Raw genomic sequence first — 115,343 nt, 5'->3', positions numbered from 1 at the left:
AGGGAGCTTGTAAATTCCCGTTTCCAGCGGCTTGCCGCGGTAGTCTACGGTCTTGGGCTTGCCTACATTAAGCGAGATGACTTCCATCCTCATTGCCTCCAATCAGCATGCAGCTCATAAATACCTCATCCACATAACGTCCGCTGAGATAGAATTCCTCACGCAAACGGCCCTCTTCCTGAAACCCGCATTTGCGGTAGAACGAAAGTGCAGGCTCATTGCAGGACAGCACCCGCAGCCGCAGCTTGCGGATGGCGTGCTGAGCCGCATGGCTTTTGACCGCTTCCATCAGCCGTCCTCCAATGCCCTGGCGCTGAAAGCGCGGGTGAACAGCAATATTGATCTCGCACACATGACGGTTGCTCTCCATTCCGCTCGGAGAGCCGAAGCCGACATATCCGCACAGCTCCTCATCCTGTAGCGCAACCAATTGAGATCCGGGCGGGGTATGCAGCAGATAATCCTCCCGTGAACGCCAGCTTAGAGGACCGGGGGTTGTATCTTCCGTCCAGATCATATTATCGAGAATAATCAGCTCACGGACATCTCTAATCTCCGAGGGCCGGATGATAAAGGTATCTCTGTTAAGTTGTTGCATCGCTTTTACACCCCTTGCCTTGCGCTAATAACTACATACAGTCAATACCGGCATTGTCTGCTCCGGCCTTGATTTATGCCGCATTGCGGTTCAATGCACGGGCTGAGCGGTTGATGTAGGCGTGGAACCCGAAGAAGCCCACCGACAAAACAGCCATTCCGCAAGCCAGCCAGCCCGTTGGCGCAAGCCCTCCGCTGTCAAACTGAATTCCCATCAGATAAGGCCCGATGACTCTGCCTACCGCCCCAATTCCCCCGCTCAGTCCAAGAAAGAATGGTGCGCTGCGTTCCGCATGATCTGAAATAAATGACGGCATCGCCGGAGAAATCAGCATCTCACCCAGCGTAGCCAGCACCATCGCCAGCAGCAGGCCCGGATAGGAGGGCATCAGCAGTATAACCGCGTAGCCGCTCAAATAGAATACGGCGCTTGACGTCATTTGCGACGTTGAGGTTGCCGCGAACCAGCGCTTGATCAGACTGACCAGCGGCTGCGCGGCAAAGATCAGAATTCCGTTCAGCGTCCACAGGAACCCGTAAGTCTGCTTGGGCCAGCCCTCCGAAATAATAAACGGCGATACCCCTGTATTCCAGATCGAATTGCCGATCAGCAGGAACATCGAGCCAATGGCCATGAACAAATAGATCCTAGTCTGGCCCATCAGTCTCCAGCCGGATACCTCATGCTGTTGTTGTCTTCTATGCGTCTGCTGATGAGGCGGCACTGTACCTACCCTGCGCAAATACACAAAGAAAAATACGGCAAACACCGCCGAGGTGACACCATTCAGGACGAAGCTCAGCATATAGTTGCCAAGGAAGCCGCTAAGTGACGTTCCCAGCGCAACCCCTATGTTATTGGAAACATAAATGACATTAAAAAGATCTGCACGCTGCTCGGCAAAACGGAAGCCAATAAACGCCTGGATGGCTGGCAGCGACAACGAGTTGAACAGTCCGAACAATCCCATGACGGCGATGAAGATGTACCAGTCGCCGCTTGCCGCCGGAAGAGCGAACAAGGTTAAGGCCGTCAGGGCCAAAGCTCCTACAATCAACCGGTTAACGCCGACTTTATGGTAGAGCGATCCCCCAAGCAGTTGGCCTGCAATTCCTCCGAGACTCTGAACAAGCAGTACGAAGCCGGCATCCTTCATGCTGCGGCCAAGCTCATCGAATACGTACATCGTAACAAGCGGCCACATCAAAGCACTGCCGGTTGCGTTAATCAGGCTGGCAATCAGGAATACTTTAACTTCCTTCGGATAAGCTTGCAGAAACTTCATATCTTGTCTTTCATCCCCTGTTAACTATGTGTCATTAATTTAACCAGTATCATCCGAAAATAGGGTCAAGGCAAGTATACGAATTACCGCTTTATCGCGTTATCATATCATAATCATGTGGCTCCACGCTTCGCTTCACTTCAACCGTACCCGAGAAAAAGGTCGCCCCATTCCCCATATCGCTGAGCCGGTCCGGTGTAAGCACATTTACTCTCTGTCTGCGTCCCTTGCCTTCCCACCACAGCCCCTGGCTGATCACTGTACCCGGCAGCATCTTGTCCGTCACCACTGCCCATAGCTCAATTGAGCCTCTGGCGTTATATACGGTCAGTTCATCGCCATCCCCGATCCCCCGTGCCGCCGCATCCTCAGGGTGGATCTGCAGCGTTGGCCGCTTCTCCATCCGCTGGTGCTTCTCGATATTGGCGAAATTAGAGTTCAAGAAATTATGATTCGGCGGAGAAATGAACATCAGCGGATAATCCGCTCCCGGCTGCGGCCGCCGTACACCGTCATACCCTTCCTTCAGCGGCATATATGTAGGCAGCGCAGGTAATCCGGCGAGCTGCATAGCCTTGGAATACAGCTCTATCTTACCTGACGGTGTCGGAAGGTTCTTCAGATAATCCGCCTGCGGAGTCATGTCCAGCTTCACGAACCGCTCGTTAAGCAGCCGTTCCAGCGTAACGCCATTCAGATATGGGTTGCGCGGGTAATCCAGTGCCTTGCGGATCATCTCATATTCAGACTCGCTGAAGGCTTCCGCGTCGAAGCCCATCGCCCGGCCCAGCAGCGCGAAGACCTCCACGTTGCTTTTGCATTCTCCCGGCGCTTCAAGCACAGGCTCCTGAAGCTGGATGTAGTGGTGCCAGTACGATGAATACAGATCAACATTCTCGAAGGAAGTGGTCGCCGGCAGCACGATATCGGCATACAGTGCCGTGTCGGTCATGAAGAGATCATGTACAACCGTAAAAAGATCCTCGCGCGCGAATCCTGCGCGCACCCGGTCGGCATTGGGAGCTACAACAACGGGATTGCTGCAGTAGACGAACATCCCCATTACCGGCTGCTCCTTCATCTCCAGCGCCTCACCGATCCGGTTCATATTAATCATCCGTGTCCCCCGGTTCGGGCGAAGATCCGGGCGGGTCAGCGCCCGGTCATTCATGGAGTTATAGCCGCTATTTGATTTGACCGCTCCGCCTCCGGTCTTCAGCCATGCTCCGGTAAGCGCCGGAAGGCACGTGATGCTGCGGACATTCATGCCGCCGTTATCATGGTGCTGCAGACCGTTGCCAATGTGAATATGTGAAACCTTGGCTTCGCCGTACATTTTGGCGAGCTTCTCTATGTCGTCCGCTGCGATGCCTGTGATCTCTGCAACCCGCTGGGGCGGATAGGCAAGCACATGCTCCCGCAGCTCCTGATGGCCTATCGTATACTGCTCAAGAAATGCATCATCCGTCATTCCATCCCGGAACAGAATATGCATCAGTCCCAGTGCCAGCGCCGAATCCGTGCCCGGATACAGCGGCAGGAACCAGTCTGCCCACTGGGCCGTACGGTTGCGGTGCACATCAATGACAACCACCTTCGCACCCCGTTTGCGGGCTTGCTCAGCGTACACCACCTGGTGCATGTTGGTGCTGATAATATTGCCGCCCCAGACAATGATCAGATCGGCATTCACCGTATCCTCAGGACTTGTCCCGCCGCCAAAGCCCATCGTATATTTCCAGCCTGCCGTTCCCGCCGAATTACAGATAGCCCGTTCCAGGCGGCTTGCCCCGAGCGCGTTGAAGAACCGCCGGTCCATCCCTTCCACGCTAAGCACGCCCATATTGCCGTAGAAGCTGTACGGAAGGATGCTCTCGGGTCCATATTCTACTGACAGCTTCTTGAAGCGGCCGGCAATTTCGCTGATTGCCTCCTCCCAACTGATCGGCTCAAAAGAACCGCTGCCTTTCGGGCCTACACGGCGCAGCGGGTGAAGCAGGCGTTCCGGGTGATGCACCCGCTCTGCCATATTCCGCACCTTGTTGCAGATAGCCGCCTTGGTGACTGGATGCTCGGGATTCCCCTCTACCTTAATAATTTTGCCATCGTGCTTATGCACCAGGAGTCCGCATGTATCGGGGCAATCCAGTGGACATACCGCCGGAAAAATCCCATCTCCGCTGAAGCTCATTGACTGCAGACCTCCCTTGTCGATTGAATAGTTATATTTTATAGCTGCAATGGATTCGAGTAAAGAAAGGAAGCAGAACCTTGATTCGTTGCCATTATTCCCGGGTAATAGGGCTTATGAAACACTCCCTATAAACTCGCCTGAATTCGCCGTGAGCCCGATTTCGTTCCCCCGAGTCGGAAAGCACGGCGAATTTTGCGTCCGCAGACAATCCTTCACCAAGTGGAAACATATAACCTTATATATAAAAACACTCCCCGGAAAATTCCGAAGAGTGTCTCTATCATTATCCCAGCCCAAGCGGGCCGGGAATATTTATGCGTGTTTCTTCACACCGGCAGCGGAGATGCCTTCCACAGATGGAGCAGCCGCTGGCGCTTTGCGCAGATAAGCCATCCAGTAAGCGAATGCGACGAAGATTGCACCGCCCGTGAGATTGCCCAGCCAGACCGGAGCAAAGTTGCCGAAATATTGGCTCCAGGTGAAGTGTCCTTCAAATATAGCAGCAGGAATAAGGAACATGTTGGCTACAACGTGCTGGAAGCCGATGGCCACAAATGCCATGGTCGGGAACCAGATCCCGAGAATTTTTCCGCTGAAATTATCCGCTCCGTAAGAGAGCCATACCGCCAAAGCAACCAGCCAGTTACAACCTATACCGGAGATAAAAGCCTGCAGAAAGCTGGCATCAATCTTGTGGCCAGCCATATCAACGAGTTTTTCCAGGTATACGCCGTCCGAAGTGAGGCCTACGACGTGGCCGAAGAAATAAGCGACGAACAAGGCACCTGCCAAGTTACTGATTGTAATCAGCACCAGGTTCTTAACGACTTCCCAGAAAGAAATTTTCTTCGCCATAAAGGCAAGCGGCACCGCCATCATATTTCCTGTCAGCAGTTCCCCGCCAGCCAGCAGCACCAGAACCAGTCCTACCGGGAAAACAGCAGCTCCGATAAAGTTGGCGATAGAACCCCATTCCTTCGGCGCGCCTGCAATAACGCGAATATCCAGCAAAAATCCGAGCGCAATGAACGCTCCCCCCAGAAAGCCTAGAATAAGTACGGTGCTGAGCGGATTGTGTGCCTTCTTGATTCCGTTCTCCACCGTGACTTCGGCAATCCCCTGCGGTTTGTTATAAGCCATGATTCCTATCCCCTTCTAATTACTTAAAATTTGTTCCTTTATGCCATTGTAGCGCGTCAACTATCACATTTACGTGATAATTGTCACTACTACGAAAACCAAGTGAAAATTTTCACTGACATGTCATATTTAACACGGACATAAATTGTGATCAGATAAACTGAAAATATTAAATGTTTGTTACATTTACAAAATCCCATGTAACATATTTCCTCATTCACCTCCTGACACGCTAAATAATCGGCCCAATTGCACCGATATCTGAGTAAAGGAGGTGACAAGCTGTTCCCATAATAACTGAAAAAGGTGCACACATCATGATGAATAACCCACGACGAATCATCCTGGTTCTGCTATGCCTGATCTTATTCGGAGCTACTGCAGTCCCTTCGGCCGTAAAGGCCGAGCGCAATCCATTTGTGGATATAGAACACAGCTATGCTCGTCAAGAAATTATTAACCTGTTCTCCAGAGGGATCATCCAAGGATATGGTAATTCAAAGTTTAAGCCTTTGCAGCCGATTACCCTCGCAGAGATGGGTTCCTTGATGTCCAGGGCATTATCTGTTTCCAATCCTAACACGGAATATCCGCTAACAACAGACCAAATACCGGATTGGGCCTCCCCCTCCATACGTTTGCTCTTGTCCGCAGGCATCCTGCAGGACCAGACGATAGACAGGAGGAGTACAATTACCCGCGAGAGCTTGGCAATATGGTATATACAGGCCCTTGGTCTGAATGACCTGATCCAGCAACAAGGGCATATGCCTACGTTTAAGGATGCTTCTTCTATTTCGGAAAAAGCCCGGGCAAGCGTCTGGGTGGCCCAACAGCTTCAACTGTTCCAAGGAGATGGACAGCACCGGTTCAACCCGAAGCAATGGGTCGACCGCCAGAGCGCAGCTAAAGTAACTGCTCAAGCTTACCTTTTGATTAAGGAGCCCTCGCGGATACAAGACCTGCTCGAGCAAGGAAAAGGATTACCGGAAGGTAAGTCAATGGAGCAATTGCCGGAGGAATCCGAAGTTCCCAAAGGTGTACCATTAGGAAATGCGGACATTACATATCCTCAAAATCCGGTTATTACTGATTTTCCAACAGCAACTCCTGTTCCATCGGCTTCACCTGCACCAACACCGGTTCCACCTGCTTCACCTGCACCAACACCAGCTCCACCCGTTTCACCTGCACCAACACCAGATCCACCTGCTTCACCTGCACCAACACCAGCTCCACCCGTTTCACCTGCACCAACACCAGATCCACCTGCTTCACCTGTACCAACAGCAGTTCCTGCTCCATCCGCTTCACCTACACCAATAGCAACTCCTGTTCCATCGGCTTCACCTACACCAATAGCAACTCCTGTTCCATCGGCTTCACCTACACCAACAGCAGCTCCTGCTCCATCCGCTTCACCTGTACCAACAGCAACACTAGCTCCATCGGCTTCACCTACACCAACAGCAACACTAGCTCCATCGGCTTCACCTACACCAACAGCAACACTAGCTCCATCCGCTTCACCTACACCAACAGCAACACTAGCTCCATCCGCTTCACCTGTACCAACAGCAACACTAGCTCCATCCGCTTCACCTGTACCAACAGCAACTCCTGTTCCATCCGCTTCACCTGTACCAACAGCAACACTAGCTCCATCGGCTTCACCTACACCAACAGCAACACTAGCTCCATCCGCTTCACCTACACCAACAGCAACACTAGCTCCATCCGCTTCACCTACACCAACAGCAACACCAGATCCAACTGCTTCACCTGTTCCAACAGCAACACTAGCTCCATCCGCTTCACCTACACCAACAGCAACACCAGATCCAACTGCTTCACCTGTTCCAACAGCAACTCCGCCAGTGTACAAAGCAGTTGATTCTATTCATACCACTACCGATTCAATTGATGCTTCATTCAATGTATCTGTGGATCATTGGAAGCTGGCTTACGTGACCTTGGATGTCTATGGTGAAGAAATTACACCGGAGTTTTTGCCGCCGGACCTTAAAGTCTCGATTACTGATGATTACGCTGTACTGGCACCGGATGGGACGGTAGCTAACTTTTATAACATCCCGGCTCCGGGCACTGTTATTCATGGCAGCGTTCTGCTCAGTTCCGAGCTTGCAGACTTCAGTGTCCCTGGCACCTTCGAGCTATTGGTTAAGCAGCCTCAATACAGCTCAGCAGCATCTTACTTCACCGTATCATTGCTGCTTGAAGATACCGGAGCGAATGCTACAACAATAGCTGAAATGGAGACTATGCGGAATTCCCTCGCAACCATTGACCCTAATTTGCGGGTGACCTGGGCTATGGACAGCCGGTTCGTATTCGATGAAGCACAACGCCCTCAACTGCAAAAGGTGCTTGAGTATGTTGATCTTTATGGAGATGAGGTAGGGATCGTATCGGGTTATCCCAATGACAATTACAGTCTGTCCCAATGGATTGCTGAGATGAATTCGTGGCTGTACATGTACAGGTATAATGCGCTCAATTACCTCCACCAGGGGGGAACCAACGGAGACAGCTCCGTATGGCTGAGCATACCTGACAAGTATCGTCCCAAATCATTGTCTACCTATGCCATCAATCCCGAGCAGGCGGCCTGGTTAAAAGACAATTTCCAGATCGACGCCTTCATGGGGTGGGCGGCAACACAGGTTAACGTAGGCCAATTGTCTGCTGAGGGATCACCGCTGATGCCTTATTGGGCGCATACCGCTAACCCGATGCTGCCCGCACAGGATGCGGCTACAAACAGCGGCAATGTATTTATGAATTCACTCAGCATTGATCCCATCGGCTCCCGTTACACTTCAGGTGCATCCAGATGGACTCTGCATCCGGCGGACCCGTATGTAAGCGAGATGAAGGCAGAACCCCAGTTGCACCTGGCCTCCCAATATCTCAATAATCCTTATCGCAACCAAAATACGGTCAATTACCTCTCACTGGTGATTGGCACCAATTGGGTGCTCAGATCGCCCGGCCTGAACGCGACCTGGCAGGATTTCATCAGCAGGTTCCCGAAAGATGCTAATGTAAAAGTATTGGGCATCCATGATCTGGCGGAAATCTACAAAACAAGAAGTGCCAGCAGTAATGAGCACTCCGAATTCACCCTGATGTTCCGGGGCTCAGGCTATACCACGGCCAGTGGAGAGAATTCCCCAGCGGATCTGCGCTATCTGTGGACCGAAACTGCAACAGAGCGTATTATCCTTGCCAAGAAAGACGGTGACCCAACCTGGAGCATCATTGATTTCACCGATTATTCCAAAACCCCTGTCGCTAATCTTCCATATACGCACAATGGGGCAGCGGACGATATTAGCTACATTACAGGGAGAAACTACAAATTGACTCCCACAGCTCCATTAACCTCAACAGAAATCGAACGTATCCGTGCACGGCTGGATGTTCTGAATTTTCATGAGGAGGTCAGCTACCAATAGCCGGTATAAACCAGGATCGGATAGGAGGCTATCCATTAGTTGGATAGCCGACCTTCCACACCACCGTACGTACCGTTCGGTATACGGCGGTTCAACCGCTTGAGTGCAATTGACGTAAACGCTCGTACTGGGCAGGGAAGTCATAATACCCTGCCTGTGCGAGCCTTTCATTTGTTACAGAGCGACTCAGTACTGCGCTTCCTGCTATTCGCCAGTAGCCCAGACGTGTATTTCCCCATTGGTACGCTTGCCACTCCGGTATCCCCAGCTTTCGCAGGTTCTGCACCTTCGTTCTTGGCTTCTTCCACTGTTTCCAGATGTACATCCGTATCCGCCTTCGCAGCCATTCATTCCAGCTTTGCACGTTTCGCTTCATGTCCGCTACGTAGAAATAGCCGATCCAACCGCGAATGTAGGCCTTCACGTTCTCCATGACCTGCCGCGCATTCCTGCCCTGGTTTCGGCTCGTTAGCTCTTTCAGCTTCTTCTTTGCCTTGGCGAGCGATTGACGGTGTACGCGAATGTATACGCCGTTTCCATTCTTTCCGAGCGCAAAGCCGAGAAATTTGAAATGCTTTTGTGCCACAGCGCTGACCACCTTGCTCTTCTGCGCATTCATCTGGAGCTTTAGCCGGTTTTCCAGAACTCTCCGGCTGGATTCCAAAAGCCGCATCGCCGCCCGTTTGCTCTTCGCAAGCAGCACGATGTCATCCGCATAGCGGATGACCTTCACGCCTCGTCTTTCCATCTCCTGGTCGAATTCGTTCAGATAGATGTTCGCGAGTAGGGGCGACAGCGGCCCGCCCTGAGGCGAGCCTTCTTTCGTTTCGCGGCGTACTCCGTTTTCCATGACTCCGCTTTTCAGGTACTTTTTAATCAGCTCCGTTACGCGTTTATCTTGGATTTGTTTACGCAGGAGATTCATCAGCAGCTCATGGTTCAACGTGTCGAAATATTTCGAGAGGTCGATTTCTACGGCTTGGCCATATCCCTGCTCCACATCAGCTTTTACTTTGCGGATGGCTTGCTGCGCGCTCCTCCCTGGGCGGTAGCCGTAGCTTCCCTCTGAGAAGAGCGGTTCAAATAGCGGTTGCAGTTGCTGGGCAATCGCTTGCTGGATGATTCGGTCTACCACCGTGGGAATACCGAGTTTTCGGACTCCACTTCCATCTGGTTTGGGGATTTCCTTGCGTCGCACCGGGCTTGGTTTGTACCTTCCATCCCGGATGCTTTGCAAAAACTCGTCTCTGTTTTCACGCAGCCAAGGCAGCGCTTCCTCCACGGTCATCCCGTCGATTCCCGGTGCTCCGTGGTTGCGTTTGACCTGCTTGTAGGCGCGGTTCAGGTTGTCCCTGTCCAGTATCGCTTCCATCAGGTCGTTTGCACCGTCCCTTTCTCTACGTTCCCGAATGTCGGCACTCCGCGCTCCCGCATACTCTTCGCGCTCCACGCTATCCCTTTGCGGGCAGCCCTCTCGGTATTCTGCTTTCATTGCGCCGATTCTCCTTTCCGTATGTACTCAAGACTTACGATTGTTCAGCCCTTCCCGAAAAAAAAAAAATTCCCGGTGTAGAGTCGAAGGAGGTCGGCTTGCGCCTTCCTCCGTCCGCTCGATCAAACGGATCGTGCAGTTTTCCCGCAATCCGCTTTCCTTCATGTCACCCTTTGGGTGCAGTTCGTAGGTTCAAATCCGGGATTAATGACAAGAGATTTACCAATCTGTACTTGGAGTAGAGAATGGATTCCGGCAGTCTTTTCCACCCCGCGTTGCGCCAGCGTTTGAACCGATGACTCCATATCCGCCTTATGATCCAGCGTTGGAGTCGGTTGAAAAGCTTTCTCACGTGGGCTTTCCGGAAATAATTGCCCCACCCTCGTATGACGGGGTTTATGGAGTCGATGAGTTCAAAAACGGTTATCGGGATGCGTCTATGCGTTCGGGCTCGAATGGTGTCCATGAACGATTGGATGGACTTGTCTTTGGGGTAGGCGTAGATATTCATCTTCGATTGCTTCTTTACCTTTTCCCGTTGCAGCGACAAGCCTTTTCCCCGTTTGAGCTTGTAGCCCAGAAACTCGAATCCCCACTTGATGTGGGTGATCTTTGTTTTATCCGGGTGAAGGGTCAGCCCGAGCGATTCCAGAATGATTCTTGCGTCCCGGAGCGCCCGCGCAGCTTCCGCTTGCGTCTTGCAGAGCACCACCCAATCGTCAGCGAAGCGCGTCAGTCGGTACCCTCTGTCCGTCATTTCATGGTCGAACCGATTCAGGTAAATGTTACTAAACAGCGGACTCACTACACTACCTTGCGGCGTGCCGCTCGGTGTCGCGTATTTCTTCCCACCTTCCATGTACCCGGCTTCGAGCATTTGTCTGACCAATTTGAGAATTCTACCATCGCTTACTTGCTCCGCAATCCTGTCGACCAGCGGTTCGTGATGAACCGTCCCAAAGAAATCCCGCAGGTCTGCGTCCACAATCCATTCGCACCCGTCCATCATCTCGCGGTAAATCTTCCGCATCGCTTGGTGCGTTGACCTACCCGGACGGTATCCGAAACTGCATTCACTGAACAAGGGTTCAAAGATAGGTTCCAGCCTGTTTTTCAGCGCTTGCTGGCAGACTCTGTCCCTTATCGCCGGGATGCCGAGCGGACGCTTCTCGTTTGGCTTCCCCTTCTTGGAAATGTGAATTCGTTTGACCGGCATCGGTCGGTACATCCCTTGCTTCAGTTCTTCGTGCAGTTGTTCTAGCTCCGCCTCGGCTACGGCTTGGAAGGCCGGGATGGTGACCTTGTCAGTTCCACCACTGCCTCCGTTTGCCCTCACTGTTTCCCATGCCATTTCCAGATTTGTTCGGTGATACACCTTGTCGATTAATGAATGAACCTTTCGTCCTGTGCCTTCTGCTTTCATACGCTTCGTATCCTCCGCCTGCAAGTTTTGGGTCTTTCACTTAGGGAATATTCCTCCCTTGCCGCTTACTCGCGAAACTCATGCCAGTTCCGGTCTCCATAAAGCGAGCCGCCTTCCCCTTCTAATTCACCTTTTGAGTGAACAGAAGCCAGTCACACCAAGGTGACTGATCCGGACGTTTCTGTTGTTCGTCCGTTCTTAAGTAGTACGCGGCTCTCCGACTTCTCGCCGTGCGTCCGGTGTACATTTCGGGGTTTCCTTATAGTACCCGTTACCGAAACTGCCGCGCATTCTCTGAAGCGGCGGGCGCGGCGCGACCGCTTCGACTTTGTTTAACCACTCGTCCTGCAAGTGCATTCGTTTCAGACACGACGAGATCTCCGTGGGTCACATCGTCATCTTCAGTACCATGCCGCCCGCACACACCTTGGTGCGATGGGTGGACTAGAACGCCTTCGTCTCCATAGTGCAGACTCGACCTTGCCCCATCTTTGGCCGACCGGTTCGCGAGTTCGGGTAGCCCCGTTTCACTACGGCCTGGTACTTCTCCTCAAGCCCTTCAGACTCTGCCTCGCGGCAGACGCCCTGCCCTCCGGTAAAAAAAAAATTACCGGCCCCCGAGGCGTTACCCCCGAGTTTGGATATGAGCCCCCTAGTCCGGTGCTCAGCGGGACTTTAACCCACCTGATGATCGTGCTGCCACGCACGCACTATGGCCTCTGCTGACTTCTCACAGCAAGCTTTACTCCGTCTTTCGAAGGGTCTACTTGACGTCTGTGAGATCTCCCCGGGTAAGAGCGATAACCTTCCCCTCATCTATCTGCCACATCTACATCATGGGATTCGGGCAGTATTGGACTTCGCTTTGTTAGGCAAGCTCGTCCGTCCCACCATGCCTTGTATGTGATTTCTGTTCGTCAGACCGAGGGTTTGCCTCCGGCTTCCTTCAGATTCCGCCTCGCGGCGGACACCCTTGCCTTCAGCTAACAGTTCCTACTGCCAAGCCTGTAGTGGACTCTCACCACCGAGTTATCGCCCATGCCGGGCGCACCTAGACAAACAACGCCCTGTCCAAGTGGACAGGGCGTTGTTTGGTCTGCAAAAGCTTATACAGTCACTGGTTCCTTAACAGCCACATTCTTAGGCAATGCCTGCAGTCCCGCGGTGTTCAAGAAATTCCACGGTTTGTTGTAATGAGGCTGGAAGAAGAAATCAATGAACGCTAGCTGGTCTACGGTCATTCGATTTTGAATGCATACTGACACGGTGTTGATCGACTGCGTCAGATCCATTTTGGACATGATCTGTGCGCCGAGAATACGGCGGGTGGCACGGTCGAACACCACTTTTAGCTGCACCTGCTCATGGGTAGGCATGAACTCCGGACGGTAGTTATCGGTAATCATCACGCTTTCGGTATCCATGCCTTCAGCCTTGGCCGCATCCTCCGTCAGTCCCGTTCCGGCAATATTATCTTCGTAAATCTTAATTCCCGAGGTTCCCTGCGTACCCATGTAAGGGATCGTCTGCGATACCAGATTGCGGGCAACCAGCGTACCCATACGCACTGCATTTGTTGCCAGCGGAATGTAGGCATGCTTACCGGTAGGATTATAATGAATGGCACAACTGTCACCGGCAGCAAAGACATCCGGGCGGCTCGTCTGCATATAGTCATTGACGATAATCGCTCCGTTAGGCAGCATATCCACTTGCCCTTTCAGCAGCTCGGTATTTGGACGGAACCCGATGCACAGGATCACCAAATCCGTCTCATGCTCGCCCTTGCTTGTAATCACCTTGGTCACTTTACCATTCTCACCAACAAAAGAGCTGACCTTCTCCCCCAGTGCCAGAGTAATACCGTGATCCTCCAGCGATTGCTGTATCGGGGTGGTGAATTCTTCATCCAGATACTTGCTCAGAATACGATCTTCGCCATCAATCAGCGTAACCTGCTTGCCGTTCATTTGAAAAGCCTCCACCAGTTCAACCCCGATATATCCGGCGCCGACAACGGTGATTCTGTTAACATGCTGCGCTCTTTCGATGATGGTGTTGGAGTGGTTATAATTCTTCGAAAGAAGAATACCATCAAGCTCCATGCCTTCCAGCTTCGGAACAATCGGCCAGGAACCGGTAGTCATGATCAGCTTGTCATAGGAGTCATCGAATTCCTGGCCTGTCGCCAGGTTTCGGGCCCGCAGGGTTTTGCGGTCTGTATCAACCTGGATCACCTCATGACGCATGTTCGTTTTGACACCAAGCTCGGCCAGCTTTTCCGGCGAGGAATAGAACAAGCCTTGCGGGTCCTTGACTACTCCGCCTACATAAAGAGCGATACCGCATGACAGGAAAGAAATATTATCATTGCGTTCGTACACTGTAATCTCGGCATCAGGGTAGAGCTGAGCGGTGTTAACAATTGCGGCGGTTCCGGCATGGGTACATCCAATGACTGCTACTTTCATGGTTTCTTCCTCCTCCAAATTGAGCATTTCATTTATTTTTCTTTATCTGTGATTTTTTTCACTTCATGTGATGATTATATTGTGATTAATATCACAACACAAGCTTTTTTTGTGATTTTTCTCACAATGTTCACAAATGATTAAAATTTAAGATTACCCTGATGATCTATTGCTGCTGTTTAGTTTTCCCCGGAGGGAGCACATTATGTCTGTCTGCGGCAGGAAGGGACAGGGAATGCAACATAGGAAGTAGCGAAGATCCGTTGTAAAGCGAAGCTAATTGAAGGTATTATGGGAGAAAAAAACGCGACAACGCTGGATCAGTACCGCAGCATTGTCGCGTCTATATTTTGTGAACAGCTATTCCAGGCCGAAAATCACGCCATCCTCGTCAACATGCAGTCCTTCTGCAGCCGGCTTGGCCGGAAGACCAGGCATAGTGACCATATTGCCGGTGATCACCACAGCGAAGCCCGCTCCAAGGGACAGGGTTATATCTCTCACACCCACCGTGAAGCCTTCCGGCGCTCCAAGCAGCCGTGGCTGATCAGAAAAGGAGTATGGTGTTTTGGCCATGCAAACCTGCAGCTTCTGGAGGCCAAGCTTCTCAATGGAATTGAGGCTGCGCTTTGCCGCAGGGGAGAAAACCACATCAGCGCCACGGTAGATTTCGGTGACGATTTTTTGGATTTTAGCCTGAATATCCAGGTTATCTTCATACAAGGGGGCATACTCTGAGCGTTCTGTCTGCTCCAGCAGCTTCTTCAGCTCCTCAGCCACTTCAAGCCCTCCGGCACTGCCTTCCGCCCAGACCTTGGAGATAGCCGCAGGCACACCCAAGCGCCGGCACGCATCCAGCACGTCGTTAATCTCGCCTGGTGTATCCCCTTCGAAATGATTGACCGCAACCAGCACAGGCACGCCGAATTTGCCCAAATTCTCAATATGGCGCTCCATGTTCGAGATGCCGGAAAGCAGTGCTGTCCGGTTTTCGGTATGCAGCTCATCCTTGCGGACACCACCGTTGTATTTCAGCGATTTCACCGTTACTACCAGCACTGCCGCTGCGGGGGTAAGTCCGGCCTGGCGGCACTTGATGTCCATGAACTTCTCAGCGCCCAGATCCGCGCCGAAGCCCGCCTCAGTTATCACCACATCGCCAAGCTTCAGTGCATAACGGGTTCCAATCACGCTGCTGCAGCCATGAGCAATGTTGGCAAAAGGACCGCCATGCACAATCACCGGTGTTCCTTCGAGCGTCTGCACCAGATTCGGCTTCACCGCTTCCTTCAGCAGCGCAGTCATTGCTTCCACCGCCCCGATGTCCTTAGCCGTTACCGGCGCACCCAACTGGTCATACCCGATCAGCATGCGGCTGAGGCGTCTTTTGAGATCGGCCAGATTGTCGCACAGGCACAGCACCGCCATAATTTCCGAAGCTGTCGTAATCTGAAACCCGCTCTCCCGCACCGTTCCGTTGCCATCACCAAGCCCGGTCACAATATTCCGCAGGCTGCGGTCATTCATATCCATTACCCGTTTCCAGACAATGCGCTGCGGATCTAGCCCCAATGCGTTGCCCTGGAAAATGTGATTGTCGATCATAGCCGACAGCAGATTGTGCGCGGAAGTCACCGCATGGATATCCCCTGTAAAATGAAGATTGATCTCGTCCGCCGGAACGATCTGCGCCTTGCCCCCGCCGGTTGCTCCACCCTTCATGCCCAGACATGGCCCGAGCGAAGGCTCGCGGAGTGCAGCAACTGTCTTAACGCCTGCCGCATTCATCGCCTGGGACAGCCCGATTGTCGTCAGTGTCTTGCCTTCGCCTGCCGGGGTGGGATTGACCGCGGTAACCAGCACCAGCTTACCATCCGGCTTATGCTTAAGCTCATCCCAAAGGGATGGCGACAGCTTGCTTTTGTATTTGCCGTACAGCTCCAGATGCTCCTCACTAATACCTGCTGCCGATGCCACCTCTGTAATTAACCTCATACCGTTTTAAAACCCTCCTGCCGTTATTATCCTGCTTCATTCTGCACTTTATGCAATTCACCAAGTTATACATTCCTCTTCAAAGGATACAGTGTCTTGAAAAAGCGTCAAGGATTAATTTCATACAGCAGGAATTAAAAACAAATCCCCCCGAAGCGCCGCTTAAGCAAATGCCGCGTTTCGGGAGGATTTTTCGATTGGACCAGGACAAGCGCTTGCCGCAGATTTTTACAGCAGGGCTTCGATCTGTTCCTTCATGCTTTCGGGTGATTCCTTCGGCTCTACGCGGGCTACTACATTACCGGTGCGGTCTACAAGAAACTTCGTGAAGTTCCACTGAATGTCGCTGCTCTCGCCCGTACCCGGCTGCTGGGTCTTCAAATATTGAAAAAGGGGACTTGACTCCGGCCCATTCACATCTACTTTGGCAAAGATAGGAAACTTAACGCCATAGTTAATCTGGCAAAATTCCTCCGCTTCCTCACTAGTCCCCGGCTCTTGCCCGGCAAACTGGTTGCAGGGAAAGCCGAGCACCACAAGCCCCTGATCTCCATACTGCTCATAGAGCTTCTGCAAATCCCCATATTGCGGTGTTAGTCCGCATTTGCTGGCCGTGTTGGCGATCAGCAGCACCTTGCCCTCGTAATCCTTGAATGGCTGTTCTTTACCCGAAGGGGCAACTCCTGAAAAGCTGTAGATGGACATCCTGAATCCTTCCTTTCGTCAGCGGATTGATTACGGCTGTGTGAAGTGTATTCCTTCCTTCATCTTACCTCATCCCCGGCAGAATAGAAAATTCAGGTATCGTGCTTCCAAAAGCTAACCGCCAGCTCCCCTTCGGGTCAACCCGCAGGCTTCCGCAATTAGCCGGAGGGATTTCAGCTTATCCTCAAAGCTATGCATAACAGTAGCAAACATAATCTCGTCGCATGAATACTTTTCTGTGAGCGCTATAAACTGCTGGCGAACCTCCTCTGGAGAGCCGGTCACCATCCGGCGGCGGTTGTCCGAGATAAGGAATCGGTCATACGGCGTGTACTTATAGTTCAGCGCGGTTTCTACCGAAGGCGTGCCGGTCGAGACATGGCCTTTCTCCAGCAGAACCAGCGAAAGCTCCATACTGGAAGCCAGCCGGCCGGCTTCTTCTGAAGTCTCGGCGCAGGCGGCGAACACGGCAACCAGCGAACGCGGGGCCGCCGCAGGAGAAGGGCGGAAGCTGCCCCGGTAGTCCTGTACCGCTTCCTTGCCTCCGTCACCGTTAATGAACTGGGCAAAAGCAAAGCCGGTACCCAGCCTGGCGGAGAGGGCAGCACTGTCCCTGCTTGAGCCGAGCAGCCAAATTTCCGGCGCTGAGCTTATGGAAGGAGTGGCTTCAAGTCCGGCAAAACGGTGGGAAGAATCCGCTGCGCCGTGCAGATAGGTGATAAGGTCTCTGATTTGCAGTTCATAGAACTCCGCACCGCCTGTCCGATTCTCCTGAAGCGCCCTAGCGGCAAGTGCCCCGCCTCCCGGTGCTCTGCCCAACCCGAGATCAATACGCCCGGGGTACAGGGCTTCAAGGAGACGGAAGTTCTCCGCCACCTTGTAGGCACTGTAATGTGGAAGAAGTACAGCTCCCGAGCCAATGCGGATGGTGGACGTTACTGCCGCCAGATGTGCCATCAGCACCTCCGGGCTAGAGCCGGCCAGTCCGCGTGCACCGTGATGCTCCGATACCCAGAAACGGTGGTAGCCCAGCCTTTCCGCTTCCCTGGCCAGGCTTGCCGTCTGGGCTAAAGCCTCAGCGGGCGTACTGCCCTCGGAGACCGGCGATTGATCCAGAATACTCAATTTCATATGATCAGCCACTCCAATGATGAGATTTTGATTGCTGCATCCATATCGTTCCTCCATTATATCACCGTACAGCAGGTATTCTGCATCTGCACCGGCTTGGGTGCGGGGTGAAATGGCTTGGGGTAGCTTGGAACGGCTTAGGAGTCACTTAAGATCAGCTTGGGGGCGGCTTGGGGCGGCTTAGGAGTCACTTAAGATCAGCTTGGGTACGGCGGGGCGTAGCCCAGAGTGAGCTTAGCAATGCCCCGCACCCCCAGTTTCGCTTAGACGGCTCCGATGGACGGCCATTCCAGCTCGAAGCCGTTATTGCGGAGACGCGTTTGGAAGCTCTTCAGTTGCTCCGGCGAATTGCGCACCTCCCGGGGCTTTATCTTGTTATCCAAGCAGAAGGCAGCCAGCATTCCGGCAGCTTCCCCAATGTTCCATTCCACGGGATGAAGCCGGTAGCAACCGTTGGTAATATGTGTTGTGCCTATGTTTTTGGCGGCTGGGATCAAGTTATTGACCCGAACCGGTATAAGCGCACCGAGCGGAATCTGAAAAGGCAGTGAAGGAATATCTATGAAGGTCCGCAGCGCCGTGCTGGGATGCAGGTCAATCCGGTAGCTGCCGATGCCAATCGTATCTGTGTATTTCTCGGCTTGGCCGTCCGGGCGATCGACAGGGCTGAGATGCTGCTCCAGAATGGTGAATTCCGCGCGAATCCGGCGGCTTTCACGAATATACGGAGCCTGCGCAAGACCGTCCGGCGCCCCCGTAACATCGGGCCGCGGACGTAATCCAGGATAGCCGGTGCCCCCGTCCTTGCGGGGAGCCTCCGTCTGCATCCAGTACAGCAGGGAGAGGCTGAGCTGCTTCGCACTCTCCAGATGACGCCGTCTTTCTTCTGGAGAGACATCAATGATCGACCCCAGCCAGTAGTCATTTTGCGGCCAGTTGACGACACTGATATCCTCCTTATAGGTTCCCGGCTGAAAATTGCTCCGATCCGCCAGTCTGCGGTAAGTAAACAGGGGGTTCGCCCCTTCGGCCGGCAGAAGCACATAAGTGACAGGTGCAAGCGTTGACGGTGAAGTAACCGTCCAGCTAAGCTGCTTGGCAGGCCAGAAGTCTGCCTGATAGTTCTTCCAGAACTCATATTCCTTCGGTTTGTTAATCGTGAAGTTTTCGCCTTCTGTATAATCCACTGCCAGACAATGCGTAAACGCCTGCATATCCTGTGGATTAGCTGGCCCAGCGAGTGCGTGTCTTTCTCCGGTCTCAGAGGCTGACTCCGCACCCGTTACATATTCCACGCCTGCCAGCGGGAGCACATCTCCTTCTTCCGTCGCATCCAGAAAATAGCCGCCGGTCAGAACCAGATGCTCCCCGTTCCCCCCGCATACAGTCACAGAAATGACGTCGTCTCCATCCGTCTCCGCATGTACAGGCTTATATCCATTCCAAATCTGCAGCCGTCCGCTGTGCACATAGGGAGCCAGCATATCCCTAAGTACAGCCAGCGCGGTGCGCGGCTCATGGGAGAGCCTGCTGACCCAGGCGTTGCCGGGGTTAAAGGCAGCACGGGCACGAGCCTGCTCGGTGAGCGGAAACATCCTGCGGTAGTAGTCCCGCACTGAATTCCGGTAAGTCCGGTAGCTTGCCGTACATCCGAACTGCTCAATCCAGCGGTTCTCATCCGGCGGAACCACCTGACTGGTCAACTGTCCGCCAATCCAATCATAAGCTTCAGTCATTACAACCGATTTGCCTGATCTCGCTGCCCCCAGTGCAGCCGCACAGCCGCCCGTTCCACCGCCGATAATAACTACATCCGCTTGAATATGCTTTATCATCCCAGTTCTCCTCCATACTGAACAAAATTATAGCTCTACACTTATAAGTAATTTTAATTGATGGATTTACAACCTGGTTGTGCCGCTGAGCTGGCTATGAGGCGGATCAGTCCTGTCCTTCGGACGAATCGGGCCAATAACAAAAAAAGACTGCAACCGCTTGTTAACGGATTGCAGTGCTTTTTATTTGTTCAAGGAAACCCTATAGATCGGTCAGACTCCAATTATGTTGGAGCCCATTGTAACGGACTGAGCCGCTCTTACTTCTACAGGAAGTCCTTGTTCCGCAAGTGAACGGACTCCAGAGCCGTTATGGGCGGATATGCACCCCGGATATACCTGCCCAAGAGGCGATAAGGACTTTACGGTCCGCTAGCTCGGGTAAATGTATCTCTTAAGGGATAGTAACGGCTTTACGGTCCGTTAAGGCTCAAGAGGATGGATATCAACGAATCCCTCTCCTGAACTACAAAGACCCTGGCCTAAGCCACAGAGTTACAACTGAGTTATACTTCAGGATATCCAACCCTTCCCGCAGTTACAGCCAGGCCCACCTGTGAAAAGCTAAAGCTCAGCCTATATCGTTGATATTTTACTTAGACACCGGAATGGCATCGGAATAATACTCTTCGAGTGTAATTCCTTTCTCGGTAATCGCAGCGGCAATATCCTTGCCTACATAGCGGACGTGCCAAGGCTCGTACATATATCCGGTGATATCCTGCTTGCCTTCGGGATAACGGATAATGAAGCCGTATTCCGCCGCATGCGCTGCGAGCCAGTCCGCTTCCGGTGTTCCGGCGAAGCAGCTCTCCGCAGCGCATTTGCCGTCCGTACCGGACAGGTCGATGGCAAGACCGGTCTGATGCTCGCTGTGTCCGGGAACAGCGCTGTAGGTGCGGGCCTTTTCTTCGCCGTCTTTAGCCACATAATTGTTGAATAATCTGGTCTGGGTGGCTTCGGATCGGTACCCGGAAACTCCGGCCAGATGAACGCCGTCCTTCTTCGCTCCCGCGAACATTTCCTCCAAGGCTCTGGCGGCAACGCGGCGCAGCATCCGCTTCTCGATTTTCTCGGAGAAGATGAACCGCACATCGGGATAGACCAGATCCGACGGCTTATAGCTGTCAGGCAGCCCAAACTGCTTGTTGACCATAACTGCTATGTTGTCAGGTTCGACGGTATAATTGACCTCATTATCTCCCGGGCTAGATGTCCCCGATGGTTTATCTGTAGCTGCGGGAGAAGGTTCAATATTTGCGGCGTTGTCCTGCGAACCCGGATTCTCGGGAGAGGACCCGCTGCTGTTGTTCGAACTAGAATCATCTGGATTGTTAACCGCCCCATTTGTAGACTCTCCTGCCGGACTGGGCTGAGCCTGAGCATCGTTGCCTTCGCCGGCGGCGGCCCCATTCTCCTGCGAAGCCGAGGGCGAGGGTGCAGTATATTTACCAATTCCCCAGCCGACAGCAATCACGACGATGAGCAAGATCACAATTTTGGCGCTCTTAGACATATGCTGTTGCTTCCTCCTAAAAGATGTACTCCATCCTTCTGTTCTCTTTATCTATTAGACAGGCCATAGGGCCAAAATGTTTCACTTTCCCGAAACAAAGGTAGCAGCGTCTCACGTCTTTATCTGGATGAGCCGCGGCCCCCGCGTGATCCGCCGGAACTACGGCCGCCACGCGGCGATGCACTGCCTCCGCCGCTGCGCCCGCCGAAGCCGGAACCGCCTTTGCCGCCCTTGGCGCCGCCGCGTGACCCGCCGCCTCCTTTGGGGGCTGACGCACCCCAGCCGCCAGCGTCATTACTGCGGGCCACGTTGGCTCTGTGCTTGGGGCTGGCCTGAGCTCCGCCCGGATTGTATCCGCCGCCGGAGCCGGCCCCCTTGGAGGCTCCGTAGCTGAAGCCCCCGGCTTCTGCGCCACGGGTTACATTGGCGCTGTAGCCGCTGCTGGGTCCGCCCTTGGAACCGGCGGACCCTTTGCCTGGCTTCGCCGCGCCTTTGCCGGCATAGCCGCCGTCTCTTGGCGCAGCAGCCGCGCTGTAGGCGCTGCGCTTGCCGCCGCCCGCCTCGGCGCGGCTGCGGCCCTCTGCAGGCGCGCCCCAGCCGCCTGCTTCCTTAGCGCGGCCGCGTCCGCCCGGCCGCGCTCCGGCTTCGGCGCGCGGAGCTCCGCCGCTGCGCCCCTGGCTGCGGCCGCCGCGTCCGGCACGCGCCGCTTCAGGCGCGGCGTTCTGGCGTCCGCCGCGCGGCGAACCGCCGCCTTGCACGGAGATGAATTCGCCTACGCCGAATTCATCCTTCTCGTAGCGGCGGCGGTCCAGCCGCTGGGAAATGCCGTGCTCGATCACGTCGAGCCCGGCGCGGTCCCGCGGCGAGGCAAACGTGACCGCCAGGCCTTTGCCTCCGGCGCGGCCGGTGCGGCCGATCCGGTGGATATAGCTGTCCGCATCCAGCGGCAGGTCATAGTTGAAGACGTGGGTGATGCCTTCCACGTCGAGACCACGGGCGGCAACGTCCGTGGCTACGAGCAGTTGCAGCTTCGCATCGCGGAACCGCTTCATGACCGCTTCGCGTTTGCCCTGGGACAAATCGCCATGCAGCTCGTCCGATTCATAGCCTGCGGCCTGCAGCGCTTCATTCAGCTTCGAGACGCGGCGCTTCGTGCGGCAGAAAATAATCGCCAAATACGGCCGGTCCCGCTCGATCAGCCCGATCAGCGCTTCTTCCTTGTTGCGGTCCGAGCATTCCAAGACCTGCTGGCGGATATTGTCCAGCGGAATCGGCGAGCCGCTCTTAATTACGATATCCAGCGGTTCTTTCATATAGTTGCTGGCCAGCCGTTTGATCGGATCAGGCATCGTTGCCGAGAACAGCATCGTCTGGCGGCGGTAAGGCACAGCCGTAATAATGGTTTCCACGTCTTCCAGAAAGCCCATATGCAGCATCTGGTCGGCTTCGTCCAGAACAAGCATTTTGACGCCGGTAAGATCCAGTGTTCCCCTCCGCATATGATCCAGCAGTCTGCCCGGCGTGCCGATGATAAGATGTCTGCCGCCTTCAAGCTTGCGGAGCTGCTTCTCCACATCCTGTCCGCCGTATACCGCAAGGATCTTCACCCCGGTATGCCGCGCCAGCTTGCGAGCTTCCTCGGTAATCTGCAGCGCCAGCTCCCGTGTCGGAGCCATAATCAATGCCTGGGGATAGGCCTGCTCCACGCGGATCTTGTCCAAAATCGGCAGCAGGAAGGCCAGTGTCTTCCCTGTTCCCGTCTTGGCTCTCGCAATAACGTCCAGTCCCTGCACCAGCGGTGGAATCGCTTCCGCCTGCACCGGTGTCGGTTTTGCAATACCCTGTCCTTGAAGCAACCCGTTCAAACTTTCCGAAACTCCTAATTCCTTAAAACCCGGCAATGTCTCCACCTCACTATTTTCTTTAGTTGTGCTCAATTCTGATAACTTATAGGCATTCACTTTTTTGTATTCAAACAAAAGCGGAAGAACCCCGTCACCGGAGCCCTTCCGTCCCACATGCGCCCTTTATCGCCTAATCCTTTATATTGTACTTGATCCGGCGGCTTTTGTGTGCATCTGCCGAAGAAAATTTATTGCCCTGCATAGATCAGCTAGAATCTGCCCGATTTAAATATTGAGAACAGCAGCCACAGAATCATCAGGAGCGCAATCAAAGAACCTATCTCAACGATTGGAAAATCCCACAGCAGCGAAGGCTCGCCGCGCAGGGAGGAGGCGATGATCAGCCCCGCCATAATAATGCTGAAGGCGAGCAATACGATACTGAAGGACAGGCGGTTGCCGACCCGGCTGAGCTTCTGGTCAATTTCCTTAAGCTCGGGCAGCCCGATCTCCACCTTCAGCTTGCCCTTGCTGATCAGGGAAGAGAGCTGCCTGGCCTGGGCGGGAAGCTCGACCAGGCTTTCAGCAAGATCGGCCACCCCGCCGAGGATTTTGCGCTGCAGGCGGCTGCCGCTGAAGCGCTGCCGCACCAGCCGCCGGCCAAAAGGCTCAGCCATCTGCACAATGCTGAAGTTCGGATCAAGGTTGCTGACAACGCCCTCCAGCGTCAGCATCGTTTTGCCCAGCATAGCCAAATCCGGCGGAATGACCAGCCTGTGCTTGCGGGCGATGGCGAATAAATCGTTCAGCGCCTTGCCGATGCTGATCTGATTGAACGGAATATCATAATAGGCCTCGCGCAGCCGGTCCATATCATCATGCAGCGCCATCCGGTCGGCTTCCTCAGGGGTGACGCCCAGCCGCAGAATAGCCCGTACCATCGAATCGGTATTCTTGCGCATCAGGGCAATAATAAGCGCGGACAGGCTGTCCTTCATCTCTTCACTGAGCCGTCCCACCATGCCGAAATCAATCAGCGCCAGCTTGCCGTTTTCAAGCAGCATGACATTGCCGGGATGGGGATCAGCGTGAAAGAACCCGTGAATAAAAATCTGGTTCAGCATCATTTCCACAAGCTGCTGGGCCGCAGCCTTAAGCTTCACGCCCTTCTCCAGCAGCTCCTCGCGGCGGTTCAGCGTAATGCCCTCCATGTATTCCATCGTCAGAACACGTGTGGAGCTGAAATCCCAATAAATAGCCGGAATATATACCTTATCATGTTCGGATAGCTGGCCGGTAATACGCTCCGCATTGCGTCCTTCCTGGCCGTAATCCAGCTCAGCCAGCAGCGCACGGGAGAATTCCTCCACCATCCGCGTCAGCTCGTATTGCTTCGCCCAGTCCATTCTTCTTTCGGCCAAGGCGCTTAAATCCTGAAGAATCTCCAAATCCCGTGTCATGGTCCGCATGACGCCGGGACGCTGTATTTTGACCGCCACACGTTGTCCGCCATGCAGCACGGCCCGGTGGACCTGACCGATGGAAGCAGCGGCGAGCGGTGTATTCTCAAAGTCACTGAAAATTTCATCAATTGGCTGATCAAGCTCCTGCTCCAGGATATTCCGCGCAGTCTCCGCCGAGAATGGCGGCACGCTGTCCTGCAGCTTCACCAGCTCCTGAATGATAGAATCGGGGAGCAGATCGGAGCGGGTGCTGGCTAACTGGCCCAGCTTCACAAAGGTTGGACCCAGATCCTCCAGCACCCGGCGAATCCGCTCCCCGAGCGTAAGACTTTCGTGAGCCTCCTGGGTGATAATCCGGCGCGGAAGCGACAGAAGATGATAGAGGCCGAGTTCCTCCACCATATAGCCGAAGCCATGACGCATGAGCGCCATGGCAATCGACCGGTACCGTCCGGCATGTCTTATGCGTACTGCCATTTATTCCGTACGCGTTTCCGGCAATATCTCTTCCACGGGAGGAGTGCCCTCCAGCTCAGCTACACGGCGCTCCAAAACGGCAATCCGCGCTTCCAGCTCGGCTACATCACTCTGAACAGGAACCTTAAGCTCCTTCAGCACACGCTGAACCTGCTCTTGTACAGCGGATTTGAATGCCCCGCGTTCTTCCTCCCCGCGCTCCACCAACCGGTCAACAAGCGCTTTGGACTCCGAGGGGGCAAGCTCGCCTTTTTTCACCAGTTCCTCTACTACCTTCTCTACCTTTTCCTTGCTGACAATGGTGAGGCCCACTCCTAAAGAGATCGCTTTCTTGAACAAGTCGCTCATAGCTCTTTCCTCCCAAAGATTCCAGTTATGGATAAAGTATAACCCTTGACGGGCAATTTCTCAAAGCCGAGCTTCAAACGGCGGTTCATCTAAAAAAATTATCTGGGAATCCGTGCGGCCCAGGTAGCCGCCCCGAGAATCAGCTTGCGGATTGCAGGATGCATAAAGGATGGTTCATGATGGCCAGGCATCAGAACAACCACCCGTCCAAGCCCGTAGCTGTGGCACCAGGCTGCCGGCAGCATTTCACCGTCTGATTCATACTGGAGCAGAATCGTCTTCTCCGTAAAGAGATCAAAATCAAAGTGGTAAGGCTCTTCATCCAGCTTGAAATCCTCAATGCCTTCCGTAATATCATGCTCCAGAACTTTGAAATTCAGCGGCGCATAAGGCGGATGCCCGGTAAAGCGGCCGCCGATCAGTTGGGCCAGCTCATACCGTTTGGCGAGCGAGATGCCGGTATGCAGCACAATCAGGCCGCCCCCGCCGCTCACATAGCTAAGCAGCCCTGCGGTCTGCTGGGGAGACACGGTCTCATTCCATAATTCGTTATATGCGATGCACAGATCATAGCCGGCCAAGTGCTCGCTCAGCAGCAGCTTTTTATTCTCCGAGCACTGAACTGTCAGCAGATCGTTCAGAATCTCACTAATTTGTTTGTCCACGCCCTGCAACGGATGGAAGCGGGGGTGGGTGTAATCACCCAAAAGCAGACATTTTCTCTTGTCCATCGGGTTCCTCCTCCTTCTTTCTGTATCTATGATTGTGTATTGTTGCCTATTACTCTAAGTAGAACGGCCGGGAATGTCCACTCCAGGCAATATAAATGTCCGTTCCCAGGAGAAAAAATGACTACGACAGACCGGAGCCGGGGATCAGCGGTGCACAGCCACGTACCGTCCAAGCTCCACGAACATGCTCCCCATCCGTTCGTGCTCCGGCATAACAATCCGTGTAATCCCTTCCTCCTTCAAGGATTCCGAGGTGATTCGTCCTACCGAGACAGCCAGCACCCTGTCTTCAAAGGCCTGCACGAGTTCCTTCAGCTTGCCTTGCTCCCGGGCATATTGAGCCAGGAACCGGAATTGCGGCGCACTTGTAAAGGCTACGGCATCAACCCTGCCTTCCGTAATTTCAGCGAACAGCCGGGCAAGTGCCCCGGGCTCCGGCGGCGTATGAAGGTATGGCTGCACCTCGCGGACGGATGCGCCGGTTTCTTTCAGCCAGGCGACCAGACGCGGTGCGGGATCGCCATGCAGTTGCAGCACGACTGATTTGCCGCGCAGCTCCCAGCCCTGGAGTCCGCGGATTAACCCCGAAGTACTGCCGTCATCATCGCGCACCTCAGGCTGCAGTCCCCGCTTCTTGAGCGCATTGACCGTCTTATAGCCGCGCGCAGCGATTGGCGAGCCGGAGAGGACCTCCAGGAAACGCTCCTCCAGATTCATTTGGGCGGCCATCGCAAACAGCGCATCCAGCCCCATCCCTGTTGTCACAATAGCCAGATCAGGCGGATGCGAAGTCCATGAGGCGAGTCCTTCCCGCAGCGCTTCATCATCCAGAAACACCGTGCCCTGGGCCGGACGGTGCAGCGCCGTACCTCCCATATTCTGCACCAGCTTCGCCATTTCCTCTGATTTGCGCGGACCCGCAAGGGCCACGGTAATTCCGTGCAATTGCTCTGCCATGTCCTTCTTCTCCCCTTCTTCAGCCCAGACATTATTGTTAATCAGTATACTTGTAATGGACGGAAAAAGAAAAGGCAAAAAGACCGTTTTATGAAAACGGCCTTTACTGATATGTTTATTTTTTTCCGGGTCTGTGGTCGCACTTTACCTTCTGTTAGCGCGGGTTTCCGCTCTTGCTTTTGCAGGCCGGACATACCCCTCCGAACACTACATGCGCATGGGAGAGGGTATACCCTGTCTCCTCGGCCACCTTGTTCATCCAATCCTGCGGCACCTCGCTCATAACCTCATCCACCGCCCCGCACACCTCGCACAGGATATGCTGATGGTCATCCAGACGGGCGTCATATCTGCTCGCGGCCTCACCCAGCTTCAGTTCACGGATCAACTGTTTGTCTGAAAGATAACGCAGCGAGTTGTATACCGTCCCATAGGCCAGATTGTGGCCCTGCTCTACCAGCCGGTTCATGACCTCCGCAGCGGTGGGATGATCATGAGAATTCCGGAGGATATCATACACAGCTTGACGCTGAGAGGTTAAATTCAGGGTTTTCATCGTTATCATCCTTTTATTTGCTTTTAGATCAAGTATAAATCCTAATTTCAATAGCGTCAATCGAGTGCTTTCCGCTGCCGGCACCCTTCATCTGAAGCAGTTGCACCGCAGCCTGGCGGCGGGTTTCTTTTGCAAGAACAGTGGAAATAAATAAAGGTGAAACTAAATAAACTGAATTAAGATTTACCAAATCGGCTTTGATCGTGACTGCGGAGAATGTTTGGACTTCCTGATTTAAACCGCTCGCGGTAGAAATCCAAACATAGCTTATGCTTACGATGCCAGCTTTCCTGCGGAAAGCTCTCAGGCGGACGCGTTCGCTCCGTAAGTATTCAAAATCCGCCGCCATCACTCCCGCCTTTGTATATATCTAAATTTCAGTTTATATTGCAAGCGATGGAGGATAAATAAAATGGATAACACCCATTTGCACTTGCAGAGCCTTCCGCAATTTCCGAAATCCTTATGGAGGGACAGCGTAGAGCTGCCTTCTTATCCGCGGCTTGAGGCGAACCATGTTACGGATGTTGCGATTGTCGGAGGCGGAATTACCGGAATTACTGCGGCGTATCTTCTGACCCAGGCCGGGTATAAGGTGACGCTGCTGGAAGCGGGAGTGCTGTTCGCAGGCACTACCGGATTTACAACCGCCAAAATCTCCGCCCAGCACGGGATGATCTATCAGGATTTGCTTAAGGATTTCGGCGAGGAGAACGCCCGGCTCTATTTTCAGTCAAATAGTGAAGCGCTGGAATGGATCGTCGCCACGGCAGAAGAATTGAAGCTGTCCTGCGGCCTCGCACGCGAAGCAGCTTATCTCTATGCCGATTCAGGAGATGAGAAGACGCTCAAGCAGCTTGAGGCGGAGTTCGCGGCTTATCAGAAGCTCGGCCTGCCCGGCGAATGGCTGGACAAGCTCTCCTTACCACTGAAGGCGGGCGGTGTTATTAAAATGCCGAATCAAGCCCGGTTTCATCCGCTCCAGTACCTCAAGGGCCTGCTGAAAGTCATACTGGATAAGGGCGGCGTTATTTACGAGCATACGATGATTGGGGAGACCGTGGATATCAAAGGCGGCCTGCTCACTCTCTATACCGAAGACGAGCAGTATAAAGTCAACTGCCGCCATGCCGTGTCGGCTTCCCATTTCCCTTTTTATGACGGAGGTGCCCTGTATTTCACGCGCCTGTATGCGGAACGCTCCTACTGCCTGGCAATTGAGCCGAAAACCGTGTTCGGGGGTGGAATGTATTTGAGCGCGGGAGATACCACCCGTTCCCTGCGGGCAGTAGATTGGGACGGCCGGAAGCTGGTCCTTGTCGGCGGAGACAACCATAAGACAGGGCAAGGCATCTGCACCTTCAGCCATTACGAGAGACTGGAACAGTTCGCAGAGGAGCTGCTGGGTATCCAAAGCATCCCTTACCGCTGGTCCACGCAGGATCTTACCACCTTGGACCATGTGCCCTATATAGGCAAGGCGTCTGCCGGCAAGGAAATATATATCGCCACCGGCTTCAATAAATGGGGAATGACCACAGGAACGCTGGCAGCGCGTATCATTGCGGATGGTATACAGGGTAAACATAATCCTTTTGGTGCATTGTATGATCCCTCTCGCTTCAAGCCCCAGCCGACGATCAAAAATTTCATTATTCAGAACGCCAATGTCGCCAAGGAACTGGTAGCGGGCAAAATTGAAATTGTGCACAAAAAGGCCCGAGATCTGGGCAGAGACGAAGGGGCAGTTGTCTTCTATGACGGCAAACGCGCCGGTGCATACCGCGACCCCGAAGGCAAGCTGCATCTGGTCGATACAACCTGTACCCATCTGGGCTGCGAATGCGAGTGGAATGAAGGGGAACGCTCCTGGGATTGCCCCTGCCACGGCTCCCGGTACTCTGTTGATGGCGACGTTCTGGAAGGTCCGGCCACGGTGTCTCTGACAAAGCTGGAAGCAATCGAATAATCAGCAGCCTGTGGGCCAGACGTTGCCCTCTCGCAATGGCATCACGGTCCCGGCGTGATTGTCCACTCCCGCTCAGGTATAATGGGTATTGAATGGCTACTCATTAAATATGCATTTTTAAAGGGAGCGTGACGTTTGGTTATGGAATTAAAAGGTAAAAGTATTGTGATTACCGGCGCCGGCAAAGGCATCGGCAAGGCTCTGGCCGTGGCACTGGCCAAAGAAGGCGCGAATCTGGGCCTGATCTCAAGAACGGCATCCGATTTGGAGGCGCTCCAATCGGCTCTGGCTAACGAGTACGGCGTGAAAGTCAGCATCGCTGCGGCGGATATTGCTGTGCGTGAAGAAGCGGAGCGTGCGGTGCTCTCCTTGCAGAAAGACCTCGGGGCTTTCGATGCGCTGATTAATAACGCCGGAATCGCCAAGTTCGGCACTCTTCTGGAGATGGACCCGGCGGACTGGGAGCGCCATATGCAGATCAACCTGTTCGGCAGCTATTATGTTACCCGCGCGGCCCTGCCCGCAATGATCGAGCAGAGCAGCGGCAATATCATCAATATCTCCTCAACAGCGGGAGAAAGAGGTTTTGCCACGGGTTCGGCCTACTGCGCCTCCAAATTTGCCCTGATGGGCATGACCGAAGCGCTCGCTCAGGAGGTGCGCAAGCACAACATTCGCGTGGTTGCACTCACGCCAAGCACCGTCAACACCGGACTGGCAGAGAATGCCGGACTGAAGATCGGGGACGAAGACCGCATGATGCAGCCTGAGGACGTAGCCGAGTTGGCTCTGGCGGCTCTGAAGCTGCCGGACCGCGTCTTCGTGAAGACTGCCGGAATCTGGACCACCAATCCCCAATAACGCAACCCCGTTACTGACACAATGAGGGAGGGCTACAAATGCTGGTAGTTACGAACACCATTAAGGTCAAGGAGGGCCACGGTGCAGCCCTGGCCCAGCGTTTTGGCGCAGCGGGCGGCGTACAGGCCATGCCAGGCTTCATCCGTATGGAGGTATGGCACGGCGCAGCCAAAGAAGGCGCGGAAGAATTGAAGATCAGCACCGTCTGGGAGGACGAGGAAGCCTTCAAGGGCTGGACCTCCAGCCCCACCTTCCGCGAATCCCACCGCGGCGCCGGCAGCAACGAGCATATTCTCGGAGCTTCGCTGGACAAATACGAGCTGCTGGTCAGCCGCAGGTCCGGGGAGTAGACGCAGACTGGGGCAGGAATGTGGGTGGGATGCGGCAACCCGTGCGGGACGCAGGGATTAGGGTGAGACACGTGAGGCACTAGAAGCGGGGCGGAACGCAGGAACCGGGACGTGACGTGTGGCGCGAAATGTAGGAGGGCGCTCCGCCGCGCGGGGCTCTGGCCTTCTAACAACGGCATTTTTGCCGTTGTTTCGCCCAGAACCCGCCCGCGGCCTTCCAACAACGGCATTCCTGCCGCTGTTTCGCCCAGAACCCGCCTACGGACTTCCAAACAACGGCATTCCTGCCGCTGTTTCACCCAGAACCCGCCTGCGGACTTCCAACAACGGCACTTCTGCCGCTGTTTCGCCCAGAACCCGCGCGCGGACTTCCAACAACGGCATTCCTGCCGTTATTTCGCCCAGAACCCGCCTGCGGCGTTCCAACAACGGCATTCCTGCCGCTGTTTCGCCCAGAACCCGCCTGCGGAATTCCAACAACGGCATTCCTGCCGCTGTTTCGCCCAGAACCCGCCTGCGGACTTCCAACAACGGCATTTCCTGCCGCTGTTTCCGCCAGAACCCGCCTGCGGACTTCCAACAACGGCATTCCTGCCGTTGTTTCGCCCAGAACCCGCCTGCGGACTTCCAACAACGGCATTCCTGCCGTTGTTTCGCTCAGAACCCGCCTGCGGACTTCCAACAACGGCATTCCTGCCGCTGTTTCGCCCAGAACCCGCCTGCGGACTTCCAACAACGGCATTCCTGCCGCTGTTTCGCCCAGAACCGCCTGCGGACTTCCAACAACGGCATTCCTGCCGTTGTTTCGCCCAGAACCCGCCTGCGGACTTCCAACAACGGCACTTCTGCCGTTGTTTCATGCAGCTCGCACTAGCTGCATTTGCTTCGCCGGATTCTACGGCATTACTACTGCTACTTTACACGAACAAGGATGCCCGCCGGCCTTTACGGCACAGCGGGCATCCTTGTTTGTGTCTAGCACTTCAATTGTCAGTCCTCACGTCCAGGCAATGCACGCTCCAGCTCATGGTGCTTGCCGGGCCAGAAGGCCCATTTTCCAAAAAGAACGGTTATTGCAGGCACCAGGAACGGACGGACCACGAAGGTGTCCAGCAGCACGCCAATGGCGGTGATGATGCCAAACTGAACCAGCACTTGAATCGGCAAGCTCGCCAGCACGGCGAAGGTTCCGGCCAGAATGAGCCCGGCAGAGGTAATGACCGAGCCGGTCTCGTTAACCCCTTCGGAGATAGCCTGCTTCAGCGGCATTACCTTACGCTTTTTCCAGATATTCGAGATCATGAAGATGTTGTAGTCCTCGCCAAGCGCCACCAGGAACACGAAGGAGTATAGCGGGATCGCACCCTGAATGGCATCCGCTCCCAGCAGATAATGAATAATAATCCAGCCGAGGCCGAGGGCCGAGAAGAAGGAGAGGATAACAGTTGCTACCAGATAAACCGTCGCTACTACAGACCGCAGGTAAATCAGCAGCAGTACGGTAATTAACCCGATAACAACCGGAATAATCAGATCCGTGTCCCGTTCACCAAGCTCTTTGGTATCATGCTGAGTTGCTGTCTGCCCGCTGATCCATACGCTGTCTTGAACGTTGTCCAGACCGGATTCTACCAGCGCCTGTTCCACGGAGGCCTGCAAGGCCGGAATATGGCTCATGGCCTCCAGCGAGTATGGATTGCTCTTGAATTCAATATCATAGCCGAGAATGTTCTTGTTGACGGTACCCTGCTGCGGATCGGACACCTTATCAATATAGGAAATGCTCCCAAGGGCCACCTTAATGTCCGTTCCGTCTACCTTGCCCTGCGTATCCACCATGAGCTTCGCGGGGGCCAGCTCTCCGGGGGAGAACTGCTTGCCGATCAGGTCAAAGCCTGTGCGTGACTCCATATCCTTCGGGAAGGAGGACAGAATATCATAGGTGAACTTGATTCCGCTGGAGAACGAGGCCAGCACTCCAAGAAGGACAACGGTCAACCCTACAATGGCCCCAGGGCGGGAAACGACGAGGCCGCCGATTCCTTTTTTGGTGGAGGCTTTGGGCTGTGGAGCCGGTTTGCCCTTGGCTCTAGCCCGTTCGGCCTCCATCTGCGCTGTGCGCGGAATAAAGGGGAAGAACGAAGTCCGGCCAAAGATCGCAAGCAGTGCCGGCACCAGCGTCAGACTGGCAATCCCCATGATCAGAATCGAGACGCTGAACGGAACCGCAAACCGGTGGTAGGCACCGTACTTGGCCAGCAGCAGCGCAAACAGCGCCAGCACAACCGTAAACCCGCTCATCGCGATAGCTCCCGAGGAATGGGCAACGGCACGCCGCAAAGCAGTGCTCTTGCTCTCCTCCACCTTCAGCGTCTGACGGAAGCGGGAGATCAGGAACAGGCAATAGTCAGTTCCGGCACCGAACAGCAGGACAGTCATAATGGATATGGCCTGGGAATCGACAGTGATCCAGCCCTCCTGGGCCATTTTGCCGAGCACAGGACTGGTTACTCCATACGCAAAACCTACCGCAACCAGTGGAATCAAGGCGAGGATCGGTGAACGGTAGATCAGCAGCAAGAACACGAGCACCAGCACTACCGTGGCAATTAGCAGTGAGACATCCGCATTCTTGAACAGTCCTGTGGCATCGACGGAAATCCCCACCGGCCCGGTTATCCGAAGGCTTAGCTCACCGCTATCCACCTTAGCCGCCGGAGGCTCGCTGCCCGTTACTTCATTCACAATTTTTTTGATTGCCGTTAGAGCTTCACCAAGCTGCTCACTGTCTGCCGTCTTCTCAAAAAGCACCGGCGTCACCAGCGTGCTGCCATCCTTCGACAGCGAGGCTTGAAGCGCCTGCGGCGGAAGCTGTCCCAGCGGCGGGACATAAGTCTGATGCTCCAGCGGCTGCTTTTCCAGCTTGCCATATACAGCGATCACTTGCTTCAGGTCCGCTTCCGACATCCCGCCTTCCCTGTGCCATACGAGCAGCGCAGGTACGCCGCTGCCGGCAGGGAACTCCCTTTCGGCAACTACAGATGCTTTTACGGACGGGGAGCTCTTAGGCAAGTTCGTGGCATTGTTCAACTCCTGGGAATTCACGCCTGGCCATAACAGAGTGAGCGCTGCTACCGCTGCAATCCACACCAGCAGAGTAATCCACTTACTCTTGCTGCCTGCTACCCATTTACCGTAGCCTGACATTCCTTTCATCCTCTCTTCACACCCTCCAGCCCTAAAATGAACCGTGGGTCATTTTCTTATATCATATATATACTGCAAATTTTAAGCAAACCTTTTTTTAAACTCTGCTATATTAACCTTATTATCATTCCTTGAATAAGTTTCATGCAGATAAAACAAAGGCATAGCGAAAAAGCCCCCTGCACACAGTTAGGACTTCGCCTGCTGTGAACAGAGGGGCTTCGTGTTGCCGCCAAATCTAAATGGCTAGGCCTTATATTTTATCTGCATCACCTTAACTTACTTCCACCAGATCGTCACCGGAGAATTGGCTGTTGTACAGGTCGGCGTAGAAGCCGCCCGCCTCCAGCAGCTCTACATGCGTGCCTTTCTCGATGACACTGCCGTGATTCATCACAAGGATCAGGTCAGCGTCACGGATAGTCGATAGACGGTGGGCGATAACAAAGCTTGTTCTGCCCTTCATCAGCGTGTTCATCGCCTTCTGGATCTGCACCTCAGTACGCGTGTCAACGCTGCTCGTCGCTTCATCGAGAATCAGAATGGACGGATCGGCCAGAATCGCCCGGGCAATGGTCAGAAGCTGCTTCTGCCCCTGTGAGATGTTAGAGGCTTCCTCATTCAGAATCGTGTTATAGCCAAGCGGCAGGGTACGGATAAAGTGATCGGCATGCGCAGCCTTGGCTGCCCGCACCACATCCGCTTCCGTAGCGCCTTCGCGGCCATAGGCAATATTTTCACTGATTGTGCCGTTGAACAGCCACGTATCCTGCAGCACCATACCGAATTTGCTGCGCAGCTCACTGCGTTTCATATCGGTGATATTGACACCGTCGATGATAATCTCTCCGCCGCTGATTTCATAGAACCGCATGAGCAGGTTAATCATCGTGGTTTTACCCGCGCCAGTCGGACCTACAATCGCAATGGTCTGTCCGGGGCTGACTTCTATGTTCATGTCCTCAATCAGAATAGCATCTTCTTTGTAGCCAAATTTCACATGACGGAACTCAACGGAGCCTTCTTCAGCATCCGCCGTGCGTTTCGCCAGGGAGGTGCTAACCTCAGGAACTTCCTCTTCTTCATCCAAAAGCTCAAATACGCGTTCCGCCGAAGCAATCGTCGATTGAATAATGTTGGCGATATTGGCCGTTTGCGTAATCGGCATAGTGAACTGGCGTGAGTATTGGATAAAGGCTTGAATATCCCCGACATCAATGATTTTCTTGGTAACAAAAATACCGCCGACCACACAGACGAGCACATAACCCAGGTTGCCGATGAACATCATCAGCGGCATAATCATCCCGGACATGAACTGCGAGCGCCAGCCGGAGTCGTACAGCGAGTCATTGATTTTGTCAAATTCAGCAAGCGAATTCTTCTCACGGCCAAAAGCCTTGATGATCCGGTGACCGGTGTACATTTCCTCAACATGACCGTTAAGCTGCCCCAGCGATTTCTGCTGGCCAATGAAGTAGGACTGTGAGCGTTTGGTGATGCCCATGATCACTACAAAGCTCAGCGGCAGGGTAATGATCGTAATCAGAGTCAGCCAAGGGCTGATGGTCAGCATCATAATAATGACACCGATAATGGTTACGATAGCTGTAATGAGCTGCGTCAAGCTCTGCTGAAGCGTAGTGCTGATATTGTCCACGTCGTTGGTCGCGCGGCTGAGAATTTCCCCGTGTGTCCGGGAATCGAAATATTTCAGCGGCAGACGTTCCAGCTTGCTGTTGATCTGCTCGCGCATATCGAAGACAACCTTCTGGGCTACGCCGGACATCACATATTGCTGCACATAGCTGAACAACGCGCTGAACAAGTACAGGCCAGCCAGAATAAGCAGAATTTGGTTCACATAATCAAAATCAATCTTCGCTCCCGGTACTTTCATGAGAATGCCATAAGCGCCTTCGAACAGCTTGGTTGTTGCTTTACCCATCACCTTAGGACTGAAAATACTGAATACGGTACTGGCAATAGCCATAATAAAAACAATAAGAAGCTGAACCTGGCGAGGCCGCAAATAACGGATCAGACGGCGCAACGTTCCTTTGAAATCCTTGGCTTTCTCGGGAGGCAGCCCCATACCCGGACCGCCTGGCCCCCCTGGGCCGCGCCCGCCAAAACCGCCTTGACGGCGGGGAGCCGGTTTGCTTGCACTATTCTGTTCACTCATGCTATTTCCTCCTCTGAAAGCTGCGAGGATACGATTTCGCGGTATACATCGCTATTCTCCATCAGCTCACGGTGTGTGCCCATTCCGGAAATCCGGCCTTCATCAAGCACAATAATCCGGTCGGCATCCATAACGGTGCTAACCCGCTGGGCGACAATCACTACGGTCGATTCCGTAGTCTCGGTCTTGAGCGCAGCGCGCAGCTTGGCGTCCGTCTTGAAGTCAAGGGCCGAGAAGCTGTCGTCGAACAGATAGACCTCCGGTTTTCTTACCAGCGCGCGGGCAATGGACAGCCGCTGCTTCTGGCCGCCGGAGACGTTGCCGCCGCCCTGTGCAATCTCCGAGTTGAAGCCGTCTTTCATCGCGGATACGAAATCGAATGCCTGCGCCACCTTGGCCGCATGAATGATCTCTTCGTCGGTAGCATCATCTTTGCCGTAACGGATATTCTCGTTGATGGTACCGGTGAACAGCACCGCTTTTTGCGGAATATAACCAATCTTGCTCCGCAGCTCTTCCTGTGTCATCTCGCGCACATCAACCCCGTCGACCCGTACGGCGCCTTCAACAACGTCATAGAATCGCGGAACCATGCTGAGCAGCGTAGATTTCCCTGATCCTGTACCGCCGATAATGGCCGTAATTTCACCAGGCCGGGCGCTAAAGCTGATCCCGGAAAGCGCCGGCTGCTCCGCACCGGGGTAAGAGAAGGATACGTTGTCGAACTCGATAAAACCACGCATGCCATCACGTCCGTCCTTACGGGTCGCTGTAGCAGTTGTCTGAAGCTGTCCAGCCGTTGGATCTGTAATTTCCGGCTGCATATCCAGCACCTCGTTAATACGAAGCGCAGAAGCGGATGCCCGGGGAATCAGCACAAACATCATGGATACCATGATCAGGGAGAACATAATCTGCATCGCATATTGGATAAAAGCCATCAGTGAGCCGACCTGCAAATCACCGTCGCCGATTCTGATTCCGCCGTAGTACAGGATGGCGATCATCGAGAAGTTCATCACAATCATCATCAGCGGCATCAAGCCGGCCATGATTTTATTAACCTTGATGGCAGTATCCGTAAGATCTTTATTGGCTTCAGTGAACCGTTCGTTCTCATGGCTAATCCGGTTGAACGAGCGGATGACACGAATACCGGTCAGATGCTCGCGCAGCACGCGGTTCAATTTGTCCAGCTTGACCTGAATCGCCTTGAACAGCGGCAGCCCCTTCATGCCAATGAAGAGAATCGCACCTACAAGCAGCGGAATAACCACTACAAAGATCAAAGACAGTTTGGCATCCTCGGAGACTGCCATAATAATGCCGCCGATCATCATCATCGGTGCGCCGACCATCATGCGCAGCATCATAGTCAGCACGGTCTGAACCTGAGTAATATCATTCGTAGTGCGTGTAATCAGCGAAGCTGTTCCCAGCTTGTCAAACTCATGCAGCGTGAAGTTCTCCACATGATTGAACATCCGCGAGCGGGTGTTCTTGCCGAAGCCGGCGGCAATTCTGGCAGACAGGTAGCTGGCAATGATAGAGCACAGGGCGCCCCCTGCGGCAACCAGCAGCATGAATCCGCCGATTCTCCAAATGTAGCTGCGGTCTCCCTGCACGATCCCTTTGTCAACAATGTCGCTCATCAGGGTAGGAAGATACAGATCGCCCATAGACTGCAGGAACACGAGTATTAACACCGCTGCTACTGCCAGCCTAAAAGGCTTCAATTGCTTCAATAGTTTAATCACGTTTCTCATCTCCGTTCATTTGTAACCGGTCTAGATTAGGCGGCGGATTGTCCTCTATGAACCTATGCACCTTCTGCAGCAAATCTGCCAATTGGTTGCACTCGTCTTCGCCCAAATGCTCCACCAGCCTGTTAAGAGTAACATCCATATGATCCCTCGCCCTGCGGGTAATAATCTTCCCCTGCTCCGTGAGCTTGATACGCACAACCCTCCGGTCGGAGGCGTCCGCTTGCCGCACAACCATCTGCTTGGCCTCAAGACTGTTCACGAGCTGCGTAACGGTTGGGGGCGTAAGTCCCAATAAGCGGCTGATCTCGGAAACCTTCATTCCCTCATCCGCTGCATGTGACCGTCTGGCGATGCATATTAATAAAGTCATCTCACTGGGCTTATGTCCCTCTACCGTCTGCTGCCAATGGGCTTTGCGCAAATGCCGGAGTGCGGAGAAAAGCCGGTGCGCGACTGGATTGTCCTGATCTATCCCAATGTGCCCACCTCCATTTTAGTTAGGTATCCAAATATTTAAACATGATATTAATTAGGCAACCTAATTATATTTAGGCGATAGCTCTTTGTCAATTGTTGTATCCGTTATCAATTATTACGGAATGAAGAACAGCAGCTTCTCCATTCAGGGCAGCATAAAGAACCCCCTGCCATGAAGGCGGGGGGGTGGTTGTCCGACTTTGAGAGTCAGCTTAGAAGCCCATTCCATGCTCCAGCACTTTAAAAGATCCGCCATGCTCTGCAGGTGCCTCTGGCCCAATCAGGATGAAGCTAAATAATGCCAGAACGCTGAATGCCATTAACAGTGTTTTCTTCATTTTTCCTCAGCTCCCTTATGGTTTCACCATATTTCTTTTGCTGCTGCTCGGTCGCATAATTCCTGTACGTCTCAAACAAAGTTACACAATCAATAATGTTGCTGGCACCGTTCAGCCGGATAGCCAACTGAAGCGACTGCAGAATACTTTCTACCCCTTGATTATACAACTCACGTTCCAGAAGGTACATCGAAATTTGATAGCGGAGCCGATATAAGCGGTCTATATTGATCGGGTCCATAAATTGCTCAAACCGCACCATTTCCCGGGAGAACTGCGCGAGAACAAAGTCTACAGAGAATCCGTAGCGGTTGGCCGACTCTACAATAACCACCAGACCAGGCAATATTTCACCCGGATTGTTCGCCAAAAATGCCGTATAAGCCGGGAGGGCCGCCTCATTGCCTATCATCATCTCCAGCGTGAACCCGTTGGCTATGGCAAAAAGGCTGAAGCTCTCTACAATATGCCGTCCTTCTTCGTCCAAAATTTCAAACCAGCTCAGGTCCGCATATCCGGCGGTATATTTCTTCGCTTCCTCATATTTGCCCTGCTTGGTAAGTGCGGTTGCCTTGGCTAAATACCCGTGACCGTAATATATGACAAGCGGACGCTCCAAATTCAATTCCTCGTGGCGCCTGCCGGATTTCTTCCTGAGCTGCTCCCGGTAGATCCCGTTGGCGAGTGCCCTCAGCTCATCCGCGTACTTCTCCACATCCTTCCACTTGTGCAGTGTGAAGCACACGTTAGCCAGCTTAAGCAGCCCATCAAGCTGCATATTCTCCGGAAGACGTCCGCGAAAGGGCTCAAAGGTGATAACCGCCCGCAGTTGTTCTTCCTTATCCACGACGGATTCCAATGATTTGAAAATACGGTACTGGCTGATGGCCATACGCTCAGAATAGCTGTCCTGCTCGTTGTCTACGATAATTTTATAGAAAATAATCGACTCCTGGATTTTTCCGCTGCCGAATAATTTCTCTGCCACAGAATACAAAATCTCCAGCGGCTTCGCATATTCCATGATCCGGCTTAGGACATCCTCAATGCAATGCTGCTTGCCAAGCTCGGCACAACGGATTAAAAAAGGCTCCACCCGGCGGCGGGAGATCCTCTCCTCGCTGAAGCACTCATCCACATATAACGGATATAACCATCCTTCCGGAAATCCGAAGGCTCTAGTGAACGCATCAAGTTGCCGCAGTGAAATTGGCTTGGGCGGATTCCCATGAAGTATAGCGCTGAGACTTCCGCGGTTCAGACCAGAAACCTTCGCAAACGAAGCGAGATTATAACCCGAGCGGGATAGATGTTTCTCAATTTCTGAGCGTATGGTTGTCAACTTCGCCTCCACCCGGCCACCCCCTCCGTTAACTTTTATAATGTCCTTCTATTAATTGCCATTATAGGTGATGACTATAGAAAGCACAACAAAATGGCCCCACAAAGTGGGGCCATCCTGTTCAAAGGTTTTGGAGAAATTTCACATATTACAAAATCCAACTGATAATTTATTGCTGCAGCGCGGCTTTGCTGCGCTCCCTGTGGGTCTTCGGTTTCTTCCCGTAAGCAGTTGCTGCGCTCTTGCGGCTGCGCAAACTTTCCATCATTTTGTTCTGGGCCATCACGATGTAGCCATCCAGCCGCTGGCTGAGTTCCAGAACCACGTGGTCGCTGAGACTGCGCTCCTGCGCAACCTCAAGCAGCTCACTTCTAAGACTCTCTATAGTTATAAACAGCTCATCTTCTCTATACTCTTTTAAAAGTTCAACAGGGGAATTTTGGTAAAGGCTCATGGTTACTCACCTTCTCTCTATCAACTTCATCCCTATCATAAATCATGATGCCAAAAAACATATTTTGAAAAAAAAGAAAAAAATGTCGATCACAATACAATATTTAATTTCGTTATTTCTTCTCTCCGGCACCCGGCGGCAAATACCGTTCTCCCAGCACCCTCATGGCGAAATTGATCCATTCGCGTGCCGCAAAGGACAAGTACCGGTCTCTGCGCCAGATCATGCCGAGCTGCCAGGGAATGACAGGCTCCGTCAGCGGCACCACGGAGATCCGCGTCCGGTCCATGTCCCTACAGATGGTCTCCGGGAGCAGGGCGATTCCCATTCCGGCATCCACCATCCGGCTGATCAGATCCCATTGTGAGCTTTCATAGACGACCTTGGGCTGAAACCCTACCTTAACACATTCAGTAATAATCCGGTCATGGAGGGCAAAATCCTCCCGGAACAGCACGAACTCCTCCTCCGCCAGCTCGCTCAGCGGCACGGCCGCCGCTCCCGCCAGCCGGTGCCCCGCAGGCACCAGCAGCTCAAGCTTCTCCTCTACAAAGGTGAAGCAGTGAAACTTCGCTGCATTCACCGGCAGCACAATCGCTCCGATGTCGAGCAGTCCGGTCTCTACATCATCCTCCACTTTTTTGGCCCCGTCTTCATGCAGGCGGATCGTCACATCGGGGTAACGGCGGTGAAACTCGCCGATTACCGCAGGAAAGAAGCTCGCGCCAACCATCGGCGGCAGCCCGATGCGGATGTGCCCCTGCTTCAAATTACGCAAGCTGTCCAGCTCCGAGGACAGGCTCACGAACGCTCCCACGATGTTCTGCGCCTTGGTCAGCAGAATCTCTCCGGCATCCGTCAGCCGGATGCTTTTGCCCTCGCGGTAAAAAAGGTCCGCACCAAGCTCCTCCTCCAGATTGCGGATCATTTTGCTGATCGTCGGCTGGGAGATGTACAGCGATTCCGCCGCTCTGGAAAAGCTGCTCAGCCGGGCCACCTGGACGAAATACTGCAGTTGCCGGATATCCAAATTCGCCGCCTCCTTGTATAGATAAATGGAATGTCACTTATTCAATCTATTCATTTTACCTATGAAAGAAATGGATGTAAACTTTCAGTAATCGAAAGGAGCGAAGCCTTATGAAAAAGCTTGGTATAGGCTTGCTGCAGGTAGCCGGACTCACCCTATTCTCAATGTTAATCAACTTTTTGACCCCACTACTCCATATTCCCATTCCCGGAAGCATCATCGGCATGATTGTTCTGTTCCTGCTGCTGGAATCCGGTGTCATTCGTCTGAACTGGGTAGAAGTCGGAGCCTCCTGGCTGCTCGCCGAGCTGCTGCTGTTCTTTATCCCTTCAGCTATAGGTGTTATGAAATATTCCAAGCTGCTCGAAGCAGATGGTCTTCAAGTGCTGGCGGTAGTGCTGGTCGGCACCTTTGCCGTAATGGCCAGTTCAGGGCTGCTTACAGGAGCTATATTTAAAGTAAAGGAGCGTAGAGGATCATGATAACCGGATTATTACTGCTTGTACTGACTGTCGCCGTGTATCTGCTGTCCAAACGAATCTATGCTTCCAGCAATAAAATGTACGCTTCCCCGCTCATCATTACGCCGCTGCTGATAATCAGCTTCCTGCTGATGACGGGAATTCCCTATGAATCCTACAATGCGGGAGGCAAATGGCTTACGGATCTGCTGCAGCCGGCAACCATCGCTTTTGCAATCCCTCTTCATAAAAATTTCAAGGTACTCAAAAAGCACGCCGCCGAAATTGCGGCAGGCGTGCTGTCAGGGACGGTAACGGCAGTACTCTCCTCGATGCTGCTGGCCAAATGGATGCATTTAAGCGGCGACCTTGCCACCAGCCTGGTACCTCGTTCGGTTACTACACCGATCGCCATGAGCATCTCGCAAAGCATCGGCGGCGTTCCGAGTATTACGGCAGTTTTCGTAATTCTGACCGGGGTACTGGGGACGTTGATGGGGCCTTCCGTCCTGCGCCTCTTCCGCATTGACAATGAAATTGCGCGCGGTGTTTCGCTGGGAACCGCCGCACACGGTACGGGCACCTCCAAAGCCTTCGAGCTGAGTTCGCTGACCGGCACCATCTCCAGTATCGCGATGATTCTGACGGCGCTGCTGTCCATAGGGGTTGCGCCGGCTCTCCTCGCGGTTTTCCTCCAATAGGCCGCCCCGGCTTGGGCCAATAGACCTGCCCGTTCAGCAGCGCTGATCCGGCGGGTCTTCTTTCTTCCTTACAGCTTCACAGGCAATCCGCTCTGCGCCGAATCATACGCTGCACAGGTCACCTTCAGCGTCTTGTAGCCGTCTGCATAGTCGCTGAGAATTCGCGAACGGTCGCCGGTCCGCACCGCATACAGAAACGCTTCGCTCTCGGCGGCGTAAGGATTGCCCGCATTCGCATACTCCTTGCTGTCGCCGCTGCGCACCTCAAGCAACCGCTCCGGGTTCCAATCCAGCAGGCCGTTGTCATTATAGAAGCTCAGCCCAACACGGCCTATCTCGCCGGGCAGTACGCAGGTATTCGAAATATTTGCGACAACACCGTTGTCCAGCTTGAGCGACACAGTACCTACATCCGCTACCGTTACACCCTCATGCTGCTCATGCATGATGCGGTTGCCGAACATGCCGTATACCTCCGACACTTCACCGCCAAGATACCGCAGCAAATCAACAATATGCGTCGTCTGCTCCGTAAACTGGCCGCCGGACTGCTCCTGGTTGCGCCACCATGCCACGCCCGGCATACCGCCCATCCATTGTCCGACGATCATCCCTACCTTGTCGCCGCTGAGCGCCTGCTTCAGCCGGGCTATGTTCTCCTGATAACGGAAGTGGTAGCCGACGGAGGTCAGCAAGTTATGCGCCTGGATGTCCTCCAGCAGACTTGCCGGAATCTCCGTACTTGAGCCTAGCGGTTTCTCAATGAAAAAGGGGATATCCCTGTGGATCAGCGCACGCTCTATCGCTCCATGCGATTGAGGAGGCACGCAAATATATACTGCATCCAGCTTGTGGGCATCCAGCATCTCTGTAATTTCCCCATAACCGGCGGCTCCGTAAGGGCGAGCCATCTCCTCCCCTTTTTGCTTGCTGCTTCCGCATACAGCTTGAAGCTTCACATCCTCCATTCCTGCCAGCAAATCCGCATGCACCTTGGAGAACCAGCCTGTCCCTACAATCCCTATATTCAGTGTCATAATATTCCCTCCTGTAATATTCGAATGTATGCCTTTTCATAGATTATACGCTATCAGCCGTTCCTATATAAGTTGAACTTTAGATTTTCATATTAGGGTTTGGTCGTAACTGCGGGGAATGTTTGGACTTCCGGCCGCTGTTAGGTTTGGATTTCTCTGATTGGAACCGCTGATCGCGGTAGAAATCCAAACATAGCTTATGCTTACGATGCCAGCTTTCCTACGGAAAGCTCTCAGGCGGACGCGTTCGCTCCTCCAGTTCCAAACTTCCCCTCCGCACTCCTACCTTTTTATGAATTTTTAAGTTCAACTTATTACTATAAAGTCTCTCCACTCCTCCGGGAGCAGCTCTAAATATGGGTGCTGCAGGAAACGGTCATCCGCCAGCACAATAATTCCGTTGTCCTGCTCACTGCGGATCAGCCGTCCTCCTGCCTGCTGCACCTTGCACATGCCCGGGTAGACATAGGCATAATCAAAGCCATTCTTGCCCTGGGACTGAAAATATTGCCGCAGCAGATTGCGTTCCAGCCCTACCTGCGGCAAACCGACGCCGACGACCATCACCCCGTTCAAGCGGTCGCCGGGCAAGTCCACCCCCTCGGAGAAGATCCCGCCAAGTACTGCGAAGCCAAGCAGCGTCTTCGGATTATCCGGCCGGAAGGAGGACAGGAATTCCTCCCGTTCCTGCTCGCTCATCCCGCTTCCCTGAACGAGAGTCGCCGCCCCGGGATATTTGTCCGTGAACACCTCAAGGACATTCTGCAAATACGCATAAGAAGGAAAAAATACCAGGTAATTGCCCTTCCTTGCAGCCATTCCCCCCAGTGCGTCGCTTAACGGAAGGAAGGAATCGGCACGGTCGCGGTAACGGGTGGACAACGGAAGCACGGATACCTCCCACTGCTCTTTATGGAAGGGGGAAGGAACGTTCAAGCTGTAATCTTCCTCAGCCGCCCCGATCATATCCCGGTAGTAGGACATCGGGGATAGCGTTGCAGAGAATAGAATCTGGCTGCGGAAGCCCTTTGCCATTTGCTGCAGCAGATGGGACGGGTCCAGATTGAACAGCTTCAGGGCGACATCTCCCCGCTGGACCTCGGCATAGGTGATATACCGTTCATCATAGGTTTTGAAGGTGCGCAGCATGCCCTGCACCGCATAGTAGGTGTCCAGCAGACCGCCGGCCTCTTCCGTATCCGGTCCAAAAAGCGCGGAGGGAGGACTGAGCAGCTCCAGCTCCGCTTCAGCGGCGAAGGTCTCCAGCAGTTGCGGCAATTCCGCCGGGTAGTCCGGCCAATGTCCTTCTCCTTCTTCGCCGCAGCTTTTGCGCAGCGCGATGAAAAAAGCATTCACCGCTTTGGCGGCTGCGGCAAGACTGCGGTTCACCGTCTTATACTGCCGCTGCAGCGCCAGAAACGGCGCCTTGGTGAGCGAGGCGGAGTACATCTCCCTGCCCCGGTCCACCAGGTTATGGGCCTCATCCACCAGCAGCACCGTCTTCTTCTTCCGCTCCTCGGGCAGCCGCTTCAGGCTGATCCGGGGATCATAGATATAGTTGTAGTCGCAGATGACCATATCGCAGGCATAGGCCGTATCCAGCGAGAACTCAAACGGGCATACCCGATGCTTGCGGGCATATCCCGCAATGATCTCCTGCGTCATCAGCGTTTCATGCGCCAGCATATCCAGCACCGCTTCGTTTATCCGGTCATAATACCCTTCGGCGAAAGGACAGCCGTCCTTGCCGCACAGCCCCTCCTCACGGAAGCAGGCCTTCTCCTTGGCGGTCAGCGTGATGGCATGCAGATGAAGGCCGCCGGCAATCAGCAGCAGGACCGCCTCCTGCGCCGCAAACCGGGTGACCGTCTTCGCCGTCAGGTAGAAGATGGCCGTTAGCTTGCCCTCGCCCAAGGCTTTTACCGCCGGGAAGAGGGTGGACATCGTTTTGCCGATGCCTGTAGGCGCCTGGGCGAACAGATTAACACCCTCTGCAGCCGTCTTGTACACGGCTGCGGCGAAATGCCGCTGCCCCTCCCGGTAAGCCGCAAATGGAAAACCCAGACCGCGGATGCTCTCCTCCCTCCGCCCTTCATGAGCGACCCTAAGCTCCGCATAAGGGGCATACCTCGCCACCGTGTCCATCGCGAAGGCCGTAAGCTCTTCTCTGGACACGTGCCTGTACAGACTATGCTGCTCCTCGCTGCCTCTGCGGACATAGGTAAGCTTGACTTCAATAGAAGGAAGCTCCTGCTCCAGTGTGATCATATAGGCGTACATGAGTGCCTGCGCCCAGTGAACCTCCCGCCCTTCGAAGGCGGAATCCAGAGGTCCGGCGGTAGACTTAATCTCTTCTACCATCAGGCTTCCATCCTCGCGGACAAGCAGGCCGTCACAGCGTCCGTCGATGATGAACAACAGATCTTCATAAGGAATCTCTGTCTTCAGATAGACCTCTTTGCGGTCGCCTTCCTTATACTGCTTCTGAATATGCTGGTGGATACGTGTGCCTTCGGCCATTGCCGCACCGCTGCGGAAGCCCGGCTCCAGGCTGCCGCTGCTGAAGGCGTACTCCACCAGCGCCCGCACAGACAGCGATATTTCTGCGTACTCCATGTTCCGCCTCCTCCATGTCCACGCCATTTTTTGCAGGCGAGAGGCCATTTTCGTTCTTTTAACACCGAATAATCCCTGATTAAGCAAATATTCTCCGCTTCACGCGCCGGCAATTGAATTTACGCCTTCCCCAATGGTTATACGGCGGTTCTGATTTTTGACATTCCTCACCCAGCGCTGCATAATTAGGTCTATTGATAAGGGTGTAGCCGGGGAATTAGTGTGTTCATTATCCAGAAAGAAGGCGGAGCTGTGTCATCCCCAACATTTAAAAGATGGCTTTTCAAACCATTCGTATTTTTTTCGATTCTTTTTATTTTAAAGAGCTTTTTGGCCTGGGGCGTTATCTTTGGAGATTTACTTTCCTGGAAAACGCTGTTAACCGAGATTCCTTTTGTCTGGGCATTGTTTGCCCTAATTGAGAGATTTGCCTCCAGGCGGAAGCTAGGCTATTACATGACGGTCAATTTGCTGGTTACCGCAATCTTTTTTGCCGCCATTATGTACTTCAAGTATTACGGAGTCATCGTTACTTATCATGCGGCGGAGCAGGTGAATCAGGTTACGGCTGTGCGCAACAGCGTCTTCTCGCTGATGGACCCGTATTATCTGCTGATTTTTGCCGACATTATCGTTCTGGGCTTCTACTTTTTCCTGAATAAGAAGGGTCGGGCCTACAAAAAGGATAACATTAATTACCACCGCGGGAAACTCTCGCACACTCTTCTGTTTACCGTCTCGCTGGCGCTTTGCCTGTTCAATATCCTGCCCAACAAGGCCAGCATGAATGAGATCAAGAAGGCACAGGAAATGGGCATTTTGAATTATGAGGCCTACACGATATTTGCTAATGACAAACCGGAGATTGTGAATACCAGCGAAATAACGCAGGATGCCATCGACAAATTGAAGGGACTGGACGCTGCCGCTGTCTCCCCGCTTCAAGGCGCCGCCAAAGGCAAGAATCTGATTATTGTTCAATTGGAGTCGTTCCAGAACTTTCTGCTCGGGCTGAAGGTGGACGGACAGGAGATTACGCCGAACCTCAACCGCTTGATGAAGAACAGCCTGTACTTTCCTAACTTCTATCAGATGGTCGGGCAAGGGAATACATCGGACGCCGAGTTCGTCGTCAACTCTTCCTTCTATATTCCGCCTCAGGGGGCGGCAACGATGTCTTATGTAGACAAAGAACTGCCAAGTTTGCCAAGACTGCTGCAGAATAGCGGCTACCAGACCGTTACCTTCCACACCAATGATGTGGAGTTCTGGAACCGCGGAGAGCTGTACAACGCGCTTGGCTGGGAGAAATATTATGATCATAAGTTTTTTGGCGACGAGGATTCGTTTTTCTTCGGGCCTTCGGATGAAGTGCTCTACCGCAAAACCGCAGATAAGCTGAAGGAAATGGATGCGGACAGCAAGCCTTTTTACGCCCAGGTCATTTCAATGTCTGCCCATCATCCGTTTACCATTCCTGCGGAAAAATACAAGATGAAGCTGCCGGAGCGGTATGAAGGCACGTTCGTCGGTGACTATGTCCGTGCCCAGAATTATGCCGACTATGCATTCGGACAGTTCGTGGATGAGCTTAAGGCGAATGGAATATGGGATGACAGCCTGATCATGGTCTACGGAGACCATATGGGATTGCCGATTTATTCGCTGGACCATGATGACAAGGAATTAATGACGGAAATCTACGGGCATGATTATGAATATCCCGATATGCTCAATATCCCGCTGATCATTCATGCGGAGGGCGCCATTTCGCCGCAGACAGTGGATCATGTTGGAGGCGAAGTGGATATTATGCCTACTGCGGCCAGTCTGCTGGGTGTATCAATGGACAACAATATCCATTTTGGTCAGGACCTGCTGAGCCAGTCCTACAATCTGCTGCCGCAGCGGTACTATCTGCCAACCGGCTCCTTCATCGCCACCTCCGGGCTGCTGATTCCCGGCAACAGCTTCGAGGATAACACACAGTTCACCCTTGCCGCCGGCGGCAAGACGCCAGCCGGAACCGAGGATGAATACAACCGCGCTTTGCGGTTGCGCCAGCTCTCGAACAGCTACGTTATGCAGCTTCCGGATCGGGTGAAAAAAGCAGAATAAGCTTTCTGCGTACTATAAAAAGCCGCGTTCCGGATTTACGGAGCGCGGCTTTTATTGTTCAAGCTGCTGCTGTTAACGTTCCTGCCTCTCAAGCATTAAATAATAGTCGGCAAGGTTGTGCAGCTCCTCCGGCTTCAGAATTGATAAATGCTCGGTGAGCAGCAATAAGAAACGACGTTTCCCTTCTTCAAGCAACTCCTGACCCTTTCCGGTAAGAGTAACGATCACAGCCCTGCGGTCATTTTCGTCCGGCTCGCGTGCGCTGAGGCCCAGCAGCTCAAGACGATCCAGCATAACGGTAACCGCACTGGATTTGACCTCCAGCTTGTCAGCCAGTTGAATGACACGCGCGTTTTTCTCCTGAGCAATAACCCGCAGCAGTCCGAATTGCGGCACTGTTAGGCCGATTTCTTTATGCAGGGACATTTGCGATGTAATTTTGCGCTGAACCTTCCACATGGATAATCCTAGCTGCTCTACCAACGGATCAATTTGTTGCGACATCCCTTTCAGCTCCCAGTCCGTTAATCCTGCTTCCAGCGTACCATTATCGCAGGCCATGATTCAATCCTTTTGTCGCCCATTCGACACAAAAATACTATATTCTCGTTAATGCTCTACCAGCAGTCATGATATATAATCGTAGCAGCAGTGATAGCAGATATCACTGAAAACAATAAGAATCAGGCTGGTGGTGCAAATAATGAAGTTGGCTACAAAATTAACCTGGATGATGCTCGTCGTATTGCTTCTCGTCGGGTCCTCCATTGGATTCTTCGGATACCGTGCTGCATATCATCAAGTGGATGAAGCTGCGGGGATCGAGTTAGTAGGCTGCGCCAATATTACGACCGGTCTCGTTGATCCCGCTGATATATCGGCACTGGCCGGCGGAGACAACAGCAAGGTTGCTGCCGTTGAAGACCGGATAGGCTGGATCGTGGGGCATAAGCCTATTTTTAAAGAGGCCTTTATTCTGTCTCTGGATGGAAAAATACTCGCTGCTGATGCCAACTTGAAGAAAAGAGGCTACAAAGCAGGGGATTCCTTCTACTTCACGGATGAAGACAAGAGAATGATAACTACCATGAAGCATTCCGCATATTCCAAGGTTTATACATACCAAGGGATTTCGCTTAAAACCGGATACGGCCCTATTTACCAGGATCATGATCCTACAAAACCAATTATCGCCTTGATGGCTATCAATTTTGACGGCCCGTTAATCAAGGAACGGACGATGGATATCATTGTTCAGCCCTTCATTATTGGCGCCTCCATTCTGGTTGTGGCGATCCTTGCCGCCTATCTGTTGATTCGCCGGATGGTAAGTCCGCTGACCAAGCTGTCCAGCTCAGTGAACACCGTTGCCAAGGGAGATCTTACCCGCGATCCGCTGCTGTTCACAAGCAAGGATGAGATCGGGACCCTGGCACGTGACATTGGCGCGATGACGCTGAATCTGCGCGACCTGATTACCCAGGTCAATGATACCTCTATGCTGGTCGCCTCTTCGTCCCAGGAGCTGTCCGCCAGCGCCCAGGAAACGAACCGGGCCGGTGAGCATAGTGTGAACGTTACTATTGAGCTGGCAGATGGCGCGAACACCCAACTGCATGACCTTGAGGGAAGCTTCAAGGCTGTACAGGATATGTCACGCTTTATCACCGAGATAGCCGGCAACGCGGACAGTGCAATGAACACGGCCGCAGACAATGCCCAAAAAGCCCGCTCCGGCCGGGAGTCGATGGAGTCCACCACCTCTCAAATGGGCGTAGTGGGCGGAAGCATCGAAGATTTATCAGCCATCATTGAAACGCTGGGCAGCCACTCCAAGGAAATCGAGAATATTATCGGCACGATAACCAGCATCGCGGAAGAGACCAACCTGCTGGCACTGAATGCCGCTATTGAAGCTGCGCGCGCCGGTGAGGAAGGCCGGGGCTTTGCCGTTGTCGCCAACTCCATTCGCAAGCTTGCAGAGCGTTCCTCTGCATCGGCGAGACAAATCGGCGGATTGGTAAGCCTGATTATAAACCAGATGGATAAAGCTGGAGAAACGATGCTGCATTCTTCCCATGAGATGCAGCAGGGTCAGGAAATGATCAGATCCGCGGGTTATTCCTTCTCCGCAATTGAGCTTTCCGTCTCCGACATGTCTGCACAAAGCCAGCAAATTTCGGCAACGGTCCGCGAGCTTGCCCTGATCTCGGAAGGACTGGTTGAAGCGATCCAGAAGATTGTTGCTATCTCTAATCAGACCGCTGACGGCGCCGCGACGCTCTCCGCCTCCTCACAGGAGCAGCTTGCGGCTATGGAGGAGGTCGAATCCTCTGCTGCCTTCCTCTCCTCACTGGCGGAGAAGCTCCAGGTTGTGGTTGAGAATTTCAAGGTCTAAAATTTCTAGCCAGCGGTCATTTGTCCGCTGGCTCCTTTTTTTCTCACCAAGCTTCCATTCCTCACCCGCCAGAAAGATTGCAGGGCTTCTCTGCTCCAGCCTCAAGCAATCTCAGCTTCTAATCCCCGCATTCATGACGGTTGGCTCATCCGCTTGCTTAGTCTCCTGAAAATCCCTCCGGTAGAACCACCCGACCAAGACGGCTATTGTCGTCATAGCCGCAGCCAGCAGATACACCTGAACCATTCCAAAGCGGTCTGCATACCAACCCAAGAACAACAATGATAAACCAAAGGCAAGGTTCGTAAGCACATCAATTCCTGCCATCACTTTTGGGAGTCCGGCAGCCGGAGCGCTGGTCTGCAGCAGGGTACGGCGAATAATTCCAGCCATTTGCACCGGTAATCCTGAAACGGCAAAAAGAACAAGTGCAGCAGCCGGTATCGTATTGAGAGCGAACACTGCTGTAATCAGCACATACACGAGCAATGCTCCCAGCATGTACAAGTAACTGTTCTTTTGCAGCCGTTTGACCAAGCCGACAACAACCAGCCCGCCCAGAATGGTACCGGAGAAAAAGGAGGCATTCATAAACCCCCACCAGCTTGCATCCTTATGCAGCACCTGAGTTACATACGCCAGAATGAACGCACCGAGCCAGGAGGTTCCCCCAATGGTGTCTATACTGTCCACGATCATCAGAGAACGGATGCGGCGGTTGTGCCAAATGATCTGCCACCCTTCACCAAGCTCTTTCCAATAAGAGCCCTTAGATTCGGCTGCTGGCGGACGGGCAGCGGGGATTGGAGATTCGGGGCCTGATTCCTGTTGATCCAGCGGATCGCGAATGAATGAAGTGACAATCGCCGCCACAATGTAACAACAGGATGCAATCAATAGCGTATTCAGTGAACCGATCCAGGCTACAATAATCCCGCTGAGTGCCCATCCTGCACATCTAACGACTTGATCACTAACTGCCACCAAACCATTCGCACGCATGAGCCCCTCGCCGGTTGCCAAGCGGGGAACAAGCGCATTTCGTGCCGGGTTAGTCCACCCATCCAGAAATGACATGCCAAACACCATTATAAAAATAAGAGGAAACGCCCCTCGCCCAGGCGTGGTCCACAAGTAAAGCAGCAGCAGTGTAAAAATGACAAACTGCCCAAGCTGGGAGAACAGCAAAATCCGCGTGAGCCTGAACCGGCTGAGAATGATAGGTGCAACCAGCCCGCTAACCACTTGGGCAGACAAACGGAACAACGGAATTAAAGTGGTCTGCATTAGAGAATTAGTTGAACTGAACACCAGCACCGTTATACTCAAAATGTAGATGATATCTGCGATATTCGAGATCGTCTGAGACCCCCACAGATAATAAAATGAACGCTTGATCAAATAGATCCCCCCTGATCTGAGTATTGAATTCCTTTTTATGTCAAGTTCAATACATTCTATACAAACCCTTAAATTCCCTTCTTTTAATTATAAAGGAAATTGAATTGCCAATGAACCAACACTCCATTTGCTTCCTTCGAACTCAGGCAGAGTCCTTAGCCCAAGACGTAAAAAAGGCTACGCTGTCCTTAACCGGACAGCATAGCCGTTTTGAATTTATATTTATGTATCCAATTACGCTGTATTCTCGCTGAACCATTGCCCCAGCTCGCTGACAGGCATCGGCCTGCCGTAATAAAAGCCCTGCATTACCCGGCAGCCCAGCGATTGCAGCAGCTCAATCTGTTCCGTTGTTTCCACGCCTTCGGCGACAACCTCCATGTTGAGATTGCTGGCAATGGCGATGATATTGCTGATAATCGCTTTTTTGGAGTGCATCTTACTCTTGCGGATGAACACCTGGTCAATCTTCAGCGTATTCACCGGAATTTCATCCAGATTGCCGAGTGAAGAGAACCCGGTTCCGAAGTCATCCAGCGACACCCGGACCCCAAGATTCCGCAGCTTGGAGAGCTGGGCTACCGTCTCTTCCATATTATTCATCGCAATGGACTCTGTAATCTCCAGTTCGAGGAAATGCGGCTCCAGACCCGAGCGTACGAGCGCCTCCTCAACCACATCACAGAGACTGCCGCCATCGAACATTCGGGCTGACATGTTGATGGAGACGGCAACACTCGCCACCTTTGCCTTATGCCAGAGCATATTCTGTCCGCATACATCATGCAGCATCCAATAGGTAATGGGTACGATCAGTCCGGTCTCCTCGGCGATGGGGATGAATTCAGCCGGTGAAATAATTCCGTGCTCCGGGTGTCTCCAGCGCAGCAGTGCTTCAAGTCCAACCGTCACATTCATCAGCGAATCCCATTTGGGCTGGTAGACAACCATGAATTCCGAACGGGCCAGCGCTTTGCGCAAATCCTTCTCCAGCGACATCCGACGAAGCTGGTGGCGGTTCATTTCCTGATCGAAGATGCTGAATTTATTCTTGCCGGAATCCTTGGAGGTGTAGAGTGCAGTGTCGGCCGCCCTCATCAGCGCAGAGCGGTCTGTCCCATGCAGCGGATTCATGCTGATTCCGACGCTTGCCGTAATATACAGCTCGTTGCCTACAATGTTGTAAGGCTTCTTCACTTCCTGCAAAATATGCTGCGCCGCTTCCTGGGCTTCCTCCACGGTACTCTCAGGCAGCGCAATTAGAAATTCATCGCCGCCCAGCCGGAATACCTTCCCTTTCGTGCCGATGCAGCATCTCAAGCGTTCGGCAACCTCCTGCAGCAGCATATCCCCGATGTCATGACCCAGCGTGTCGTTGATCGACTTAAAGCGGTCCAGATCGACAAAAAACACCGCACCCGAGCTGCTGCCGAAGAATTCTTCCTTGAAATACCGTTCAAGCCCATGCCGGTTCGGCAGTTCCGTGAGCGGATCATTGTAAGCCATCCGCTCCAGCATATGCCGGTCCAGGAAGACCGCGCCGCCGGACACTGCGAGCATTAGCAGCGTTACAAGTGAAACCCCTGTCAGCAAAATAACATCCGTATCTACCTGAAAGGGCTTCGCAGCGGACCAACTATCGTAAGCTATATGGCTTGTTCTCAGACTGATATAATGCATCCCGGTGACCGCGAGCCCGATGAACACCGCGGAATACAGCTTCCAGCGGCTGAAGCCGGTATAATCCTTGAACTTGCGGAGCAGAAGCACCCCAACATATGAGGCTGAAAAAGCAACTATAATAGACAGCACCTGGGTTGTCGACTCATAATGGATCTTCGCTTCCATCTTCATAGAGGACATTCCAACATAATGCATGGCAGCAATGCCGCTGCCGAGAATAAGCCCGCTGGCTACAAGCCCCGGCCTTTGACGGAGAACAGCAGCGATCCACAGCGACAAGTAGCAGGCAAGCATAATGAGCAGCAGCGACGACACAGCCCGGCCCAGGTCATAGCTGACCTTGAAGGGCAGATGCAGCGCCATGATTCCCACGAAATGGATCGCCCATATCCCGCTGCCAAGCACACAGGCGCCGGACAGCAGCCATATGAGTCTGGCTCTGCCTGTGGAATGGGAGATTTGTGAAATCAGACTCAGTGCCGAAAAAGCTGCGGCCGCCGAGAGTATAAAAGATAGTAAAACAATCCAGAAATTATAGTGGATTCCCATTTGATCCATAGTCGACCTCTTCACCGGTTAAATTATCATAGTCGCTGCTGTATGTTTCTCAAGTAACTATCAATATACGAATATCAGATAAATGGAAGAGTGCATAAAGATAATATAGGCCATCCCTGAAAGTTAACTGTAGGTGTATTCTACCTTGTATTTAGCAGGCTGTCTAAGTAAATACTGGAACTGGAACCCCTTTTTTGAGGCCGGCAAAAAATGTCCATATTTGCATGTCGGCTTCAGGCGCGAAGGGTTGGAATTTGTCCGGATCGAGAAGCGCTGCCGGGGAAGCTTCTACGCCAAATCCACCAATTTGCAGCTACCAGAATTACCAGATAGATGTAAACTCCGGAAGGTAACAGGGTGATTGCAAAATGCAGCCCGCCCAGTCCGATCAGGATGAACAACAGAGCAAAGGCGCTTCCCTGAAAATCCTTTTGCTTCGCGGCCTCATATTTCTCCGAGAAAGGCAACGCTTGCGGCAGCACACGGAAGCATATCACCGTATACAGCAGCAATACCAGCAGTACAGCAGCCAGATCGGGCAGTATGCGCATACCGAAGAGCCAGATGAATATAGCCGCTTCCAGGGCAAACAGCGGGAGCAGGAGCCGCAGCACCCCAGCCTTGAGCATTCCACGGTACACCGGAGCCGTTTCGGGCAGCGGGATGGTTCTGTAAATCCATGCCCCTTTGTAGCTTGCAGAGTAACGCAGCATTTGCACTACGGTCATCAGCAGCAGACCGCTGAAATAAATGAACAGATAAGCTCTGGAGTCCTTCAGCGATGCCAGATCCCCGCTCCATACCTGGTTGAATATAAAGATGAACGGCAGCACTAAGGATAAGCCAATCGTCGGGTATACCTTCAGCTTGAAATCACGTTCATTCCTCATCATCGACCAGGTGAACCGGAAGAACATGGCCTCGATCTTGTTCCGGCAAAAAAGCTCTGACAACCGGCCCGCCACACGGCCGCTGTCTTTGCCGCCAGCCCCTTGCTCTGACAGCTTCTGCAGATTCCGTTCGAACACCGGCATCAGCTTAATATAAGCAAGCAGCAGCACCACCGGGACTGCAAGGGCCAGCACCGCAAGCACGATCAGCTCCGTTCCCCTGCTTCCGCCCATCAGCACCTCAAACGGAGCGGCGAACCAGACAGGCGCTACGAGGTATTGCCACCAGGCGGGCTGGAATGTACCCGCCATATCAGTACTATCGAAGAGGCGCGGAACCAGTTGATAGCCTACTACAGTTCCAACCGATAGAATAATTTGAATATAGTTGATGAGATCCTTAAGCTTTTCCCCGTCAAAAATCCTTAAGATCAACAGATAGAGCAGCGCAGTAACTACCAGTATGAAACAGTCCATAAGCAGGACTCCCGCCGCATAAATCAGAAAGAACACCCCCCCTTGCATAAACAAAGAAACCACCAGCGAGGGCCCCATAAAGGTCAGTGTTAAGGTGAGCAGATAAATGAGAATATGGATGATCTTGGCCATGTTCAGCGTCCGGCGGTCAACCGGCTTGGAGAACAGGATATTCTTGTCCCGCAAATCGAGCATGACCGACGAGAAATCGGAAATCAGGGTGGTCGCGATTATAAACATCGAGATCGCAAACACCATGCTCATCATCAGCATATAATTGCCATCAGGCACGATGAACAGGATCAGCATGAACCCGAGCAATAAATAGATCCACTGTATCCGCAGCGGCGAGCCTTCGGTTCCCTGATTTTTTTTCTGTGCACCGCCGGAGAGCACTGTCGGTGTCCGCCTTCCGTCCATCGTCAGCTTGACCTGAAGAATGCTGCGCAGCATCTCATAGTCCACGTGGGCTCTCCTGAACCCGCCCTTCAGCCGGTCAAGCAGCTTCAGTATGTAAAAATCATTCATGCGGAGCACCTTCTCCAATAACCGCAACAAACTCGCCGGCAATATCCCGGTATTTATCGAATCCGGTCAACTGATTAAATATCTCCTCCAGCGACCCTTCCCGGCTTCTCTCCTGAAGCTGCGCAAAGCTTCCGTCCGCCACAATATCCCCGCCGCTGAGCAGAATGATCCGGCTGCTGATCTTCTCTACGACATCCATGATATGCGAGGAATAAAAGATCGTTTTGCCCTTCGCAGCAAGGGAGGCGAATATTTCCTTCACCACCATGACACTGTTGGCATCGAGTCCGCTAAGCGGCTCATCCAGGAACAGAATATCGGGATCATGCAGCATGCTGGAGATCAGGAGCACCTTTTGCTTCATCCCTTTGGAATAGGAGGCGATACGCATATCGTAGGCTTTGTCGAGATTCAGCAGCGTCATCAGCTTCTCGGCCTTGATATCGGCTTCACTGCGCTTCATGCCGTACAGCTCGCCAATAAACGTCAGATACTCTCTCGCGGTCAGGCTGTCATACAGCTCGGCAATTTCGGGCACATACCCGATTCTTCGCTTGTAAGCGGTATCCCCGTCGGCAATATCTCTGCCAAAAATCCTTACCGTGCCGGTATAGCCCTCCACCAGCCCCAGCATAATCTTCACCGTAGTGCTCTTGCCTGCGCCATTGGGACCGATGTAGCCGATAATCTGTCCTCTGTGTACTTCGAGGTCAATCCCCCGCAGCACCATCCGGTCGCTGTAATTCATCCATAAACCGGAAATTGAAATGACCGGCTCTTCTGCAAGGCCCATTACCAAATCTCCTTTCAGACTCCGTTATGTACTTCCAAACATATACACTTTAATTCAATTCCTATTCTAACAAATTTTACATCGTTCACCTATTAGGAATTGCTACAAGATTGCCCGATTCAGCACCCCGAAATCATAAAAAAAGCAGCCCAAAGGCCGCTAAATGTAGAATCCTGTATTCGTATAGAATAGAGTGCTATTCCCGCTTCAGACTGATTCTCTCCCGCTGACGCGCGGACTTAAGGCAGGCCTCAATCAGCTTCATGTTCAGTACAGGGTCCTCTGCGGCAGCTACCGGCTCCGCTCCGAAGACGGCGGCGGCAAAATCATCGGCCTGCCGGACATACGGATTAGCTCCAGTTGCTTCCACACGCTTCACCTGCCCGCCGGTATGCACGTAAAAGGCGGCATCCTCGAATCTGGCATTGAACGGCATCGGAATCTCGATCCGGCCTTCAGTGCCAAGCACCTCCAGCAGTTGGCGGTTGTAGGCCCACATGCCGCAGTCGAAGATCAGGCTGACGCCGCCGGGGAATTCGACCAGGCCGGAGGCCATCATATCCACATGATCATGCTCCGGGGAGAAAATCGCCTGCACGGTTGCCGCTTCCGGCTCTGCCCCGAACAACAGCCGCGCCGCGCTGAGCGGGTAGCAGCCGACATCGAACAGAGCCCCTCCGCCCCACGCCGACTTGAAGCGGATGTTGGAGGTGTCTTCGGCATCATTGTAGGTAAACGTTCCGCGAATGGAGCGCAGATCGCCGATATCGCCCCTCTTAATGATCTCCCGCAGCTCGGCAATCCGCGGATGATGCCGGTACATATAAGCCTCGGCCAGATGAACGCCCGCCTTCCGGCAGGCTTCCGCCATCTCTGCAGCCTCATGACTGCTTAGGGCAATCGGTTTCTCGCATAGCACATGCTTGCCTGCTTCCGCCGCGCGGAGCACCCACTCCCGGTGCAGATGATTCGGAAGCGGAATATACACCGCGTCAATATCCGGGTCTGCGAGCAGCTCCTCATAGCTGCCGTAAGCCTTCTCTACGCCGAATTCCCGGGCAACAGCGCTGCTCTTGTCCAGCCCCCGGCTGGCTACTGCCCCGATGATCCCGGTCTCCGATTCCTGAATGGCCGGCATAACCGAGCCTGTTGCAATCTGCGCACATCCCATAATTCCCCAGCGAAGCTGTCGCGCCATAAGAGTATACCCTCCCTTGTCATAGACTTTCCTGCCTGCATCTAGTGAAACAATATCATAGAACCCGGCATATCTCTATCAGTGTGCAAGCGTTACAGCAGCGCATTCAATAGAACTGCCGCACCAAGCACGCCAATCCGGGCGGCGCTCATCAGCACAAAATTTTTGACGGACAGGATAAACGTTGCCGCCTTCTCCTGCTTCTCGTAGAAGCGCGCAATGTTGCGGCGCAGGGGGATCAGCGTCAGCAGCAGCAGGGCCACCAGAACAGGATTCACGCCCAGCAGCAGCAGGACGGCAAGATCGGCAAAAGAGACATAATAGAGCAGCTTGAACAGCAGCAGAGCATTCCCCCGTCCAATATACACAGGCAGCGTGTACCGGCGGTTCTCCATATCGTCCTCAATGTCGCAGATATTGTTGGCCAGCATAATTCCGGCAATCCCGAGAATGGACGGCACCGAGAACCAGAAGAGATACAGCACCTCCCGCATGTTCACATGCAGACTAATCCAGCCCTCTGACAGCAGCAGCGTCACCACACTATGATCCGAATGAATATAGGCCGAGATGAAAATAATGACAAAACCCATGAACAGCCCGGAGAACAGCTCGCCAAGCGGCATCCGCGAAATAGGAATGGGTCCGAACGAATAAAGGATGCCAATCAGGAAGGACAAGCCGCCCAGTAGGAACACAAGCAGACCCGTCTCAGCAACAAGGGCTATCCCGCCCCCCACTGCGAGCACCAGCAAGAGTACAATCGTTGCAACCACCGTGCGCTCTTTGAGCTTGTAATGAACGATAGCATTATGCGTTTCATAGCCGTAGCCTTGGGTTTTGGCCGCTTTTTTGAAATCGTAATAGTTGTTGATTGCCGTTGTTGCCATGTCAAAGCTCAGCAAGGACACGAGCATCAGCACAAACCGCAGGACGTTGAAATCCTCGAACCGGTACAGGGCATACAATGTCCCCAGAAGAAAAGGCAGCATGCTCGCCACCTTCGTCGGCAACTCAACCAGCCTTAAAAAACTTTTTACATTCACGTCAAATCATCCTATCTGTCAAGTTAACACGTCTATACTACGGCAACTCTATCAAATATTACTGCAAAATTCATCATTGTCGATTATTATACATCAAATTTCGACACTTTAGGCAGAAATGCGCTGCAAAATATTCCCTATTCATGGTACACTGTTCATTGTGGTACTTATTTCCTATAAAGTCGAATTACAATAAAGGGGAGCATCATGAAGCTGCGCAAAAAAATAATGATCTTCATTAGTGTCGCTAGCATGCTTGGCATAGGAACTACCTACCTGCTCCTGCACCTCATCATGCTGAACCGTTTTGAGAAGCTGGACGAGGCCGATCTGCAGAACAAGCTGAAGGATGCGGTATCTTCCTATCAGAATGAGCTGCTGACTATGAAGGCCGGACTGCTGAATTATTCACTTCGGGACGAAACCTACCGGTTCATGGAATTCAAAAGCTTGAATACAGCAGCGACTGCCTCGGAGGAAGCTTTTATCCGCAGCAATTTTACCCCGACAACCTACGAAATCAACCACTTCGATGTGATAGCTCTGCTCGATAAATCAGGGATTCCTCTTTACGGCGGCACATACGATTCGAAGCTCCGCAGGGTGTCTCCGCTGACAACCGAGCTTCGTACACTGTTCAAATTGATGAACAGCCGGCTGCCTGCTTTATCAGATGCAGAGGACAGCAGGTCCGGCATTGTGATTCTGGATAAGGGCCCGATGCTGATCACTCTTGACCCTATAAGCAACAACAACAAAGACATGCCGGTGGCCGGCACCGCCATTGCCGGAAGAATGCTCCGGCAGGAGGAGGTTAACCATATCTGGAATGCTGCCTCCTCCGGCATTCAGATTGCCAGAGTTACCTCAGGAATGCTTGCACAAAGCCAGGGAGAGTCTGTCTGGATGAGTCCGTCCTCCAGCAAGTCGATGTCGATTCATACCGTCGTGAACGATCTGTTCGGCAACCCGGGAGTAGTCATTACGCTCAGCCAGCCGCGCCAAATATATGAGAACGGGAAAGAGTCGCTTTACAGCTTCCGGCTGCTTTTCTTAATCATGACTATACTGCTCATCGTAATCAGCGTGATCTTCGCCAACCGCTTCATTCTGGGCCGGATGTATTCATTGATCAGAAATATCCGCGCCATCGGCAACAGCAAGGATTTATCCATTCGTATCAGCAGCACCGGGCGGGATGAATTCAGTGATGTGGAGCGTGAATTCAACCGGATGATTCATTCTCTGGAGCAGGCGCAAGAGGAGCTTCAGTTGCAATCTATGCTTGATCCGTTAACCCAGCTCCCCAACCGTTCGCTCTTCTTCGCCAAACTTAACGCGGCAATTGCCGCAGTGAAGGGCACCAGCAGGCAAATTGCTCTCGTATTTATTGACCTGGACCATTTCAAGACCGTCAACGATACGCTCGGCCATGATTTTGGAGACGCCATGCTCAAAGAGACCGCCTTGCGGATATCGAAGGCCGTCGGCAAATATGATGTCGTATCCCGCCTTGGCGGAGATGAGTTCACCATCCTGCTCGCCGACATCCCCGATTCCTCTGCCATCACCGCCCAGTTGTCGAGGATTCAGGAAGCTCTCTCGATGCCGCACCATATCCAGGGGCATCTGCTCTATAATACGGCCAGCATCGGAATCAGCATTTATCCCCAGAACGGAGAAGATGCCGACTATCTGGTCAAGCAGGCTGATCTGGCGATGTTCCATGTCAAAGAGACGGGCCGCAACAATATTTTTCAATACTCAGAGGATTTGGAGAACAGCGTTAGACGCAAAAAGATCCTGTCCCAGCAATTACTGTCTGCGGCTGTCAATAATGAGTTCGAGGTCCATTACCAGCCGATTGTCCGCACAGACGATTTACAGGTGCATAAGGTGGAGGCTCTGCTGCGCTGGAACAGCCCGGTTCACGGGCCGGTCTCTCCCGAAGAGTTCATCCCCCTCGCAGAGACCAGCGGCTCCATTGTCGGGATCGGCGGGTGGGTGCTGCGGCAGGTATGCGCTGATGTGCGCCGCTTCCGGGAAGACGGCCTGATCCTCACCGCCGCAGTCAATATTTCCGCACTGCAGCTCATGCAGCCCGGACTGCTGGAACTGCTGCTGGAGCTGCTGCGTGAATACGGGCTGCCGCCCTCCAGCCTGGAGCTTGAGATTACCGAGAGTGTGCTGATCTCCGGGGATGAAGTGTTCCATTCGGTCCAGCAGCTTAGAGCGCACGGATTCCGCATCTCCCTCGATGACTTCGGCACCGGCTTCTCATCCTTAAGTTATCTGCGCCGCTTCCCTGTCGATGTAATCAAGATCGACCGCTCCTTTGTTGCCGAGATGACCGCTGATCCGCAGGGCGATGTGCTTGTCAGAACCATCATTGAGCTGAGCCACAAGCTGGGCCTGCGCGTCGTGTCCGAAGGCATCGAGCTGCAGGAGCAGTTCGACAAGCTTCGCCGCCTGGGCAGCGATGAACTGCAGGGCTACTATATCAGCAAGCCGATTGCGGCCCGGGAGATTCCCAGATTTTTATTGCGGGAAAATCTGTTTTGGAGCAAAAAATGAGCATTTCCTTTGTAGGCAAGCTTCTGGCGATATGATATGATAGGCAGGCTGATAACAGCACCCGGGAACGGGTGCTGTTATACTATGCGAACATTTTTGAAAAAATTGGAGGCTTTTTATTCCCATGTCAGCGCAATCGCCAAACACCCAGTCCGTCAAAATCATCACCGCCGACCCTAGCGCCATCGGCCTGTTCGGACTGGCTATCGTCACCCTGGTCGCTTCTTCACAAAAGCTCGAGATTACGACTGGTCTCAGCTACGCCATCCCCTGGGCTATCTTCCTCGGAGCCTTCGCCCAGCTATTCGCATCCATTCAGGATGCCAAGCACAACAACACCTTTGGTATGACCGCTTTTGGCGCTTACGCCTTCTTCTGGTTCGGAATGGCCGCAAGCTGGCTGATCAAGCTTGGCGTATTCGGCACGGTTCTGGCTGAGAGCGTAGATCCCAAGCAGCTTGGGTTTGTATTTCTCGGATACCTGGTGTTTACGCTCTTCATGACGCTTGGTGCAGTTGAAGCGAACAGAGTGCTGCTCATCATCTTTGTATTAATTGACTTCCTGTTCCTCGGCCTGACCATGGATTCCTTCGGAATCGCTGCTGAATTCTTCCACAAGCTGGCCGCCTGTGCAGAGCTGGCTATCGGTGTTGTTTCGTTGTATGGCTGCGGCGCATCCGTACTGAACGCTCATTTCGGACGCACATTCCTGCCAACAGGAGCTCCGCTCGGTATCTTCAAAAAATAGTATTGCCTGCTAATAAAAACCTCATCATGATATGACTGTACAACGGGTAAATACAAGCTGCCGTTTAAGGCGGAGGGTGTTTGCCCGTTTTGGTTTTTTATAGGTCAACTGTAACCTTCCCCCTTGCGCAAAGGCGATAAAAATGACATGCTATATAAACACCTACGACATATATCGACATCCCTCTGCGGTGCGGGGAACTGTTTTTAAATGAACGGCAATATTGCAAGTTGAATTTTCTCGGGTATCGGAGGCACTCTATGGCTTTCCTTAATAAAAAGCCTTTAACGATCATCCTCGGCTTCTTAGTCGTACTTCAGCTCTCATTGTTCTACTATTACTCTCTATCCATTGACCGCGAATACCGGGCTGAAAAAGCCGACTTGTCCTCGCAAGCAGTCATGCTTACATCGAACATTGAAGAAAGAGCCTCGATTGTCAAAGGCGTCAGCTCCTTTATACAAACGGTCGGCTTTAAGGCCGATCCAAAAATTATTAATCAATACTTAGTCACCGCATACAACAACAACTCAAGCAATGTTATGAATATCATGATCGCTCCGGATGGCCTCATCCACTATCTTTATCCTCTAACGGGCAATACAGCGATTCTGGGAAAAAGCCTCCTGCTGGACCCCGCCCTGTCCTCACCCGGCATGGTTCAAGAAACGATCCGCTCCCGCAGTATTACGGTAGACGGTCCCCGGACACTGGCCCAGGGCGACTACGGCATGGTAATCAGACAAGCTATTTTTAACGGCAACTCATTTGCCGGTATTGTCTCTGTCACCCTGAAGATTGACAGTATTCTGGATCAGCTCCCGCTTAAGGGGTCCAATCTATATGTAACGGCTGAGGATCACACCTTTTTATTTGGAAATCCCTTCAATAAAGCCGCGCAACAGATTACGGTTCCTATTAAGATCTATAATCAGCAATGGCTGATGGGTGTCTCTATGCCTTTCCATAAGAAATGGGAGATTATCCGCAGCGTGCTTTGGATCGACATTGCCTTCCTGCTCGTTATTGCTTTCATACTGTATATCTATTGGCAGCAGAGCCGGTTCAACCGCGAGCTGGAGCGTGTGGTCAGCATTCGGACCCGCGATCTTCGTGTGTCCAAACGGCTGTATGAGAAGCTGGCGCATTTCGACAGCCTGACCGAAATTCCGAACCGGCTGTATTTTCTGGATGAATTCGAGCGTTTGCTGCAGGCGGCAGATGAGACACAGACCTATACCTTGTTTTTCTTTGACTTGAACCGGTTTAAGGAAATCAACGACACATTAGGCCACTCTACAGGTGACCAGGTGATCAGGACGCTGGCGAACCGGCTGAAAAACGGAGAATTGCCTTACAAGCTGTTCGCGCGTACCGGAGGCGACGAGTTCGTCATGCTCTTCTCGGACCTGCCCCGGGAGAACATTGCCGCTATTGCTGAACATATCGGCGGACTGATCTCGGAGACCCTGCTGATCTCCGGCGCACATCTCAGTCTATCGACCAGTATCGGCGTCTCCTTGTACCCGGAGCATTCGCGGAACAAGGATGATCTGCTGAAATTTGCCGACATGTCGATGTATCAGGCCAAATCGCTGGAGGAGGCCAATTATTTCATCTTCGATTGGGATCTGCGCGAGAAGCTGGAGCAGAAAACGATGGTCGCCAAATATTTGCACTCGGCGCTGGAGCGCGAGGAGTTCGTGCTCCATTATCAGCCGCAGATCAATGCGGTTACCGGTAAAATGACCGGCATGGAGGCGCTGATCCGCTGGAACCACCCGGAGAAGGGCCTTATCGGACCGGGAGCGTTCATCGCTGCCGTGGAGGAGGCCGGGCTGATGATTCAGCTTACGGACTGGGTGCTCCGCGAGGTCTGCCGTCAGCTCTGCGAGTGGAGGTCCGCCGGAATGCCGCTGCTGCGCACATCCATCAATATCTCCAATAGCTGGTTCTATAACCGCAACCTTATAGAGAACCTGCTCGCGGTCCTTGATCATTACGGGCTGGAGACAAATGTGCTGGAATTCGAGATTACGGAGAGCACCGCCCTTCTGGAAGAGCATTACCCGGTGCTTCAGCAGATGCGCGACCACGGCATTGTTGTCTCCATCGACGATTTCGGCACCAAATATTCTTCACTGAATTATCTGAAGCATTTTCCCGTCAACAAAATCAAAATCGACCGGACCTTCATCACCGGCATTGGTGTCAGCTCCATTGATGAGACCATCATTAAATCCATCGTTTTTGTCGCTTCACAGCTTGGTTATGAGCTGATTGCCGAGGGCGTGGAGACTGAGGAGCAGCTCGAATTTCTAATCAAGCATAACTGCCATCATATTCAAGGATTCTTCTTCTTCCCTCCGCTTCCAGCGGAGGAGATCCGCAAGCTTAAATCGTAAGAAGTGCTTCAGACCCGCGCCGGTCTGAAGCTCCAGGGTTTGCGGAACAAGAATCAGCCCCTGAAGAATAGCTGCGCAGCCTTGTGGTACTGCGCCGCAGCACAAATAAGCTCCCGGATGGGGGCTTATTTGATTATATCTTCCTATCAGTACGCCTTTCTCGCAAAATTTGTTGTTCTTTCGAATGAATTCTATGTACAATGAGCAAAAAGAAACTCACTTAACCACTTAGTATGGAGGGATTTTGTGACAAACCAAAGCAGCCACGGGGTCTACGGATTCCGCTTCAGCGAGCCGGACCGTCTGCCGCTGTTTAACCTCTTCGCGGTCGGACATGAACTTGTTACGGATTCTTCCTATCACTGGAACGGCATGGAGCGCACAGACGGGCCGCTGCTGCTGTTCCAATACACCATGAACGGAGCCGGAATGTTCGATACTGGGCAAGAGAGCCTAAGGATCGGCTCCGGGCGTGCTTTCCTTGCGGAAATCCCCAGCAGGCACCGCTATTATCATCCCGGAGGCTCCGTGCCCTGGGAATTCCTGTTCCTGCTCTTCAGGCCACAGCCCCTTCTTCCTCTCTGGGAAGAAATCAAAGCAAAGCTTGGACCTGCTCCACTCATTGACCCCGGCAGCACGCCGATCCGCATACTCCGCGATATTGCCCGCGAAGCCCATTTGGGGAGAATCGCTGACCCGTATATTGCTTCCTCATTACTGTACCAGTTCATGATGGAACTCGGCAGACTCTCCTTGAACAGTCCACGGACCGAATCCGAGTGGCCTGCTGCGGTGCGGGATTCCGTCAAATTCATCAAAGCCCACTATAACTCCATGATCGGCCAGGAGCAGCTCGCCGAGAAGATGGGGCTCTCCAAGTTCCACCTGCTGCGGACCTTCAGCAAGTATGTCGGCGTCACCCCGAATGAATATGTAAACCGGGTCAGAATAGAACATGCGGTAGAGCTGCTGAGAACAACCGATTGGAGCATTGAAGCCATCGCGGTTCAGGTGGGTTATTCCAGCGGCAGCTATTTCATCAAGGTATTTCAAAAGCTCACGGGACAGACTCCGGGGTCCTTCCGTTCCGGGAGCGGCAGTCTGAATTACAGCCGGCTCTTTTTCGACTAACACAGCTTTATATCTTGGAGTAGGGGCCTGCGATGCCCGAAGGACAGAAGGCGTGGAGCGATCCTCCCTCAGGTGTACCCATTCCCAGACGGGGTTTCTTCTTAAATTGGACGTTTGACTCGGCGTTACGGACTGTGGTGCGCTTATTTCAGGTAAGAGTCATGACTTTGGTTAGTTAAGGACACCACGGGCCTTATGATCGAATATTTCGCTCCTGAACGTTCCTTAGAGAGACAATAAGCGCTCCTCGGTCCGTTAAGCCGCAAAAAGTGGCGTTTTCTTGGAGATAACGCCTCTCCTGTCCGTAAGGAGAGCCGACTCAGTTGCTGTGGCTTCTCTTCACCACCTCCTGAGGGAATGACCTCATCCACACATTTAGCTCTGTTGCTGTACCAGCATCTGATATAGAGCAATTTTGTGCTATTTAATAGACTATTTTATTGTGGAAATCTGCTCTAATAGTATTCTATGATGGAACTGTTAGAGCAATTTTATTTCGCAGCTTCTGTCAAGAAGCGCTAAGGAGAGCGACACAATAATGAGCCATTTACAATATGCCAAGACCCCGCCTATGGGGTGGAACAGTTGGGATTGCTATGGAGCTGCAGTTACCGAGGAAGAAATCCGCGGCAATGCGGAATATATGGCGCAGAACTTAAAGGAATTCGGCTGGGATACTATCGTCGTCGATATTCAGTGGTACGAGCCGGGAGCTGTGTCCTCGCAATACCGTCCGTTTGTACCGCTGGTCATGGATGAATACTCCCGGCTGCTGCCGGCGGTAAACCGATTCCCTTCCGCCGAAGGAGGATTGGGCTTCCGCCCGCTCGCCGATTATGTGCACAGCCTTGGCCTGAAATTCGGCATTCATATTATGCGGGGAATTGCCAGACAAGCTGCACATGCAGCAACACCCATTAAAGGCACTTCGGTTACAGCCCGCGATATTGCGCACACCAATTCCATCTGTCCCTGGAATACGGATATGTATGGCGTCGATGCTGAGAAGGATGGGGCGCAGGATTATTATAATTCCCTCTTTGAGCTGTATGCCGAGTGGGGCGTGGATTTTGTAAAAGTGGACGATATCGCCGCTTCGAGACTATATGATACCCACCAGCCTGAAATCGAACTGATTCATCGTGCCATCCAGCACTGCGGGCGTCCGATGATTCTGAGCCTCTCCCCCGGACCCGCTCCGGTTCCATATGCCGATTTCCTGGCCGATCATGCCAACATGTGGCGGATCACCGACGACTTCTGGGACCGCTGGGAACTGCTTCTTGACATGTTCGACCGTTGCGAGAGCTGGCAGGGATTAACCGGCGGCGGCAGTTGGCCGGACTGCGATATGCTGCCTCTCGGCCATATTGGCATCCGCTCGGTAGACGGCGGCGGAGCCGACCGCTGGACCCGTTTTACACGGGAGGAGCAGGTTACGATGATGACGCTGTGGAGCATCTTCCGCTCACCTTTGTTCTTCGGCGGCGAATTGCGGGACAATGACGAATGGACGAATGCCCTGCTGACCAACCGCGACGTGCTGGACATGCACCGCAGCAGCAGCGGAGCACGGCTTGTCAGCCGCAAGGATGACAAGGTGGTCTGGTCGGCCGACGGCGATGCCGGGGTCCGCTATGTTGCCATGTTCAATACCGGCGAGAAGACCCAAGAGGTCCGTGTGCGGCTATCCGAGCTGAACCTGGAAGGCGCGGTATCGGTCAAGGAGCTGTGGAGCGGAACGGAAACACACAATCTCCGGGCTGAGCTGACCTGCGGCATCCTGCCGCATGGCGCTGTGTTGTACCGGATAACGTACGCTTAGGATATACGTCTGGTGGGTTGTCTATATAAGCGGAACTAAAGAAAACATAACAAGAGCAGAAGTGACGGAGGGGAAGTTTGGACCAGACCCCAATAGGATAATCTTAAGTTCAGCTTATAAATATATTTGATTGTATTTTGTGCAGTAGATTAGTTGCTCAAGGTCTATGAAAAGCGGTTCTGTTGTGTTTTGTACAATAGAAATTAAGCTTCTAACCGAAATGTAGCCTAAACGCAAAAATCTGCTGCACGAAATACATTAGACTTACTGAAAGAGACACTCCGTGCAGTATCTATTGCACAAAATACATTTACATACACTCCCCCTCTCAGGCTACCCCAAACTCTCCCCTTATCTTCAGCTATTCTGTGACGGCAAGCATACTTCTTCCCTTCATAACCATACTAATGGCATTCTAGGTTTTCTATGGAGGGAGTCTACAATGGGTAAACGAATGAATCTGCTGATGTTCAGCGGGGAATATGACAAGGCGATGGCCGGACTCATACTGGCCAATGCGGCGCGGGATATTGACGTTGAGGTCACGATGTTCTTCTCCTTCTGGGGATTGTTTCTGGTCCGTGATCCCGAGAAGATGACGCTGGAGGACAAAACCATCTACGAAAAGCTGATGGATGTGATCACGCCGAAAGGACCGGAGCAATTGCCGCTCTCACGGATGAATTTCAGCGGTCTTGGCCGGATGATGCTGGAGGAGATGATAGAGGATCAGGGAGCGCCCAAGCTGATTCATTTTCTGAAGGGGGCCCGCAAAAAAAACATCAAGTTCTATGCCTGCAAGCTCTCTGTGGAGATCATGGGCTTCAAGCCGGAGGAGCTTCTGCCTAAGGTGGAGATTATTGATGCCGCCGCTTATCTGAAGGATGCACTGGAAAGCGACTTGCAGCTCTTCATCTAACCGCCATATCTGGGCTTTAACCTATCTGCCGCTGCGGGCATATACTGAGGCCAAGTAGAAACGGATACCGTCCATACAGGAGCCTGCAGCCTACTCTCCCGAAGCAGCGATGCTCCGTATGACTTTCAGGTATCCGTTTCAGCAAGGAGGGATTGCCCGTGCTGAGTATCAACCGCGCCCCATTGGCAGAAAAGCCCGCCCTGCTGCAGGAGCACTTCGCAGCTTTCCGCGAGCGTACCATTGGCAGCCGGCATTATATCTCCACCCCGTATGGCCGTCAGCCGCTGCTGTATGCCGATTGGACGGCCAGCGGCCGGCTCTATGAGCCCATTGAGTGCAAAATACAGGAGACGTTCGGGCCTTATGTCAGCAATCCCCATACGGAATCCAATACAACGGGGCTAACCATAACACTCGCCTATAACGAGGCGCGAAGCATCATCAAGCAGCATGTGAACGCCGGGCCGGAGGATGCCTTACTCTTCTGCGGCAACGGTACTACCGGCGCGGTCAACAAGCTGCAGCGGATGATGGGCCTGAAGCTGCCGGAATGGCTGCGTGAGGAATACTTATATCCCCCTGAGGACCGTCCGGTAATCTTCGTCAGCCATATGGAGCACCATTCCAACCTGCTGCCCTGGCAGGAGGGCACCGGCGATGTGGTTACCGTTCCGCCGGCAGCGGATGGAAACATTGATTTCCGGAAGCTGGAAAATCTGCTCCTCCTCTACCGGAACCGCCGCTGGAAGATCGGCTCGTTCACCGCCTGCTCCAACGTTACGGGCATTCAGACGCCCTATCACAAGCTTGCCGCCGCCATGCACCGGCACGGCGGGGTTTGCTTTGTTGATTTCGCCGCAAACGCCCCCTATGAACCGATCAACATGCACCCCGCAGATCCGCTGGAGAAGCTGGATGCGGTCTTTTTCTCCCCGCATAAATTTCTCGGCGGCCCCGGAACAGGCGGAGTGCTGCTCTTCGATACCAAGCTGAGCAGAGGCCGGCTCCCGGATGAGCCTGGCGGCGGGACGGTCGTGTGGGTCGATGCCTGGGGCAAACGCCGCTACATTGGTGATGTGGAGGTCCGCGAGGACAGCGGCACGCCCGGATTCCTGCAGGCGATCCGAACCGCACTGTGCCTCAAGCTGAAGGATCAGATGAACGGCGACGGCCAATTCATGATGGCAAGGGAGCACGAGCTGTGCCAGAGGCTGTTGACCGGACTCGGCTCCATTCCGGGCTGCTCCCTGCTTGCGGGTGAGCACACCCGGCGGCACGGCATCGTATCTTTTACTCTACAGGACATTCATTACAACCTGGCTGTGAAGCTGCTGAATGACCGCTTCGGCATCCAGGCCCGGGGAGGCTGCTCCTGCGCAGGCCCCTATGGGCATCATTTGCTCGGGCTGGACCAAGAGCAATCCCAGCAGTTCATCCAGGCCATTGAGGCCGGGGACCAGTCCCTGAAGCCGGGCTGGGTCCGCCTCTCGCTGCACCCGATTATGACCGACAGTGAGGTGGAGCGGATGATTGCCGCTGTCCGCAGCATTGTGCGCCACATCGGCGTCTGGAAGCAGGATTACCGCTATAACCGCTCTACCAACGGCTGGCTCCACATCACCGAGGAGACTGTCGGGAAGGCGGACGTCAGCGGATTATTCGCCCTGTAAGGATTCACCGCTTGAAAGCCGCTCCTCCCGCACCTGCGCGGCCCGGGCGAACCGGGCCTCAATCGCTTTTACTCCCCACAGCGACAATCCGATAAACAGCAGCACATAGATAATTTCAGCCGGACGGTGGATAAACCGCTCGGCATCATACCCGATATAGGAAACTGCAAACACCATAATGGCTTTGCCGGCAGACAATGCAATCAAGTAAGAACGCAGACGCATCTGCGCAAGCCCTGCTGCCATGTTGATCACGACGAACGGTCCCACCGGAAACAGGCTGAGCAGAAAAACATAGCTGAAGCCGCTCTGGCGAACCCAGGTCATCGCTTTAGCCACTTTCGGCCGCTGGCTCCATTTCCGCAAATAAGGGCGGGAGGCGATTGCACGGATAATCAGGAAGGTCGTCACACAGCCGGCAACCAGGCCTAGCCAGGAATATAGAAACCCGAGCCACAGCCCGTACACCGCACCGTTTAGGCCCACTATGGCAATGGTCGGCAGCGGCGGCACGAAGGATTTCATAAAGGTCAGCCCGAGGCCGGGCAGCGGCCCAAGCGAGCGGTATTGCTCAAGAAGCTGCCGCAGGCGCTCCTCAGTGAGCCATGACATAATATCTAAAAAGAACATACCGGTTCCGCTCTCCTCATCTACAGTTGAAATCGTTGGCGCTTTGCTTAATTATACATGACTTTCCGCCGCCGGATAGCGGCTTCTTTCCTGCCATTCACTGGACAAGCGGAAGCCGCCGGGGCTATGATGAAATTATTGTCAAGTATAAAGTGAGGTTTTCATGAAATCCCTGGATTACAGACTGTTCATCAAAAGAACTCTTGCCCTGCTGTGCCTCTTCCTGCTCGGTGCCGCCGCACTGCTGCCTCTATTCAGCGGTTCCGCGTCCAATTGCTCCCGGCCGAAGGCAGGTATGATTGATTTGTCCGCATGCGGCTTCGACGATTCCTCCAGCTTCAGCCTGGATGGGGAATGGGAGTTCTATTGGAACGCTCTGCCGGAGCCGCAACCCGGGCTGCACCGGATGCCGGAGCAACCGGCTTATATTTCTGTGCCTGCACCCTGGACCTCCCCCCTGCAAAATGAGAAGTACAACCGCTACGGGTACGCGACCTACCGGCTGGTTGTGAGGCTTCCGGCGGATACGCCTGCCCTGGCGCTTAAGGTACACAATATCCGTAATGCCAGCCGGGTATTGGTAAATGGCGTTGCCTTGGGCGGCAGCGGCACTCCCGGCACCTCCCCGGACAGCAGCAAACCGCTCAACCGTCCGTACTCGGTCTCTTTTAACAACAAGAACGGCCAGGCTGAAATCCTGATTCAGGTGTCCAATTTCAACTATGCCAGCGGCGGCATTATTGAATCTATCCGTATTGGAACCCCCGCCGCCATAGGGGCTATCGAGCGGCGGAACAACACCTATGATATCCTGCTGGTGGCAGGCTTCGCCTTTATTGGCTTTTACTTTTTCGGGCAAGGGCTGCAGCGGAAGGAGGACCACCCTGCGCTCCAGCTTGCGATGTACTGCTTCACGGTGGCGCTGTTCGTGCTGACACACAGTGAGAAGCTGCTGTTTGATTTTTTCCCTTCCATCTCCTATGAATGGTTCAGCAAGCTTCAGCTTATTTCCGGGGTCATCGGCTTTTCTTTTGCAGCCAGCTATACCTATTCCCTGTTCCCTGATTTGTATTCCAGGACCTTTCGCCAGATTTCCTTCGCCTACTCTACGAGCTTTGTTCTGTTCACTTTGGCAAGCAATGTCAGCCTGTATTCCAAAGCATCGAATTTCATGATGCTTTTCAGCCTTCTGTCCATTTGCTACACCCTGTACATCATGGCCAGAGCAGCATGGCGCAAGGAAATTGGCTCGTTTTATCTGCTGATCAGTGTAATCGCCGCCGTGATGTTCACCTTGACTATAGCCAGCAATCTGCTGCTGGGAACGGAGTTATACGCCATACCGCCGGTAGCGGGCCCGATATTTATTCTTGCCGAAGGGCTGTTTCTGTCCGCAAGACAGGCTTACGCCTACGAGACGATCAAACAGCTCTCGCAGCAGCTTGAGCGCAAGGACAGGGACAAGGACGAGTTCCTGCTGAAGACCTCCAATGAGCTGCGCACACCGCTGAATGCCATTATCAACATTTCACTTTCGCTCTATGAAGGCTCCGGCGGCAGCCTTACCCCCTCCCAGCGTGAGGATATGCGTCTTATCCTGGGTACCGGGAGACGGCTTGCTTTTCTGGTCAGGGATATTCTCGATTATGAGCAGATCAAAGGACAGCGGATTACGCTGCACTGGGGAATCGTTGATATTCAAGGCGTTGCCGGTATCGTCATCGAGGTATTCCAGTTCCTGAACAAGAAGGACAACATCCGCATTAAGAACCGCATCCCGCCTGCCGTATTTCTGGTAGAGGCCGATGAGCACCGGCTGATGCAAATTCTGTACAACCTGCTGGACAACGCGCTGAAATTCACAGACCGCGGCAGCGTATCCTTCGAAGCCAGGCAGCAGGGCGATTACGTGTCGATTACCGTGGCCGATACTGGCCGGGGCATACCGGCTGAACGGCTGGAGAGTATCTTCCGTGACTACGAGCAGGTTAACGAGGCGGATTCGCTGGAGAGCGGCGGGCTGGGCCTGGGCCTGGGCATCACACGCAAGCTTGTGGAGCTGCACGGGGGAAGGATTGAAATCTCCTCCACACCCGGAAAAGGAAGCAGCGTCACCTTCGACATTCCGGTCAGACAAGCCGTTGCGCCCGCTCCATCAGGGGAGACTGAGCCGGAGCAGCGCGAGCTGCTGCTCACTCCGGTAAAAGCTCCTGCGGAGCTGCCGGATGAGGACTCGAAGTATCCCAAGCTGCTGCAAGAGCCGCTTCCCTCCGGCAGCGATGCCAATGCCCCGCGCATTCTTGTCGTCGATGATGATTATGCCAATCTGAAGGCGCTGACCAACCTGCTGTCACTCGAGAACTACAGTATCTCCAGTGCGCGCAGCGGCAAAGAAGCGCTGGAGCTGTTGTCTGCGGACCGCGATTTTGATCTTTGCATTATTGATGTCATGATGCCGGAGATGTCGGGCCTGGAGCTATGCAGAATTATCCGCGATACCCACAGTCCGCTGGATTTGCCTATCCTGATGGCCACCGCCGGACAGCAGCTCCATTTCAACGAACCGGCGTTCCGCGCGGGCGCGAATGATTTTATACATAAACCGTATGCATGGAGCGATTTGAAGGGGCGCGTCAAGACGCTTGTCCAGTTGAGAAGGTCTGTATCGGAACGGCTCAACTCGGAGATTGCCATGCTGCGTGCACAGATCAAACCGCATTTTCTCTATAACGCCATCAATACGATTATCTGGATGAGCGCACGCGATCATGAGCAAACCCGGCAGCTACTGTACGATCTGAGCCATTTTCTGCGCGGAAGTTTCGATTTCAGCAATCAGGAGACGGCCATCCCGTTCGAGAAGGAGCTGGAGCTGATTGAGGCGTATCTGTCACTTGAGCAAGCCCGCTTCGGCAAACGCCTGAATGCGGAGTACAACATCGAAGCCGCCGAATTCTCTCTTCCCCCGCTGATTGTGCAGCCCATCGTAGAGAATGCGGTCCGGCACGGATTGATGGAGCAAATCGGTGGAGGAACCGTCCTCCTCTCTACCCGGCAGGAAGGCGACTTGATTCTGATTACCGTATCCGACAATGGAAAAGGGATGAGCGACGAGCAGCTCTCCTCCTGGATGAAGGAGGATTACCGTTCCCCTCACGGGGAAGGAACCGGAATCGGCCTGAAGAACATTAACCGCAGACTGCTGAAGCAATTCGGACACCCGCTGAAGATCAGCCGGGGAGAGCAGGGCGGACTTGAGGTACTTATTACAATTCCTTGGAAGGGTGAAGCCCTCTGAATTATTCCGTTATGGTTGTAGACGATGAATGGCCGGCCCTGGAGCAAATGCGTGAGCTGCTGCTCAGATGTGAAGGGGTTTCCTCTGTCCAGATCTACGATAATCCGCGCGAGGCCTTCAAGGCGGCGGCTGAAGTGAAGCCGGACATCCTGTTCCTGGATATCCAGATGCCCGAGCTGTCCGGACTGGCTTTTGCCGAGAAGCTGCTGCCGTTCTCGCCGGATACTGATATTGTATTTGTGACCGCGTACAGAAATTATGCCGTTGAAGCCTTTGAGCTGTCCGCTGTCGATTATCTGCTGAAGCCCGTAGACCCGCCCCGCCTGCACAAAGCCTGGACCAAAATCCTCTCCAAGCGGACGCTGCCCGGCAATTCAGAGCAGCCCGATGCTGCGGCGCGCTTCCAGTTCCTTGGCGGGTATGAATTAACCGGCCCTCATGGAGCGGTGAAATGGAGTACACACAAGGCAGAGGAGCTGTTCGCGTATTTGTGGATTCACAGGCAGGGCAGCGTCAGCGTGATTCTGAATGATGTTTTTACACCATGGAATTATGAGAAAGGCAAGCAGTATCTGCATACCACCGTCTACCAGATCCGCAAAACTCTGAAAAAGGCCGCGTTGGACAGCAAAATCGAGCTGATCTTCGACAGGGAGAACTACCGGCTGGAATCCCGGGGAATCGCGAGTGATATCGAAAAATTCCAGGATGCGGCAACGCTGGCGCTGCAGAACAGCAATCTCGGCAAGCTGCATGAGGCTTCTTCCCTGTATGCAGGAGATCTTTTGCAGCCGCTGGACAGCCTGTGGGTATACCCTGCCAGGGACAAGTACCGGCGGCTCTACCTGAAGCTGATGGAGCAGCTTACGCTGGGACTGATGCAGACAGGCCGCCACTATGAGGCAGAGGAATATGCCGTACGTCTGGTCGAGCTGGAGCCGCTGGAGGAGAGCTATTCGCTGCAGCTTATCTCCATTTACTTCGAAATCGGCAAGCCTTTGCGGGCACAGCGCCGGTTCACTCAGTTCAGGGAGGCCTATTTGGCCGAAACGGGCGACGAGCTGCCGGACTGGTTCCTGGACGTGTATAAGCGCCTGGGGAAATAGAAGGAGGATTGATGAGGTAAAACATATACATCCTTATATTTTAAAAAAATCAAAGAAAACAGCCCTGCACACTGCTGCCGGCTGTTTTTTTGTGCCTCCCGAATGATATTTTTCCGCTGTTGTTCGATCTTTTCTCCCATTCTTCGACGTTTATCAGCGATTTATCAGTACCAAGCTGCTACTATGGTCTCACACAACAAGATTACATACCTGAATGTATTAACATACAATACGGAGGTTGTAAGATGAAGAAACGGTCACGCTTCAAAAAATATTTCAAAGGCTCGGGATTCCTCACCCTTATCTTCTCCATGTTCCGTGAGATTTCCGTAGATAATACACCGCCCGTCATGTCCGTGGAGGTAACTACAGACAGATCCTCTTACGCTCCCGGGGAGGAAGTGACGGTGCTGGTGCATTTGCGCGATTTCATCCCGAATGATCCAGGGTATAGCTACTTGAATTTCATTGTTCAGTATGACAGCGCAGTATTTGACAACTCAGAGTATCTGCAGCAATCCGTATACAAGAAAGAGGCCTATACGTCCGGCAATGAAGTGAATACTATCACCGAGTACAATTTCATGAGTCCGGTGGATGGAAGCATTTATCTCGATATGAATACAAGCCTGCGCGGAATCGACATCCAGGTCGAAGCGAACACCAAGCAGATCAGCATACCGGCCGTCGATCAGACGCTCGTAACCTTCAAGCTTCGTGTCAGGGAGCATACGCTGGCGGCATCCTCGACGATCTGCTTAGCCAATGAGTTCACCAGAATCAGAACCTCTGAAGTTAGCGACAGCTTTTACCTCTACTCTCCTGATGTAGCAGAAATCGCGCCTGAACCCGTTGCCATTATTCCCTCTCCATCGGTTTCTGTCTTCTCCCTGAATCATGATCCCAACCGTCTGGCGTAGCATTTCGCAATATATTATACGGCAGGCTCCCCTGCGTTCAGCTTTTCCGGGTGCTCCGGCGCTTGTTTGTGCTTTGCAGTTCCGCGTCCATCCTGTACTATCATTGTAAAGCTACTACAAGCGAGGGGATTTCATGCTGCTGAATAAGGAGAATATAGAACTACGCACAACATTGGAGGAAGATTTAGAGTTTGTCCTGAATGCAGAGCAAAGTGAAATGAACCGCCAGTTCATCGGACAGTGGAGCAGAGAACAGCATGCTTCAGCCTTGGAGGACAGAGACGTTCTGCACCTGATCATCCAGGAGAAAACAGGGGAGCCAGCGGGTTATGTCATTCTAACGGGACTTCTGGACCCCAATCTTACCGTCTGCATCATGCGGATTGTCGTTCAATCCAAAGGGCGCGGATTCGGCAAAAAAACATTGGCACTGCTAACGCAATGGGTATTTACCCAAACGCAGGCCCACCGGCTATGGCTTGATGTGAGAGAGCACAACAGCAGAGCGCGCCATGTCTATGAGAATGCCGGCTTCAGGCCGGAGGGGATACTCCGTGAATGTGTCAAAATCGGCGACTCCTTCGAATCGTTGATGATCATGTCGATCCTGCGGCATGAATTTGTGGAGCGGGAGCGGGCGTAGCGCTCTAGTTGGCTTGGCCGCTGCGGATTCGAATGTTTACAGACCCAAGTAGAAACGGCTGCGCAGCCCTTAGTGGGACAGTCTTATATTTGAACAACAAACTGCCGGAACAGCGCGCAATGCAGGTTCGCCTAGCTCTGTTGCTGTACTTTCTGCAATAGAATTGGCCGCAGCGCCGGGGATTTTCAATTCTGTTGCACTTTATACACTCAGGAAGGACCAAACCCGCCTATTACGGCATCCCGGCAGAAATCTGCTGCACTGAATACAACAGAACTCACTTTTGTTGAAAAATCGCTTCGCTCTGCTGTATGAAGTGCAATAGATTGCTGCTACATCCACACTGAACGAAGATTTGCGTTCCCCAAAGCACACCTTCGTCCTTCGGACGATTTAAACCCAAAGTTATATAACCTCAGCTTTATGCACAATTTATGCACAACCCATCCACAATTCGCCCACACTTATCCACAATCATCCACACTTATCCATAACAAAAAAAATCCAAACAGCAATAAAGGCTGCAATCCGAAGCTTACAGCCTTGTGCACCTTATATTAGCTTACGAATGTGTTTCAACCGGCGCCGGCGGGCAGGCTGCTGCAATCAGCAATGTCGTCACATGCTTACGGGCATCTGCGGTCAGCAGCAGCAGCTCCACCGGATCTCTGCCGGAGGCACTGCTGATGAACTTCACTTTGGCCCCATCCAGGCCCTCCCGGATGCCGGTAATCGTATAGTCCTGCCGCAGCAGGGCATCAATCTCCTGCCGTTCCTTATCGAACTCGGCGAATGCAGACATTTAGACCACTCCTCCGCTGATTTCCGCTTTGGACGGACGCGGGGCTTCCGCCTCGAACCGCTTGCGGTGCAGATATTTGCCGGCCCCGGCCTTGCCGACGAACTGCTTGTCACGAATCACAAATTCGCCCCGGCTGAGCACAGAGACCGGCTCACCTGTAATCTCAAAGCCCTCAAAGGCATTATAATCCACGTTCATGTGGTGAGCTTCTGCAGAAATGACCCGCTCTACAGACGGGTCAAAAATCACGATATCTGCATCGCTCCCTACAGCAATGGTGCCCTTTTGCGGAAATAGACCAAACAGCTTCGCGCTGGAGGTTGATATGATATCGACAAATTTATTAAGTGAAATCCGGCCCTTCTGTACACCTTCGGAGTAGAGCAGGCTGAACCGGTCTTCAATGGTCGGTCCGCCGTTCGGGATCTTCGAGAAGTCGCCCCGCCCAAGGTCCTTCTGACCCTTGAAGTCGAAGGAGCACTGGTCCGAGCCAATGGTCTGCAAGCTACCGCTCCACAGCGCATCCCATAGCACATCCTGATTCCACTGCTCCCGCAGCGGCGGGGACCAGACATATTTGGCACCCTCGAAATCCGGCTTCTCCAGCGCCGTCTGATCGAGCACCAAATACTGCGGGCAGGTCTCGCCGTAGACACGCAGCCCTTTCCGGCGGGCTTCCGCAATCTTCCAGGCGGCTTCCGCACAGGTCACATGCACCACATAGAGCTGAGAATCAGTCAGCTCCGTCAGATACGCGGCCCGGCCGGTAGCCTCGCCTTCCAGCTCAGGAGGACGGGTCAGTGCATGGTAGATCGGATCAGTGTTGCCCGCGGCCAACGCCTGCTCCACCAGATACTCGATTACATCTCCGTTCTCGGCATGCACCATAACGAGTGCACCTTCCCTTTTGGCGGCTTGCAGCGTCTTGTAGAGCACACCATCATCGGCCTGGAACGTGTTCTTGTAGGCCATAAATACCTTGAGTGAGGTAATGCCCTCATGCTCAATAATCTGCGGCAGTTCTTCAAGCACCTTGTCGTTCAGCTCCGAGACCATCAGGTGGAAGCTGTAGTCGATCACTGCTTTATCCTGCGACTTATTATGCCACGTATCCACCGCCTGCTGCAGCGGCTGGCCTTTGGTGGTGAGGCAGAAGTCGATCACCGTGGTTGTCCCGCCATAAGCGGCGGCAATCGTTCCGGTCTCGAAATCATCAGCGGTTACAGTCCCGCCAAAGGGCATATCGAGATGGGTATGGGGATCAATTCCCCCCGGGAACACATAACAGCCGGAAGCGTCGATGATCTCCGCACCAGGCGCTTCCAGATTGAGGCCGATTCCGGTAATTACGCCATCCTCCAGGAGAACATCTCCCGGATAAGTATCCGCTGCAGTAACGATAATGCCGTTTTTGATGATTTTCTTCATCTCTACACCACCTCCGCTTCCGAATTAGCGCCATTTAGCGCGCTGATTACCTTTTGACGCTGATTCCAGGTCAGAGGCGCCGCTCCGGTGTCCAGAGCCACCATGTCAATCGCGCCGTCCGCCGGACAGACAATAGAGCACAGATTACAGCCTACACAGTCCTCCTCACGAACCTGCAATATCGCCTTGCCTTCAGCATTGGTCAGCATGTCAATACACTGATGCGATGCATCTTCACAGGCAATGTGGCATTTATTGCAGTTGATGCAGTTGTCCTCGTTGATCCGTGCGACCACTTTATAATTCAGGTCCAGATCGCCCCAATTGGAGTACTTGGTTACCGACTTGCCGATCAGCTCCGTGACCGAAGCCAGTCCCTTGTCATCCAGATAGTTGTTCAGGCCGTCGATCATCTCCTCGACAATCCGGAAGCCGTGGTGCATAACCGCCGTGCAGACTTGAATGCCGGTGGAGCCCATCAGCATAAATTCAACCACATCCTGCCAGGTGGAGATTCCGCCGATCCCGGAGATTGGCACGCCTACGCCGCGGTCGCGCGCACATTCAGCGACCATGCTCAGGGCAATCGGCTTCACAGCCGGTCCGCAATACCCGCCGTGCGCCCCTTGGCCGCCCACGTTCGGAATGGTATTCCAGCTATGAATATCTACCCCGGCCAGGCTGTTGATCGTATTGATCAGGCTGATCGCATCCGCACCGCCTTTGACGGCGTGGCGGGCAACAACCGTGATATCAGTAATGTTCGGCGTCAGCTTCACAATGACCGGCGTGGTCGCCACTTCCTTGACCCAGTAGGTCTGGGCTTCAACCAGGTCGGGCTGCTGCCCGGAGGCCGCGCCCATTCCGCGCTCGGCCATTCCGTGCGGACAGCCGAAGTTAAGCTCCAATCCGTCTACGCCGACAGCTTCGACCCGCTTAACAATTTCATGCCACTTCTCCTGCTTCGGCTCCACCATCAGGGAGGCGACTACCGCATGATTCGGGAATCTTTTCTTTGTTTCATAGATTTCCTTCAGATTGACCTCCAGCGGACGGTCGGTGATCAGCTCGATATTGTTGAAGCCTGCTACCCGCTGCCCATTGAAATGCACAGCGGCAAACCGGGAGGAGGTGTTGATAATCGGATCGCCCAGCGTCTTCCACACCGCGCCTCCCCAGCCCGCTTCAAAAGCCCGCTGCACCTGGTAGCCTGTGTTGGTAGGCGGCGCCGAAGCCAGCCAGAACGGATTGGGTGACTTGATTCCTGCAAGATCAATACTCAAATCGGCCATTAATGTTCCCTCCCTGTCATGTAAGTCCGGCAAGCACAGCCGGTCTGAATTCCACAGCTCATAGAAGGATAGGGTCAACCCTGCTATCCTGGAGGCCCGACAACTGCTTCACTATGGCATAGGCGGCATCCTTGCCCTGCTGGGCTGCGGATACTACCATCGCTTCTCCTTTACCGGAGCCAAAGACGATATCTCCGGCGGCATAAATCTGCGGATCGGACGTCCGGCCGGTCTTCTCATCAATCTTCACCACACCCCATTCATGCTCCAGGCCCAGCGCTTCAATCAGATCAATCCGCCGTTTCTGTCCGATCGCTACCACTACCGCATCCACCGGCATGAGGAACTCGGAGCCTTCCACAGGCACCGGCGTGAGACGGCCATCCTTGCCGGTCTCCCCGCTCAGCTTCATTTGCACACATTCCAGGGCGGCAACATTGCCCAGCTCGTCCCCGATAATCCGCTTCGGCAGGGTCAGCCAACTGAACTCCACGCCTTCCTGCTTGGCGAATTCATATTCAAAGTCATAGGCCGTCATCTCAGCGAGTGTCCGGCGGTAGACCATCTTCACATTGGCTGCTCCCAGCCGCACCGAGCAGGTAGCGGCATCAATCGCCGTATTGCCTGCCCCAATAACCGCGACCCGCTGGCCCATCAGCTCAAGCAGAGGAATCCCCGTCTTCGTCGTCTCGACCAATTCGATGGCATCGTATACCCCGGAGAGCTTCTCCCCCTCAATGCCCAGCGGCGGAACATAACCCATTCCGGCCGCCAGCACGATGGCATCATAACCGGCCTTCAGCTCTTCCACAGAAACGTCTACACCGACCTTTACTCCGGTACGGATTTCTACACCCAGCTTCTCGACCTGCTCCACTTCCCACAGCGAGATCGTCTGCGGCAGCCGGAAGGAGACAATTCCGTGTGTATCCAGTCCACCGGCAAGGGACTTCGCCTCGTAGATCACCACGCCGAAGCCCTCACGCGCCAGTTCTCGGGCTGCAGACAGCCCGGCCGGGCCACCGCCGATGACAGCGACCCTTTTGCCATTAGGCACGCCCGGCTTAAACAACTGTGCACCACTGTTAATCGCCCAATCCGTGGCATAACGCTGCAGCAGCCCGATCTGGATCGGTGCGGAGGCATCATTCAGCACACATGCCCCTTCGCACAGCTCCTCTGTAGGGCAGACGCGCGCGCAGCTCGCGCCCACTGGATTGGAATCCATGATGGTCGTTGCCGAACCCCTCAGATTGTCGGTAGCAATGCGTTTAATGAAAGAAGGAATATTGATGCTGGTCGGGCACGCCTTGATGCAGGGCGCATCGTAACAATACAGGCAACGGTTGGATTCTTCGATTGCACCTTTGCGGGTTAGGCCGGGCTCGGCCTCGGAGAAATTGCGCTGAAACATATCGGGCGTGAACGTGTGTAACGGAGAAGTGTGCTCCATCCGTATCCCTCCTTCTGTGTGGGGTAGTTTCCGTTCTAACATCATTTTATGTTATATAATATAACATTGTTTCGAGTATTGCCTTAATATTTTACTTACTTATCAGGATTATTGTAGTAAAATGAACAATAAATCGAAGATTCTTTCCACTCTCTATCCACTAAAGTTAACTTTACTGACACGTTTATACTCAAACTATAGCCAATTCCATTTTTCGTTACATTAGACACATTGTCTAATTTCAAAAGTGTATTTTTTACAGCCAGGCCATACGTAAGAGCGAGGGGGAAGCTTATGGATTGGGAACTTGTATTTACCATTCGCGATGCGCTCAAAAGACCGCTGTTTGCGGAATCTGAAATCATCGGCGGAAAAAGCGGCCTGGACCGGGCGGTCCGCTGGGTGCACGTGCTGGAGAGCGCAAGCTTTGAGCGTCTGATCCACGGAGAAGAGATGATTCTGACCACGGGGATGGGCGCAAGCGTCGATCTGCCCTCTTCGTTATCTTTTATGCAGAATCTGATTGATAAGAACGCAGCTTGCCTATGTATCGAGCTGGGTTCCTATTTCAGCAGCATCCCGCAGGAGATGATTGACCTCGCGGACCGCCATGACTTCCCGCTGATCATTTTCACCCGAACCGTACGCTTTGTTGATATCACGCTCGACCTGCATTCCCTCATCATCAACCGCCATCACCGGATGCTTCAGGAGCTGGAGAGCATCTCCCGCGAATTCCACCGTCTGACACTGACCTCTCAAGGAACGCTTAAAGTGCTGCAATTGTTATGCAAAAGCACCCGTACACAGATTGTATATATGCAGCTCCAGGGAAAACCCCTGTTCTTCCCGGCCCTGCCGCCGGAGGAGCAGACCCCGCTGCTGAGCTTCTTCAGCGCCACCCGGGATGAGCTGGAGGGCGCACAGCCGGACGCGGCGCCGTATATCTGCGAATACGGCCACAAGACGATCGCCGTGAAGCCGGTGGGTGCGCTCGATCAGACCTGGGCTTATATCCTCATGGTCTGCAATCACAAGCCCCAGGAGTTCGACTGCCTGCTGCTCGATTCCGCCTCGCTGTCGATTGCGCAGGAGCTGCTGCGTACGCGTTATATGGAGGAACGCAAGCTTTTCTCGGAAAATCTGTGGGTGGAGGAGCTGGTGGGCGGGCGCATCGAGGACGATAACCGGCTCAAGGGGCTGGCAGGTCCCGACTTCAACGTGGTCAATGAGCTGCCTTACCGTGTATGCCTGATCGAAATCGAAAACCCCCGTGATGTGAAATGGAACAGCTCCGAGAATGAATGGGAGTCGATCACCTTCCATCTGTCGCTCATCCTGCGCTCCATCTTCGAGAAGTATTCCCTGCGGCCGCTGATTACGCTGCGGAACAACCGCCTGACCGTCATCGCCCTCGACATCCAGTCCAAGCTGCCCGGCAAGCTGCGGCTGCAGCAGGCGCTGGATGCCCTGCAGCATATCCGCTCCGACGAGAAGTTGAAGGACCTCCAGCTCGTTATGGGAGTCAGCAAGTCCCACCGGGGACTGAAGGCCGCCCATGCCGGTTATCAGGAGGCCGTACAAGCGCTGTCTCTATACTCTTGTTATCAGAAGTCCATCCTGTTCTATGAGGAGCTAGGCGTCTTCCAACTGCTGCTCAGCCTGAATGACGGCAAGACGCTGGAGACCTTCATCCGCAGCTACCTTGGGCCGCTGATTGATCATGATGAAGCCAGAGGGAGCGAGCTGCTGCTGACGCTGCGCGTCTACCTTGACCATGACGGCTCGAAGCAGATCGCGGCCCGGAATCTGTTCATCGTCAGACAATCACTCTATTACCGGCTGGATAAAATCACCGAGCTGCTGGGCGAGGACTTCATGCTGCCGGAGAACCGCATCTCCATTCAGGTGGCCCTGCGCGCCTATCAGTTCCTCTACCCGGAGAAGTTCACTCTGCCCAGCTCCCGTTCAGCACAGCTTTGAGCGTATCCACGATGAACTGAATATCCTCGTCGGCTGAAGACAGCGGCGGAGCGAGAGTGAGCACATTATTGTAGCCCGCTACGGTATCCCCGTTCTTGCCGATAATCAGCCCCTTGGCCTTGCATTCGGCAATGATGCCCTTGACGATAGCCACATCGGCAGGCTGCTTGGTGATCTTATCCGTAACCAGCTCTATGCCCAGGATCAGCCCGAAGCTGCGGATGTCACCGACCAGCTTATGATCCAGCAGCACGGCGAGTTCACCGGCCAATCTTTTGCCCAGAAGTTCCGCCCGCTCTACCAGATTCTCCTGCTCCATGAGCTCCAGATTGCGCAAAGCCAGCGCACATGCTGCCGGATTGCCGCCGAAGGTGTTCACATGGCGGAAATGCCCGTAGTCATCGCTGTTGTCCTTGAAGGCTTCGTAAATCTCCTTGCGCACCGCCGTGGCTGACAGCGGCAGATAGGCACTGGTCAAGCCCTTGGCCATAGTGACAATGTCCGGCTTCACGCCGTAATTATGATGGCCGAATTTACGTCCGGAACGTCCAAAGCCGCAGATTACCTCGTCAATAATCAGTAATACACCGTGCTTGCGGCATATTTCCTGCACCCGGTCCAGATAGACCTGATGCGGCACAATAACTCCGCCGCCGGTAATGACCGGCTCCATGATCACCGCCGCTACCGTCTCCACGCCTTCCCAGACAATCGTATCTTCAATCGCCTGGGCGCACTGGAGATTGAACTCCTCTACCGTCGTCCCCGCAGGCCTGCGGTAGCTGTCCGGCGGGGCCACATGCAGGAATCCGCCGCTAAGCGGCTCATATTTATATTTCCGCTGCGCCTGGCCGGTAGCCGAGAGCGCGCCCAGTGAGCTGCCGTGGTATCCGCGGTAACGGGCAATGAATTTGTGCCGGTAATGCTGGCCGGTCTGCTGCTGGTATTGGCGGGCTATTTTGAAGGCAGCTTCGTTGGCCTCTGAACCGCTGTTGGAGAAAAAAATAACATATTCATCGCCCAGCCACTCATTCAGCTTCTCCGCCAGAGCAATCGCCGGCACATGGCTCTGCGTCAGCGGGAAATACGGCAGGTTAAGCAGTTGATGATAAGCCGCTTCCGCCAGCTCCTTCCGCCCGTACCCGACATTTACGCACCACAGGCCGGACATGCCGTCCAAAAACCGGTTTCCATCCATATCCGTCACCCATGATCCGCTCGCCGAGGCGGCAATCATTGGCGGGTTCTTTTCACTGTAAGGGGTGATGTTATGCCATAAATACTGCTGATCTTTCCGGATAGCCAGCTCGCTTTCTTTCCCCAGGCTTTGCATGGCACTCTCTCCTCTCGACCTTCCATTTATCGTTAATAACGTGCGGTGACCATTTTCTTGCGGGTATAGAATTCGACTCCGTCGCGGCCATTGGCATGCAGATCTCCGTAGAAGGACTTCTTGTAGCCGGAGAACGGGAAAAACGCCATCGGTGCAGGCACGCCCAGGTTGACTCCCAGCATCCCCGCATCAATCTCTTCCCGGAACTCCCGGATCGCCCTGGCGCTGTCCGTATAAATGCAGGCCCCATTGGCAAAAGGGGATTGATTCGTCACAGCGATAGCTTCGGCCAAATCCTTGACGCGGACGACCGCCAGCAGCGGCGCGAAGATTTCCTCCTGCCAGATCGTCATGCCGGGCTGCACATGATCAAAGATCGTCGGTCCGAGAAAATAACCCGCCCCCGAAGCCGCAGCATCCTTCCGGCCGTCCCGCACCAGCTCCGCCTTCTCCTTCAGCCCGGTCTCAATGTAGGCAACGGTACGGTCTTTGTTCGACTGGCGGATCACCGGACCAAGAAATACGCCTTCATCCCTGCCTTCCCCGATCTTCAGGCCATCGGCAGCTTCGCACAGGCGGCTTACCAGTTCATCGGCGATGGACTCCTGCACCACCACAACGGAGCAAGCCATGCAGCGCTCGCCCGCAGAGCCGAAGGCGGCGGAAATGATGTTCTTCACCGCATTGTCGAGGTCGGCATCCGGCAGGACAATGGAATGATTCTTGGCTCCGGCGAGCGCCTGCACCCGCTTGCCGAAGGAGGTGCCGTGCTTGTAGACATATTCTGCAACGGGCTGGGAGCCGACGAAGGAGACCGCCTTGACCTCTTCGTGCTCCAGCAGGCCGTTCACCACCTCATGCGACCCATGCACCACATTCAGCACCCCCGGCGGGAAGCCCGCCTCTGCAAAAAGTTCGGCTAACCGGTTCATCAGCAGCGGCGTGCGCTCGGAAGGCTTCAGCACAAAGGTATTGCCGCAGGCAATTGCCAGCGGGAACATCCAGCAGGGCACCATCATCGGGAAGTTGAACGGGGCGATGCCGCAGGTCACCCCGAGCGGGTACCGGTACATTCCCGATTCAACACCGGTAGCAATGTCCGGCAGTTGGCTGCCCATCATCAGCGTGGGAATGCCGGAGGCAAATTCCACGCATTCAATTCCGCGCTGCACTTCACCCCGCGCCTCCTCCAGGCTCTTGCCGTTCTCCAGCGTGATCAGCTCCGCCAGCTCGTTCCAGTGCTGCACCAGGAGCTGCTGGTACTGGAAGAAATAGCGGGCGCGGCGCGGAACGGCAACCTTGCGCCAGGAGAGATACGCTTCAGCAGCAGCCTTCACCGCAGCATCCAGCTCCTCCCGGCTGGAGATCGGTACATAGGCAATGACCTCCCCCGTTGCCGGGTTGAACACCTCCTCCTGCCGCCCGGAGGAGGATTCCACCCAAACGCCGTTTACGAAGTTCTTCACTTTCTCTGTTTGCCTTACGAGCAGAGACATCATCTGCACCTCTTTCTATCTTTGGAGTTACTGATTATAGCAGGCAGCTTTCCTACGGAAAGCTCTCAGGCGGTCGCTACCGCTCCTACAGTGCCAAACTTCCCCTCCGCCACTCCTGCCCCTTTTACTTCCATTCGTTCAGCCGATTACAATAGATGACCGCCCATTCCGGCGGCCATCTATGAGGAATATTAAGCGCAAACCCTTTATTTGGCCGCCATCTCCACGATTTCGTTCGTGTAAGCCTCATCCACTTTGGAGGCCTTCTTGATAACCCCGAACTTGAGGGCGATATCCGCCGTCTGCTGGAATGCCGCAGCATCCGTGTAGCCCAGCTTGGAAGCGTCGAAGCCCTCCGGCTGAATCAGCTTGGCAACCTCGGTCATCATCGTTAGCTGATGCTCCCGGGTGGTGCTGCCTTCCTCCGCCAGCTTCATGACGCTGTCCACAGCCGCTTCAGGATCGGCGATGGCGTCTTTCCAGCCCTTCAGGGAGGCGCGGACGAACTTCGCCGCTGTTTCCTTATTGTCCGCAAGCCATTCCTTGTTGGCGAAGAGGTTGTCTTCCAGCATCGCCACACCTTCATCATTCATGTCGATTACATTCAGGTCCTCGGCCTTAATCCCCGATTCCAGCACAACCTGGTATTCGTTGTAGGTCATGGCTGAAGCCGCGTCGATCTCGCCGCCGAGGAATTGGTCCATCGTAAAGCCCTGCTTCGTGAATTTCAGGTCCTTATTTGAATCTAATTTGTATTTATCAAAGAGGGCCAGAATCTCAAACTCATTGCCGCCCATCCAGTTGCCGACCTTCTTCCCCTTCAGATCGGCCGGCCCATTGATTCCCGCCGCTTTCTTCGATACCAGCACAAGTCCGCTCTTCTGGAAGATTTGCGCGATTTGCACCAGCGGCATCTCCTGCTCCTGGCTGGTCAGCAGACTCGCCACCCAGTCCACGCCGATGTCGGCTGAACCGCCCGCAACCTGCTGCTCCGGCACGATGTCCGGACCGCCGGGCAGAATCTCTACATTCAGCCCTTCATCAGCATAATAGCCCTTGTCCTTCGCCAGGAAGTAACCGGCAAATTGCGCCTGCGGCACCCATTTCAATTGCAGCTTGACGGTTACCGGATCTCCAGCCGGTTCCTTCGTTGCCGCTGCTTCCGGCGAAGCGGAGGCCGCATTCCCTGCCGCGCTTTCAGCCGTTGGAGCCGCATTATTATTGCTGTTGCCTCCACAGCCTGCGAGTAAAGAGACCGCCATGATCATTACCGCCAACAACAGCCCGCCACGAAATTTACGTTTTCCCGCGTTCATCAATACAACTCCCCCTACCCGATTTGAGTTTCATTTCGAAAAAAAGATCAGCATGGTTACATTGTGGTGCTCTATGCATACGGCCTGCGGAGGGGTTCTCTGTTCCCCTTCTGAGCAGAACCGGATGTAACGGGATCAGGTGTCAGGACCGCTGGGAGGAGTGCCACTTGATGAATATCCTCTCCAGCCATTCGACGGCGAGGTAGAAAATTACTCCGGCAATCGCCGCAAGCACGATGCAGGACCAGCCCAGCGGCATTTTGGCTACCTTGATGGAGTTGGAGAGCAGGTAACCCAGCCCCCGCGAGGAGAAAAAGAATTCCCCGACAATCGCCCCGATCATACTGGCGGTAGCATTGATCTTGAGTGCAGTGAATACATAAGGCAGACTGTTCTGGATACGCAGATAGCGGAACACCGCCGGCTTGCCGGCCGCATACGAATGCATCAGATCCAGTGCCAGCGGATCGACGGCAACCATGCCTTTATAGGCATTGATGGCCATCGCCGCCATGGTGGTCGCTGTAACGATTGCCGCACGCGAGCCGATCCCGTCGCCGAACCACAAATTCATGATCGGGGCGAGCGCCACAATCGGCACAGCGTTCAGCGCGGCTACCAGCGTTAAGCTCCCCCCGCCCCAACGGGGCCAGGCGGTTGCCGCCAGGGCAATCAGGAAGCCGCAGGCCGAGCCGATCAGCATCCCCGCCACAGCCTCCGTCAGGGTATAGCCGGTATAGGACAGCAGCAGACTGAAATTATCCCGCATCGCCTCCCCTATCGCCGAGGGCAGCGGGAGCTGGTATTTCTTCAGATCAAGCAGCTTGTGGAACACTTGGAACTCCCAGAGGAGCAGGAACAGCACACCGGCCAGCAAGGGCAGAATCACGCCGGGCTTCAGCCAGCTCAACCGCCGCCGGGGGCCCCGCCGCTTGCCCGATTTCATTGAAATTACGTTGTTATCCGAAGAGTGAACAGCGGTTGTTGTTTCTTTTTCCGAGGAAGCCAGGAATGGAGTATCCCTTACAGTGTTGCTCTCCATCAGCGATCGCCTCCCTTCGGACGAAATTCAGGCTGCCAGGGCGCTGCGAGACGTTCCACCAGGCTCATCAGCCAATAGCTGGCAATCCCCAGGAGAGCGCCGACAAGCACCGTGGACCAGAACATATACGTATGGGAAGGGCCGTAATAGAGATTGCGCAGCATAATAACGCCAATGCCGTGCTGTGCGCCCATAAGCTCCACGAGAATCGCTCCGGTGACGGCGAGCGGTGCTGCAATCTTGAGTCCGCTGAACAAGCCGGGCAGTGACGCCGGAAAGCGCAGCTTCCAGTATACGGCCCAAGGCTTCGCGGCATAGGAGTGCATAAGCTCAACCGCCGGCAGCTCCACACTGCGCAGCCCGCGCAGCATGTTGAGTGCCACCGGGAAAAAGGTGATATACCCGGAGATAATGATCCGCGACACCTGCTCGTCACGCACAATGCCATAGATGATCGGGGCAAGGCCCAGAATCGGGATCATCTGTGAGGCGACTGCGTAGGGGAAGGCGAGCTGCTCTATCGTCCTTGACAGACTCATCAGCACCGCCAGCAGCACCCCCGCCGCCGCACCGATCAGAAAGCCGACACCGGCATTGCCGAAGGTAGCTCCCCCCTCTGTCACCAGCGTCCCGCTGTACTTCCACAGCGTTGCCGCCACCTCATGCACATAAGGCAGCTTCGACTGGGCCAGCGGGGTTTTGACCACATGCAGCAGCAGCCAGGAGAGCGCCTCCCAAACTACCAGCAGACCGAAAATCCACACCAAAAGCGGCAGCGCGCGGTCACGTATAAATGCACGGTTCCCCTTCATCCCTACACCCCTTCGAAGCTGTCGCGAATTCGGGCAATCAATTCAAAGAACTGCGGGCTGTTTCTCATTTCCGCCGTACGCGGGCGCGGCAGCGGGATATCCACAATCGCAGACAGCCTTCCCGGATGCGGCGACAGCACGAACACTCTATCCGACAGAAAAATCGACTCAGGGATGCTGTGGGTGACGAAAACAATCGTGCTCTGCACCTTGCCCCAGACAGCCAGCAGCTCCTCATTCAGACGCTCGCGGGTGAATTCATCCAGCGCAGAGAACGGTTCATCCATGAGCAGAATTTCCGGCTCCATCGACAGCGCTCTGGCGATGGCTACCCGCTGCTGCATTCCTCCGCTAAGCTGCCACGGATATTTGTCGGCAAAGCCCTGGAGACCCACAAGGTCCAGCAGCTCCAGAGCTTTATCCTCACGGATGGATTTCTTGACGCCCATCAGCTCCAGGGGCAGCGTGATGTTGTGCTTCACCTTCCGCCAGTCGTACAGCACCGGACTCTGGAAGACAATGCCGTACTTTTGCGCCAAACGGGCTTCCCGGGCACTTTTACCGGCTACAGTTATATTGCCGCCGGTTGGTGTGATCAAATCTGCCATCAGTCTCAGCAGCGTGGTTTTACCGCAGCCGGACGGACCGAGCAGAGAGACGAACTCCCCTTTGGCAATATCAAGATTTACCTGATGCAGCGCAAGCACATCGGCGGTTTCCGCCCTATAGCGCATCTCGACGTTCTGCATCTGTATTTCAGGAATTTTTGTTGCTACTAATGACATTCCCAGCGCCCCTTTCATTCCTGAATCTAATTTAATCTTTCTTATATGTTAAATAACATAACACATAATAAGGATTTGATGATCATTTTCTTAATCGATGTAGGATTAACTAACATGTTACACTTTGCTCTCTATACACTCACTAGACAAATAGTAAAATTGCGTCTGCGAATTTCCGTCACTTTGTCTAGGGGCCGCAGATATGTGGTACTATTTAGCTAATCATCATCACATAGGAGACAATCCGCCCATGCCAAAAGCTTATGTTCGCACAGGGAGACGAGCCTGATGGACTCCATGATCTCCAATTATATTGTTATTGTCTGTATCTCAGGTGTACTGAACGCTCTGCTGGCGCTTTTTGCCTATTACAAAAAAACAGATTTCGCCGGAACGCGGGCATTTATCCTCAGCTCCCTCACTTCGGCCATCTATGCCTTTGGTTTCGCTTTGGAGCTCTCGGGCAATTCCATGGGAGAAATTGAATTCTGGATCAAGCTGGAATATCTGGGGATGCCCTATATAGCGCCTTCCAGCCTGCTTGTGATTATGTATTTCGTAGGACTGGAGCGTTTGGTTCAAAAAAAGCTGCTGATCCCGCTGTATGGCATCCCCCTCATCACAACACTGCTCGTATGGACCAACGGCTATCATCACCTGTATTATAAGTCCTTATTTTTTCGGGAAGGCGCCCGGACTCCCCTGATTGATGTAGTCATGGGCCCTTGGTATATCATTCAGGGCAGTCTGACCTTCGGCTGCATGCTTGCGGGCATGTGCCTGATCGGATGGCAGTGGAACCGGATGAAGCATGCTTACCGCCGCCAGTTGACTATTATTTTTATAGGACAATTCCTTCCTGCCCTGGGCGCATTCCTCTACCTGATGGACATGACGCCCAATGGCGTAGATCCCGTTCCGGTGATTATGAGCATCACTTCAACGCTATATATTTGGGCTATCCTCTCCAGAGGCATGCTGACCGCCGCCCCCATTGCCCGGGAAAATCTGTTCGAGAGCATGCGCGACGGGGTGCTGGTCACCGACCGTTCCGATAAGCTCATTGATTACAACAGGGCCGCTACGGAGATGCTGCAGGGACTGGATTCCTCAGCCATCGGCAGACCGCTTGTACAGCTATTCCTTCCCGGCGGCAAGGAGGCCGTCGCCTATGTCATGAATTCCGACCCGCTGATCAGCGGGGAATGGGAGCTTGCCTGGAACAAAGACGGCGAGACCTGCTATTACCAGATACGATCCTCACCGGTGCTGAAGCGGGACGGCCAATATGCCGGAAGGATGATCATGCTGATTGATGTGACCGAGCGGACCCTGCTCCAGGAAAAGCTGAAACTGCTGGCCACGGTTGACAGTCTGACAGGAATCTATAACCGGACGCATTTCATGGAGCTGAGCCGGGAGCTGCTGGAGGAAGCCGCATTGAACCTGGCGCCGGTCTCAATCATTTTGCTGGACATCGACTTTTTCAAAAACATCAATGACCGGTACGGGCATCACTATGGCGACATGGCGCTGCAGCATATTGTGAATGTGTGCAGCCGGCATTTGCGGGAGGGGGATATTTTCGGACGGTACGGGGGCGAGGAATTTGTCCTGTGTCTGCCGGGGACTCCCTTGAAGCAGGCCGCTGCGCTCTCCGAGACCATTCGCGGGGATATTGAGCGCAGCCCGCTCCAGACCATTTCCGGGGCAATAAATGTAACTGCAAGCTTCGGGGCCGTGGACGCCTTCCGCAAGAACATCTCGCTCGAAGAGCTGCTCTCCGAAGCGGATCATGCGCTCTACACCTCCAAACGCAATGGGCGCAATGCCGTGCATATATCCAGCGGCTCGTCAATCACCCACTACACGCCGGTATGACTATATTTGTACAAAACAGCCCCGTTCCCGCAAGGCCTCAGGCCAATCGGAAACGGGGTGCTTTTCATTCGCTGCCGGCCATAAATTATTCCACTTATTCAGCAACGTATATCTGCTGCTTTTTTGGGTCATAACAGCACCCATAGCCGCCCGATAAGGCCAATGCTGCACTTTTCATGCTGCAACACTTCCATGTATTAATCAGCAGTCCTTGTTTGCGGATATCAGGTTTCAGTTTATATAGAGGATATATGAAGGAGGCCAACTAAAAATGAAGAGAAATCATACGATGATGCAATTCTTTGAGTGGCATATCGCCGCAGACGGGGAGCACTGGAAGCGGCTGTCCGCCATGGCCGCAGAGCTGAAAGCCATCGGTATTGATACCGTGTGGATTCCTCCTGTAACCAAGGCCGTCTCCGGCGAAGATACAGGGTATGGCGTGTACGATCTGTACGATCTTGGAGAGTTCGATCAAAAAGGAACGGTACGCACGAAATACGGCACGAAGCAGGAGCTTATCGACGCTGTCGCCGAGTGTCAGAAGCACGGCATCGCCGTGTACGTTGACCTCGTTATGAATCATAAAGCGGGGGCGGATGAGACTGAGATTTTCAAGGTGGTTGAGGTTGACCCGCACGACCGTAACAAAGAAATCTCACAGCCGTTCGAAATCGAAGGCTGGACCAAGTTTTCTTTTCCGGGGCGCGGGGGTGTTCACTCCTCCTTCGAATGGAACCACGACCACTTCAACGGCACCGATTTCGATGCCAAAGTGGGGCGCAGCGGGGTATTCCGGATTATCGGAGAGAATAAGACCTGGAATCAGAACGTGGATAATGAATTCGGAAACTACGATTACCTGATGTTCGCCAACCTTGATTACAGCCATCAGGATGTCAAAACCGAAATGCTGGAGTGGGGCAAATGGCTGGTGGATACTCTGCAATGCAGCGGCTACCGCCTTGATGCGATCAAGCATATCAATCATGAGTTTATCAAGGAATTCGCGGCGGAAATGAGCAAAAAGCGCGGCGAGGACTTTTATATGGTCGGTGAATTCTGGAATCCGAATCTCGAAGCCTGCCGCCATTTTCTGGATACGGTTGACTATCAAATTGATCTGTTCGATGTGTCGCTGCATTATAAGTTCTACGCGGCTGCGCTTGGGGGCAGAGACTTTGATCTGACACATATCTTTGATGACACTCTGGTTCAGACCCATCCCGGCAATACGGTAACCTTTGTGGACAACCATGACTCACAGCCGCGGGAAGCGCTAGAATCCTGGGTTGGCGACTGGTTCAAGCAGAGCGCTTACGCCCTGATCCTGCTTCGGCGCGACGGATATCCCGTTGTCTTCTACGGAGATTATTACGGCATAGGCAGCCCGGACCCGATTGGCGGCAAAAAAGAGGCGATCAATCCCCTGCTCTATGCCCGCCATCACAAAGCCTACGGAGAGCAGAATGACTATTTCGATCACGCCAACACCATCGGCTGGGTGCGCCGCGGCGTACCTGAGATTGGAGGCTCCGGCTGCGCGGTCGTAATCTCTAACGGAGACAATGGAGAGAAACGGATGTTCGTCGGAGAAGAGCGTGCGGGAGAGGTGTGGACAGATTTCACTCATAACCGCGGCGAATCCATCACCATTGGCGGGGACGGCTGGGCCGTTTTCACCGTCAACGGCGGAAGCGTGTCCGTCTGGGCGCTGCCGAATTCGGAGGAAACGGAGTAAGCGGACGAAAAAGAGGCTATCCCGCATAATAGGGAAGCCTCTTTTCTTCAATTCTGAAAAATAACCCAACTGTCAATCATTCGTATTCTTTTTTTTGGGTTTAATGAAGATATATAGAACAAGGAATATAGCAATAAAAATAGCCGTCTCAACTATAGTTTTTAACAAGGAACTGGAGATATCCACTGTAATAAAGCTGAAAGCAACCCTGGAGACAACGTAAGAAAAAATAAGTATCAGTAAGTTTCTGATCATAATCATCAATTCTCCTTTAGAATATTGGTTTAGAAAGAGTTCTTTTCAATAATTTTCAAACAACAAATCAAAGTAATAATGAAATAAATATAAGGCACCAACAAATTTGTAAAATTGAATTTGTTTATCAAATCTAAGCTAAATGAAATTGGAGGAAAACCAAATAAGACCCATCCCAATTTACTCGGCAATCGATCATAAATACTTTTAAATGCTAATGAGATAACAATAACTATAAATGTACCAATTAATGCAATTGATTTATCTTTAACAACTTTTATATTAAAAAACATTGCTGTAACAATACCTAAAAGAGCAATAGAATTTTGAGCTACAAAAGCAGATACTAAGGTTTTAAGATCAAAAATGCTAGTTCCCAGAAAAGGTATACTTAGATTAAAAAGTATAATTATCAACGAAACCAGCCACGCTGCAGCGACCTTCGCTATATAGTATCTTTTCACCTTACCCTTATAATGCAGTACAGTCAGCTTTTGTAACGTTATTTCTTCAAGCTCAATAAAACTATACCCCGTCCAAACAGAAAAAATAAATAAAAATACACTGGTTAAACTGTAACCATCTGCCAAGGGAATATTTCCGGCTCCATACACAAAATAAATGCTTAACCCATACAAAGCAATAGGTAATATATATCTATTATTTTTATAATAGTAAAACAAAAAAAATTCAGTTAGCTGAATCATTGCATCATTCCCCTAATAAATTTGCGGAATTCACCTGATGAATCGATCCGCCTTTCGTTAATATATCCAACAGCAATTGATCTTTTAATGAGTTTTCGACTATTACTCTATACTCATTCCCTTCAAACTCCTCATATAAATTAAAAAAATATTGCATCTCTGAGTTTTTCAAATCGGTATGTGAATAACGTATTTCCACAAAATCTTCCGAAGTATAAAACGACGGTATGACCTTCTCTTCCGAAATGATCTCCCCATAATTCAGATTAATTATTCTATTTGCAATCGCATTGATTATAAAAGTTTCATGGCTAGTAAGGATAATAATTACTCCTTGATTTTTTACTTCATTGACTATTCGGATAAAATCAAGCTGTGAACTTATATCTAAACCTGACAGAGGTTCATCCAATAATAATATATCAGGTTTTTTAATCAAAGCTTGAATAATGTTGATCTTCTGTATCATGCCCTTCGAAAAATACATCATCTCTGTCTCAAGGGATTCTCGTATATGAAGTTTTGTGGACAGATCAACAACTCTGCGCCTTACCTCTAATTTTGGTATTCCAGCTATTCTCCCCATATATGAAAGATATTCCATCGGAGTTAATTTAGTTTTTGGAAATTGATCATGAACATATCCAACAGAAATTTCTTTTCCATTTGTTTTATTAGTTGTTCTTTGACCCTCACTTACACCGCATAATCCAGCAATAATATTTAAGAGTGTGCTTTTACCAGCCCCGTTATTACCTACAACAGCGATAGAATCGCCTTTATAGAGTGATAGGTTAATTTTTTTTAGTATCATTCGCTTGTTAAAAAATTTACTCACATCTATTAATTTGAGTATAGGCTCCTTTTGCATGCTCATTCTTCCTCTATTACAACAGGGATAATATCTAACATATACCCTGGTCTTATATTAATTAAAATTTCAGGATGGGATGGAATGATTTCCATTTTCTTTCGAAGACGATTTATATGTACATAAATATTTTGCTCTGTATAAATTACTTTTTTTGAATACTCTTGCAAGTAATCCACTATTTCATTAGAGGAGATTCTCATTTCATAATTATTACAAAAGAAATAGAGTAGCTTATTCTCTATCTGGGTTAAAAATATCTTCTTCCCTTTATTAATAATATAGTTCCCTAAAACATTAAATCTTATATCTTTCAACACAATAATCTGTCGGGTATGTTTCAAATTGTATGCTGGCATTTGGACAGACACTTCACTAACCTCCATGTTAATATTTTCCTGAGCTAAGTTATACCACTTAAAAACACTTGACAAATGAGAGGCACTCCATAGTTGCAGAGGATACCTTTCAAAAATGGGGGATTCAATGAACACACTTTACAACCCTGCTATCGCACCTTTTCACACGGGACATGTACAGGTGCTCCAACACTTGGCACAAACCGACGGTCAAAAGTGAAAGGTTGACCAAGCAGGGTTTGTCATAGCAAATTGCTCTTGATACTGTGTTAATCGGTTTTCTGTAGGCTTTGGCTGCCACTTGGAGCTTAACAATGAAAAAACGAGTGATGGTGAAGGCTACACCCACATCAAAATGGTTCGCGGCCTCTTCCATACTCGTTGTCAGATCTGCAATAAACCACAAAGGCAATGAGCAGATCTGTCTTTAGCATCATCTTCTTATGCTACTTTGTCTTATCCCAAAACGGAAGATTTACCAGCATTTTCTACCAAGTGCATAACTTATGTTATAACATAGTTATCGTTTTTTGGAAAGTTTAACTCAACCTATCTTTTTACTCTCAAATAAATAAGTAATTAGATATTTTTCTTTATATTCCAATATTGTTTAATTGGTCTATCGGTTCAGTAAAGGAGGTGCAAGTATATGCCTTGGATTGGTATTATTGGTGGTTATGTAATTGGAAAAGTTTTTGATTGGGCTTTCTCCGCAACTCCGGTTTATTAAGTCTTAGAAACACAAAAATAAAGGTTCCTTTTACCCAAAAGGAACCTTTATTTATTAAATCCACAAGGAGATTTCGGTCATGCAAGCTATTTCATTAACAAATGTTCATATAAAATACTCTGAAAAAGTTGCCGTCAACAATCTGTCGTTTACCGTACAGAAAGGAGAAATTTTTGGATTGCTTGGAGGAAACGGTGCTGGTAAGACAAGCACTATGCGAGCTATTTTAGGACTTTTGCACCCTCAGCAAGGAAGCATTCTATGGAACGGTGAGAACTACCGCAGCGATATGAAGAAAAAAATAGGGTATCTTCCAGAAGAAAGAGGTTTGTTCCCTAAACAAAGGATTAGAGAACAAATGATATATCTGGGACAATTACGGGGAATGTCTTTCAAGGAAGCGAATATCTCACTTTGTAGATGGTTAAGACATTTCGATATCATTGAATATTACGGAAAAAAGCTTGAAGAGTTATCTAAAGGGAACCAACAAAAAATTCAATTCATAGCTTCCGTTATACATAATCCCGATTTATTAATTCTTGATGAAGTTTTCAGTGGGCTAGATCCAGTAAATACTGAACTTCTTAAGAAAACCATCCTCAACTTAAAGGATGAAGGTAAGACTATTATCTTTTCCAGTCATAGAATGGATCATGTCGAGGAGCTGTGTGAGAATATATGTATCTTGGATAAATCACACACTGTTCTGGTTGGTAATTTAAATGAGATTAAAAATAATTACCCCAAGGATAGAATAGTAATTGAGTCTTTTTCTAATATTGAAAATTTCACGGAAATACCTGGAGTAACAGAAGTGAAATGCAACGGACAGCGATATGAAATCAAAATTAGTAATGAACAGCTTTCAGAATATATATTAAATTTCGCATTACAACAGACGAAAATAAAAAGGTTTCAAATCATGGACCCTACATTAAACGAAATTTTTATAAGTAAGGTGGGCCAAACAAGTGAATGATATTCTAACCATAATAAGGTTCACTCTATTTAAAAGGTTATTTTCAAAGCCCTTTTGGATAATGACCTTTATCTTTGTTCTTTTAATCACTCTTATTGTTAACTTACCGAATATCTATTCTTCACTGTATTCCAATCCAACAGTTAAAGTTGGAATTTATCAGAGCACCATAGCCCAGCAACTTCAAAAACAAATTAATTCTTCAATGATTGATTTGAAAATCTATCCTGCTTTGGATTCTGCAAATCAAAAATACATACAGGAGAAGGTTAACAGAAAAGAAATAGATGGTTTCTTAGTAGAAAAAAAGGACCAATTCTTCTCAAGCTTCCAGTATCGATTTCAGTCACCTCCAAGCAGCGCGACCTTATCAGAAATTCAATCGGCATTACAAACAATAAAACAAAATCAATTAATCACAAATAGTGGGTTATCCAAAGAGCAGCTTTCAGAGTTAGTAGCACCTGTGCAAGTTGATATGAATCCGATAAATCAAAAAATAAATTCAGCAGAAAGCCAAAATTCAATTTACTACTTAGCATATGGACTTTTCTTCATAATGTTCTTTATGAACTCTATGTATGGTAACATGCTTGCCAGTGAGGTAACAATTGAAAAAAGCAACAGGGTCATGGAGATTATTGTTTGTAGTGTTGATCCATTTAAACAAATGTGTGGAAAAATATTAGGCTTGTTTGTTGCCTGTATCCTTCAACTATCAATTTTAACAGGATCAGCTCTAATAAATCTGACTCTCCCCCAAAATCGTTCATTTTTCAACATTGATCTACACAAAATCCCAGGAAATCTATTTATCTTCTTTATTTCCTATTTCATATTATGTTACTTCCTTTATGCAGCAATATACTTGAGTGCAGGATCAATGGTAAGTAAAACAGAGGAGTTAGGGCAAGCAACAATGCCAATTTCATTTTTATTATTGGCTGGGTTCTATTTAGGAATCTACGGTTTTCAAGCGGGGCCAAATTCAATTATTCATGTAGTCTCCTTTGTCCCATTCTTCTCACCTTTTGTAATGTTTATGAGAATTGCGGTGTATGGGGCTCCCACCTGGGTAATTGTTCTCTCAATTTCAGAGTTGGTTGCATCTATATTCGTTCTGGCGTTCCTCTCTTTAAGAATTTATAGCTCCGGCGTCCTGATCTACGGTAACAAGCTTTCTTGGAGAAGAGCCTTTTCGATGATACGAATAAAACGAAGTGGAACCTAGAAAAAAATCGAGAGAACCGCACCTTACACGGTACGATTCTCTCGGGTTCTATAATATTTATACAAACATTAATTGGTCGAAGCTCCAGTAATCTTTCCTAACTCTAGTCTGATTAACGCCCGGCCGCCGAATTCTCCCCATCCGCCCAGACGCCATTGCTGCTGTTCAGGATACGCTCGATTGGATATACCCTCCACACGGCAGTTACAACGGCTGCACATAATACCGATTTGATGAGGTCGCCCGGAATGAAAGGCCACATGCCTGCAGTCAATGCTTTGGACAGAGAGGTCATGCCCGTGGAATGGGCCAGCCACCATACACCGCCAGGATACACCAGGAGTGCTCCGCAAATGAAATTCACCGCCAGCAGCTTCACGAACGTATATTTATTCTGCCCTATGCGCTCTGCGAACAGGCCGATCAGATAAGCCACCACCGGCCAGGAGAAGATATATCCTGCGGTAGGTCCAACCAGCACCGACAAGCCGCCGCTTCCCCCCATCACCGGAAATCCGGCAGCCGTCAGGCCAATCACAATCAGCACAGCCAGACTGCCGTAGCGCGCTCCGAGAACGGAGCCGGCCAGCATGACGGCCAGTGTCTGCATAGTGATAGGCACGGTAGAGAAAGGCAAAGAGATTCTTAGAAAACTTAAGGCTATCATGACTGCGGCAAATAATGCGCTGAAGATCAGGCCGCGAGTCGTCCATTTTTTCATGAGCAGGATTACCCCCCATTTTTTTAGGATCACTATACCATTCCGCACCGGATACATCAATCTTTAAATGTCTGCTATAATGGGTAGCAATTATTGACTACATTTGTCCGGGAAGCAGGCATGTCATGATTAGAGCCAATAATTTAACCTTATCCTTACGGGACGGCCAGCGCAGGCTGCCGATATTGCGGGATATTTCAATATTTATCGGGCGGGGCGAATGGGTAGCCCTTACCGGAGCCAACGGCTGCGGCAAATCCTCTCTGATCCGTACATTAACCGGTCTGAACCCTCCTACGGGGGGCAGTCTGTCCGCTGCCGGTCTGGATCTGCGCTCCCCTGAGAACCGTACAGCCGTTAAGCGGCATATCCAGCTTGTATTTCAGAATCCTGAAGCGCAGACCGTCGGCTCCACGCCTTTTGAGGATGTTGCGTTTGGACTGGAAAACCGGGGACTGAGCCGAAGCAGCATGTTGACCCGGATTGAGACCGTTCTCCGGCAAGTGGGACTGGCCCGCAAGGCGGAGGCGGACGTCTCGACTCTATCAGGCGGAGAACGCCAGCGCCTCGCGGTTGCCTGCTGTCTGGCGCTGGAGCCGGAAATGATTATTTTTGACGAGGCGACCTCTATGCTGGACCCGGCCGGGCGGAGAGATATATTCAGTTTGGCCCAAAGCTTGTGGCGGCAGGGGACCACCGTACTCTGGGTAACCCAGCGGATGGAGGAGCTGGCGGAAAGCCCGCGTATCGCTGTCATGGAGGAAGGCAGAATGCAGTATGACGGCGATCCGCGCACCCTTTTCTATCAGAATGAGCTCCCGGAGCGTCTCGGCTGGGAGCCTGCTCCGGTCATCCGCATTGGGCGTCTGCTGCAGTCGCAGGGCTGGCCGCTTCACTGTCTGCCGCTTACCGAGCAGGAATTAGAGGTCGTCTTATGAGGCTTCAGGCAGAAGGCGTATCCTTCCAGTATGACAAGACCGCCGCTCTCGCGGATATTCATCTGGATATCCGCGAAGGCACGCTGACGCTCCTGTGCGGGATTACCGGCAGCGGCAAGTCCACGCTGCTGCGCCTGCTGTCAGGACTTGCGGAGCCGGCTGCCGGCAAAGTTTCCTACGATGGAGGCGGGATGCCTCCCGGGGCGGTCGCGATGGTCTTTCAGCAGCCGGAGACACAACTGTTCGCAAGCAGCGTACACAAGGATATGGAGTACGGTTTGGAGCAGCGCGGAGTGCCAAAGCATCAGCGGCTGGAGCTGATCCGCAGCGCACTGTCCGAGGTGGGGCTGCCCTACGAAGAATTCGGCAGCCGTTCCCCCTTTCTGCTCAGCGGAGGAGAGAAGCGCCGGCTCTGCATCGCCGGAGCCATCGCCGCCCGCCCCGGTCTGCTAATTCTCGACGAGCCGACAGCGGGCCTTGATCCCAAGGCGGCCCGGAGCCTGCTGGACATGCTGCGCGGACTGCGCCGCAGCGGACTGACCCTGATCATCGGCACGCATGATCTGGACAGCTTCCTCCCGATGGCAGACGAAGTGATTATTATGTCGCAGGGCTCCATCTGCTATAACGGACGGGCTGCTACGCTGGCCGCCGATCCCTCGCCGCTCAGCTCAGCCGGCCTTACACCGCCCGCCTATACGCGGATCGGACAGAGACTCCGGCAGCGCGGGCTGCTTGATTCCCTGCCTGGCAGCCTGGAAACTCTGCTGGAGGAGCTGGGCAAGCGTCCCCTGCCCGTTCCGCCGGAGGAGGGCTTGCTGATTCCCGGGGAGGGCCGGTACAGCAGCAGCAGACAAGACGAGCTTGTTCCTCCTGAAGCAGATTCCACCGAAGCGGGACATGCAGAAGCAGCCCCTGCCCGGCGATTGTGGCAGAAGCTGGACCCGCGCGTTAAATGGCTGGGGATGGTGCTGGGCACGCTGGTCATTCTGGGCATGAACTCACTTGTACCGCTGCTGCTCTCGGCAGGTCTAATTACAGGGATGATTATCTCCGCCGGCATCCCCTGGAGAAGGACGGCCCGCTTCTTCCGCCCGTTCCTCCTCATGTTCCTGTTCCTCTGGCTGCTGTCCGCACTTAGTTGGGAATTGCCGGACTACACGCTCGGTCCCATCGGCTTCAGTCTGGCGGGAATTGTGCGGGGCGGCCTGAATGTGCTCCGCTTCCTGCTGCTGATCTCCCTTGGCTTCCTGTTCACAGAGACAACTACGGGCGCGCCCTTGCGTGAAGGACTGGAATGGGGCATTGCTCCGCTGAAAAAGCTGGGCATCCGCACCCGCAACTGGTCGCTGGCGGTATCGGTCACCCTACAGTTCGTGCCGTGGATTCTCGGCAAGCTGGCCCAGCTTCAGCTAGCGCTAAGCTCGCGTGGCAGAAAGACAAAGGGCCTCAGCCGCTGGACTCCACGGCAGATGGCCCTGCTGATTGTGCCGCTGCTGATTCTGGTCATCGGGATGGGCGACGAGTTGGCAACCGCTATAGAGGCACGCGGCTATGACCCCAGCAAGGAGCGCACGCCTTCCTGCCGGCTGGCCTGGCAGCAAAGCGATACACTCGCTCTCTTCGGTATCCTGCTGGCGGCGGCCAGCCTATGGGGAGTGTCGCAGTTTGCCTGACACCGCAGCCTGAGCCGCTTACTCGAGCTTATAACTCAGCATATATTCCGTAAGCGGGCTCGGTACGTTCAGCTTGGGATCTTCCATCGTCCAGACACCGGAAATTCCCAGCTCCCGGCAGGCCAGTTCAAAGCTGCAGGCGGCAATGCCCATGTCGATCCGCTGCATTTCAAAACCCAGCTTGTTGCCGCTGTAATTGGGCGTAGACTGCAAATAGAAATGCACATGCCGCTGGTCCTGAGATACAACCGCTCTCCAAGGCTGCTTGTTGGAGGCCGACGGGCCCTGCCGGAACATCTCCAGCGGCACGTCCAGCTTGCCGGCTGCTTCGCGGGTCAGCGCGCGTCCAAATTCCCCATCATAGAACAGCTCCTCCCAAGGTTTTCTCTGATCCGACTTAGCGATGAAACGCACAGTGGAGTCCAGCAGCCGCTGCTTCTCCCTTGGGTATCCCAGGGGTGTGATGCAAGGGATGATCTCTCCCGGTGCCAGCTCCATCTCGCGGGAGAAGGACTTGCGGCTGAACGTTCCGCCAATCCAGCAGGTTCCGAGGCCCAGGCCCGTGGCATACAGGATCAGCTTATGAAAAATATAACCAAACTCCAGCAGCGCCGTCTTCCCGTTCTGCACCGCTCCGACCAGGTAAGCCTGCGGGTTCTTGATAACCCCGTAGGTGCCAAGCTTAACGCTTTTGCCTTCCGCCGCCCCGCCATCAGCCCACATCCATTCAACCTTGACCTTCCCGCCAAAAGGTCCGCGCAAATTCTCCTCCTGCGCCAGGTAATCCATCACCGCACCATGAGCCGCTTCACTGATTGGTGTCGGCTCATACGTGCGCACAGATTTACGTCTCTCCATGATCTCGATTACCGTATTCCCCATAGTCCCCTTCTCCCCTCATTTTTGGTGAACAGCCTGAAACCTAGCGAACTGGCCCGCCGCTCTCAAATAACGGTATTTCTGCTGTTATTTTCGGGCTAACTCCAAGTTCACTCTCTAATAACGGTATTTCTGCCGTTATTTTCAGACTAACTCCCCATTCACTCTCTAATAACGGTATTTCTGCCGTTATTTCTGCTCAATATCTACAACGAAAGAAAATCACAATCCCCTAAATAATCAAAAAATGGCACCTGCATAGAACAGGAGCCATCTCAAAGTTGATGTTAATCTGGTTGCCAATTCTGTGGTTTCGATAATGGCAGAATGATACGTCTGCAACCTTATATGTTGTGGATGAACATAGTATTACCGATTTCTGCCTAATCGTCTAGTATGTATCTCACCAGCACCATAGCAGTTCCCACTTAGTAGTCCGCAGTTACTCCTTCCCTTCCGGGTGGCGGGAAACGAGTCTTACCAGGTCAAGCGTCAGAATCGACAGGGTCATCGAAGCGGGGTAGGCAAGATAGCGCGGCTCCCACTCCGGGCTGAACTTCTCCTTATACATCCGCAGGCCGGCGAATCCGTACCAGTGTCCGCCGCGCACAAATACCAGATGGGCCAGCTTCTCCTCCCGCAGCGCTCCGGAATTCTGGCCTACACTGGATAATGGAGCATTGCCGAGATTGAACCGGCGGTAGCCCTGCTCCTTCGCCCACTCCAGCAGACGGACAAACAAATAGTCCATGGTTCCGTTCGGTGTTTTTTTCCGGTGGCGCATAAGGTCAACCGAAATCGTGGTTCCCTTGTCATAGCCCGGGGCAATGGAGGCGAAAGCCAGCACCTTGCCGTCCGCATCCCGCAGCAGCGCTAGCTGTGCAAGCTGTAGATAAGACGGCTTGAACCAGCCGAGCGAGAAGCCTTTTTCGCTGCGTCCGTCCAGCCACTCCCCGGACACCCGGCGCAGCTCCTCCAGCAGCTCTGGGGAATGCGGCGCTTCCGCTACCTCGAACCTGTAACCCTCACGTTCGAAGCGGTTTTTCACACTCCGCAGATCGGAATTTTTTTTGCCGCTAAGGGTAAAATCAGCAAGAGAGATCATCGCCTCCTCACCGAGCTTGAAGAAACGGTAGCCCTGCTCATGATAGACCGGCAGAAAGTCCGGGGTAGCCTGATAGAACACCACAGACAGACCGTATAAATCCGCCGCCTGCCGGAATTCGCTGATCGCTTCACCTACCAGGGCCTGAGGTCCCAGCGGATCACCCAGCACTACCAGCTTGTCCCGCGCTCTGGCAAAAGCAATCAGCACCTTGCCGCCCTGTGCCCAGTAGAAGCTTTTGTCGCCCAGAAATAGCATATGGGTCAAGGCATTTCCCTCGTTCCCTCCAAGAAACTGGCTTAACTGCGTCATATCCTTGTCCGCCAGCAGTTCCTCCATCCTGCGGTGAGGGCGGAGGACTACCAGCATCGTCATCAGCAGCCAGGAGAGCACCAGCCCGCTGACCGCCGTGACCGCTACATTGCTGTGCCGCCGCAGCCACTCCGGGGGAATACCGGCGGGAAGATGCCTTGGGAAGCCCTGATGCACGTAGCTGCCCAGCAGGAAGTAAATAAACGCAATGGCGGAAGTCAGCACCAGCCACCAGATCGTGCTCTGCTTGCTGAAGGGTACACTGATCCGGTTGAAGCGGGCCCTGGATACCCAGAGGATGAGCACTACAAGCAGCAGGAACAACGCTTCCTCATAATCAAAGCCCTTCGTGAAGGTGAACACCGCCCCGCCGAACAGCAGCGCGCAGGTCAAAATATACGCCCGGTGGACACGCAGCGAAATTCCCCGCGACAGAAGAATAAGCATGAAGCCGATCAGTACGGATACATGATGTGAAATCCGCATTACCGGCAGAGAGAGCAGCTCCTCCGTTAACCGCAGACGGTACAGCAGCTCGGGCGTAGCAGCAGACAGCAGCAGGATCAGACCGCTGGCCAGCACCAGCTTGCCGAGCGCCCATATGCCAAGATCGCTCAAGAACGTGTATTGGCCCGGCCAGCCCCAAATTTTCTGCCATAGATTAAGGGAAGGCTCGATGCCCACGTTACTCCGGTCAGAGCTTTTTTTACTCTGTAGTCCAATTTCCAGCGCAGCCATCACAAGACCGATCAGCCAGGGAATGAGGTAATAGAACAGTCTGTAGATAACCAGAACAGCCATAGCCTTATCGCTTCCATAGCCCAATTGCGAAAGCCCGAGCAAGGCGATCAGGTCGAATGCGCCGATCCCCCCGGGGGCCATACTCAGGATGCCTGCTATCGCAGCAATGACATAGATGCTGAAGACTGTAATGTAGTTGGCGCAGCCAAGCAGATGACTCGCAATGATGCAGAAGGTGATTCCGGCGAACAGCCATTCCAGAAGGGATGCACCGACCGAAGCCGCCACGGTAGTCCAAGGTGTTCTGCCCTGCCCCCGGTTGATCCATTTGGCAAACAGCGACGAACGCTGGATGATGATAAAAAGTGGCAAATAAAGCGCCATACCCCACACTGCAAATACCAGCCAATGGTGCTCGCGGAGCAGCGCAGCAGCCGGAAAAAGGCCGAAGATATTGCCCCAGGAGAGCAGCGACAGCCCCGTGATCATGAGCGGCGAGAGAAACACTATTGCCGGGGTCAGAACAGCAGCAGGCACACCGCTTTTTTTGTAGAGGAGCGTTCGCAGCCCCACCCCGGCCAGCCCGGCAAAGCCGATCAGATTATTAAAGGTATTGGCAATCCACGAATAGCGGAACGTGCTCCAGTGGCTTATCTTCAACCGAAAATGCTGGCGGATCAAATAATCATAAGCGCTCATCACAGCCACAGCGAGCAGGGCTGCCCCCATCATCTGTGCAATGGCCGATGCGGGCACATGCTTCAGCTCGCGGATAATCAGACGGAGGTGCACCTTCTTCAGCTCATGCTGCCCCTCCAGATATACAAGAACTATAATAACCAGCGGAAAAAGCGCTCGGACCGCCCGCAGCCGGTAGATGGTTATAATCAGCCTTACAATTTTGAAGCGTTCGAGCGATTGTTTTATCGAATGCATGACTTCCTTCTCCTGCCTTTACTGCCGGCTTGCCCTTGTCCGGAGCAACTTGCCGTGTCATTCCTCCATTATACCAACACTATCAACAGAAGGCTCGTATAATGATCATCACTTAGGTTAGACACCCGGTAAAGGGCAATTCCCTGCAACAGCCTGAAAAAAAGCAGACTCTGAAGCATTGCACCGGAAATAAAAAAAAGGACAGTCACCACGGCAAATGGCTGTCCTTTTTCTATGTACGCTGTGTCCGGGGTTACACCCGGATGTCAAATCTGCCTTCGCTGTTCGTCGTGGCAGTAGCGATCTCCTGCGCGCTGGCTGGAGCAAGCGCATTGCCATTAGCCGGCTGCTCAGGCGGCGGCGCACTGCTGCCTGCCGCAGAGGAGCTGCTGCTGCTCTGCGATTTCTGCGCAATTTGCGCTTCGATCTGTTTGATCTGCTGCTGAAGCTGCTTAGTTTTGGTTTCCTTCGTTTTCTCGTCGTCCTTGCTGGACTGTACCTTCTCCAGGTCGGCTTCCAGCTTCGCCTTTTGCTTCTCCAGGGAAGCGGTATCTGTTGCGCTGGAGGAGCTGTACGTAGTGGAAGAGGCCGATGATACGGATGATATACTCATGCTCGTCCCTCCTTTCAATATCCAATATAACCCTTTTGAAGGAGCGGAACGTTAATTTGCGCTGAAAGTTTGCTGAAAGAACTCTTACTGCTCACTTGCCCTTTTTCCCGCTGCAGAGCAGCAGATAGGCCAGTATAGAGCAAAGGCCCGCCGACGCGATGACTACCGCCATCGGAAGCGCGGTTTTATCGCCGCCCAGCCCGACCAGCGGAGCGACGCAGCTACCGAGCAGCAGCGGCAGAAGACCCAGCAGTGCCGAGGCGCTGCCTGCGGAATCCCCCTGATCCTGCATAGCCAGAGAGAAGCTGGTTGTCCCAACCATACCTACACTGGAGACAACCGCAAACAGGCAGATCAGAATCGGCAGCAGACCGCCGCCAGCCAGCACAGTCAGCAGCAGCAGAGCGCCGCCCACCGTACACAGCAGCAGGCCGCTGACCAGCAGCTTGCGTTCGCTGACTCTTCCGGCCAATCTGCCGGCCACTTGTCCCGAGATAATAATCCCCAGCCCGTTCACGGCAAAGATCAGGCTATACATCTGCGGGGAGACGCCAAAAATATTTTGCAGCACAAACGAGGAACCTGATATATAAGCGAACATAGCCGCCGTAACGAGTCCCTGGGTAAGTGCATAGCCCATGAACCGCCCGTTACGAAGCAGGATGCCGAAGGTGCGCAAGGTTCCTTTCAGCCCGCTCTTGGAGCGCCGCTCTTTAGGCAGGGTCTCGGGGAGCCGCAGCAGAATCGTGGCAAAAAAGATCAGCCCGGCGGCAAACAGCACCACGAACACTCCCTGCCACGTTGTGAATCGCAGAAGCTGTCCTCCAATGACCGGAGCCAGAATCGGCCCCAGCCCGTTGACTATCATCAGTAAGGAGAAGAATTTGGTTAATTCGGAGCCGCTGTAGAGGTCACGAACTGCCGCCCGCGAGATTACCACACCTACGGAGCCGGCGATCCCCTGGACAAACCGCAGCACGACCAAAAGCCCGATGGAAGGGCTGAACGCGCACAGCAATGAAGAGACTGCATAAACGATCATGCCGATGAGCAGCGGTGTGCGACGGCCATACACATCGCTTAGCGGCCCCGCCACCAGTTGCCCCGAGGCCAGTCCCAGCAAAAAGAAGGTCAGGCTAAGCTGCGCCAGCGCAGCCCCGGCCCCAAAATGCGCCCCAAGCTCGGGCAGCGCCGGCAAATACATATCAATGGACAACGGTCCAATCGCGGAAATGGCTCCCAGAATGACGGCGATTTGCAGCCGCTGCTTCCGCGATGGCCCCTCCGCCTCCAACATTCGACTATCAATTTTTGTGTTCATGAGTCAATGACGCCAACCTTTCTGTTAACAACCCTTAGGCCCTTTTTTATTTTGTATTCTTCATACTACCTGATGGCTGCCGGATTATTCAAGGCTTTTGTCACAGCAAAAAACCGTCCGCAGGAGCTTCTAAGCGACACATAGAGTCACTTATCGGCGGTCCTGCGGACGGCTGTATGATTAAGCTATGCCCGGTGTATGGTGCCCCAGCAGCCAATCTCTGGCGGCTTCGGCTTCAGCCGCGCTCAAGCGGTGGCCCTGGTTGCCCCAGTGGGTAGTTACTTCAGAGTCAGCGCCCTGCAGAAGCGACTCCAGCTCCCGGGTTTCCTCCGCCCGGATGATCGGATCATTGGTACCCGCTCCGATGAAGACCGGGACGCCCTTCAGCGAAGGCAGCTTCAGGCCACGCAGCGGAACCATCGGATGCAGCAGCACCGCCGAGCGGAAGATGCCGCCGTAATGGAACAGCAGGCTGCCGGCGATATTGGCACCGTTGGAATAGCCAACCGCCACCAGGTTGCCGGGATCGAAGCCGTACTTGGCAGCAGCCTCATCCAGAAACCCTCTAAGCTCATGGGTGCGGAAGATCAGATCCTCTTCATCGAAGATGCCTTCGGCCAGCCGCCGGAAGAAGCGCGGCATGCCGTTCTCCAGCACGTTTCCCCGAACGCCCAGCACGGAAGCGCCGGGAGCGAGAAGCTCGGCCAGCGGCAGCAGATCACGCTCGTTGCCGCCGGTTCCGTGGAAGAGGACAAGTGTCGGCAGACTTTCATCCGTGCCCTTGCGGAAGATATGGATCATCCCTGCTTCACCTCGATTTCACGAATTTCAAATGGAGTCAGATTCTCTTCAATCAACGCACGGTGCGGCTCGAACCAGGTCGGAAGCATCAGCTTTTGACCCAGGGCATCCGGAGCTTCATCACGGGCAAAGCCTGGAGGATCGGTTGCAATCTCGAAGAGAATTCCGCCTTCTTCCCGGAAGTAAATCGCGTTGAAGTATTGGCGGTCCTGAACCGGAGTCGGCTGATAGCCGTGACTCTGGACGCGGCGGCCCCAATCCTGGTGCTCGGCATCGTCTTTGGCCCGCCAAGCAATGTGGTGGACGGTGCCCGAGCCTCCGGCACCATGCGGAACCGGCGTTGCCTTCAGGTCAATGATATTGCCTACATCACTAGTGGATCTGTAGCGGATATAACCGTCACCTTCAGCAATGCGTTTGAGGCCCAGTGTGCGGGACAGGGTATCCGCTGTTTTGTCCGGCGCTGTGCTGTAGAGAACGGCACCGCCGAAGCCTTTGATGGCATGCTCAGCCGTAACGCCCCCGAAGGACCATGTGCTCATTGGACCTTCTGCACGTTCCACAAGCTCAATCCGCAGCCCGTCGAAATCAGCGAACGAAAGATAGTTTTCTCCAATCCGGCTTACATGGGTAACCGGAATTTGGTAAGCGGCAAGCCGCTGCTCCCAGAATCCCATAGAGCCAACCGGCACCGCATAGGTGGTTACGCCAACCTGACCGCCCCCGATACGGCCTTTGCGTCCTGCCGCAAATGGGAAGAAGGTAATGATCGTTCCCGGCGCACCCTGCTCATTTCCAAAATAAAGATGGTAGACCTCCGGGGCGTCGAAATTTATTGTTTTTTTCACGAGCCGCAGCCCGAGAATTCCGGCATAGAAATCCGCATTGCGCTGCACATCTCCAACAAAAGCGGTAATATGATGAATCCCTTGAGTTTGCATAGTCATTGGTATAACCTCCTAAGTGTGATGCGGCAGCTTGCCGCTTGAGATACGAACCGGAACAATTTTTCTATATATTAGCCGAAGCTATGAGCATTACCTGATCAGTTGAAAAAGAGTGCATCGAGCGATATCGAACCCGGACCGGCAATTGCCACGCCTACAGCAACTACCAGCAGCGTCAGCGGGAACTCCATTCCGTTAGCTGTGGACCAAAATCCGTTGGGAGCATGCACCTTGACGATAGCGCCAAGCATGGCTCCGGCAATCAATACAGCCGCCAGCGGTGTCAGCAGCCCGGCTGCGAACAGCAGGCCTCCAATAAGCTCCATCAGTCCTGCCAGCACTGCCATGAATACGCCCGGTTTGATGCCGATAGATTCCATCCAGCCGCCGGTTCCCTTCGGACCGTAACCCCCGAACCAGCCGAACAGCTTCTGTGAACCATGCCCGATGAATGCAACCCCGATAAACAATCTCATCAATAACAATCCTACACTAACCATTATGAACACTCTCCATTCTCTTCATTTTAATTATCTTAAGGTTAAGATATTTAGCAAAAAAATTTTGGGACTTCCTGTGATTTGCCTGCCACTCTCCATGCGAAAGCTTGAGTGCCCGCCTCCAGCTCCGATCTCCTGCTTACATACATTGGACTCCAGCCCGGCTCCCCGCTGCACTGCTTCTGACCTTGCGGGAAGCCTTATTCTACACGCCTTTACCCAGCTTCTTCAGCAATTCAATCGCCTGGCTTTTCTCTTCCTTATTCAAACCGCCCATCAAACTATGAATGGAGCCTGCATGACGGGGGAAAATATCATCGAACAGCTCGCGGCCCGCTTCCGTGATCTCCGCATAGGTTACCCGGCGGTCTTCGTTGCATGGAACGCGTCTCAGCAGCCCTCTCTTCTCCAGCTTGTCGATGTTGTAGGTGATGCTCCCGCTGGTAACAAGAATCTTCCCGCCGATCTGCTGCAGCGGAATCCGGTTCCTATGGTAGAGCACCTCCAGCACCATAAATTCAGCCGAAGCGAGCCCATGACTCTTCATATCCTTCACCGCCTGATCCATCAAGCTCCGGTATGCCTTGGACAAAACCACGAACAATTTCAGCGATGCTGCCTGTTCCTCATCCGCCTGGCTTCCGGCAGCCTTGCTTGCCGTCTCGTTATATTCGCTCATCCTGCTCACCTCCAGTGCGTTCTGCATTTATCTTTAAGTTAATTATCTTTAAGTTAAGATAAATATAATCCATTCTATATTCATTGTCAACACCTGCTTCAAAATTAAACAACTTTACCGTCCTCCAAAAGAGGAGGCTTTCGTTTCTCCGTTTGACCTGACTTCTAAAACGGCGTATCCTTTTCCTTGGAATTACAAGATACGAAGCCTGGGGAACGTGCGGGCTTAACAATAACCAGTACCAAATGAAGGTCTGACCACGCCGACCTCTTGGTAAGCGGAACGGACTGTCCATGAAGCTGTCGTCCGGCTTCAGGGCGATAGCGGCGGATCTGCTGCATGTTGTGCAGCAGAATTCATTCAACGAAGGGCAAAATGCTGGCCTATTGCACTTTGTACAATCAAAGTTCGAGAAAACCTTCCTTTCCGCGATGATCCGTTAATTCTATTGTATGATCTGCAGCAGATTGCTTTTTTGGGGGTTGTTGGGGCTTATCTGCTGCATGTTTTGCAGCAGAATTCATTCAATAATGGGCAAAATGCTGGCCTACTGCACTTTGTACAATCAAAGTTAGCGAAATCCTTCCTTTCCGCGCTGATCCGGTAATTCTATTGTATGATCTGCAGTAGATTGCTTTTTTGGGGGTTAGTGGGGCTTTTCTGCTGCATGTTGTGCAGCAGAATTCATTCAATAATGGGCAAAATGCTGGCCTGTTGCACTTTGTACAATCAAAGTTCGCGAAAACCTTCCTTTCCGCGATGATCCGTTAATTCTACTGTATGATCTGCAGCAGATTGTTTTTTTGGGGGGTTGCTGGGGTTTTTCTGCTGCATGTTGTGCATTAGATTGATTTCCCCGCTACCCGTACGTACTCAATCTTATGTAAGTCTACATAAAAGCATTGCAGGCTCTCATTAGTCTGAGTTTGATATTATTACACCGAAAACGAAAAATCTTCGTACAAACCAAGGATAGATGTACTTGAGCACATTTATATAGAAGGAGGCTGAATATGGAAGCATTTAATAGACAAGCTCCAGGTGCGCGAGCTGAAGCGGGGGATATGCCTCCGAAGCCGCACATCCTGATCGTGACGGCTGTCGCAGCGGAGCGGGACGCGGTCCTGCGCGGCCTGGAGGGCAGCAGCAGGTTCCACGTCATTGCGGCGGGCGCCGGCACCGCCGCAGCGGCGGCAGGAACCGCAGCCGCTCTCGCAGCCGGCTCCTACGGCTGCGTCATCAGCGCCGGGATCGGCGGCGGCTTCCCGGGCCGCGCGCCCGTAGGCTCGCTGGTCGTCGCCAGCGAGATGATTGACGCGGCCCTCGGCGCAGAGACGCCGGAGGGCTTCCGCAGCGCTGCCGAGCTCGGCTTCGGCAGCGTGTCCGTGCCGGCGGAGCGCGGCACGGTACAGGCCCTTGCGGCCGCGCTCGCAGCGGCCGGGCTTGCGGTAAGCACGGGCCCCGTGCTTACCGTGTCGACGGCGACCGGCACCGCCGGGACGGCCGCCGCTCTCGCCGCCCGCCACCCGGAGGCGGCGGCGGAGGCGATGGAAGGCCACGGGGTTGCCGTGGCCGCCCATGCGCTGGGGATCGCGGCGCTGGAGCTGCGCGCGATCTCGAACCCGGTCGGCCCGCGCGACCGGGCTGCGTGGAAGATCAATGAAGCCTTGGACATGCTCGCGGCGGCGGCCGCTATACTTCAGGAGGTGCTGTAATGACAACAGGGCTGAACATTGCCTTTTCCCCTTGTCCGAACGATACATTTATATTCCATGCCTGGGCTCACGGCCTTGTGCCGGACGCGCCCAAGCTGAATGTGACCTTTGCCGACATTGATATAACCAATGGCCTGGCCGCAGACGGCGCCGGACCCGAGGTGCTCAAAATCTCCTACGCCGCTCTCCCCTGGGTGCTCCAGCGGTACAAGCTTCTGCCTTGCGGCGGCGCGCTTGGCCGGGGCTGCGGCCCGCTTGTGCTGACCCGCAAGGGGGCAGGCGAAATCAAGCATCCGGGTGAGCTGTCCGGGCGGCGGATTGCCGTTCCCAGCGAGCGCTCCACCGCGTATCTGCTGTTCCGCCTATGGGCGGCGCAGCAGGTGCCTGGCGGCCCGGCCGAAATCGTCGTCCTGCCCTTCGATGAGATCATGCCTGCGGTACGCGACGGGCAGATTGATGCCGGGCTGGTCATTCATGAAGCCCGCTTCACCTATCCGTCCTACGGCCTTAACCTGCTGACCGATCTGGGCAGTTGGTGGGAGAGCGACACCGGGCTGCCGATACCTCTCGGGGCAATTATCGCCCGCCGCGATCTCGACCATGAGGCTATATCCGGCTGGATTCGCAGCTCGCTCCAATATGCCTGGGATCACCCGCAGGATTCGCGGGAATATGTGCTGGACCACGCCCAGGAGCTGTCGCCGGAGGTTGCCAAATCGCACATTGATCTGTACGTCAATGAATTCTCGATGAATCTGGGCGAGGACGGCTATGCCGCCATCTCGGCCCTCCTGAACCGGGCCGCCGCTGAAGGCCTTGTTCCACCTATTGATCCGGCGCTGCTGCGGTAGCGCTGTAAGCCAATTCGAAACTCACCGGCTCCTAGACAAGCTGCAGCCAATCCGGGAGCCGGATTCTTTTACAGTAAATCTCACAGCTCAACGTTATGAAACTATAGTAAGCAGACTAATACTCGTGAGGAGGATGTGTTATGATTCCAAACGGTAACAGCAAGCCGAATATTGAACGTTTTTTGGGCTACCAGGATGAATACGACCGTTACCGGCCCGAGGCTCCGCGGATGGTCATTGAACTGCTGACCACATATCTGGGCCGCAGGCCTTCCCTCGTTGCCGATGTAGGCTGTGGAACCGGCCTCTCCACCTTTTTGTGGAAAGATGCCGCGGATGCTGTAACCGGAGTTGAGCCTAACCCCGATATGCTGGGCAAAGCGCTCGATAAGCTGCGTCTTCTGGAGAATTCGGGGCAATCGCTGTCCTTTATGCAGGGGTATTCGAACCAGCTTCCTTTTGCAGAGCGCAGCGTGGACATTGTCACCTGCTCGCAGTCCTTCCACTGGATGGACCCGGTCAGTACGCTGCAGGAAATATTCCGCTGCCTGCGCCCTGGCGGAGTATTCGCCGCCTATGATTGCGACTGGCCGCTGATGCTGCAGCCGGACATTGAAGCCCGCTACAATAGGCTGATCGCGGCCGCAGATGATCTGCTTGCTGAGCTTCAGCCTGCCTCCGAGCAAGCTTACAAATGGGACAAAGAAGGGCATTTA

At 53.1% G+C, this 115,343-nt stretch carries 90 protein-coding genes and 1 pseudogene (2 of these 91 only partly in view); 30 read left to right on the top strand and 61 right to left on the bottom strand.

Going from position 1 to position 115,343, the window contains the following annotated elements:
- The 5 genes from B212_RS32790 to B212_RS0129425 form a co-directional block, all read right to left on the bottom strand.
- On the bottom strand, positions 1–87 hold the 5' portion of the coding sequence (locus tag B212_RS32790) for an MOSC domain-containing protein (protein ID WP_019914945.1). Its footprint begins 558 nt before the window's first position; only the first 87 of its 645 coding nucleotides appear in the window; its start codon is at positions 85–87; its stop codon lies beyond the left edge, outside the window.
- Positions 68–598 (bottom strand): GNAT family N-acetyltransferase, encoded by a 531-nt coding sequence (locus B212_RS32785; protein WP_019914944.1) that lies wholly within the window; start codon positions 596–598, stop codon positions 68–70. Before B212_RS32785 ends, B212_RS32790 begins: the two co-directional genes overlap by 20 nt.
- Before the next feature lie 73 nt (positions 599–671).
- Entirely contained in the window at positions 672–1,883 is a 1,212-nt protein-coding gene (locus B212_RS0129435) for an MFS transporter (RefSeq protein ID WP_019914943.1), read from the bottom strand.
- A gap of 91 nt (positions 1,884–1,974) precedes the next feature.
- Positions 1,975–4,074, bottom strand: coding sequence for a molybdopterin-containing oxidoreductase family protein (locus B212_RS32780; protein WP_019914942.1), 2,100 nt, complete (start codon positions 4,072–4,074; stop codon positions 1,975–1,977).
- 315 nt (positions 4,075–4,389) lie between these two features.
- Positions 4,390–5,217 carry a formate/nitrite transporter family protein gene (locus B212_RS0129425; RefSeq protein ID WP_019914941.1) on the bottom strand — a complete coding sequence of 276 codons (828 nt, stop codon included), beginning with the start codon at positions 5,215–5,217 and terminating at the stop codon, positions 4,390–4,392.
- Positions 5,218–5,534: 317 nt separating this feature from the next.
- Between B212_RS0129425 and B212_RS35990 the strand changes: the two are divergent.
- Positions 5,535–5,744 (top strand): annotated as a pseudogene (locus B212_RS35990) (S-layer homology domain-containing protein); the annotation flags it as partial.
- A gap of 545 nt (positions 5,745–6,289) precedes the next feature.
- On the opposite strand, the gene B212_RS35620 reads toward B212_RS35990, so the two are convergent.
- Positions 6,290–7,102 (bottom strand): hypothetical protein, encoded by an 813-nt coding sequence (locus B212_RS35620; RefSeq protein WP_232231517.1) that lies wholly within the window; start codon positions 7,100–7,102, stop codon positions 6,290–6,292.
- On the opposite strand from B212_RS35620, the gene B212_RS35615 reads away from it, so the two are divergent.
- Positions 7,095–8,696: a DUF3863 domain-containing protein gene (locus B212_RS35615; protein WP_019914937.1), complete on the top strand. Its 1,602-nt coding sequence runs from the start codon at positions 7,095–7,097 to the stop codon at positions 8,694–8,696. The two genes, B212_RS35620 and B212_RS35615, sit on opposite strands and share 8 nt — an antisense overlap.
- 91 nt (positions 8,697–8,787) lie before the next feature.
- Here the strand turns inward: B212_RS35615 and ltrA (B212_RS0129400) are convergent, their stop codons facing one another.
- From ltrA (B212_RS0129400) to B212_RS0129330, 15 genes are all read right to left on the bottom strand, one after another.
- Positions 8,788–10,188, bottom strand: a complete 1,401-nt coding sequence (gene ltrA, locus B212_RS0129400) for a group II intron reverse transcriptase/maturase (protein WP_019914354.1) — start codon at positions 10,186–10,188, stop codon at positions 8,788–8,790.
- A gap of 166 nt (positions 10,189–10,354) precedes the next feature.
- Positions 10,355–11,611 (bottom strand): group II intron reverse transcriptase/maturase, encoded by a 1,257-nt coding sequence (gene ltrA, locus B212_RS0129395; RefSeq protein WP_019910324.1) that lies wholly within the window; start codon positions 11,609–11,611, stop codon positions 10,355–10,357.
- Between the two features lie 1,106 nt (positions 11,612–12,717).
- Positions 12,718–14,082 (bottom strand): FAD-dependent oxidoreductase, encoded by a 1,365-nt coding sequence (locus tag B212_RS0129390; protein WP_019914936.1) that lies wholly within the window; start codon positions 14,080–14,082, stop codon positions 12,718–12,720.
- 360 nt (positions 14,083–14,442) lie between these two features.
- Positions 14,443–16,077 carry a formate--tetrahydrofolate ligase gene (locus B212_RS0129385; protein ID WP_019914935.1) on the bottom strand — a complete coding sequence of 545 codons (1,635 nt, stop codon included), beginning with the start codon at positions 16,075–16,077 and terminating at the stop codon, positions 14,443–14,445.
- A gap of 228 nt (positions 16,078–16,305) precedes the next feature.
- Entirely contained in the window at positions 16,306–16,782 is a 477-nt protein-coding gene (locus B212_RS0129380; protein WP_019914933.1) for a glutathione peroxidase, read from the bottom strand.
- Positions 16,783–16,896: 114 nt separating this feature from the next.
- Positions 16,897–17,913, bottom strand: coding sequence for an LLM class flavin-dependent oxidoreductase (locus B212_RS0129375; RefSeq protein ID WP_019914932.1), 1,017 nt, complete (start codon positions 17,911–17,913; stop codon positions 16,897–16,899).
- Between the two features lie 263 nt (positions 17,914–18,176).
- Complete coding sequence (locus B212_RS0129370) at positions 18,177–19,748, bottom strand: FAD-dependent oxidoreductase (protein WP_019914931.1); 1,572 nt, start codon at positions 19,746–19,748, stop codon at positions 18,177–18,179.
- 592 nt (positions 19,749–20,340) lie between these two features.
- Positions 20,341–21,264, bottom strand: a complete 924-nt coding sequence (locus tag B212_RS0129365) for a M15 family metallopeptidase (protein WP_019914930.1) — start codon at positions 21,262–21,264, stop codon at positions 20,341–20,343.
- 119 nt (positions 21,265–21,383) lie between these two features.
- On the bottom strand, positions 21,384–23,165 hold the full coding sequence (locus B212_RS0129360; protein WP_028531107.1) for a DEAD/DEAH box helicase: 1,782 nt from the start codon (positions 23,163–23,165) through the stop codon (positions 21,384–21,386).
- Between the two features lie 212 nt (positions 23,166–23,377).
- Positions 23,378–25,048, bottom strand: coding sequence for an ABC1 kinase family protein (locus tag B212_RS0129355; RefSeq protein WP_019914928.1), 1,671 nt, complete (start codon positions 25,046–25,048; stop codon positions 23,378–23,380).
- Entirely contained in the window at positions 25,049–25,396 is a 348-nt protein-coding gene (locus tag B212_RS0129350; protein ID WP_019914927.1) for a phasin family protein, read from the bottom strand. It lies immediately after the preceding gene.
- A 98-nt stretch (positions 25,397–25,494) separates the two neighbouring features.
- Entirely contained in the window at positions 25,495–26,127 is a 633-nt protein-coding gene (locus B212_RS0129345) for a ThuA domain-containing protein (RefSeq protein WP_019914926.1), read from the bottom strand.
- Positions 26,128–26,271: 144 nt separating this feature from the next.
- Complete coding sequence (locus B212_RS0129340; RefSeq protein WP_019914925.1) at positions 26,272–27,084, bottom strand: uroporphyrinogen-III synthase; 813 nt, start codon at positions 27,082–27,084, stop codon at positions 26,272–26,274.
- 154 nt (positions 27,085–27,238) lie between these two features.
- Positions 27,239–27,640: a Fur family transcriptional regulator gene (locus B212_RS0129335; protein ID WP_019914924.1), complete on the bottom strand. Its 402-nt coding sequence runs from the start codon at positions 27,638–27,640 to the stop codon at positions 27,239–27,241.
- A gap of 28 nt (positions 27,641–27,668) precedes the next feature.
- Positions 27,669–27,989, bottom strand: a complete 321-nt coding sequence (locus tag B212_RS0129330; protein WP_019914923.1) for a hypothetical protein — start codon at positions 27,987–27,989, stop codon at positions 27,669–27,671.
- Positions 27,990–28,052: 63 nt separating this feature from the next.
- On the opposite strand from B212_RS0129330, the gene B212_RS0129325 reads away from it, so the two are divergent.
- The 3 genes from B212_RS0129325 (at position 28,053) to B212_RS0129315 (ending at position 30,820) form a co-directional block, all read left to right on the top strand.
- The gene (locus B212_RS0129325) at positions 28,053–29,609 is read left to right on the top strand and encodes an FAD-dependent oxidoreductase (protein WP_019914922.1); all 1,557 of its coding nucleotides are present in this window, start codon (positions 28,053–28,055) and stop codon (positions 29,607–29,609) included.
- Between the two features lie 141 nt (positions 29,610–29,750).
- A complete protein-coding gene (locus B212_RS0129320; RefSeq protein WP_028531106.1) occupies positions 29,751–30,470 on the top strand; it encodes a 3-ketoacyl-ACP reductase in 720 nt (239 codons plus the stop codon).
- Between the two features lie 38 nt (positions 30,471–30,508).
- Positions 30,509–30,820 (top strand): antibiotic biosynthesis monooxygenase, encoded by a 312-nt coding sequence (locus B212_RS0129315; protein ID WP_019914920.1) that lies wholly within the window; start codon positions 30,509–30,511, stop codon positions 30,818–30,820.
- Positions 30,821–31,078: 258 nt separating this feature from the next.
- On the opposite strand, the gene B212_RS0129310 is transcribed toward B212_RS0129315, so the two are convergent.
- From B212_RS0129310 to cidR, 8 genes are all read right to left on the bottom strand, one after another.
- The gene (locus B212_RS0129310) at positions 31,079–31,348 is read right to left on the bottom strand and encodes a hypothetical protein (protein WP_019914919.1); all 270 of its coding nucleotides are present in this window, start codon (positions 31,346–31,348) and stop codon (positions 31,079–31,081) included.
- A 462-nt stretch (positions 31,349–31,810) separates the two neighbouring features.
- Positions 31,811–34,036 (bottom strand): MMPL family transporter, encoded by a 2,226-nt coding sequence (locus B212_RS0129305; RefSeq protein ID WP_019914918.1) that lies wholly within the window; start codon positions 34,034–34,036, stop codon positions 31,811–31,813.
- A 265-nt stretch (positions 34,037–34,301) separates the two neighbouring features.
- Complete coding sequence (locus B212_RS0129300; protein WP_019914917.1) at positions 34,302–36,212, bottom strand: ABC transporter ATP-binding protein; 1,911 nt, start codon at positions 36,210–36,212, stop codon at positions 34,302–34,304.
- Complete coding sequence (locus B212_RS0129295; protein WP_019914916.1) at positions 36,209–37,969, bottom strand: ABC transporter ATP-binding protein; 1,761 nt, start codon at positions 37,967–37,969, stop codon at positions 36,209–36,211. The genes B212_RS0129300 and B212_RS0129295 overlap by 4 nt, the downstream gene beginning before the upstream one ends.
- On the bottom strand, positions 37,962–38,348 hold the full coding sequence (locus B212_RS0129290; protein WP_084673375.1) for a MarR family winged helix-turn-helix transcriptional regulator: 387 nt from the start codon (positions 38,346–38,348) through the stop codon (positions 37,962–37,964). The genes B212_RS0129295 and B212_RS0129290 overlap by 8 nt, the downstream gene beginning before the upstream one ends.
- Before the next feature lie 398 nt (positions 38,349–38,746).
- Positions 38,747–40,147 carry a hypothetical protein gene (locus B212_RS32775; protein WP_019914913.1) on the bottom strand — a complete coding sequence of 467 codons (1,401 nt, stop codon included), beginning with the start codon at positions 40,145–40,147 and terminating at the stop codon, positions 38,747–38,749.
- A 157-nt stretch (positions 40,148–40,304) separates the two neighbouring features.
- A complete protein-coding gene (locus B212_RS32770) occupies positions 40,305–40,589 on the bottom strand; it encodes an aspartyl-phosphate phosphatase Spo0E family protein (protein WP_019914912.1) in 285 nt (94 codons plus the stop codon).
- A 112-nt stretch (positions 40,590–40,701) separates the two neighbouring features.
- Entirely contained in the window at positions 40,702–41,619 is a 918-nt protein-coding gene (cidR, locus tag B212_RS32765; RefSeq protein WP_019914911.1) for a cidABC operon transcriptional activator CidR, read from the bottom strand.
- A 110-nt stretch (positions 41,620–41,729) separates the two neighbouring features.
- On the opposite strand from cidR, the gene B212_RS0129265 reads away from it, so the two are divergent.
- Both B212_RS0129265 and B212_RS0129260 read left to right on the top strand, forming a co-directional pair.
- A complete protein-coding gene (locus B212_RS0129265; protein ID WP_019914910.1) occupies positions 41,730–42,101 on the top strand; it encodes a CidA/LrgA family protein in 372 nt (123 codons plus the stop codon).
- Entirely contained in the window at positions 42,098–42,781 is a 684-nt protein-coding gene (locus B212_RS0129260; protein ID WP_019914909.1) for a CidB/LrgB family autolysis modulator, read from the top strand. Before B212_RS0129265 ends, B212_RS0129260 begins: the two co-directional genes overlap by 4 nt.
- A 68-nt stretch (positions 42,782–42,849) precedes the next feature.
- Here the strand turns inward: B212_RS0129260 and B212_RS0129255 are convergent, their stop codons facing one another.
- Both B212_RS0129255 and B212_RS0129250 read right to left on the bottom strand, forming a co-directional pair.
- The gene (locus tag B212_RS0129255; protein ID WP_019914906.1) at positions 42,850–43,818 is read right to left on the bottom strand and encodes a Gfo/Idh/MocA family protein; all 969 of its coding nucleotides are present in this window, start codon (positions 43,816–43,818) and stop codon (positions 42,850–42,852) included.
- A gap of 306 nt (positions 43,819–44,124) precedes the next feature.
- A complete protein-coding gene (locus B212_RS0129250; protein WP_019914905.1) occupies positions 44,125–46,434 on the bottom strand; it encodes a helicase C-terminal domain-containing protein in 2,310 nt (769 codons plus the stop codon).
- A 456-nt stretch (positions 46,435–46,890) separates the two neighbouring features.
- On the opposite strand from B212_RS0129250, the gene B212_RS0129245 reads away from it, so the two are divergent.
- Positions 46,891–48,552 carry an LTA synthase family protein gene (locus tag B212_RS0129245; protein WP_232231516.1) on the top strand — a complete coding sequence of 554 codons (1,662 nt, stop codon included), beginning with the start codon at positions 46,891–46,893 and terminating at the stop codon, positions 48,550–48,552.
- Positions 48,553–48,624: 72 nt separating this feature from the next.
- Here the strand turns inward: B212_RS0129245 and B212_RS32760 are convergent, their stop codons facing one another.
- Entirely contained in the window at positions 48,625–49,113 is a 489-nt protein-coding gene (locus tag B212_RS32760) for a MarR family winged helix-turn-helix transcriptional regulator (protein ID WP_019914902.1), read from the bottom strand.
- A 142-nt stretch (positions 49,114–49,255) separates the two neighbouring features.
- Here B212_RS32760 and B212_RS0129235 point away from each other — a divergent pair, with 142 nt between their 5' ends.
- Positions 49,256–50,950, top strand: coding sequence for a methyl-accepting chemotaxis protein (locus B212_RS0129235; protein ID WP_019914901.1), 1,695 nt, complete (start codon positions 49,256–49,258; stop codon positions 50,948–50,950).
- A gap of 111 nt (positions 50,951–51,061) precedes the next feature.
- On the opposite strand, the gene B212_RS0129230 is transcribed toward B212_RS0129235, so the two are convergent.
- The 6 genes from B212_RS0129230 to B212_RS0129205 all read right to left on the bottom strand — a co-directional run bounded on the left by B212_RS0129230 (position 51,062) and on the right by B212_RS0129205 (position 59,524).
- Positions 51,062–52,351: an MFS transporter gene (locus B212_RS0129230; RefSeq protein WP_019914900.1), complete on the bottom strand. Its 1,290-nt coding sequence runs from the start codon at positions 52,349–52,351 to the stop codon at positions 51,062–51,064.
- A gap of 234 nt (positions 52,352–52,585) precedes the next feature.
- Positions 52,586–54,592 carry a putative bifunctional diguanylate cyclase/phosphodiesterase gene (locus B212_RS0129225; RefSeq protein WP_019914899.1) on the bottom strand — a complete coding sequence of 669 codons (2,007 nt, stop codon included), beginning with the start codon at positions 54,590–54,592 and terminating at the stop codon, positions 52,586–52,588.
- Positions 54,593–54,825: 233 nt separating this feature from the next.
- Positions 54,826–56,487, bottom strand: coding sequence for a hypothetical protein (locus tag B212_RS32755; RefSeq protein ID WP_019914898.1), 1,662 nt, complete (start codon positions 56,485–56,487; stop codon positions 54,826–54,828).
- The gene (locus B212_RS0129215) at positions 56,480–57,280 is read right to left on the bottom strand and encodes an ABC transporter ATP-binding protein (protein ID WP_019914897.1); all 801 of its coding nucleotides are present in this window, start codon (positions 57,278–57,280) and stop codon (positions 56,480–56,482) included. Before B212_RS0129215 ends, B212_RS32755 begins: the two co-directional genes overlap by 8 nt.
- A 196-nt stretch (positions 57,281–57,476) precedes the next feature.
- On the bottom strand, positions 57,477–58,478 hold the full coding sequence (locus tag B212_RS0129210; protein ID WP_019914896.1) for a Gfo/Idh/MocA family protein: 1,002 nt from the start codon (positions 58,476–58,478) through the stop codon (positions 57,477–57,479).
- A 92-nt stretch (positions 58,479–58,570) separates the two neighbouring features.
- The gene (locus tag B212_RS0129205; RefSeq protein ID WP_019914895.1) at positions 58,571–59,524 is read right to left on the bottom strand and encodes a 1,4-dihydroxy-2-naphthoate polyprenyltransferase; all 954 of its coding nucleotides are present in this window, start codon (positions 59,522–59,524) and stop codon (positions 58,571–58,573) included.
- A 207-nt stretch (positions 59,525–59,731) separates the two neighbouring features.
- Here B212_RS0129205 and B212_RS33525 point away from each other — a divergent pair, with 207 nt between their 5' ends.
- The 7 genes from B212_RS33525 to B212_RS0129165 all read left to right on the top strand — a co-directional run bounded on the left by B212_RS33525 (position 59,732) and on the right by B212_RS0129165 (position 70,796).
- Positions 59,732–62,098 (top strand): bifunctional diguanylate cyclase/phosphodiesterase, encoded by a 2,367-nt coding sequence (locus tag B212_RS33525; protein WP_019914894.1) that lies wholly within the window; start codon positions 59,732–59,734, stop codon positions 62,096–62,098.
- Positions 62,099–62,222: 124 nt separating this feature from the next.
- Positions 62,223–62,846 carry an acetate uptake transporter gene (locus B212_RS0129195; RefSeq protein WP_019914893.1) on the top strand — a complete coding sequence of 208 codons (624 nt, stop codon included), beginning with the start codon at positions 62,223–62,225 and terminating at the stop codon, positions 62,844–62,846.
- Positions 62,847–63,106: 260 nt separating this feature from the next.
- Positions 63,107–65,251 carry a bifunctional diguanylate cyclase/phosphodiesterase gene (locus B212_RS33520; protein ID WP_019914892.1) on the top strand — a complete coding sequence of 715 codons (2,145 nt, stop codon included), beginning with the start codon at positions 63,107–63,109 and terminating at the stop codon, positions 65,249–65,251.
- Positions 65,252–65,497: 246 nt separating this feature from the next.
- Positions 65,498–66,382, top strand: coding sequence for a helix-turn-helix transcriptional regulator (locus B212_RS0129180; protein WP_019914890.1), 885 nt, complete (start codon positions 65,498–65,500; stop codon positions 66,380–66,382).
- A 538-nt stretch (positions 66,383–66,920) separates the two neighbouring features.
- Positions 66,921–68,207: a glycoside hydrolase family 27 protein gene (locus B212_RS0129175; protein WP_019914889.1), complete on the top strand. Its 1,287-nt coding sequence runs from the start codon at positions 66,921–66,923 to the stop codon at positions 68,205–68,207.
- A gap of 442 nt (positions 68,208–68,649) precedes the next feature.
- Positions 68,650–69,126: a DsrE/DsrF/DrsH-like family protein gene (locus tag B212_RS0129170; RefSeq protein ID WP_019914888.1), complete on the top strand. Its 477-nt coding sequence runs from the start codon at positions 68,650–68,652 to the stop codon at positions 69,124–69,126.
- Between the two features lie 158 nt (positions 69,127–69,284).
- Positions 69,285–70,796, top strand: a complete 1,512-nt coding sequence (locus B212_RS0129165; protein WP_019914887.1) for an aminotransferase class V-fold PLP-dependent enzyme — start codon at positions 69,285–69,287, stop codon at positions 70,794–70,796.
- Here B212_RS0129165 and B212_RS0129160 read toward each other — a convergent pair.
- Positions 70,782–71,426, bottom strand: a complete 645-nt coding sequence (locus B212_RS0129160; protein ID WP_019914886.1) for a TVP38/TMEM64 family protein — start codon at positions 71,424–71,426, stop codon at positions 70,782–70,784. The two genes, B212_RS0129165 and B212_RS0129160, sit on opposite strands and share 15 nt — an antisense overlap.
- Positions 71,427–71,589: 163 nt before the next feature.
- Here B212_RS0129160 and B212_RS0129155 point away from each other — a divergent pair, with 163 nt between their 5' ends.
- The 4 genes from B212_RS0129155 to B212_RS0129140 all read left to right on the top strand — a co-directional run bounded on the left by B212_RS0129155 (position 71,590) and on the right by B212_RS0129140 (position 77,393).
- The gene (locus B212_RS0129155) at positions 71,590–74,724 is read left to right on the top strand and encodes an ATP-binding protein (RefSeq protein ID WP_019914885.1); all 3,135 of its coding nucleotides are present in this window, start codon (positions 71,590–71,592) and stop codon (positions 74,722–74,724) included.
- A gap of 11 nt (positions 74,725–74,735) precedes the next feature.
- The gene (locus tag B212_RS32740; protein ID WP_019914884.1) at positions 74,736–75,830 is read left to right on the top strand and encodes a response regulator; all 1,095 of its coding nucleotides are present in this window, start codon (positions 74,736–74,738) and stop codon (positions 75,828–75,830) included.
- Between the two features lie 245 nt (positions 75,831–76,075).
- The gene (locus tag B212_RS0129145) at positions 76,076–76,750 is read left to right on the top strand and encodes a cohesin domain-containing protein (protein WP_019914883.1); all 675 of its coding nucleotides are present in this window, start codon (positions 76,076–76,078) and stop codon (positions 76,748–76,750) included.
- A 133-nt stretch (positions 76,751–76,883) separates the two neighbouring features.
- Positions 76,884–77,393, top strand: a complete 510-nt coding sequence (locus B212_RS0129140) for a GNAT family N-acetyltransferase (RefSeq protein WP_019914882.1) — start codon at positions 76,884–76,886, stop codon at positions 77,391–77,393.
- 562 nt (positions 77,394–77,955) lie between these two features.
- Here B212_RS0129140 and B212_RS32735 read toward each other — a convergent pair.
- From B212_RS32735 to B212_RS0129120, 4 genes are read right to left on the bottom strand one after another with little or no spacing between them, the layout of a single operon-like run.
- Positions 77,956–78,195 carry a hypothetical protein gene (locus B212_RS32735; RefSeq protein WP_019914881.1) on the bottom strand — a complete coding sequence of 80 codons (240 nt, stop codon included), beginning with the start codon at positions 78,193–78,195 and terminating at the stop codon, positions 77,956–77,958.
- Positions 78,196–79,623 carry a dihydropyrimidinase gene (hydA, locus tag B212_RS0129130; protein ID WP_019914879.1) on the bottom strand — a complete coding sequence of 476 codons (1,428 nt, stop codon included), beginning with the start codon at positions 79,621–79,623 and terminating at the stop codon, positions 78,196–78,198.
- A 2-nt stretch (positions 79,624–79,625) separates the two neighbouring features.
- Positions 79,626–80,915: an NAD-dependent dihydropyrimidine dehydrogenase subunit PreA gene (gene preA / locus B212_RS0129125; protein ID WP_019914878.1), complete on the bottom strand. Its 1,290-nt coding sequence runs from the start codon at positions 80,913–80,915 to the stop codon at positions 79,626–79,628.
- 58 nt (positions 80,916–80,973) lie between these two features.
- Positions 80,974–82,368 carry an NAD(P)-dependent oxidoreductase gene (locus tag B212_RS0129120; protein WP_019914877.1) on the bottom strand — a complete coding sequence of 465 codons (1,395 nt, stop codon included), beginning with the start codon at positions 82,366–82,368 and terminating at the stop codon, positions 80,974–80,976.
- 294 nt (positions 82,369–82,662) lie between these two features.
- Here B212_RS0129120 and B212_RS0129115 point away from each other — a divergent pair, with 294 nt between their 5' ends.
- Positions 82,663–84,351, top strand: coding sequence for a PucR family transcriptional regulator (locus tag B212_RS0129115; RefSeq protein WP_019914876.1), 1,689 nt, complete (start codon positions 82,663–82,665; stop codon positions 84,349–84,351).
- Here B212_RS0129115 and B212_RS0129110 read toward each other — a convergent pair.
- The 6 genes from B212_RS0129110 to B212_RS0129085 form a co-directional block, all read right to left on the bottom strand.
- The gene (locus tag B212_RS0129110; protein ID WP_019914874.1) at positions 84,317–85,684 is read right to left on the bottom strand and encodes an aspartate aminotransferase family protein; all 1,368 of its coding nucleotides are present in this window, start codon (positions 85,682–85,684) and stop codon (positions 84,317–84,319) included. The genes B212_RS0129115 and B212_RS0129110 overlap by 35 nt on opposite strands.
- A gap of 32 nt (positions 85,685–85,716) precedes the next feature.
- Positions 85,717–87,180: a CoA-acylating methylmalonate-semialdehyde dehydrogenase gene (locus tag B212_RS0129105; protein ID WP_019914873.1), complete on the bottom strand. Its 1,464-nt coding sequence runs from the start codon at positions 87,178–87,180 to the stop codon at positions 85,717–85,719.
- A 206-nt stretch (positions 87,181–87,386) separates the two neighbouring features.
- Positions 87,387–88,496, bottom strand: a complete 1,110-nt coding sequence (locus B212_RS0129100; protein ID WP_019914872.1) for an ABC transporter substrate-binding protein — start codon at positions 88,494–88,496, stop codon at positions 87,387–87,389.
- Positions 88,497–88,638: 142 nt separating this feature from the next.
- Positions 88,639–89,538: an ABC transporter permease gene (locus B212_RS0129095; protein WP_019914871.1), complete on the bottom strand. Its 900-nt coding sequence runs from the start codon at positions 89,536–89,538 to the stop codon at positions 88,639–88,641.
- On the bottom strand, positions 89,538–90,350 hold the full coding sequence (locus B212_RS0129090; RefSeq protein ID WP_019914870.1) for an ABC transporter permease: 813 nt from the start codon (positions 90,348–90,350) through the stop codon (positions 89,538–89,540). The genes B212_RS0129095 and B212_RS0129090 overlap by 1 nt, the downstream gene beginning before the upstream one ends.
- A gap of 2 nt (positions 90,351–90,352) precedes the next feature.
- Positions 90,353–91,135 carry an ABC transporter ATP-binding protein gene (locus B212_RS0129085; RefSeq protein ID WP_019914869.1) on the bottom strand — a complete coding sequence of 261 codons (783 nt, stop codon included), beginning with the start codon at positions 91,133–91,135 and terminating at the stop codon, positions 90,353–90,355.
- Positions 91,136–91,423: 288 nt separating this feature from the next.
- Between B212_RS0129085 and B212_RS0129080 the strand changes: the two genes are divergently transcribed.
- Complete coding sequence (locus tag B212_RS0129080) at positions 91,424–93,016, top strand: histidine kinase N-terminal 7TM domain-containing diguanylate cyclase (protein ID WP_019914868.1); 1,593 nt, start codon at positions 91,424–91,426, stop codon at positions 93,014–93,016.
- A 271-nt stretch (positions 93,017–93,287) separates the two neighbouring features.
- Entirely contained in the window at positions 93,288–94,757 is a 1,470-nt protein-coding gene (locus tag B212_RS0129075; RefSeq protein ID WP_019914864.1) for an alpha-amylase, read from the top strand.
- A gap of 284 nt (positions 94,758–95,041) precedes the next feature.
- On the opposite strand, the gene B212_RS0129065 is transcribed toward B212_RS0129075, so the two are convergent.
- From B212_RS0129065 to B212_RS32725, 3 genes are read right to left on the bottom strand one after another with little or no spacing between them, the layout of a single operon-like run.
- Entirely contained in the window at positions 95,042–95,719 is a 678-nt protein-coding gene (locus tag B212_RS0129065; RefSeq protein ID WP_019914862.1) for a hypothetical protein, read from the bottom strand.
- 4 nt (positions 95,720–95,723) lie between these two features.
- Positions 95,724–96,590 (bottom strand): ATP-binding cassette domain-containing protein, encoded by an 867-nt coding sequence (locus B212_RS32730; RefSeq protein WP_019914861.1) that lies wholly within the window; start codon positions 96,588–96,590, stop codon positions 95,724–95,726.
- A gap of 2 nt (positions 96,591–96,592) precedes the next feature.
- Positions 96,593–96,976, bottom strand: a complete 384-nt coding sequence (locus B212_RS32725) for a winged helix-turn-helix domain-containing protein (protein ID WP_019914860.1) — start codon at positions 96,974–96,976, stop codon at positions 96,593–96,595.
- Between the two features lie 782 nt (positions 96,977–97,758).
- Between B212_RS32725 and B212_RS0129045 the strand changes: the two genes are divergently transcribed.
- The gene (locus B212_RS0129045) at positions 97,759–98,661 is read left to right on the top strand and encodes an ABC transporter ATP-binding protein (RefSeq protein WP_019914859.1); all 903 of its coding nucleotides are present in this window, start codon (positions 97,759–97,761) and stop codon (positions 98,659–98,661) included.
- Positions 98,654–99,892: an ABC transporter permease gene (locus tag B212_RS0129040; RefSeq protein WP_019914857.1), complete on the top strand. Its 1,239-nt coding sequence runs from the start codon at positions 98,654–98,656 to the stop codon at positions 99,890–99,892. Before B212_RS0129045 ends, B212_RS0129040 begins: the two co-directional genes overlap by 8 nt.
- A 112-nt stretch (positions 99,893–100,004) precedes the next feature.
- Here B212_RS0129040 and B212_RS0129035 read toward each other — a convergent pair whose 3' ends face one another.
- Positions 100,005–100,613, bottom strand: a complete 609-nt coding sequence (locus tag B212_RS0129035; protein WP_019914856.1) for a biotin transporter BioY — start codon at positions 100,611–100,613, stop codon at positions 100,005–100,007.
- Between the two features lie 125 nt (positions 100,614–100,738).
- Here B212_RS0129035 and B212_RS0129030 point away from each other — a divergent pair, with 125 nt between their 5' ends.
- Both B212_RS0129030 and B212_RS33515 read left to right on the top strand, forming a co-directional pair.
- Positions 100,739–101,551: an ATP-binding cassette domain-containing protein gene (locus B212_RS0129030; protein ID WP_019914855.1), complete on the top strand. Its 813-nt coding sequence runs from the start codon at positions 100,739–100,741 to the stop codon at positions 101,549–101,551.
- Positions 101,548–103,227 (top strand): ATP-binding cassette domain-containing protein, encoded by a 1,680-nt coding sequence (locus B212_RS33515; protein WP_019914854.1) that lies wholly within the window; start codon positions 101,548–101,550, stop codon positions 103,225–103,227. Before B212_RS0129030 ends, B212_RS33515 begins: the two co-directional genes overlap by 4 nt.
- Positions 103,228–103,245: 18 nt before the next feature.
- Here B212_RS33515 and B212_RS0129020 read toward each other — a convergent pair whose 3' ends face one another.
- The 8 genes from B212_RS0129020 to B212_RS0128985 all read right to left on the bottom strand — a co-directional run bounded on the left by B212_RS0129020 (position 103,246) and on the right by B212_RS0128985 (position 112,061).
- Complete coding sequence (locus tag B212_RS0129020; RefSeq protein WP_019914853.1) at positions 103,246–104,109, bottom strand: nitroreductase family protein; 864 nt, start codon at positions 104,107–104,109, stop codon at positions 103,246–103,248.
- A gap of 439 nt (positions 104,110–104,548) precedes the next feature.
- Positions 104,549–107,200 carry a bifunctional lysylphosphatidylglycerol flippase/synthetase MprF gene (gene mprF, locus B212_RS0129015; RefSeq protein WP_019914852.1) on the bottom strand — a complete coding sequence of 884 codons (2,652 nt, stop codon included), beginning with the start codon at positions 107,198–107,200 and terminating at the stop codon, positions 104,549–104,551.
- Between the two features lie 253 nt (positions 107,201–107,453).
- Positions 107,454–107,813 carry a FlxA-like family protein gene (locus tag B212_RS32715; protein WP_019914851.1) on the bottom strand — a complete coding sequence of 120 codons (360 nt, stop codon included), beginning with the start codon at positions 107,811–107,813 and terminating at the stop codon, positions 107,454–107,456.
- A 91-nt stretch (positions 107,814–107,904) separates the two neighbouring features.
- Positions 107,905–109,134: a multidrug effflux MFS transporter gene (locus B212_RS0129005; protein ID WP_036668602.1), complete on the bottom strand. Its 1,230-nt coding sequence runs from the start codon at positions 109,132–109,134 to the stop codon at positions 107,905–107,907.
- A gap of 180 nt (positions 109,135–109,314) precedes the next feature.
- Positions 109,315–109,935, bottom strand: coding sequence for an alpha/beta hydrolase (locus tag B212_RS0129000; protein WP_019914849.1), 621 nt, complete (start codon positions 109,933–109,935; stop codon positions 109,315–109,317).
- Positions 109,932–110,882: a ring-cleaving dioxygenase gene (locus B212_RS0128995; RefSeq protein WP_019914848.1), complete on the bottom strand. Its 951-nt coding sequence runs from the start codon at positions 110,880–110,882 to the stop codon at positions 109,932–109,934. The genes B212_RS0129000 and B212_RS0128995 overlap by 4 nt, the downstream gene beginning before the upstream one ends.
- Before the next feature lie 98 nt (positions 110,883–110,980).
- Positions 110,981–111,382: a DoxX family protein gene (locus tag B212_RS0128990; protein ID WP_019914847.1), complete on the bottom strand. Its 402-nt coding sequence runs from the start codon at positions 111,380–111,382 to the stop codon at positions 110,981–110,983.
- 205 nt (positions 111,383–111,587) lie between these two features.
- A complete protein-coding gene (locus B212_RS0128985) occupies positions 111,588–112,061 on the bottom strand; it encodes a MarR family winged helix-turn-helix transcriptional regulator (protein WP_019914846.1) in 474 nt (157 codons plus the stop codon).
- Positions 112,062–113,074: 1,013 nt separating this feature from the next.
- On the opposite strand from B212_RS0128985, the gene B212_RS0128970 reads away from it, so the two are divergent.
- The 3 genes from B212_RS0128970 to B212_RS0128960 all read left to right on the top strand — a co-directional run.
- A complete protein-coding gene (locus B212_RS0128970; protein WP_019914841.1) occupies positions 113,075–113,776 on the top strand; it encodes a futalosine hydrolase in 702 nt (233 codons plus the stop codon).
- Positions 113,777–113,787: 11 nt separating this feature from the next.
- A complete protein-coding gene (locus B212_RS0128965; RefSeq protein ID WP_028531098.1) occupies positions 113,788–114,627 on the top strand; it encodes a 1,4-dihydroxy-6-naphthoate synthase in 840 nt (279 codons plus the stop codon).
- 140 nt (positions 114,628–114,767) lie between these two features.
- Positions 114,768–115,343, top strand: partial view of a class I SAM-dependent methyltransferase gene (locus tag B212_RS0128960; protein ID WP_019914839.1) — the 5' portion only. Its footprint extends 249 nt past the window's final position; 576 of the gene's 825 nt are visible here — the first part of the coding sequence; the start codon lies at positions 114,768–114,770; its stop codon lies beyond the right edge, outside the window.

Origin of the sequence: Paenibacillus sp. HW567, from assembly GCF_000374185.1 — a bacterium.
GTDB lineage: Bacteria > Bacillota > Bacilli > Paenibacillales > Paenibacillaceae > Paenibacillus_AQ.
Note: the sequence above shows the minus strand (reverse complement) of the source record. Positions and strands in the feature narration are given on the sequence as shown.

Excerpts from the sequence above, each read along its gene's own strand:
- B212_RS0129115 (WP_019914876.1), top strand. The coding sequence starts at position 82,663 with ATGGATTGGGAACTTGTATTTACCATTCGCGATGCGCTCAAAAGACCG.
- B212_RS0129255 (WP_019914906.1), bottom strand. The coding sequence starts at position 43,818 with ATGACACTGAATATAGGGATTGTAGGGACAGGCTGGTTCTCCAAGGTG.
- B212_RS0129110 (WP_019914874.1), bottom strand. The coding sequence starts at position 85,684 with ATGCAAAGCCTGGGGAAAGAAAGCGAGCTGGCTATCCGGAAAGATCAG.
- B212_RS0129020 (WP_019914853.1), bottom strand. The coding sequence starts at position 104,109 with ATGGGGAATACGGTAATCGAGATCATGGAGAGACGTAAATCTGTGCGC.
- B212_RS0129305 (WP_019914918.1), bottom strand. The coding sequence starts at position 34,036 with ATGAAAGGAATGTCAGGCTACGGTAAATGGGTAGCAGGCAGCAAGAGT.
- B212_RS32785 (WP_019914944.1), bottom strand. The coding sequence starts at position 598 with ATGCAACAACTTAACAGAGATACCTTTATCATCCGGCCCTCGGAGATT.
- B212_RS32715 (WP_019914851.1), bottom strand. The coding sequence starts at position 107,813 with ATGAGTATATCATCCGTATCATCGGCCTCTTCCACTACGTACAGCTCC.
- B212_RS0129100 (WP_019914872.1), bottom strand. The coding sequence starts at position 88,496 with ATGAACGCGGGAAAACGTAAATTTCGTGGCGGGCTGTTGTTGGCGGTA.
- B212_RS0129315 (WP_019914920.1), top strand. The coding sequence starts at position 30,509 with ATGCTGGTAGTTACGAACACCATTAAGGTCAAGGAGGGCCACGGTGCA.
- B212_RS0129065 (WP_019914862.1), bottom strand. The coding sequence starts at position 95,719 with ATGATTCAGCTAACTGAATTTTTTTTGTTTTACTATTATAAAAATAAT.
- B212_RS33520 (WP_019914892.1), top strand. The coding sequence starts at position 63,107 with ATGGCTTTCCTTAATAAAAAGCCTTTAACGATCATCCTCGGCTTCTTA.
- B212_RS0129300 (WP_019914917.1), bottom strand. The coding sequence starts at position 36,212 with ATGAGTGAACAGAATAGTGCAAGCAAACCGGCTCCCCGCCGTCAAGGC.
- hydA (WP_019914879.1), bottom strand. The coding sequence starts at position 79,623 with ATGAAGAAAATCATCAAAAACGGCATTATCGTTACTGCAGCGGATACT.
- B212_RS0129345 (WP_019914926.1), bottom strand. The coding sequence starts at position 26,127 with ATGGACAAGAGAAAATGTCTGCTTTTGGGTGATTACACCCACCCCCGC.
- B212_RS0129350 (WP_019914927.1), bottom strand. The coding sequence starts at position 25,396 with ATGAGCGACTTGTTCAAGAAAGCGATCTCTTTAGGAGTGGGCCTCACC.
- B212_RS0129215 (WP_019914897.1), bottom strand. The coding sequence starts at position 57,280 with ATGGGCCTTGCAGAAGAGCCGGTCATTTCAATTTCCGGTTTATGGATG.
- B212_RS0129080 (WP_019914868.1), top strand. The coding sequence starts at position 91,424 with ATGGACTCCATGATCTCCAATTATATTGTTATTGTCTGTATCTCAGGT.
- B212_RS0128970 (WP_019914841.1), top strand. The coding sequence starts at position 113,075 with ATGGAAGCATTTAATAGACAAGCTCCAGGTGCGCGAGCTGAAGCGGGG.
- B212_RS0129160 (WP_019914886.1), bottom strand. The coding sequence starts at position 71,426 with ATGTTCTTTTTAGATATTATGTCATGGCTCACTGAGGAGCGCCTGCGG.
- B212_RS0129290 (WP_084673375.1), bottom strand. The coding sequence starts at position 38,348 with ATGACTTTATTAATATGCATCGCCAGACGGTCACATGCAGCGGATGAG.
- B212_RS0129365 (WP_019914930.1), bottom strand. The coding sequence starts at position 21,264 with ATGTCTAAGAGCGCCAAAATTGTGATCTTGCTCATCGTCGTGATTGCT.
- B212_RS0129340 (WP_019914925.1), bottom strand. The coding sequence starts at position 27,084 with ATGGCAGAGCAATTGCACGGAATTACCGTGGCCCTTGCGGGTCCGCGC.
- B212_RS0129375 (WP_019914932.1), bottom strand. The coding sequence starts at position 17,913 with ATGAAATTGAGTATTCTGGATCAATCGCCGGTCTCCGAGGGCAGTACG.
- B212_RS0129035 (WP_019914856.1), bottom strand. The coding sequence starts at position 100,613 with ATGAAAAAATGGACGACTCGCGGCCTGATCTTCAGCGCATTATTTGCC.
- B212_RS0129075 (WP_019914864.1), top strand. The coding sequence starts at position 93,288 with ATGAAGAGAAATCATACGATGATGCAATTCTTTGAGTGGCATATCGCC.
- B212_RS0129045 (WP_019914859.1), top strand. The coding sequence starts at position 97,759 with ATGCAAGCTATTTCATTAACAAATGTTCATATAAAATACTCTGAAAAA.
- B212_RS0129170 (WP_019914888.1), top strand. The coding sequence starts at position 68,650 with ATGGGTAAACGAATGAATCTGCTGATGTTCAGCGGGGAATATGACAAG.
- B212_RS0129175 (WP_019914889.1), top strand. The coding sequence starts at position 66,921 with ATGAGCCATTTACAATATGCCAAGACCCCGCCTATGGGGTGGAACAGT.
- B212_RS32730 (WP_019914861.1), bottom strand. The coding sequence starts at position 96,590 with ATGCAAAAGGAGCCTATACTCAAATTAATAGATGTGAGTAAATTTTTT.
- B212_RS0129260 (WP_019914909.1), top strand. The coding sequence starts at position 42,098 with ATGATAACCGGATTATTACTGCTTGTACTGACTGTCGCCGTGTATCTG.
- B212_RS32760 (WP_019914902.1), bottom strand. The coding sequence starts at position 49,113 with ATGGCCTGCGATAATGGTACGCTGGAAGCAGGATTAACGGACTGGGAG.
- B212_RS0129085 (WP_019914869.1), bottom strand. The coding sequence starts at position 91,135 with ATGTCATTAGTAGCAACAAAAATTCCTGAAATACAGATGCAGAACGTC.
- B212_RS0129000 (WP_019914849.1), bottom strand. The coding sequence starts at position 109,935 with ATGATCCATATCTTCCGCAAGGGCACGGATGAAAGTCTGCCGACACTT.
- B212_RS32780 (WP_019914942.1), bottom strand. The coding sequence starts at position 4,074 with ATGAGCTTCAGCGGAGATGGGATTTTTCCGGCGGTATGTCCACTGGAT.
- B212_RS0129030 (WP_019914855.1), top strand. The coding sequence starts at position 100,739 with ATGATTAGAGCCAATAATTTAACCTTATCCTTACGGGACGGCCAGCGC.
- B212_RS0128990 (WP_019914847.1), bottom strand. The coding sequence starts at position 111,382 with ATGGTTAGTGTAGGATTGTTATTGATGAGATTGTTTATCGGGGTTGCA.
- B212_RS0129120 (WP_019914877.1), bottom strand. The coding sequence starts at position 82,368 with ATGGAGCACACTTCTCCGTTACACACGTTCACGCCCGATATGTTTCAG.
- B212_RS32770 (WP_019914912.1), bottom strand. The coding sequence starts at position 40,589 with ATGAGCCTTTACCAAAATTCCCCTGTTGAACTTTTAAAAGAGTATAGA.
- B212_RS0129095 (WP_019914871.1), bottom strand. The coding sequence starts at position 89,538 with ATGGAGAGCAACACTGTAAGGGATACTCCATTCCTGGCTTCCTCGGAA.
- B212_RS32740 (WP_019914884.1), top strand. The coding sequence starts at position 74,736 with ATGGTTGTAGACGATGAATGGCCGGCCCTGGAGCAAATGCGTGAGCTG.
- B212_RS33525 (WP_019914894.1), top strand. The coding sequence starts at position 59,732 with ATGAAGCTGCGCAAAAAAATAATGATCTTCATTAGTGTCGCTAGCATG.
- B212_RS0129355 (WP_019914928.1), bottom strand. The coding sequence starts at position 25,048 with ATGGCAGTACGCATAAGACATGCCGGACGGTACCGGTCGATTGCCATG.
- B212_RS0129245 (WP_232231516.1), top strand. The coding sequence starts at position 46,891 with ATGACGGTCAATTTGCTGGTTACCGCAATCTTTTTTGCCGCCATTATG.
- B212_RS0129155 (WP_019914885.1), top strand. The coding sequence starts at position 71,590 with ATGAAATCCCTGGATTACAGACTGTTCATCAAAAGAACTCTTGCCCTG.
- B212_RS32725 (WP_019914860.1), bottom strand. The coding sequence starts at position 96,976 with ATGGAGGTTAGTGAAGTGTCTGTCCAAATGCCAGCATACAATTTGAAA.
- B212_RS0129435 (WP_019914943.1), bottom strand. The coding sequence starts at position 1,883 with ATGAAGTTTCTGCAAGCTTATCCGAAGGAAGTTAAAGTATTCCTGATT.
- B212_RS0129390 (WP_019914936.1), bottom strand. The coding sequence starts at position 14,082 with ATGAAAGTAGCAGTCATTGGATGTACCCATGCCGGAACCGCCGCAATT.
- B212_RS0128985 (WP_019914846.1), bottom strand. The coding sequence starts at position 112,061 with ATGAGCGAATATAACGAGACGGCAAGCAAGGCTGCCGGAAGCCAGGCG.
- B212_RS0129210 (WP_019914896.1), bottom strand. The coding sequence starts at position 58,478 with ATGGCGCGACAGCTTCGCTGGGGAATTATGGGATGTGCGCAGATTGCA.
- B212_RS0129370 (WP_019914931.1), bottom strand. The coding sequence starts at position 19,748 with ATGATAAAGCATATTCAAGCGGATGTAGTTATTATCGGCGGTGGAACG.
- B212_RS0129250 (WP_019914905.1), bottom strand. The coding sequence starts at position 46,434 with ATGGAGTACGCAGAAATATCGCTGTCTGTGCGGGCGCTGGTGGAGTAC.
- B212_RS0129335 (WP_019914924.1), bottom strand. The coding sequence starts at position 27,640 with ATGAAAACCCTGAATTTAACCTCTCAGCGTCAAGCTGTGTATGATATC.
- B212_RS0129330 (WP_019914923.1), bottom strand. The coding sequence starts at position 27,989 with ATGGCGGCGGATTTTGAATACTTACGGAGCGAACGCGTCCGCCTGAGA.
- B212_RS0129225 (WP_019914899.1), bottom strand. The coding sequence starts at position 54,592 with ATGGATCAAATGGGAATCCACTATAATTTCTGGATTGTTTTACTATCT.
- B212_RS32755 (WP_019914898.1), bottom strand. The coding sequence starts at position 56,487 with ATGAATGATTTTTACATACTGAAGCTGCTTGACCGGCTGAAGGGCGGG.
- mprF (WP_019914852.1), bottom strand. The coding sequence starts at position 107,200 with ATGCATTCGATAAAACAATCGCTCGAACGCTTCAAAATTGTAAGGCTG.
- B212_RS0129105 (WP_019914873.1), bottom strand. The coding sequence starts at position 87,180 with ATGTCTCTGCTCGTAAGGCAAACAGAGAAAGTGAAGAACTTCGTAAAC.
- B212_RS0129145 (WP_019914883.1), top strand. The coding sequence starts at position 76,076 with ATGAAGAAACGGTCACGCTTCAAAAAATATTTCAAAGGCTCGGGATTC.
- B212_RS0129320 (WP_028531106.1), top strand. The coding sequence starts at position 29,751 with ATGGAATTAAAAGGTAAAAGTATTGTGATTACCGGCGCCGGCAAAGGC.
- B212_RS0129005 (WP_036668602.1), bottom strand. The coding sequence starts at position 109,134 with ATGAACACAAAAATTGATAGTCGAATGTTGGAGGCGGAGGGGCCATCG.
- B212_RS32735 (WP_019914881.1), bottom strand. The coding sequence starts at position 78,195 with ATGTCTGCATTCGCCGAGTTCGATAAGGAACGGCAGGAGATTGATGCC.
- B212_RS0129235 (WP_019914901.1), top strand. The coding sequence starts at position 49,256 with ATGAAGTTGGCTACAAAATTAACCTGGATGATGCTCGTCGTATTGCTT.
- B212_RS0128995 (WP_019914848.1), bottom strand. The coding sequence starts at position 110,882 with ATGACTATGCAAACTCAAGGGATTCATCATATTACCGCTTTTGTTGGA.
- ltrA (WP_019914354.1), bottom strand. The coding sequence starts at position 10,188 with ATGAAAGCAGAATACCGAGAGGGCTGCCCGCAAAGGGATAGCGTGGAG.
- B212_RS0129380 (WP_019914933.1), bottom strand. The coding sequence starts at position 16,782 with ATGTCCATCTACAGCTTTTCAGGAGTTGCCCCTTCGGGTAAAGAACAG.
- B212_RS0129140 (WP_019914882.1), top strand. The coding sequence starts at position 76,884 with ATGCTGCTGAATAAGGAGAATATAGAACTACGCACAACATTGGAGGAA.
- B212_RS0129090 (WP_019914870.1), bottom strand. The coding sequence starts at position 90,350 with ATGAAGGGGAACCGTGCATTTATACGTGACCGCGCGCTGCCGCTTTTG.
- B212_RS0129385 (WP_019914935.1), bottom strand. The coding sequence starts at position 16,077 with ATGAGGTTAATTACAGAGGTGGCATCGGCAGCAGGTATTAGTGAGGAG.
- B212_RS0129265 (WP_019914910.1), top strand. The coding sequence starts at position 41,730 with ATGAAAAAGCTTGGTATAGGCTTGCTGCAGGTAGCCGGACTCACCCTA.
- ltrA (WP_019910324.1), bottom strand. The coding sequence starts at position 11,611 with ATGAAAGCAGAAGGCACAGGACGAAAGGTTCATTCATTAATCGACAAG.
- B212_RS33515 (WP_019914854.1), top strand. The coding sequence starts at position 101,548 with ATGAGGCTTCAGGCAGAAGGCGTATCCTTCCAGTATGACAAGACCGCC.
- preA (WP_019914878.1), bottom strand. The coding sequence starts at position 80,915 with ATGGCCGATTTGAGTATTGATCTTGCAGGAATCAAGTCACCCAATCCG.
- B212_RS0129195 (WP_019914893.1), top strand. The coding sequence starts at position 62,223 with ATGTCAGCGCAATCGCCAAACACCCAGTCCGTCAAAATCATCACCGCC.
- B212_RS0129325 (WP_019914922.1), top strand. The coding sequence starts at position 28,053 with ATGGATAACACCCATTTGCACTTGCAGAGCCTTCCGCAATTTCCGAAA.
- B212_RS0129425 (WP_019914941.1), bottom strand. The coding sequence starts at position 5,217 with ATGGCTTATAACAAACCGCAGGGGATTGCCGAAGTCACGGTGGAGAAC.